This is a genomic window from Pseudomonas lini (assembly GCF_001042905.1).
GTDB lineage: Bacteria > Pseudomonadota > Gammaproteobacteria > Pseudomonadales > Pseudomonadaceae > Aquipseudomonas > Aquipseudomonas lini.
In genome coordinates this window covers 284,778-397,934 of record NZ_JYLB01000006.1, presented here as the reverse complement: position 1 = coordinate 397,934, position 113,157 = coordinate 284,778, and the positions used below count along the sequence as shown (strand labels likewise).

General features: G+C 59.6%; 111 protein-coding genes, 1 pseudogene and 1 riboswitch (2 of these 113 running past the window's edge). Of the genes and pseudogenes, 55 read left to right on the top strand and 57 right to left on the bottom strand.

The genetic code is table 11. The features are described from left to right. On the top strand, positions 1-1,853 hold the 3' portion of the coding sequence (yccS, locus tag TU81_RS20050) for a YccS family putative transporter (RefSeq protein WP_048396365.1). 331 nt of this gene lie to the left of the window's left edge; 1,853 of the gene's 2,184 nt are visible here — the last part of the coding sequence; the start codon falls outside the window, past its left edge; its stop codon occupies positions 1,851-1,853. 148 nt (positions 1,854-2,001) lie between these two features. Here yccS and TU81_RS20045 read toward each other — a convergent pair whose 3' ends face one another. After that, positions 2,002-2,739 (bottom strand): substrate-binding periplasmic protein, encoded by a 738-nt coding sequence (locus tag TU81_RS20045; protein WP_048396364.1) that lies wholly within the window; start codon positions 2,737-2,739, stop codon positions 2,002-2,004. A 259-nt stretch (positions 2,740-2,998) separates the two neighbouring features. Between TU81_RS20045 and TU81_RS20040 the strand changes: the two genes are divergently transcribed. After that, positions 2,999-3,454 (top strand): GNAT family N-acetyltransferase, encoded by a 456-nt coding sequence (locus TU81_RS20040; RefSeq protein WP_048396363.1) that lies wholly within the window; start codon positions 2,999-3,001, stop codon positions 3,452-3,454. A 117-nt stretch (positions 3,455-3,571) separates the two neighbouring features. Here the strand turns inward: TU81_RS20040 and TU81_RS20035 are convergent, their stop codons facing one another. The 3 genes from TU81_RS20035 to TU81_RS20025 form a co-directional block, all read right to left on the bottom strand. Next, on the bottom strand, positions 3,572-3,868 hold the full coding sequence (locus tag TU81_RS20035; protein WP_048396362.1) for a winged helix-turn-helix domain-containing protein: 297 nt from the start codon (positions 3,866-3,868) through the stop codon (positions 3,572-3,574). 109 nt (positions 3,869-3,977) lie between these two features. After that, positions 3,978-4,469, bottom strand: a complete 492-nt coding sequence (locus tag TU81_RS20030) for a M48 metallopeptidase family protein (RefSeq protein WP_038981072.1) — start codon at positions 4,467-4,469, stop codon at positions 3,978-3,980. A 45-nt stretch (positions 4,470-4,514) separates the two neighbouring features. Next, complete coding sequence (locus TU81_RS20025) at positions 4,515-6,638, bottom strand: putative bifunctional diguanylate cyclase/phosphodiesterase (protein ID WP_038981069.1); 2,124 nt, start codon at positions 6,636-6,638, stop codon at positions 4,515-4,517. 316 nt (positions 6,639-6,954) lie between these two features. Between TU81_RS20025 and TU81_RS20020 the strand changes: the two genes are divergently transcribed. Continuing rightward, positions 6,955-7,623: a polysaccharide lyase family 7 protein gene (locus TU81_RS20020; protein ID WP_038981067.1), complete on the top strand. Its 669-nt coding sequence runs from the start codon at positions 6,955-6,957 to the stop codon at positions 7,621-7,623. Positions 7,624-8,636: 1,013 nt separating this feature from the next. Here the strand turns inward: TU81_RS20020 and TU81_RS20015 are convergent. The 8 genes from TU81_RS20015 to tkt all read right to left on the bottom strand — a co-directional run bounded on the left by TU81_RS20015 (position 8,637) and on the right by tkt (position 16,750). Then, positions 8,637-9,908, bottom strand: a complete 1,272-nt coding sequence (locus tag TU81_RS20015) for a type II toxin-antitoxin system HipA family toxin (RefSeq protein WP_038981065.1) — start codon at positions 9,906-9,908, stop codon at positions 8,637-8,639. Continuing rightward, positions 9,901-10,152, bottom strand: coding sequence for a helix-turn-helix transcriptional regulator (locus TU81_RS20010; RefSeq protein ID WP_008010309.1), 252 nt, complete (start codon positions 10,150-10,152; stop codon positions 9,901-9,903). Before TU81_RS20010 ends, TU81_RS20015 begins: the two co-directional genes overlap by 8 nt. Positions 10,153-10,312: 160 nt before the next feature. Next, complete coding sequence (gene fba, locus TU81_RS20005) at positions 10,313-11,377, bottom strand: class II fructose-bisphosphate aldolase (protein WP_007945427.1); 1,065 nt, start codon at positions 11,375-11,377, stop codon at positions 10,313-10,315. Between the two features lie 287 nt (positions 11,378-11,664). Then, entirely contained in the window at positions 11,665-11,997 is a 333-nt protein-coding gene (locus tag TU81_RS20000; RefSeq protein ID WP_038981062.1) for an MliC family protein, read from the bottom strand. 56 nt (positions 11,998-12,053) lie between these two features. Further along, a complete protein-coding gene (locus tag TU81_RS19995) occupies positions 12,054-12,275 on the bottom strand; it encodes a hypothetical protein (protein WP_038981061.1) in 222 nt (73 codons plus the stop codon). Positions 12,276-12,309: 34 nt separating this feature from the next. After that, positions 12,310-13,473 carry a phosphoglycerate kinase gene (locus TU81_RS19990; RefSeq protein WP_038981058.1) on the bottom strand — a complete coding sequence of 388 codons (1,164 nt, stop codon included), beginning with the start codon at positions 13,471-13,473 and terminating at the stop codon, positions 12,310-12,312. Positions 13,474-13,498: 25 nt separating this feature from the next. After that, complete coding sequence (epd, locus tag TU81_RS19985) at positions 13,499-14,560, bottom strand: erythrose-4-phosphate dehydrogenase (RefSeq protein ID WP_038981056.1); 1,062 nt, start codon at positions 14,558-14,560, stop codon at positions 13,499-13,501. Positions 14,561-14,752: 192 nt separating this feature from the next. Next, complete coding sequence (tkt, locus tag TU81_RS19980; protein ID WP_038981054.1) at positions 14,753-16,750, bottom strand: transketolase; 1,998 nt, start codon at positions 16,748-16,750, stop codon at positions 14,753-14,755. Between the two features lie 273 nt (positions 16,751-17,023). Here tkt and TU81_RS19975 point away from each other — a divergent pair, with 273 nt between their 5' ends. The 4 genes from TU81_RS19975 (at position 17,024) to TU81_RS19960 (ending at position 21,635) form a co-directional block, all read left to right on the top strand. Next, the gene (locus TU81_RS19975) at positions 17,024-18,019 is read left to right on the top strand and encodes an ArsR/SmtB family transcription factor (protein ID WP_048396361.1); all 996 of its coding nucleotides are present in this window, start codon (positions 17,024-17,026) and stop codon (positions 18,017-18,019) included. Between the two features lie 18 nt (positions 18,020-18,037). Beyond that, the gene (gene metK, locus TU81_RS19970; protein ID WP_038981049.1) at positions 18,038-19,228 is read left to right on the top strand and encodes a methionine adenosyltransferase; all 1,191 of its coding nucleotides are present in this window, start codon (positions 18,038-18,040) and stop codon (positions 19,226-19,228) included. 241 nt (positions 19,229-19,469) lie between these two features. After that, positions 19,470-21,149 carry an NAD-dependent DNA ligase LigB gene (gene ligB, locus TU81_RS19965; protein WP_048396360.1) on the top strand — a complete coding sequence of 560 codons (1,680 nt, stop codon included), beginning with the start codon at positions 19,470-19,472 and terminating at the stop codon, positions 21,147-21,149. Between the two features lie 90 nt (positions 21,150-21,239). Then, positions 21,240-21,635 carry a DUF1090 domain-containing protein gene (locus TU81_RS19960; protein WP_048396359.1) on the top strand — a complete coding sequence of 132 codons (396 nt, stop codon included), beginning with the start codon at positions 21,240-21,242 and terminating at the stop codon, positions 21,633-21,635. A gap of 99 nt (positions 21,636-21,734) precedes the next feature. Here the strand turns inward: TU81_RS19960 and TU81_RS19955 are convergent, their stop codons facing one another. Further along, positions 21,735-22,184 carry a c-type cytochrome gene (locus tag TU81_RS19955; RefSeq protein ID WP_038981043.1) on the bottom strand — a complete coding sequence of 150 codons (450 nt, stop codon included), beginning with the start codon at positions 22,182-22,184 and terminating at the stop codon, positions 21,735-21,737. A gap of 128 nt (positions 22,185-22,312) precedes the next feature. On the opposite strand from TU81_RS19955, the gene mltA reads away from it, so the two are divergent. Next, positions 22,313-23,485, top strand: coding sequence for a murein transglycosylase A (mltA, locus tag TU81_RS19950; protein ID WP_038981042.1), 1,173 nt, complete (start codon positions 22,313-22,315; stop codon positions 23,483-23,485). A gap of 110 nt (positions 23,486-23,595) precedes the next feature. On the opposite strand, the gene TU81_RS19945 is transcribed toward mltA, so the two are convergent. Then, complete coding sequence (locus TU81_RS19945; protein WP_038981040.1) at positions 23,596-23,979, bottom strand: MAPEG family protein; 384 nt, start codon at positions 23,977-23,979, stop codon at positions 23,596-23,598. Positions 23,980-24,029: 50 nt separating this feature from the next. Next, entirely contained in the window at positions 24,030-24,863 is an 834-nt protein-coding gene (locus TU81_RS19940; protein WP_038981038.1) for an EamA family transporter, read from the bottom strand. Positions 24,864-25,085: 222 nt separating this feature from the next. Here TU81_RS19940 and TU81_RS19935 point away from each other — a divergent pair, with 222 nt between their 5' ends. Continuing rightward, positions 25,086-26,255, top strand: coding sequence for an MFS transporter (locus tag TU81_RS19935; RefSeq protein ID WP_008071958.1), 1,170 nt, complete (start codon positions 25,086-25,088; stop codon positions 26,253-26,255). 62 nt (positions 26,256-26,317) lie between these two features. Here the strand turns inward: TU81_RS19935 and TU81_RS19930 are convergent, their stop codons facing one another. Further along, entirely contained in the window at positions 26,318-27,205 is an 888-nt protein-coding gene (locus TU81_RS19930; protein ID WP_048396358.1) for a formate/nitrite transporter family protein, read from the bottom strand. A gap of 204 nt (positions 27,206-27,409) precedes the next feature. Next, complete coding sequence (locus TU81_RS19925; protein WP_038981033.1) at positions 27,410-27,814, bottom strand: acyl-CoA thioesterase; 405 nt, start codon at positions 27,812-27,814, stop codon at positions 27,410-27,412. Between the two features lie 198 nt (positions 27,815-28,012). Next, positions 28,013-28,111: riboswitch (S-adenosyl-L-homocysteine riboswitch) on the top strand. A gap of 23 nt (positions 28,112-28,134) precedes the next feature. Between TU81_RS19925 and ahcY the strand changes: the two genes are divergently transcribed. From ahcY to TU81_RS19905, 5 genes are all read left to right on the top strand, one after another. Beyond that, on the top strand, positions 28,135-29,544 hold the full coding sequence (gene ahcY / locus TU81_RS19920) for an adenosylhomocysteinase (protein ID WP_007898042.1): 1,410 nt from the start codon (positions 28,135-28,137) through the stop codon (positions 29,542-29,544). A 160-nt stretch (positions 29,545-29,704) separates the two neighbouring features. Then, positions 29,705-30,550: a methylenetetrahydrofolate reductase [NAD(P)H] gene (gene metF / locus TU81_RS19915; protein WP_038981031.1), complete on the top strand. Its 846-nt coding sequence runs from the start codon at positions 29,705-29,707 to the stop codon at positions 30,548-30,550. Then, on the top strand, positions 30,523-30,735 hold the full coding sequence (locus TU81_RS30335; protein ID WP_151152224.1) for a hypothetical protein: 213 nt from the start codon (positions 30,523-30,525) through the stop codon (positions 30,733-30,735). The genes metF and TU81_RS30335 overlap by 28 nt, the downstream gene beginning before the upstream one ends. 9 nt (positions 30,736-30,744) lie before the next feature. After that, on the top strand, positions 30,745-31,560 hold the full coding sequence (locus tag TU81_RS19910; RefSeq protein ID WP_038981029.1) for a substrate-binding periplasmic protein: 816 nt from the start codon (positions 30,745-30,747) through the stop codon (positions 31,558-31,560). A gap of 222 nt (positions 31,561-31,782) precedes the next feature. Beyond that, entirely contained in the window at positions 31,783-33,648 is a 1,866-nt protein-coding gene (locus TU81_RS19905) for a DEAD/DEAH box helicase (protein ID WP_038981027.1), read from the top strand. 168 nt (positions 33,649-33,816) lie between these two features. On the opposite strand, the gene TU81_RS19900 is transcribed toward TU81_RS19905, so the two are convergent. Together TU81_RS19900 and TU81_RS19895 are read right to left on the bottom strand one after the other, a co-directional pair. Beyond that, a complete protein-coding gene (locus TU81_RS19900; protein WP_038981025.1) occupies positions 33,817-34,410 on the bottom strand; it encodes a YceI family protein in 594 nt (197 codons plus the stop codon). Between the two features lie 32 nt (positions 34,411-34,442). Next, the gene (locus TU81_RS19895) at positions 34,443-34,994 is read right to left on the bottom strand and encodes a cytochrome b (protein WP_038981023.1); all 552 of its coding nucleotides are present in this window, start codon (positions 34,992-34,994) and stop codon (positions 34,443-34,445) included. Between the two features lie 284 nt (positions 34,995-35,278). Here TU81_RS19895 and TU81_RS19890 point away from each other — a divergent pair, with 284 nt between their 5' ends. Continuing rightward, positions 35,279-36,208: a YncE family protein gene (locus TU81_RS19890; RefSeq protein WP_038981021.1), complete on the top strand. Its 930-nt coding sequence runs from the start codon at positions 35,279-35,281 to the stop codon at positions 36,206-36,208. A gap of 91 nt (positions 36,209-36,299) precedes the next feature. Here the strand turns inward: TU81_RS19890 and TU81_RS19885 are convergent, their stop codons facing one another. Then, entirely contained in the window at positions 36,300-38,075 is a 1,776-nt protein-coding gene (locus TU81_RS19885; protein ID WP_048396357.1) for a flavin monoamine oxidase family protein, read from the bottom strand. Positions 38,076-38,297: 222 nt separating this feature from the next. Here TU81_RS19885 and TU81_RS19880 point away from each other — a divergent pair, with 222 nt between their 5' ends. Next, on the top strand, positions 38,298-39,704 hold the full coding sequence (locus TU81_RS19880; RefSeq protein WP_048396356.1) for an adenosylmethionine--8-amino-7-oxononanoate transaminase: 1,407 nt from the start codon (positions 38,298-38,300) through the stop codon (positions 39,702-39,704). 285 nt (positions 39,705-39,989) lie between these two features. Beyond that, positions 39,990-40,709 carry a 16S rRNA (uracil(1498)-N(3))-methyltransferase gene (locus tag TU81_RS19875; protein WP_038981015.1) on the top strand — a complete coding sequence of 240 codons (720 nt, stop codon included), beginning with the start codon at positions 39,990-39,992 and terminating at the stop codon, positions 40,707-40,709. 132 nt (positions 40,710-40,841) lie between these two features. On the opposite strand, the gene TU81_RS19870 is transcribed toward TU81_RS19875, so the two are convergent. The 3 genes from TU81_RS19870 to TU81_RS19860 are packed head-to-tail and all read right to left on the bottom strand — an operon-like array spanning position 40,842 to position 43,383. Next, positions 40,842-41,744 carry a transporter substrate-binding domain-containing protein gene (locus TU81_RS19870; RefSeq protein ID WP_048396355.1) on the bottom strand — a complete coding sequence of 301 codons (903 nt, stop codon included), beginning with the start codon at positions 41,742-41,744 and terminating at the stop codon, positions 40,842-40,844. Between the two features lie 28 nt (positions 41,745-41,772). After that, positions 41,773-42,123 carry a RidA family protein gene (locus TU81_RS19865; protein WP_038981012.1) on the bottom strand — a complete coding sequence of 117 codons (351 nt, stop codon included), beginning with the start codon at positions 42,121-42,123 and terminating at the stop codon, positions 41,773-41,775. 18 nt (positions 42,124-42,141) lie between these two features. After that, positions 42,142-43,383, bottom strand: a complete 1,242-nt coding sequence (locus tag TU81_RS19860) for a D-amino acid dehydrogenase (RefSeq protein WP_048396354.1) — start codon at positions 43,381-43,383, stop codon at positions 42,142-42,144. Positions 43,384-43,490: 107 nt separating this feature from the next. On the opposite strand from TU81_RS19860, the gene TU81_RS19855 reads away from it, so the two are divergent. Continuing rightward, positions 43,491-44,399: a LysR family transcriptional regulator gene (locus TU81_RS19855; RefSeq protein WP_048396353.1), complete on the top strand. Its 909-nt coding sequence runs from the start codon at positions 43,491-43,493 to the stop codon at positions 44,397-44,399. 5 nt (positions 44,400-44,404) lie between these two features. Here the strand turns inward: TU81_RS19855 and trhA are convergent, their stop codons facing one another. Beyond that, the gene (gene trhA / locus TU81_RS19850) at positions 44,405-45,022 is read right to left on the bottom strand and encodes a PAQR family membrane homeostasis protein TrhA (RefSeq protein WP_038981005.1); all 618 of its coding nucleotides are present in this window, start codon (positions 45,020-45,022) and stop codon (positions 44,405-44,407) included. A 159-nt stretch (positions 45,023-45,181) separates the two neighbouring features. Here trhA and TU81_RS19845 point away from each other — a divergent pair, with 159 nt between their 5' ends. Then, positions 45,182-46,102 (top strand): LysR family transcriptional regulator, encoded by a 921-nt coding sequence (locus TU81_RS19845; RefSeq protein ID WP_038981003.1) that lies wholly within the window; start codon positions 45,182-45,184, stop codon positions 46,100-46,102. Between the two features lie 106 nt (positions 46,103-46,208). On the opposite strand, the gene madM is transcribed toward TU81_RS19845, so the two are convergent. The 11 genes from madM to TU81_RS19790 all read right to left on the bottom strand — a co-directional run bounded on the left by madM (position 46,209) and on the right by TU81_RS19790 (position 54,726). Next, positions 46,209-46,973: a malonate transporter subunit MadM gene (madM, locus tag TU81_RS19840; protein WP_038981001.1), complete on the bottom strand. Its 765-nt coding sequence runs from the start codon at positions 46,971-46,973 to the stop codon at positions 46,209-46,211. Between the two features lies 1 nt (position 46,974). Then, positions 46,975-47,391 carry a malonate transporter subunit MadL gene (gene madL, locus TU81_RS19835; protein WP_007897996.1) on the bottom strand — a complete coding sequence of 139 codons (417 nt, stop codon included), beginning with the start codon at positions 47,389-47,391 and terminating at the stop codon, positions 46,975-46,977. Between the two features lie 66 nt (positions 47,392-47,457). Further along, a complete protein-coding gene (mdcH, locus tag TU81_RS19830; protein ID WP_038981000.1) occupies positions 47,458-48,369 on the bottom strand; it encodes a malonate decarboxylase subunit epsilon in 912 nt (303 codons plus the stop codon). After that, entirely contained in the window at positions 48,366-48,986 is a 621-nt protein-coding gene (locus TU81_RS19825) for a malonate decarboxylase holo-ACP synthase (RefSeq protein ID WP_038980998.1), read from the bottom strand. The genes mdcH and TU81_RS19825 overlap by 4 nt, the downstream gene beginning before the upstream one ends. Beyond that, a complete protein-coding gene (mdcE, locus tag TU81_RS19820; protein ID WP_038980996.1) occupies positions 48,980-49,783 on the bottom strand; it encodes a biotin-independent malonate decarboxylase subunit gamma in 804 nt (267 codons plus the stop codon). The genes TU81_RS19825 and mdcE overlap by 7 nt, the downstream gene beginning before the upstream one ends. Continuing rightward, positions 49,780-50,631 carry a biotin-independent malonate decarboxylase subunit beta gene (locus TU81_RS19815; RefSeq protein ID WP_048396352.1) on the bottom strand — a complete coding sequence of 284 codons (852 nt, stop codon included), beginning with the start codon at positions 50,629-50,631 and terminating at the stop codon, positions 49,780-49,782. Before TU81_RS19815 ends, mdcE begins: the two co-directional genes overlap by 4 nt. Next, complete coding sequence (locus TU81_RS19810) at positions 50,624-50,923, bottom strand: malonate decarboxylase subunit delta (RefSeq protein ID WP_007897982.1); 300 nt, start codon at positions 50,921-50,923, stop codon at positions 50,624-50,626. The genes TU81_RS19815 and TU81_RS19810 overlap by 8 nt, the downstream gene beginning before the upstream one ends. Beyond that, positions 50,923-51,798, bottom strand: a complete 876-nt coding sequence (locus tag TU81_RS19805; RefSeq protein ID WP_048396351.1) for a triphosphoribosyl-dephospho-CoA synthase — start codon at positions 51,796-51,798, stop codon at positions 50,923-50,925. The genes TU81_RS19810 and TU81_RS19805 overlap by 1 nt, the downstream gene beginning before the upstream one ends. Continuing rightward, positions 51,798-53,468 (bottom strand): malonate decarboxylase subunit alpha, encoded by a 1,671-nt coding sequence (gene mdcA, locus TU81_RS19800; protein WP_038980992.1) that lies wholly within the window; start codon positions 53,466-53,468, stop codon positions 51,798-51,800. The genes TU81_RS19805 and mdcA overlap by 1 nt, the downstream gene beginning before the upstream one ends. Before the next feature lie 225 nt (positions 53,469-53,693). Further along, positions 53,694-54,134 (bottom strand): hypothetical protein, encoded by a 441-nt coding sequence (locus TU81_RS19795; protein ID WP_038980991.1) that lies wholly within the window; start codon positions 54,132-54,134, stop codon positions 53,694-53,696. Further along, positions 54,097-54,726: a nucleotidyltransferase domain-containing protein gene (locus TU81_RS19790; RefSeq protein ID WP_038980990.1), complete on the bottom strand. Its 630-nt coding sequence runs from the start codon at positions 54,724-54,726 to the stop codon at positions 54,097-54,099. The genes TU81_RS19795 and TU81_RS19790 overlap by 38 nt, the downstream gene beginning before the upstream one ends. A gap of 536 nt (positions 54,727-55,262) precedes the next feature. On the opposite strand from TU81_RS19790, the gene TU81_RS19785 reads away from it, so the two are divergent. Continuing rightward, on the top strand, positions 55,263-55,640 hold the full coding sequence (locus tag TU81_RS19785; protein ID WP_038980989.1) for a DUF6124 family protein: 378 nt from the start codon (positions 55,263-55,265) through the stop codon (positions 55,638-55,640). A gap of 128 nt (positions 55,641-55,768) precedes the next feature. On the opposite strand, the gene TU81_RS19780 is transcribed toward TU81_RS19785, so the two are convergent. From TU81_RS19780 to pilG, 6 genes are all read right to left on the bottom strand, one after another. After that, positions 55,769-56,227, bottom strand: a complete 459-nt coding sequence (locus TU81_RS19780) for a chemotaxis protein CheW (protein ID WP_048396350.1) — start codon at positions 56,225-56,227, stop codon at positions 55,769-55,771. Continuing rightward, the gene (locus TU81_RS19775; RefSeq protein WP_048396349.1) at positions 56,220-62,117 is read right to left on the bottom strand and encodes an Hpt domain-containing protein; all 5,898 of its coding nucleotides are present in this window, start codon (positions 62,115-62,117) and stop codon (positions 56,220-56,222) included. The genes TU81_RS19780 and TU81_RS19775 overlap by 8 nt, the downstream gene beginning before the upstream one ends. A gap of 36 nt (positions 62,118-62,153) precedes the next feature. Then, positions 62,154-64,202 (bottom strand): methyl-accepting chemotaxis protein, encoded by a 2,049-nt coding sequence (locus TU81_RS19770; protein ID WP_048396348.1) that lies wholly within the window; start codon positions 64,200-64,202, stop codon positions 62,154-62,156. A gap of 144 nt (positions 64,203-64,346) precedes the next feature. Then, on the bottom strand, positions 64,347-64,901 hold the full coding sequence (locus TU81_RS19765; RefSeq protein WP_048396347.1) for a chemotaxis protein CheW: 555 nt from the start codon (positions 64,899-64,901) through the stop codon (positions 64,347-64,349). Positions 64,902-64,911: 10 nt separating this feature from the next. Further along, the gene (pilH, locus tag TU81_RS19760; RefSeq protein WP_007897961.1) at positions 64,912-65,277 is read right to left on the bottom strand and encodes a twitching motility response regulator PilH; all 366 of its coding nucleotides are present in this window, start codon (positions 65,275-65,277) and stop codon (positions 64,912-64,914) included. A 57-nt stretch (positions 65,278-65,334) separates the two neighbouring features. Continuing rightward, entirely contained in the window at positions 65,335-65,739 is a 405-nt protein-coding gene (pilG, locus tag TU81_RS19755; protein ID WP_038980984.1) for a twitching motility response regulator PilG, read from the bottom strand. A gap of 221 nt (positions 65,740-65,960) precedes the next feature. On the opposite strand from pilG, the gene gshB reads away from it, so the two are divergent. From gshB to TU81_RS19720, 7 genes are all read left to right on the top strand, one after another. Further along, positions 65,961-66,914 carry a glutathione synthase gene (gshB, locus tag TU81_RS19750; RefSeq protein ID WP_038980983.1) on the top strand — a complete coding sequence of 318 codons (954 nt, stop codon included), beginning with the start codon at positions 65,961-65,963 and terminating at the stop codon, positions 66,912-66,914. A 77-nt stretch (positions 66,915-66,991) separates the two neighbouring features. Further along, positions 66,992-67,891, top strand: coding sequence for an energy transducer TonB (locus TU81_RS19745; RefSeq protein ID WP_048396346.1), 900 nt, complete (start codon positions 66,992-66,994; stop codon positions 67,889-67,891). Positions 67,892-68,081: 190 nt separating this feature from the next. After that, entirely contained in the window at positions 68,082-68,654 is a 573-nt protein-coding gene (locus tag TU81_RS19740; RefSeq protein ID WP_038980980.1) for a YqgE/AlgH family protein, read from the top strand. Beyond that, positions 68,654-69,091, top strand: a complete 438-nt coding sequence (gene ruvX, locus TU81_RS19735) for a Holliday junction resolvase RuvX (RefSeq protein WP_007897947.1) — start codon at positions 68,654-68,656, stop codon at positions 69,089-69,091. Before TU81_RS19740 ends, ruvX begins: the two co-directional genes overlap by 1 nt. 98 nt (positions 69,092-69,189) lie before the next feature. Next, a complete protein-coding gene (gene pyrR, locus TU81_RS19730; RefSeq protein ID WP_048396345.1) occupies positions 69,190-69,693 on the top strand; it encodes a bifunctional pyr operon transcriptional regulator/uracil phosphoribosyltransferase PyrR in 504 nt (167 codons plus the stop codon). A 27-nt stretch (positions 69,694-69,720) separates the two neighbouring features. After that, complete coding sequence (locus tag TU81_RS19725; protein WP_007897943.1) at positions 69,721-70,725, top strand: aspartate carbamoyltransferase catalytic subunit; 1,005 nt, start codon at positions 69,721-69,723, stop codon at positions 70,723-70,725. Beyond that, positions 70,722-71,993, top strand: coding sequence for a dihydroorotase (locus TU81_RS19720; protein WP_048396344.1), 1,272 nt, complete (start codon positions 70,722-70,724; stop codon positions 71,991-71,993). Before TU81_RS19725 ends, TU81_RS19720 begins: the two co-directional genes overlap by 4 nt. A gap of 111 nt (positions 71,994-72,104) precedes the next feature. Here the strand turns inward: TU81_RS19720 and TU81_RS19715 are convergent, their stop codons facing one another. Then, positions 72,105-72,536 carry an NINE protein gene (locus tag TU81_RS19715; RefSeq protein ID WP_038980978.1) on the bottom strand — a complete coding sequence of 144 codons (432 nt, stop codon included), beginning with the start codon at positions 72,534-72,536 and terminating at the stop codon, positions 72,105-72,107. A 250-nt stretch (positions 72,537-72,786) separates the two neighbouring features. Between TU81_RS19715 and TU81_RS19710 the strand changes: the two genes are divergently transcribed. Next, positions 72,787-73,407 (top strand): C40 family peptidase, encoded by a 621-nt coding sequence (locus TU81_RS19710; RefSeq protein WP_038980977.1) that lies wholly within the window; start codon positions 72,787-72,789, stop codon positions 73,405-73,407. A 108-nt stretch (positions 73,408-73,515) separates the two neighbouring features. Here the strand turns inward: TU81_RS19710 and TU81_RS19705 are convergent, their stop codons facing one another. Beyond that, positions 73,516-74,550, bottom strand: a complete 1,035-nt coding sequence (locus TU81_RS19705; RefSeq protein ID WP_007897938.1) for a type IV pilus twitching motility protein PilT — start codon at positions 74,548-74,550, stop codon at positions 73,516-73,518. A 57-nt stretch (positions 74,551-74,607) separates the two neighbouring features. On the opposite strand from TU81_RS19705, the gene TU81_RS19700 reads away from it, so the two are divergent. The 10 genes from TU81_RS19700 to TU81_RS19655 all read left to right on the top strand — a co-directional run bounded on the left by TU81_RS19700 (position 74,608) and on the right by TU81_RS19655 (position 81,607). Further along, positions 74,608-75,306 (top strand): YggS family pyridoxal phosphate-dependent enzyme, encoded by a 699-nt coding sequence (locus TU81_RS19700; protein ID WP_038980975.1) that lies wholly within the window; start codon positions 74,608-74,610, stop codon positions 75,304-75,306. A gap of 36 nt (positions 75,307-75,342) precedes the next feature. Then, entirely contained in the window at positions 75,343-76,161 is an 819-nt protein-coding gene (gene proC / locus TU81_RS19695; RefSeq protein ID WP_048396343.1) for a pyrroline-5-carboxylate reductase, read from the top strand. 24 nt (positions 76,162-76,185) lie between these two features. Next, positions 76,186-76,773 carry a YggT family protein gene (locus TU81_RS19690; protein WP_038980972.1) on the top strand — a complete coding sequence of 196 codons (588 nt, stop codon included), beginning with the start codon at positions 76,186-76,188 and terminating at the stop codon, positions 76,771-76,773. Continuing rightward, a complete protein-coding gene (locus TU81_RS19685; RefSeq protein ID WP_048396342.1) occupies positions 76,773-77,066 on the top strand; it encodes a DUF167 domain-containing protein in 294 nt (97 codons plus the stop codon). Before TU81_RS19690 ends, TU81_RS19685 begins: the two co-directional genes overlap by 1 nt. Positions 77,067-77,250: 184 nt before the next feature. After that, positions 77,251-78,390: a homoserine O-succinyltransferase MetX gene (gene metX, locus TU81_RS19680; protein ID WP_038980969.1), complete on the top strand. Its 1,140-nt coding sequence runs from the start codon at positions 77,251-77,253 to the stop codon at positions 78,388-78,390. Between the two features lie 7 nt (positions 78,391-78,397). After that, the gene (metW, locus tag TU81_RS19675) at positions 78,398-79,018 is read left to right on the top strand and encodes a methionine biosynthesis protein MetW (protein ID WP_038980968.1); all 621 of its coding nucleotides are present in this window, start codon (positions 78,398-78,400) and stop codon (positions 79,016-79,018) included. A gap of 26 nt (positions 79,019-79,044) precedes the next feature. After that, positions 79,045-79,479: a DUF4426 domain-containing protein gene (locus TU81_RS19670; RefSeq protein WP_048396341.1), complete on the top strand. Its 435-nt coding sequence runs from the start codon at positions 79,045-79,047 to the stop codon at positions 79,477-79,479. Beyond that, a complete protein-coding gene (rdgB, locus tag TU81_RS19665) occupies positions 79,476-80,072 on the top strand; it encodes an RdgB/HAM1 family non-canonical purine NTP pyrophosphatase (RefSeq protein WP_048396340.1) in 597 nt (198 codons plus the stop codon). The genes TU81_RS19670 and rdgB overlap by 4 nt, the downstream gene beginning before the upstream one ends. Continuing rightward, on the top strand, positions 80,069-81,274 hold the full coding sequence (gene hemW, locus TU81_RS19660) for a radical SAM family heme chaperone HemW (protein WP_048396339.1): 1,206 nt from the start codon (positions 80,069-80,071) through the stop codon (positions 81,272-81,274). Before rdgB ends, hemW begins: the two co-directional genes overlap by 4 nt. 9 nt (positions 81,275-81,283) lie before the next feature. Beyond that, positions 81,284-81,607: a DUF3392 domain-containing protein gene (locus TU81_RS19655; RefSeq protein ID WP_007897907.1), complete on the top strand. Its 324-nt coding sequence runs from the start codon at positions 81,284-81,286 to the stop codon at positions 81,605-81,607. 132 nt (positions 81,608-81,739) lie between these two features. Here the strand turns inward: TU81_RS19655 and trmB are convergent, their stop codons facing one another. From trmB to TU81_RS19635, 4 genes are all read right to left on the bottom strand, one after another. After that, the gene (gene trmB, locus TU81_RS19650) at positions 81,740-82,465 is read right to left on the bottom strand and encodes a tRNA (guanosine(46)-N7)-methyltransferase TrmB (protein WP_038980964.1); all 726 of its coding nucleotides are present in this window, start codon (positions 82,463-82,465) and stop codon (positions 81,740-81,742) included. A gap of 9 nt (positions 82,466-82,474) precedes the next feature. Further along, the gene (locus TU81_RS19645) at positions 82,475-83,269 is read right to left on the bottom strand and encodes a thiazole synthase (RefSeq protein WP_008068101.1); all 795 of its coding nucleotides are present in this window, start codon (positions 83,267-83,269) and stop codon (positions 82,475-82,477) included. 60 nt (positions 83,270-83,329) lie between these two features. Then, positions 83,330-83,530, bottom strand: coding sequence for a sulfur carrier protein ThiS (thiS, locus tag TU81_RS19640; protein ID WP_007897898.1), 201 nt, complete (start codon positions 83,528-83,530; stop codon positions 83,330-83,332). Positions 83,531-83,620: 90 nt separating this feature from the next. Further along, positions 83,621-83,992 carry a DUF423 domain-containing protein gene (locus tag TU81_RS19635; protein WP_048396338.1) on the bottom strand — a complete coding sequence of 124 codons (372 nt, stop codon included), beginning with the start codon at positions 83,990-83,992 and terminating at the stop codon, positions 83,621-83,623. A gap of 74 nt (positions 83,993-84,066) precedes the next feature. Here TU81_RS19635 and mtgA point away from each other — a divergent pair, with 74 nt between their 5' ends. Next, positions 84,067-84,789, top strand: coding sequence for a monofunctional biosynthetic peptidoglycan transglycosylase (gene mtgA, locus TU81_RS19630; protein ID WP_038980962.1), 723 nt, complete (start codon positions 84,067-84,069; stop codon positions 84,787-84,789). A 181-nt stretch (positions 84,790-84,970) separates the two neighbouring features. On the opposite strand, the gene rpoH is transcribed toward mtgA, so the two are convergent. The 4 genes from rpoH to ftsY all read right to left on the bottom strand — a co-directional run bounded on the left by rpoH (position 84,971) and on the right by ftsY (position 89,173). Beyond that, positions 84,971-85,825, bottom strand: a complete 855-nt coding sequence (rpoH, locus tag TU81_RS19625; RefSeq protein WP_007897890.1) for an RNA polymerase sigma factor RpoH — start codon at positions 85,823-85,825, stop codon at positions 84,971-84,973. 113 nt (positions 85,826-85,938) lie between these two features. Next, a complete protein-coding gene (gene ftsX / locus TU81_RS19620) occupies positions 85,939-86,967 on the bottom strand; it encodes a permease-like cell division protein FtsX (protein WP_038980961.1) in 1,029 nt (342 codons plus the stop codon). Then, the gene (ftsE, locus tag TU81_RS19615) at positions 86,964-87,635 is read right to left on the bottom strand and encodes a cell division ATP-binding protein FtsE (protein ID WP_007897888.1); all 672 of its coding nucleotides are present in this window, start codon (positions 87,633-87,635) and stop codon (positions 86,964-86,966) included. Before ftsE ends, ftsX begins: the two co-directional genes overlap by 4 nt. Beyond that, positions 87,632-89,173, bottom strand: coding sequence for a signal recognition particle-docking protein FtsY (gene ftsY, locus TU81_RS19610; protein WP_038980960.1), 1,542 nt, complete (start codon positions 89,171-89,173; stop codon positions 87,632-87,634). Before ftsY ends, ftsE begins: the two co-directional genes overlap by 4 nt. Before the next feature lie 344 nt (positions 89,174-89,517). On the opposite strand from ftsY, the gene TU81_RS19605 reads away from it, so the two are divergent. From TU81_RS19605 to TU81_RS19585, 5 genes are all read left to right on the top strand, one after another. Next, positions 89,518-90,873, top strand: a complete 1,356-nt coding sequence (locus tag TU81_RS19605; RefSeq protein ID WP_038980958.1) for a M16 family metallopeptidase — start codon at positions 89,518-89,520, stop codon at positions 90,871-90,873. After that, a complete protein-coding gene (locus TU81_RS19600) occupies positions 90,866-92,356 on the top strand; it encodes a M16 family metallopeptidase (RefSeq protein ID WP_048396337.1) in 1,491 nt (496 codons plus the stop codon). The genes TU81_RS19605 and TU81_RS19600 overlap by 8 nt, the downstream gene beginning before the upstream one ends. Beyond that, on the top strand, positions 92,356-92,967 hold the full coding sequence (rsmD, locus tag TU81_RS19595) for a 16S rRNA (guanine(966)-N(2))-methyltransferase RsmD (RefSeq protein ID WP_038980954.1): 612 nt from the start codon (positions 92,356-92,358) through the stop codon (positions 92,965-92,967). The genes TU81_RS19600 and rsmD overlap by 1 nt, the downstream gene beginning before the upstream one ends. Positions 92,968-93,040: 73 nt before the next feature. Further along, the gene (locus tag TU81_RS19590; protein ID WP_048396336.1) at positions 93,041-94,051 is read left to right on the top strand and encodes a hydrolase; all 1,011 of its coding nucleotides are present in this window, start codon (positions 93,041-93,043) and stop codon (positions 94,049-94,051) included. Between the two features lie 3 nt (positions 94,052-94,054). Then, positions 94,055-94,885 (top strand): AraC family transcriptional regulator, encoded by an 831-nt coding sequence (locus TU81_RS19585; protein WP_038980950.1) that lies wholly within the window; start codon positions 94,055-94,057, stop codon positions 94,883-94,885. A 92-nt stretch (positions 94,886-94,977) separates the two neighbouring features. Here the strand turns inward: TU81_RS19585 and TU81_RS19580 are convergent, their stop codons facing one another. Next, the gene (locus TU81_RS19580; RefSeq protein WP_038980948.1) at positions 94,978-95,832 is read right to left on the bottom strand and encodes a sulfurtransferase; all 855 of its coding nucleotides are present in this window, start codon (positions 95,830-95,832) and stop codon (positions 94,978-94,980) included. Between the two features lie 56 nt (positions 95,833-95,888). Continuing rightward, complete coding sequence (locus tag TU81_RS19575; RefSeq protein WP_038980947.1) at positions 95,889-96,560, bottom strand: TetR/AcrR family transcriptional regulator; 672 nt, start codon at positions 96,558-96,560, stop codon at positions 95,889-95,891. A gap of 146 nt (positions 96,561-96,706) precedes the next feature. Between TU81_RS19575 and TU81_RS19570 the strand changes: the two genes are divergently transcribed. The 5 genes from TU81_RS19570 (at position 96,707) to TU81_RS19550 (ending at position 101,458) form a co-directional block, all read left to right on the top strand. Then, the gene (locus TU81_RS19570) at positions 96,707-98,137 is read left to right on the top strand and encodes a coniferyl aldehyde dehydrogenase (RefSeq protein WP_048396335.1); all 1,431 of its coding nucleotides are present in this window, start codon (positions 96,707-96,709) and stop codon (positions 98,135-98,137) included. A gap of 28 nt (positions 98,138-98,165) precedes the next feature. Then, the gene (locus TU81_RS19565; RefSeq protein WP_038980943.1) at positions 98,166-98,711 is read left to right on the top strand and encodes a hypothetical protein; all 546 of its coding nucleotides are present in this window, start codon (positions 98,166-98,168) and stop codon (positions 98,709-98,711) included. 156 nt (positions 98,712-98,867) lie between these two features. Continuing rightward, positions 98,868-100,463: a GMC family oxidoreductase gene (locus tag TU81_RS19560; protein ID WP_048396334.1), complete on the top strand. Its 1,596-nt coding sequence runs from the start codon at positions 98,868-98,870 to the stop codon at positions 100,461-100,463. A gap of 115 nt (positions 100,464-100,578) precedes the next feature. Then, positions 100,579-101,058, top strand: a complete 480-nt coding sequence (coaD, locus tag TU81_RS19555) for a pantetheine-phosphate adenylyltransferase (protein WP_038980940.1) — start codon at positions 100,579-100,581, stop codon at positions 101,056-101,058. Positions 101,059-101,206: 148 nt separating this feature from the next. Further along, the gene (locus tag TU81_RS19550) at positions 101,207-101,458 is read left to right on the top strand and encodes a YfhL family 4Fe-4S dicluster ferredoxin (protein ID WP_003195146.1); all 252 of its coding nucleotides are present in this window, start codon (positions 101,207-101,209) and stop codon (positions 101,456-101,458) included. 141 nt (positions 101,459-101,599) lie between these two features. Here the strand turns inward: TU81_RS19550 and TU81_RS19545 are convergent, their stop codons facing one another. From TU81_RS19545 to TU81_RS19535, 3 genes are read right to left on the bottom strand one after another with little or no spacing between them, the layout of a single operon-like run. Then, complete coding sequence (locus TU81_RS19545; protein ID WP_048396333.1) at positions 101,600-101,923, bottom strand: hypothetical protein; 324 nt, start codon at positions 101,921-101,923, stop codon at positions 101,600-101,602. Positions 101,924-101,977: 54 nt separating this feature from the next. Beyond that, entirely contained in the window at positions 101,978-102,790 is an 813-nt protein-coding gene (gene mutM / locus TU81_RS19540) for a bifunctional DNA-formamidopyrimidine glycosylase/DNA-(apurinic or apyrimidinic site) lyase (protein ID WP_048396332.1), read from the bottom strand. A 30-nt stretch (positions 102,791-102,820) separates the two neighbouring features. Continuing rightward, positions 102,821-103,633 carry an HDOD domain-containing protein gene (locus tag TU81_RS19535; protein WP_162232628.1) on the bottom strand — a complete coding sequence of 271 codons (813 nt, stop codon included), beginning with the start codon at positions 103,631-103,633 and terminating at the stop codon, positions 102,821-102,823. Between the two features lie 256 nt (positions 103,634-103,889). On the opposite strand from TU81_RS19535, the gene TU81_RS19530 reads away from it, so the two are divergent. From TU81_RS19530 to ilvD, 5 genes and pseudogenes are all read left to right on the top strand, one after another. After that, positions 103,890-105,086, top strand: a complete 1,197-nt coding sequence (locus tag TU81_RS19530; protein WP_007897847.1) for a class I SAM-dependent rRNA methyltransferase — start codon at positions 103,890-103,892, stop codon at positions 105,084-105,086. A 438-nt stretch (positions 105,087-105,524) separates the two neighbouring features. After that, a complete protein-coding gene (locus TU81_RS19525; RefSeq protein WP_038980929.1) occupies positions 105,525-106,604 on the top strand; it encodes a SagB family peptide dehydrogenase in 1,080 nt (359 codons plus the stop codon). After that, positions 106,601-107,577: pseudogene (locus TU81_RS19520) on the top strand (diiron oxygenase). Before TU81_RS19525 ends, TU81_RS19520 begins: the two are co-directional and overlap by 4 nt. Next, a complete protein-coding gene (locus TU81_RS19515) occupies positions 107,570-108,778 on the top strand; it encodes a multidrug effflux MFS transporter (protein ID WP_048396330.1) in 1,209 nt (402 codons plus the stop codon). The pseudogene TU81_RS19520 and the gene TU81_RS19515 overlap by 8 nt, the downstream one beginning before the upstream one ends. Before the next feature lie 258 nt (positions 108,779-109,036). Next, complete coding sequence (gene ilvD / locus TU81_RS19510) at positions 109,037-110,878, top strand: dihydroxy-acid dehydratase (protein ID WP_007897835.1); 1,842 nt, start codon at positions 109,037-109,039, stop codon at positions 110,876-110,878. 247 nt (positions 110,879-111,125) lie between these two features. Here the strand turns inward: ilvD and TU81_RS19505 are convergent, their stop codons facing one another. Further along, positions 111,126-112,193, bottom strand: coding sequence for an HAD family hydrolase (locus TU81_RS19505; protein WP_038978387.1), 1,068 nt, complete (start codon positions 112,191-112,193; stop codon positions 111,126-111,128). A gap of 237 nt (positions 112,194-112,430) precedes the next feature. Here TU81_RS19505 and TU81_RS19500 point away from each other — a divergent pair, with 237 nt between their 5' ends. Continuing rightward, positions 112,431-113,157 carry the 5' portion of an L-cystine transporter gene (locus TU81_RS19500; protein ID WP_038978386.1) on the top strand. Its footprint extends 665 nt past the window's final position, so only the first 727 of its 1,392 coding nucleotides appear in the window; its start codon is at positions 112,431-112,433; its stop codon lies beyond the right edge, outside the window.

Sequence of the window (113,157 nt, the reverse complement as noted above, 5' to 3'; positions counted from 1 at the left end):
CGCTGGGCGAACGTTATGGCGCGATTGCTTCGGCAACACTGATTCTGTCGGTCTACACCATGATCGGCGTGGATCAGCGCGGTGGCGCGGTCACTGATTTCTGGCACGAACCGGTGCTGCTGGTGGCCGGTGCGGCCTGGTACGGCTTGCTCTCGGTGCTGTGGCAGGTGCTGTTTTCCAACCAACCGGTGCAGCAAAGCCTGGCGCGGCTGTTCCGTGAGCTGGGTTATTACCTGAAGCTCAAATCGTCACTGTTCGAACCGATCCGGCAGCTGGACGTGGAAGCGCAGCGGCTGGAACTGGCCCAACAGAACGGTCGGGTGGTGGCGGCCCTGAACGCTGCCAAGGAAATTATTCTGCATCGGGTCGGCGACGGTCGGCCGGGCGTGAAAGTCAGCCGTTATCTGAAGCTGTACTTCCTCGCCCAGGACATCCACGAGCGCGCCAGTTCTTCGCACTACCCCTATAACGCGCTGGCCGAGGCGTTCTTTCATAGCGACGTGCTGTTCCGCTGTCAGCGCCTGCTGCGCCAACAAGGCAAGGCTTGCCGCGCGCTGGCCGAATCGATCCAGATGCGCCAACCGTTCATCTATGACGCAAGCTTCGCCGAGGCCCTGAGCGACCTGCACGCGTCCCTCGAACACCTGCGTATCCAGAGCAATCCGGCCTGGCGCGGTCTGCTGCGTTCGTTGCGAGCGCTGGCTGCCAACCTCGGCACCCTCGACCGTTTGCTCAGCGACGCCAGTAACCCCGATGCACTCGCAGACGCCACCGATAGCAGCCTGCTCGACCGTTCGCCACGCAGCCTCAAGGATGTCTGGATACGCTTGCGCACGCAGCTGACGCCGACCTCGTTACTGTTCCGCCATGCCCTGCGCCTGCCCCTGGCATTGAGCATCGGCTACGGCATGGTGCATTTGATCCACCCATCGCAAGGTTACTGGATCATCCTCACCACGCTGTTTGTCTGTCAGCCGAACTACGGCGCCACCCGCCGCAAACTCGGGCAGCGGATTATCGGCACCGCCATCGGCTTGACCGTGGCCTGGGCGTTGTTCGATCTGTTTCCGAATCCGTTGGTGCAATCGTGCTTCGCCATCGTTGCCGGGGTCGTGTTCTTTACCAACCGCACCACCCGCTACACCCTGGCGACAGCCGCGATCACGCTCATGGTGCTGTTCTGCTTCAACCAGGTGGGCGATGGTTATGGGCTGCTTCTGCCACGGCTGTTCGATACCTTGCTCGGCAGCCTGATCGCCGGGCTGGCGGTATTCCTGTTCCTGCCGGACTGGCAGGGTCGACGCCTGAACAAAGTGCTGGCCAACACCCTGACCTGCAACAGCATTTACCTGCGCCAGATCATGCAGCAATACGCCGCTGGTAAAAGCGACGACCTGGCTTATCGCCTGGCCCGACGCAACGCCCACAACGCCGACGCCGCGTTGTCGACGACGCTGGCCAATATGCTGATGGAGCCGGGGCACTTCCGTAAGGAAGCGGATGTCGGGTTCCGTTTCCTGGTGCTGTCGCACACCTTGCTCAGCTATTTATCGGGGCTGGGGGCACACCGCGAAACCCAACTACCGTCAGACGTGCGCGAGCATTTGATCGACGGCGCCGGTGTGAACCTGGCTGCCAGCCTCGACGAAATAGCCCAAGGCCTGGCGAGCAAACAGCCGATTGCGATTCAGAGTGATGAGGAAGAAGCCCTGGCCAATGGGCTTGAGCAGATGCCGGATGAAATCGATGAAGGGCAGCGGTTGGTGCAGACGCAACTGGCGTTGATCTGCCGGCAACTGGGGCCGTTGCGGACGTTGGCGGCGCATTTGATCAAGGATACGAGCGAAGCCTGAGATGTGCAGTGTCTGTGCTGACGCCTTCGCGGGCAAGCCCGCTCCCACAGTGATTTGTGGCGTTCACATAATCTGTGTTCAGCTCCGAACCCTGTGGGAGCGGGCTTGCCCGCGAAGGCGTCAGCACAGACACCGCAGGCCTTTCAGATCACATCCCATGCTGCCTGAGCAACTCCTCATAACTCCCATCAGCCTTCATCGCCGCAATCTCGCGGTCGAAACCGGCGACGATCTGTTCATGCCGGGGGTTCTTCAGGCTCACCAGAATATGCAGGCTGTTCTCGCTCAACGGCTTGGGCAAAAACTCCACGGCGTTGCGTACCGTGGATGATTCCCGAGCGAGGTAATACCGGGCGACGAACTCGTCTTCCAGAGTCAGCTTGACCCGGTCGGCCGCGACCATGCGCACGGCCATGGCGAAGTTATGCACAGGAACTTTCTGCAGCGACACATCATCGTCGAATGCTTGCGAATAGGCATAACCGCGTACCACCGCAATCGGGTAGGCGTGCAGTTGTTGCAGGTTGCTGAATTCGATCGGCGTGTCTTTGCGCTTGAGAAAGCGCACGCGGTTGAGCAGGTATTCGCCGGAAAACTGCCCCAGTTTCGTGCGCTCGTCGGTGTACCAAGCGTTGACCAGCACGTCATAACGCCCCTCGCCTACCCCAAACAAGGCTCGCGCCCACGGCACCTGTTCGAAATCACTGGCATAACCGGCCCGGGCCAGCGCGGTGCTGACGATGTCCGTGGCCAATCCGCCATTGACCAGCGTGGCGTCGGTAAAGGGTGGCCAGGCATCGGCGACCAGACGCAGCTTTTGCGCTGCCGCAGCCTGTGTCAGCAACAGCAATCCAATCAAAGCAAATGCTCGATGCAATCGCGGCATGCCAGAAAATCCTTAGCGGGCGGGCTGCCCGACGTGTTCTTCAGCCAAAACTCCAAGGCCCCTCTACCGACGAAACCCAGGTCCTAACACTAGCTTATCGACGACATTGCACAGCGCTTCATCGCAGATTACACAAAGAAGACAATCTCGCGAGAAATGAATGATGGCATTTTGGCCTTTGTCACAGATTTCTCTGCCATCAAGACATCTCACGTCAGGACGCTTAGTATCGGAGCAACGTTGTTCAAGGAATCTGAAGATGACAATCGATTGGGTCTGCAAACACCACAGCGATCTAGGTAAAGAGCAGCTGTATGCCATTTTGCAGCTGCGCGCCGAGGTGTTCGTCGTCGAGCAGAAATGCCTTTATCAGGACATCGATGGCCAAGACCTGGAAGGTGACACCTGCCATTTGATGGGCTGGGACGGGGATCGACTGGTGGCCTACCTGCGATTGCTCGACCCGGAGTTACAGGGCGGCGACGTGGTGATTGGCCGTGTGATCATCGCTCCCGCTGCACGCGGCACCGGGCTTGGGCATGAAATGATGAGCCAAGCGTTGAAACAGGCCGAAAAGCACTGGCCTGAAGTGCCGATCTACCTCTCGGCCCAGGCGCATTTGCAGGGGTACTACGGGCGGTACGGGTTTGTGGTGGTGGGTGAGGAATACCTGGAGGATGACATTCCGCATATCGGGATGCGTCGTCCGCAATGATCGTTCCCACGCTCTGCGTGGGAACGCCTCAATGGACGCTCTGCGTCCGCTCTTGGGACGCGGAGCGTCCCGGGCTGCATTCCCACGCAGAGCGTGGGAACGATCGGGGTCGGTAATTCAGGGATACTCCAACACCGCTTTAATCTGCCGCAGATTACGCTCGATCCACCCCCGATCAATCGCCCCCCACTCGCGAATCCGATAGCGCCCCGCATGGTTGCGCGCGCCTTCTTCCTGCTCGAATTCACAAACGATATCCAGATCCGCCAATGCCGCGATGGTGTCCTGGGCCGTGCGCCGAGGCATGCCGGTGACTTCGGTCAACGCCGGGACGCTGCTGGCCAATTCGCTGTCGATCAGGTACGCCACGTATAACCGGCGGTAGAAGCTGCTTTTGGTCTTGCTCACGTCCATCCATGCGCTCCTTATTATTAGAAGATCAAAAGATCGCAGCCTTCGGCGGCGCCCACAGGCGCGTAGGAGCTGCCGAAGGCTGCGATCTTTTGATCTTGATCTTGTACTTCTATTGCATATCCCGCCACGTCAGGTACACCCGCAAATCGAACTCCACCTGGTGATACCCCGGCAACATGTGTTCGCACAGCTTGTAGAACGCCTTGTTGTGATCCGACTCCTTGAAGTGCGCCAGCTCATGCACCACGATCATTTTCAGAAACCCGGAGGGCGCGTCCTTGAACAACGAGGCGATGCGAATTTCTTTCTTGGCCTTGAGCTTGCCGCCTTGCACCCGGGAAATCGCAGTGTGCAGGCCGAGCGCGCGGTGGGTCAGGTCCAGACGGTTGTCGAATAACACCTTGTCGATGGCCGGGGCGTTACGCAGGTATTCCTGCTTGAGGTCCAGAGCATAGGTGTACAGCGCCTTGTCGCTCTGCACCCCGTGCTTTTCCGGATATCGCTGGCTCAGGTAGTCGCCCAGCCGACCTTCGGCGATCAGCTGTCGCACCTGGTCCTGCAACGTAGCAGGATAGGCTTGGAGGTATTTCAACGCGGTCATTGGGGCGGCAACACGAGTCACGAAAAGGTCGCCAGTGTAACGAATTCAACTCGTCAGCGCGCTCCAGTCGAATGGCTCCACAAAGTGTCGGGTGTCTTCGGCCATCAGCGGTCGCGCGACCAGGAACCCCTGAACATACTGGCAACCGTTGGCTTGCAGCCATTCATATTGCGCCACGGTCTCCACCCCTTCGGCAATCACTAACAGACCGAACTGTTTGCACAAATCAATGACACTGCGTGCCAGCGCCGCATCCCGTTCGGACCCCGGCAACCGGGCGATCAAATGCCGGTCGAGTTTGAGCGTGTCCAGTTCCAGGTCGCGCAAGTGCGCCAGCGAACAAGCCCCGGAGCCAAAATCATCCAGCGCCACCCGCACTCCCAAATTGCGCAGCAAACGCAGCTGCTTGCGGGTTTCGTCGGGGTTAAGCATCAAGGCCTCTTCCGTGACCTCAACCTCAAGCTGCCGCGGCTTCAAACCATGGCGTTCCAGTACCTGACGCAGTTCGGTGACCAGATTGGGCAAACCGAATTGCGTGCTGCTCAAACTGACGCCCAGCACCAGATCTTCGGCAAACAAGGTTTCCCAGGCTTTTCGCTGTTTGGCCCCGCGATGGTAAATCCAGCTACCAAGACGACTGATCAAGCGCGCCTCTTCCAGCAACGGCAAAAACAGCCCCGGCGGCACATCGCCGACACTCGGGTGCTGCCAGCGCAGCAACGCCTCGAACCCGCGTATCTGCCCGTCGGCAATGGCTACCTGAGGCTGATACACCAGGTTGAAATCGCGATTCTCGATGGCCGTGCGCACGCTCTCTTCGAGCATCAGCCGCGAGCGCGCCCGGCCATTCATTTCGTGATCGTAGAAGCGATATTGCTGACGCCCCGCGCGCTTGGCTTCGTACATGGCGATGTCGGACGCGCGCATCAACCCGTCGAGATTAGCCCCGCAGTCGGGGTAAGTGGCAATGCCGATACTGGCGCCCAAAGCGATGTCCATGCCTTCGATTTGCTGACAGATCGACACCCGTTCGATGAGCTTTTCAGCAATCTTTGCCGCTTGCTCAGGGAGCTCAAGATCCAGCAGCGCGGTGAACTCATCGCCGCCCATCCGCGCCAGAATATCGAAGGGCCGCAGACACGCCTTCAGCTGCTCGGACACCCAACGCAACACCCTGTCGCCAGCATCGTGGCCGAGGGAATCATTGACCCGCTTGAAGCCGTCGAGGTCCAGGTACAACAGCACCCAGGTGCTGTCGGAGCGTTCGCCGCGCAGCAGCAGATTTTCAACGGTCTGGTAGAAACCCCGGCGATTGAGTAGCCCGGTCAGCGGATCGGTCACCGCCTGGAACTCCAGCTGCTGATGCAGATGGCGCACCACCGACATGTCCAGCACCGTCACCACCATGGCGTGTTGTTCGGTGGGCAAAGGCGCGCAGGACAACGCCACCGGCACTTGCTGGCCGGGCGCGGTACGCAGCAACGCATCGTGCAGGCGCAGGGTTTCACCGCGTTTGTAGCCGGCAAACAATTCGGAGTCGGCCCAGATCGGGATGTGCGGCTTTTGCAGGAAATCGAGAAACTCTTTGCCTTGCAGCTCGTGCACCGTGGCATTGAGCAGGCGGGACATCGCCGGGTTGGCAAAACGGATCAGCCCGTCCTCGCCCACCACCAGAATGCCTTCGGCGGCGTTATCCAGCACCGAGGCATTAAAGGCACGAGCGACTTCCAGGTCATGGCTCAACTGCTGCAAGGCACGGCGATTACGCTGATGCTCGAGCAGGGCCTGGACTTTGGGTTTGAGAATTTGCGGGTCGAACGGTTTGAACAGGTAATCCACCGCACCACTGGCGTAGCCCTTGATCACAGCGTCCTGAGATTGTTCGTTGGCGGTGAGAAAAATGATCGGCGTGAGGCGGGTACGCTGGCTGCCACGCATCAAGCGCGCCACTTCGAAACCGTCCATACCTGGCATCTGCACATCCAGCAGCACCAGGTCGACGTCGTGTTCGAGCAACAGGCTGAGCGCTTCAAAGCCGGAAGCCGCGGTGATGACCTGCCAGTCCTGGCGCTGTAACAACGCGCGCATGCTGATCAGGTTTTCGGGGTAATCATCAACAATTAAAAGGATTGAGCTGCCTTCAGCTGGCGTAGGTTGTGCGCATTCCATGCTGCATCTCTTGTGCTGGACCTCAGGCCGGTCTCTTGTGAAAACCGGGCACATAGTGCGACTTCACTCTAGACCCGGATCCACGAAAGCAGAAGCAGCGAGAGTGGCATCACTTCGGTAAAGTTTCGCATAGCCGACTAACGGTCATTCCTACAGCCCCCGTAAACCGGGAGAGATGGCATTTCGACAGGATGTTGACGTCAACCATCTGCCAAACGGGCATTAACAAACAACCGTTCAACGCTTATAAAGACGGCCCGAAGGCGCGTGTTAGAGCTTCTGGCACGTGCGTACAGAAAAAAGTGGAAGCTCGAATATGATCGATCTCGCAACCTGGAACCTCAGCGTTCCTGTCGGCAGTCCGCCATACACCGTTGAAACAACCAAACTGGTGGACGGCTTCAAGGATCAATACTTCCACTCCGACACCGGCACCTTGTTTTTCTGGTCCCCGGTAACTGGCACCCGCACCGAAAACGCGGTTTACCCTCGCACCGAACTCCGCGAAACCTACAGCAATGGCACGCTGAAAAACTGGTACTACCCCGACGCCGATAACTTTCTGCGTGCGACCCTTACGGTCAGCAAGGTACCCAGCACGGGCAAGATCGTCATTGGTCAGATCCATGCCTACAAAAGCCAGAAGCCCATGGTGAAGCTCGAATATCAATACAAGGACTCCAGCGACACCGGAAACATCGTCGCCAAAGTCCGCATGCACCCCGACGACGACACCGCCCGGGTCATCACCATCGCCACTGGCATAAAACTCGATCGGGAATTTTCCTACCTCATCCACCTCAGCCCCGGCGGTGCATTGGGCATCAGCGCGGCGGGCTACCAGTGGGACACCGACATCAGCGCGATGTGGCGTGATAAACCGCTGTACTTCAAGGCCGGTGTCTACGTGCAGGACAACACCGGGTACACCAGCGAAGGCGGGGAAGCGACGTTCAGCAAGCTGGATATTGATCACGATACCTAAGTTGACTCGATCTACTGTAGCAGCTGCCGAGGCTGCGTTCGGTCGCGAAGCGGTCGCAGTCCGGCACATACGGTTCACCTGAAAAAACGTGGAGTCTGATTTTGCGACTGCAGCGCAGTCGAACGCAGCCTCGCAAGCTCGACAGCTGCTACGGGCAAAGAACGATCCGGGCATCCGTAAAACTCGTAGGATCGCTCCGACTGTGGCGAGGGGGCTTGCCCCCGTTGGGCTGCGAAGCAGCCCCAAGCCCCATCACCCAATTTCCTCAGACACACCGCAGTGCCCGGTTTTACGACGGCTGCGCCTCCGAACGGGGGCAAGCCCCCTCGCCACAATGAACGCGCACGGTCCTACACCCCGGTTGCAGCCACCAAAGTCGCCGCTTATAGTTCGCCCCGTCGCCGGCAACAGTCGACGATAGGGTTTCGCAGCCCTACCGAGTTAGAACCACAACCGTCAAAATACGACACGGGCAGCATTTGCCCGTACTCGTTTTTATGGCGGCTGTGCGTGGGAGACCTTTTGGTCTGCCGGGTCTTCCTCCTCGGTCTGCGAACCCGCGCACAGCTACCACCCCATTTGTTTAGCGCCACCGACTACCCGTCCTGATGCTCCGCTTCGCGAACGTCTCAACGCCGTCAGCAAATACATGAACCTACGCCGAGAACGGTATCAAGGCTCAATTTCCAAGCATTAAAAACCCGCATTTCTGCGGGTTTTTTATTACGTGCTTATTCTGACTCTTTCGGCAATGTGAAAGGCGCGGGCCCTTTAGAGTTTTGGATACTTCCCGGCTCTGGTGCAACTGGAATGGTGACAGGCGCAGGGCCTTTCGCTTTTGGTTTTACATCCTTGGTGCTCATAACTGCGTACTCCATTACAGGGTGGAGTTTTATCCTGAGAGAATCGATAAAGGTTGTCTACTGTCAGATATGACAGTCATTTAGATACATTTGCGATAACGCGCCAAACCAAAGACGAGACAAAAAATTTATCTATGCTTATCACCCCAATCAGCTGTCCGTCTTGCCCACCGGTTTGCGCCTTAACCCCGACACAACTGTGTCATTCAGCGCCGCCATCCGCCCGGCATCCCACTCACGCTGCATATACGTAAACAGCTCGCCATCCACGCGATTCCGATTGGCCGCTAACGCTTGAGTCATCGCCTCGGCAATACACTCAATGATCAAGGCCGGCCTATCCACCGCGCAGTGTTTTCGACCGAACTCAATCAATTGCTGACGATCCGGGTAGTTTTTTACTTTGTTCATCTTGATGGCCAACGTACGGTCAACCAATGACCGCCCGGATTTGGGGTTGTAATTTTCGTAGACGGTCGTGGTCGTGACATCGAAAACCGGTGCCAATTGCACCGTTTCCAGCGCATCAGGATGGGTGTAGATCACCCCGAAATTCTTCAGGTGTGCGTCTCCGTTGCGGACCATGACTGAAAGACAAACCGAAGAGAAAAAGCGCTCCAGTTCGCGTACCGGATCGCCATGCCGGCAGACTTGGCCAATCACGGCCGCAAGGGTTTCATAGCTTTGGGAATACTTGTAGTTGTCATGGGGATCCTTGTTGAGCCCCAAAAGGACAGCCATGTCTTCGAACCCGAGCCGACCGGAAGCGGTCAGATCGAATCGCTCCATCACAAACAGATCACCGTTTTCCGAAAGCCAGAACGGCGGTGTTTCCAGGCCAGCAAGACGGGCCGCTTCCAGGCAGAGAAATTCATTCTGAGCCAGATGTGCGTACTCATCGGCGCCTGACTTAACAATCAGATCGGAGCTGAGCATGGTTTTTCGATGACCGGTGAGCTTATCCAGATCGGGTACCAGCACCTTGGGCTGCACACCTGAAATGCCCGACTCGAAGTAGGTATCGACGAGGAACTCGAAGACACCTTGCGAGGCATCCGCAGACAGGATTTCCTGCAGGCCGACCTGAGCACGAACGGACACGAGTGCCTCTATCGGGTTCTGGTAGGTGAGGCGCCCGATTTGATTCCCTCCGATGACCGATAACAGGCGCATTTCATCCACCTGCATGTGCTTGGCCATCCGGCGTTTGATCTGATCGGCCAGAAACCCTTCAGGCACATTCATATCGAAAATCGGATGCAGCACATTGCTCACCGAAGGCGTCGGGTCATAGGGCATGACCAGTGAGACTTCCCTGGGCGCATCGGCGGACTCGTAGGCAAACGAGAACTGCGAACCCTTGGACAGTTCGCCCGAAAAGCCTTGCGGTGTCATGACGTTGAGTAGCTTGACCTTACTCATCGTGCTCTACCAGATCAGCGAGGGATTTGAGGTCAATTCGGTTGTCGACAATTTCAAGCGCCATGCCCAGCGCTGATAGCACCCTGAACGCGGTGTACAGCGCGACATTTTCACCAGCCTCAAGGTCAATGATGGTTTTGCGGTTGCATTTTGCTCTGTGCGCCAGTATTGCCTGGCTATAGCCTTTGGCGCGTCGCAACTGGCGGACTCTTTCACCGAACACAGAAGGGTTATGTAGGAGCATGAATGTCACCTATATAGGACTTTTCTAGCGAATATTTTTATTATGTCCACTATAAGTAACATTTCAAGCGCCTTACGTCCGACAACGGCCAGATAAAATTCCGCCCACAAAAAACCCGCCTCTCGGCGGGTTCTTTATCAACACAGTTTAACGCTCAGGCTCAGTTCACCTTAGCGTTCAACTCACCCTTCAGATAACGCTGGTACATCCCTTCCAACGAGATCGGCTTGATCTTCGAAGCGTTGCCCGCTGTACCAAATTGGTTATAACGGTCAATACACACATCACGCATGGCAGTCACGGTCGCGCCGAAGAACTTACGCGGGTCGAACTCGCTAGGGTTGGTAGCCATCAGGCGACGCATTGCACCGGTGGAGGCCAGGCGCAGGTCGGTGTCGATGTTGACCTTGCGTACGCCGTGCTTGATGCCTTCGACGATTTCTTCAACCGGTACGCCGTAGGTTTCTTTGATGTCGCCACCGTACTGGTTGATGATCGCCAGCCACTCTTGCGGAACCGAAGACGAACCGTGCATCACCAGGTGGGTGTTCGGGATGCGTTTGTGGATTTCTTTGATGCGGTCGATGGCCAGCACGTCACCGGTAGGTGGCTTGGTGAACTTGTAGGCGCCGTGGCTGGTGCCGATGGCGATGGCCAAGGCATCAACCTGAGTGCGTTTGACGAAGTCAGCGGCTTCTTCCGGGTCGGTCAGCATTTGGCTGTGATCAAGAACGCCTTCGGCGCCGATGCCGTCTTCTTCACCGGCCATGCCGGTTTCCAGCGAACCCAGGCAGCCCAGCTCGCCTTCTACCGATACGCCGCAGGCGTGAGCCATGGCGACGGTTTGTTGGGTAACGCGGACGTTGTAGTCGTAGTCGGTTGGGGTCTTGCCGTCTTCGCCAAGGGAACCGTCCATCATCACCGAGCTGAAGCCCAGTTGGATGGAGCGCTGGCAGACGTCAGGGCTGGTGCCGTGGTCCTGGTGCATGCACACCGGAATGTGCGGGAATTCTTCGATTGCCGCCAGGATCAGGTGACGCAGGAACGGTGCACCGGCGTATTTGCGAGCACCGGCCGAAGCCTGGACGATCACCGGGGAGTCAGTCTTGTCAGCGGCTTCCATGATGGCGCGCATCTGCTCAAGGTTGTTGACGTTGAAGGCTGGAACGCCGTAGCCGAACTCGGCTGCGTGGTCCAGCATCTGGCGCATGCTGATAAGTGCCATTGTGTGTGTCTCTCCCGGTTGAGGGTCGTTAATCGTGCCAGCCTGCCGTAGCGGCGGCGGCTATTCAAGTTATTGCAGATCGGGGGTTGGCCCGGGCTGCGAATTCGGTGTTGCCAAAAACCTTGTGTCGCTGAAACCTTGTGGCGAGGGGGCTTGCCCCCGTTCGGCTGCGAAGCAGTCGCAAATCGGATGACGCGCTTTAACTGAAGCACCGCGCCTGCTGGCTTCGGGAGTGCTTCGCACTCCAACGGGGGCAAGCCCCCTCGCCACAAAAGCCCGCTTGTGTCTTACTCGGCTTTACAACCGCGGCCAATCAAATCATTGGTGGCGACCCAGTACACCAGGCCCTCCTCACCTTTTACGTGAAACGCCAGCATGTCGTTGCTGTACAGCGAACCTTCGGCGCCCGGTTCAAGCTTCAAGCGGTAGACCTGATCGGCACCGCCCAGGCGAACGTCGACTTCCTTGCGGCTGACGTCAGTGTAGCGCCATAGTACTTTGGCCTGGCTGTCGCAGGTCCAGGTGGTCCAGCTGTCCGCTGGCTCGGCAGCGTTGAACAGGTTCAAATTGGCGCAACCTGCCAGCAATGCCAGTGCTGCAACGGCGATAAAGCGTTTCATCCGTGTTCCTCGACTGACGGCACACGCCGCCAGCCTTGAGTAAAGAGTCAGACCCCTCAAGGGCAACCATGTTCCTTGGCTGGGGCCTGTGTCTCGTATTTCTCCAGGCCATCGGGCCCGGAACGCTTGTTGATCACCGGGTTGGTTTCCGCCTGCCAATCGGCCTGGTAGCAGCCTTTTTCCTGTGTTTGCGGCGCGGGTTCCGGCGTGGCTTTCGGGTTACTCCCGCAAGCCGCCAGCATACCCGCGACGATCAACAGCATTAAGGTCCTGACCATCTGAACACTCCTTTGCCTGGTCAAATGCGCGGCCTCAGGCCTTGGCCCGGCTTTCCAGGACTTCAACGGCCGGCAGCACTTTGCCTTCGACGAATTCGAGGAACGCGCCGCCGCCGGTAGAAATGTAGGAGATTTGCTCGGCAACGCCATATTTATCGATAGCCGCCAAGGTGTCGCCGCCGCCAGCGATGGAGAATGCCGAGCTTTCCGCGATGGCCTGGGCCAGCACTTTGGTGCCGTTACCGAACTGGTCGAATTCGAACACGCCCACCGGGCCGTTCCACAGGATGGTCTTGGACGACTTCAGCAGCTCGGCGAAATTCGCCGCGGTCTGTGGGCCGATGTCCAGGATCATGTCGTCGGCGGCCACGTCGGCGATCAGCTTGACGGTCGCGGTCGCGCTTTCAGCGAATTCCTTGGCAACCACCACGTCCACCGGCAATGGCACGCTGACCTTGGCGGCGATTTCGCGGGCGGTGTCCAGCAGGTCCGGTTCGTACAAGGATTTGCCGACCGGATGACCGGCAGCGGCCAAGAAAGTGTTGGCGATGCCGCCACCGACGATCAGCTGGTTGCAGATCTGGCTCAGGCTGTTGAGCACGTCGAGTTTGGTCGACACTTTGGAGCCGGCAACGATAGCGGCCATTGGCTGCGCCGGGGCGCCCAGGGCTTTGCCCAGTGCATCCAGTTCGGCGGCCAGCAACGGGCCAGCGGCGGCGACTTTGGCGAACTTGGCCACGCCATGGGTCGAACCCTCGGCGCGGTGAGCGGTGCCGAAGGCGTCCATCACGAACACATCGCACAGGGCGGCGTATTGCTTCGCCAGTTCGTCAGCGTTCTTTTTCTCGCCCTTGTTGAAGCGCACGTTTTCGAACAGCACGATGTCGCCGGCTTTCACGTCGACGCCACTCAGGTAATCGGACACCAGCGGCACTTCGCGGCCCAAGGCCTTGCTCAAGTAGTCAGCCACTGGCTTGAGGCTGTTCTCGGCCGAGAACTCGCCTTCGGTCGGACGGCCAAGGTGCGAGCAGACCATCACGGCCGCGCCTTTTTCCAGGGCCAGCTTGATGGTCGGCAGCGAAGCCAGGATTCGCGCATCGCTGGTGACAACACCATCCTTGACTGGGACGTTGAGGTCTTCGCGGATCAGTACGCGCTTACCTTGCAGATCGAGGTCGGTCATCTTCAACACGGTCATGGGTCGCATTTCCTGGATAGCTGTTTTAGAGAGCAGGTTTTGGTTGTGGTGCAGCTGTTTGCAAATAGTGTTCTGCAACGTCCAGCATTCGATTGGCAAAACCCCATTCGTTGTCGAACCACGCCAGGATGTTCACCAGCCGTGGGCCGGAAACGCGGGTCTGACTGGCATCGACGATGGCCGAATGTGGGTCATGATTGAAATCACAACTGGCGTGAGGCAACTCGGTGTAGGCCAGAAGGCCCTTGAGCGGGCCATGGGTGGCGGCCTCGCGCAGAATCCGGTTGACCTCGGTGGCGTCGGTATCGCTTACGGTCTGCATCGTAATGTCGAGGCAGGACACGTTAACCGTCGGCACCCGCACGGCTTTGGCCTGAATTCGCCCGGCAAGTTCCGGCAGCAGGCGTTCAATGCCTCGCGCCAGACCAGTGGACACCGGAATCACCGACTGGAACGCCGAACGGGTGCGGCGCAGGTCTTCGTGGTGATAGGCGTCGATCACCGGTTGATCGTTCATTGCCGAGTGGATGGTGGTGATCGACACATATTCCAGACCAATGGCCTGATTCAGCAGGCGCAACAGCGGCACGCCGCAGTTGGTGGTGCAGGAGGCGTTGGACACCAGCAGCTCGTCGCCGGTCAGGCAATCCTGGTTCACACCGTAGACGATGGTGGCGTCGACATCCGCCTCGCTGGCCATCGGCTGGGAAAACAGCACCCGTGGCGCGCCAGCGTCGAGGAAACGCTGGCCATCCTGACGAGTGTGGTAAGCGCCGGAGCACTCCAGCACCAGATCGACGCCCAGTGACGCCCAATCGATGCCTTCGGGGGTGGCACTGCGCAGAACCTTCACGCAGTTGCCATTAATATGCAGACAATCGCCCTCGACCTTCACTTCGCCGGGAAACCGCCCGTGAGTGGAGTCGAAGCGTGTCAGGTATTCGATGCTGGCCATGTCGGCCAGATCGTTGATCGCGACAATTTCAAACCCGGCCGTCGAGCCTCGCTCAAACAACGCACGCAAGACGCAACGACCAATCCGGCCGTAGCCGTTGAGTGCAACTTTGTAAGGACGCGGTTGAGGCATGGGGTTCTCGATTACCGTGGTGAATCCGTCAGTGTTGCGTTGAATGTTCAATTGCCTTCGCGGGCAAGCCTCGCTCCTACAGATCACTTGTCTGTGGAATTGGATGATTTCCAATCCGGCAGACAACACATGACCCTGTAGGAGCGAGGCTTGCCCGCGAAGACGTCAGCACAGACAACGCAACTGTCGGACTTAGTCTTCCAGCAGCTCTTCAGCCTGACCCAGGATGTTTTCCAGGGTGAAACCGAACTCTTCGAACAAGGCAGGCGCAGGCGCCGACTCGCCGTAGGTGGTCATGCCGATCACGCGGCCTTCCAGGCCCACGTACTTGTACCAGTAGTCCGCGTGGGCGGCCTCGATGGCGATACGTGCGCTGACCTGCAATGGCAGAACCGCTTGCTTGTAGCCGGCGTCCTGGGCTTCAAAGACGCTGGTGCACGGCATCGAAACAACACGCACCTTGCGGCCTTGCTCGGTCAGTTTGTCGAAGGCTTGAACGGCCAGGCCGACTTCCGAACCGGTAGCAATCAGGATCAGCTCAGGCTCGCCTGCGCAGTCTTTCAGCACGTAGCCGCCACGCGCGATCTCTTCGATCTGGATCGCATTGCGGGTCTGGTGCTGCAGGTTCTGACGGGAGAAGATCAGTGCCGACGGACCGTCGTCACGCTCCAGAGCAGATTTCCAGGCCACCGCCGATTCAACGGCATCGGCTGGACGCCAGGTGTCGAGGTTCGGCGTGCAGCGCAGGCTGGCCAGTTGCTCGATCGGCTGGTGAGTCGGGCCGTCTTCGCCCAGACCGATGGAGTCGTGGGTGAACACATAGATGATGCGTTTCTTCATCAACGCCGACATGCGCACTGCGTTGCGGGCGTATTCCATGAACATCAGGAAGGTCGCGCCGTAAGGCACCAGGCCACCGTGCAGGGCCACGCCGTTCATGATCGCGCTCATGCCGAACTCGCGAACGCCGTAGTACATGTAGTTGCCGCTGGCGTCTTCGGCGGTGACGCCTTTGCAACCTTTCCACAGGGTCAGGTTGGAACCGGCCAGGTCAGCCGAACCGCCGAGCAGTTCCGGCAGCAGCGGGCCGAACGCATTCAGGGCGTTCTGGCTGGCTTTACGGCTGGCGATGGTTTCGCCCTTGGCCGCGACTTCAGCGATGTAGGCAGAAGCTTTTTCAGCGAAGTCAGTCGGCAGGTCACCGCTCAGGCGACGAACCAGCTCGTTGGCCAGCTCCGGGAAAGCCGCGGAGTAAGCAGCGAAACGTTGATCCCACTCGGCTTCGGCAGCGCGACCGGATTCCTTGGCATCCCACTCGGCATAGATGTTGGCCGGGATTTCGAACGGGCCGTGGTTCCACTTCAGTGCTTCACGGGTCAGAGCGATTTCCGCGTCACCCAATGGGGCGCCGTGGCAGTCTTCCTTGCCTTGCTTGTTCGGCGAACCGAAGCCAATGGTGGTCTTGCAGCAGATCAGCGTTGGCTGCTCGCTTTTGCGCGCCGTGTCGATGGCGATCTTGATTTCTTCCGGGTCATGACCGTCGACGTTGCGGATCACTTGCCAGTTGTAGGACTCGAAACGCTTCGGTGTGTCATCGGTGAACCAGCCTTCGACTTCGCCGTCGATGGAGATGCCGTTGTCGTCGTAGAAGGCGATCAGTTTGCCCAGGCCCAGCGTACCGGCCAGGGAGCTGACTTCGTGGGAAATGCCTTCCATCATGCAGCCATCACCCAGGAACACATAGGTGTGGTGATCGACGACGTTATGGCCGGGACGGTTGAACTGCGCTGCCAGGACTTTTTCTGCCAAGGCGAAACCCACGGCGTTGGCCAGACCTTGGCCCAGTGGACCGGTGGTGGTTTCAACGCCCGGGGTGTAACCGAATTCCGGGTGACCCGGGGTGCGGCTGTGCAGCTGGCGGAAGTTTTTCAGGTCATCGATCGACAGGTCGTAGCCGGTCAGGTGCAGCAGCGAGTAGATCAGCATCGAACCGTGACCGTTGGACAGCACGAAGCGGTCACGGTCGGCGAACGATGGATTGCTCGGGTTGTGCTTCAGGTAGTCACGCCAAAGTACTTCGGCGATATCCGCCATACCCATAGGGGCACCGGGATGGCCGCTGTTGGCTTTTTGCACGGCATCCATGCTGAGGGCACGAATGGCGTTGGCACGCTCACGACGGCTGGGCATCGCTGTTCTCCTGCGGATATTGAATCGAGAGTGAATAAAACGAAACGGAAAAAAGGCGAGCATTTTCCCTCACCCACCCGCCTCGGGGCAATGACAGATAGTCATCTGAAGGCGTTTTTCCAATGGATAACGACGTATTCGACGGGTGAAACCTTTCCGCCGTTCGTTTGCTGACTGAACCTAACGCTGAGAAGTGCCATCTATCGAGCAATATCAAAACTTTTTGATATTGCTCTTGCGGTGATTTCTGACCGTCACTAGACTGCTGGCCTTATGAATTTACGCGCACCTTCCATTCGACATGACGATTGCGATGAGCTGGCGGCCCTGTGCAAGGCCGGCGGCGATCCTCTGCGGCTGAATGTATTGCGCGCGCTGGCCAACGACTCGTTCGGCGTACTGGAACTGGCGCAGATCTTCGGCATCGGCCAGTCCGGCATGAGTCATCACCTCAAGGTTTTGGCCCAAGCCAACCTGGTGGCGACCCGCCGTGAAGGCAATGCGATTTTCTACCGTCGCGCCCTGCCCCATACCGATCTGCTGGGCGGCAAGCTGCATGCCGCGCTGCTGGAAGAAGTGGACAACCTGACCCTGCCGACTGACGTTCAGTCGCGGATCGGTCAGGTCCATGGGCAACGGGCGGCGGCCAGCCAGGACTTTTTCTCACGGGTTGCGGAGAAGTTTCGCGCCCAGCAAGACTTGATCGCCGGCCTGCCGCAATACCGCGAAAGCGTGGTGGCATTGCTCGACAAGCTGAGTTTCGGCCCCGACGCCACAGCCATCGAAGTGGGCCCAGGCGATGGCGGTTTTCTGCCGGAGCTGGCGCATCGTTTCATTCAAGTCACCGCGCTGGACAACAGCCCGGCGATGCTCGATCTGGCCCGCCAGGTCTGCGAACGTGAAATGCTGGCTAACGTCAGCCTGCAATTGGCCGATGCATTGAACGGTATAAGCCTCAAGGCTGATTGCGTTGTACTGAACATGGTACTGCACCATTTCGCCGCGCCGGCCGAAGCACTCAAGCGCATGGCCGACTTGCTGCAACCGGGCGGCAGCCTGCTCGTGACAGAGTTATGTAGCCACAACCAGAGTTGGGCCAGGGAGGCCTGCGGTGATCTATGGTTGGGGTTTGAACAGGACGATCTGGCCCGTTGGGCCACCGCTGCGGGACTCGTTCCCGGGGAAAGCCTCTATGTAGGCTTACGTAATGGTTTCCAGATTCAGGTCCGCCATTTTCAGCGACCGGCTGGCGACACTCACCATCGGTAAATTCAGGAAAAAATCGAGATGAGCGAATACTCCCTCTTCACCTCCGAGTCCGTGTCTGAAGGGCATCCGGACAAAATCGCCGACCAGATTTCCGATGCGGTGCTGGACGCCATCATTGCTGAAGACAAGTTCGCCCGCGTGGCGTGCGAAACGCTGGTGAAAACCGGCGTGGCAATCATCGCAGGTGAAGTCACCACATCGGCCTGGGTCGATCTGGAAGACATCGTCCGTAACGTGATTCTCGACATCGGCTACAACAGCTCCAATGTCGGTTTCGACGGCGCGACCTGCGGCGTGATGAACATCATCGGCAAGCAGTCCCCTGACATCAACCAAGGTGTCGATCGTGCCAAGCCTGAAGATCAGGGCGCCGGCGACCAGGGCCTGATGTTCGGCTACGCCAGCAACGAAACCGACGTGCTGATGCCAGCACCGATCACCTTCTCGCACCAATTGGTTCAACGTCAGGCTGAAGCCCGTAAATCCGGCCTGTTGCCTTGGCTGCGTCCGGACGCCAAGTCGCAAGTGACTTGCCGTTACGAAGGCGGCAAGGTTGTCGGTATCGACGCCGTTGTACTGTCGACCCAGCACAACCCTGACGTATCGTACAAAGATCTGCGCGAAGGCGTGATGGAACTGATCGTCAAGCACGTACTGCCTGCCGAGCTGCTGTCCAAGGACACCCAGTTCCACATCAACCCGACCGGCCAATTCATCATCGGTGGCCCGGTTGGCGACTGCGGCCTGACCGGTCGCAAGATCATCGTCGACAGCTACGGCGGCATGGCCCGTCACGGCGGTGGCGCGTTCTCCGGCAAGGATCCATCGAAGGTTGACCGTTCGGCAGCTTACGCCGGTCGTTACGTGGCCAAGAACATCGTCGCTGCCGGCCTGGCCGAGCGTTGCGAGATTCAGGTTTCCTACGCGATTGGTGTGGCACAGCCTACGTCGATTTCGGTGAACACCTTCGGCACCGGCAAAATCAGCGACGACAAAATCGTCAAACTGGTTCGCGAAGTGTTCGACCTGCGTCCATACGCGATCACCACCATGCTCGACCTGCTGCACCCGATGTACCAGGAAACCGCTGCGTACGGCCACTTCGGTCGCACTCCGGCCACCAAGACCGTGGGCGACGATACGTTCACCACGTTCACCTGGGAAAAAACCGACCGCGCCGACGACCTGCGTGTCGCAGCTGGCCTGTAAGACTTTTCCTGCGGTACCCAAAGCCCCGCACGGTTCGCCGTGCGGGGCTTTTTCATGAGGAAGATCAAAAGATCGCAGCCTTCGGCAGCTCCTACAAGGGAATGGCGTACACCTGTAGGAGCTGCCGAAGGCTGCGATCTTTTGATCTTCCTATATCGAAATACGCAGAATTACACCCTTGCAACCCAAACCCGAAAACTGACTAGCCTTGAAAGCATCCCAACGAGCAAGGACGCTCTCGATGCTGCCTAACCTGCGCCTGTTTTTCTGCTTCCTGCTGACCGTCGCCTGCCTGACCGCCAATGCCGCCGGATGCCCTGACTGGCCACCGGCCCGCGCGCAGGAAGAAATCACCACCCTGCAACTGCAAATCGATCGCTGGGACGACAGCTACCACCGTGAAGGCCAGTCGCTGATCGCCGATGAACTCTACGATCAGTCCCGTGCGCGACTGACCGAATGGCGTGAATGTTTTGATTCAGGCCTCTCCGCCGAACCATTGCGCACGGCCGGCGGCACGGTTGCTCACCCCATCGCCCACACCGGCCTGGAAAAACTGCGCGATGGGCGCGCCGTCGAAGCTTGGCTAAAAGATCGGGGAGAGGCCTGGGTTCAGCCCAAGGTCGACGGTGTGGCGGTGACATTGGTCTATCGCAACGGCTGGCTGCATCAGGCGATCAGCCGGGGAGACGGGGTAAACGGCCAGGACTGGACTGCCTCGGCGCGCCAGATCGCCGCCATCCCTCAAAAGCTTCCGCAGCCACTGGATTTGTTGCTGCAAGGCGAACTCTATTGGCGCCTGAGCGAACACGTACAAGCCCAGGCCGGCAGCCTCAATGCCCGCGCCACGGTGGCCGGGTTGATGGCACGCAAGGCACTGAGCACCGAGCAAGCCGCCGGCATCGGGTTGTTTGTCTGGGACTGGCCGCAAGGCCCGAAAAACCTGCCGGCCCGGGTGGCGGCTCTGGATGAATTGGGGTTCCCGAGCACGGCGCCCTACAGTCAGCCGATCAAGGCATTTGCCGATGCCGAACGCTGGCGCGATCACTGGTATCGCTCGCCCCTGCCCTTTGCCAGCGATGGGGTCGTGTTGCGCCAGGACCAACGCCCACCGGCCGAGCGCTGGCAGGCGAAAACGCCTTACTGGAGCGTCGCCTGGAAATACCCCTTTGCCCAGGCCCTGGCCGAGGTGCGCAAGGTCCACTTCAAGATTGGACGAACCGGCCGGATCACACCGGTGCTGGATCTGGTACCGGTGATGCTCGATGACCGACAGATCAAGCGCGTGAGTGTCAGTTCCCTGCAACGCTGGGAAGCGCTGGATATTCGTCCCGGCGACCAAGTCGCCATCAGCCTGGCGGGGCTGACTATCCCCAGGCTCGATGGTGTCGTATTGCGCAGTACTGAACGCCCGGAATTGAATGTACCACTGGCAGCAGACTTTCATCCGTTAAGCTGCTGGCAACCGACACCAGGATGCGAAAGCCAATTCCTCGCACGCCTGAGTTGGCTCAGCGGCAAACAGGGGCTGGCCTTGCCTCATGTCGGACCAGGCACCTGGGAGAAACTGCTCAAGGCCGAACGCCTTGACAGTCTGCTCGATTGGATGGCCCTCAATGGGCAAGAGCTTGCTAACATTGACGGCTTCGGTGAGCGCAGCAGTGCTCGTCTTTTGAACAGTTTCAACAGCGCCCGGCAACGCCCATTCGCTCGCTGGCTCAAAGCCCTGGGCTTGCCGCCGACCGGCCAGGCACGCCTCGCCGATTCATGGCAGGCGCTGGCACAACGAAACACCGAACAATGGCAGGCCGAAGCCGGCATCGGCCCGGGGCGCGCAGCGCAATTGAGCGCATTTTTCCGCGACCCGCAGGTCCTGGCCTTGAGTGAGACATTACGTGTTGCCGGGATTGATGGCTTCTAGACGCCCGCCCTGTCTGAGAGCCGGGAACCCAAAGGTGCCGGTGCGCTCAAACAGCCCATCGCTATATCGAATTTTTCACCTGGAGCTTTTATGAAACTTCTTTCACCGCTCGCCGTGTTGACCCTGTGCAGCGTGATGGCCGCTCCATTGATGGCCAACGAAGATGCCCCGGGCCTGACCGGCTGTGCAGCTAAAAAACAGGGCATCATCAACCAGATTGAACTGGCCAAGTCCCGCGGCAACGCCGATCAACAGGCTGGCCTGGAAACCGCCCTGAACGAAGTGACTACCCATTGCACCGACGCTTCCTTGAAGAAGGAACGGGAAAACAAGGTGCTCGACGCCAAGCACGAAGTCAGCACGCGTCAGGCCGATCTCGAGAAGGCGATGAAAAAAGGCGACGCCGAGAAGATCAACAAGCGCAAAGACAAACTGGCTCAATCGCGCAAGGAATTGCAGGAAGCGTTGGATGAGTTGGATAAGTAAAAAGATCTTTCAAGATCAAAAGATCGCAGCCTTCGGCAGCTCCTACAGGAGTACGCGCTCCCATGTAGGAGTTGCCGAAGGCTACGATCTTTTCTGGAATCAATGATCCCGAAACTCTTTATGGCAGGCACTGCAAGCATCTTCGACTTTCTGTATCGCCGGCCCCAGGTTGCTGACCTTGTAGGGCTGAACCTTGCTGACAATCACCAGTTCACCGGTGGCGTCTTCAAGGGTGCGAGCCATTTCCTGAAAGCGTGCCTGCTTCTGCCAGACATCATCCTTGGCGCTGGTGTGATCCTCTTCGCGCACCTGCGGGAAATGCTTCCACGGCTCACGGGACAAAGCATCGAGTTTCACGGCGCCGTCGGCGAATTTCGGGCCATCGAACGGAATACGCCCACGCAACATACCGCCCAGGTCTTCGCCAGTCTTGAGCATCTGCTTGAAGATCGCCTTGCGCTGACCCAGCGGCGAGTTCGGGTCGACACCACCGCAGGCGGACAAGGTCAGGCAGGCCAGCAATACAACAAAAAGTCTTTTAAGAGTCATGGTGGCTTCAGGTCACTGGAAACGGCGGCCAGTATCCTCGCGTCACCGGCAAAGACCAATAGCCCTATTATCAATACGGGTTGTTTGAGCGCATGGAGCACTCAGGCAACCGACAAAGGAATTACTCCATGAACAGCCGTTTCAAGGCATGGCGTCACAATCTGGCCTGGACCCTTCCGATGGTGGTCGTGCTGGCAGGTTGCACCGGCGGCGACAGCAGCAAACCGAAAACCCACGCACTGGCGACCTACTCCAGCGCCACCTGGGAAGCGCTTCCGGCGGTGTCCGACAACGACCTCGTTGCCGGCTTCGGCTCGTGGCGCAGCGCCTGCACCCGACTCAAGGCCGACCCGGTCTGGGGCGGCACCTGTGCGGCTTCCGCCAATGTGCAGCCAACCGCCAATGACATCCGCGATTTTCTCAAACAGAACCTGGACGTCTATGGCCTGCGTGCCGCCAATGACAACCCCAACGGTCTGATTACCGGTTACTACGAACCGGTGTACCCCGGCAGTCTGACCCAGACCGAGGAAGCCAACATCCCGGTGTACGGTGTACCCGAGGACATGATCATCGTCTCGCTGGACAGTATCTATCCAGAACTCAAAGGCAAACGCCTGCGCGGAAGACTCGAAGGTCGCGTGCTCAAGCCGTACGACGATGCGGCAACGATTGAAACCAAAGGCGTGAAGGCGCCGGTGATTGCCTGGCTGACCGACCCGATGAACCTGCAGTTCCTGCAAATCCAGGGCTCGGGGCGCATCCAGCTTGATGACGGTCGTCAATTGCGCATTGGTTATGCCGATCAGAACGGCCACCCATATCGACCCATCGGCCGCTGGCTGGTGGACCAAGGTGAGCTGAAGAAAGAAGACGTGACCATGGGCGCTATCAGCACTTGGGCCAAGGCCAATCCGATGCGCATTCCCGAACTGCTCGGCAGCAACCCCAGCTACGTGTTCTTCACCCGCAATCCCGACAGCAACGAAGGGCCGCGCGGTTCGCTGAACGTACCGCTGACTGCAGGTTATAGCGCGGCAGTGGACCGCAAGGTGATTCCGCTCGGCAGTCTGTTGTGGTTATCCACCACACGCCCGGACGGCAGCGCGTTGGTACGCCCGGTGGCCGCGCAAGATACTGGCGGCGCAATTGCCGGCGAGGTCCGCGCGGACCTGTTCTGGGGCACGGGCGAGGCAGCCGGGCAATTGGCCGGCGACATGAAACAGCAGGGGCAGATATGGATGCTTTGGCCTAAAGGTGCGGCATTGCCTCAAGTACCGCAGGTGGCTGACAAACTTTAAAAGAAAAAGATCGCAGGCTTCGCCAGCTCCTACATTGACCGCGTTCGTCGCAATATCGCGTCGATCCCAGTAGGAGCTGCCGAAGGCTGCGATCTTTTGATCTTGCTTTATTAAACAGACACAACAAAGAAACTGATGATCAACCCCATCCCCACAAACCACACCAACGACCGCAAAATCGCCCAATCCGCCAAATAGCAAATGATGAAGAGCAGCCGACTGGTGATAAACAGCACCGACAGCACATTGATCGTCACCAGTTCGGCATTGCCGGCCAAGTGAGCCACAATTACCGCCGCCGCAAACGCGGGGGTCACTTCAAAACTGTTCAGTTGCGCCGCATATGCCCGCTTGCCCAAGCCTTCCAGCGAGTCGAGAAACCCCCGAGGATCATGATTGTGTCTGAGCCCGTACCCGCCACGGACCTTGGCGATGCCTATGCACAAGTAAGGCAAGCAGATCGCAATCAAAATACACCACAGAGCAACCGTCATAACGCAGTCCCTTCTTCAAGTTATAGAAAATCGAATTCCATCAGGGGCGACTAAAACTTCATCACCAACATGCCGATCAGCACCAGTCCACAGGCTAAGAGCCGGGGCCTGCCGAAAGGTTCTTTCAGGTAACGCATCCCAAACAGCACCACCAGAATCACACTGATCTCGCGCAACGCCGCGGCTTCGGCAATGGAACCGAGCTGCATGGCCCACAGCACCAGAGCGTAGCTGAACAGCACGCAAAACCCGACCGCCAATCCCAACCTCCACTGCTCGCGCCAGAACAGCATGAACGCCGGCCGCTTGCGTACCAGCGCCAGCAATGGGAACGGCCAGGCACTGAGCAAGGTGACCCAAACCAGGTAGTCCAATGGGTGGGACCAGCGGCGCAAGGCTTGGCCATCGATGAAGGTGTAGCACCCGATGCACAACCCGATGAGCGCCACCACCGGCAGCATCGACCACGGCAGGCGCACCCCGCCACCGCCCTGCCAGAGCAAGCACAACATGCCGAACGGGATCAGCAAAATCCCGAAGATCTGCTGAGCCGTCAGCACTTCCCCGGCGAAGATCAGCGTCAGCGCCAGCACCACCAGCGGCGACAGGCCACGCATCAAGGGATAGACCAGACCGAGATCGCCGACCCGATAGGCCTGGATCAACAGGTAGCGATAGAGCAACTCGAATGCTGCCGACGCGAGAATCCACGACCACATTTCCAGTGGTGGCAGCGCCACGAAGGGCAGCATCAGGGCGACAAACAGCAGCGCCACGCTGTCCATGCAAGCCACCACCAACAGCCGCTCCGCGCTGAATTTGATCAGGGTATTCCACGCCGCGTGCAACAGCGCCGCCACCAACACCAGAACCGTCGCAAGCACGGCACACTCCTTATTTTGCCCTTACCCTCCCCCGACAAGGGCGGGGCAGAGAATTGATTCGCCATATGTCCGCAGCTGTTTATACTGCAAGCGACCACGCCGCACTCAGTTGCGCACACACTAATTCCAATAATTTCTGCCTCCGCCCGCTCTCACCGAGAACGGGCGTCGGCCTGCGTATGCCTGATCAAAGCGTCAAGACTACCGACAGAGACCTTGCGCATGCCACTCGCCTTGCTTGCACTGGCCGTTGCCGCCTTCGGAATCGGCACCACTGAATTCGTCATCATGGGCTTGCTGCCCGATGTCGCCCGCGACCTCGCCGTGAGCATTCCTCACGCGGGCCTGCTCATCACCGGTTACGCCCTGGGCGTGGTGTTCGGTGCGCCGATCCTCGCGGTCGGTACGGCCAACATGCCGCGCAAAGCCACACTGCTGGGCATGACGCTGATGTTCATTCTCGGCAATATCCTTTGCGCCCTGGCGCCGAACTACGCCACTTTGATGGCCGCGCGAGTGATCACCGCGTTGTGCCATGGCGCGTTTTTCGGCATCGGTTCAGTGGTCGCTGCCGGTTTGGTGGCACCGAACAAACGAGCCCAAGCGATTGCCATGATGTTCACCGGCCTGACGCTGGCCAACGTGCTGGGCGTTCCATTGGGCACCGCGCTCGGGCAATACGCCGGCTGGCGCTCGACGTTTTGGGCGGTTTCGGTGATCGGCGTGATTGCGGCCATCGCACAGTGGGTTTGGCTGCCCAAGGAAATCCCCATGGACAAAGCCAACCTGGCCAGCGAGTTCAAAGTGCTGGGCAAGGTCAACGTGCTGCTGGCGCTGGGCATGAGCGTGCTGGCGTCCACCAGTCTGTTCAGCGTGTTCACCTATATCGCGCCGATTCTGCAAGACATCACCGGTGTCAGCCCGCATGGCGTGACCATCATGCTGCTGTTGTTCGGGGTAGGCTTGACGGCGGGCAGCATGCTTGGCGGCCGACTGGCGGACAGTCGTTTGCTGCCTTCTCTGGTCGGTATGGCCCTGGCTGTGGTCGTCGTGCTGGCCGCTTTCAGTCAGACCAGTCACTCAGTGATCCCGGCGGCGATCACGCTGGTGTTGTGGGGCATCTTCGCGTTCGCGCTGTGCCCGATTTTGCAATTGCTGATCATCGATCAGGCTCATGAAGCGCCGAACCTTGGATCGACGTTGAATCAAAGCGCATTCAATCTCGGCAACGCAGCCGGGGCATGGATTGGCGGGCTGGTTGTGGCCAGTGGCGCGGACCTGGCGGATTTGCCGTGGACCGGCGCACTGGTCAGCGGGTTGACGGTACTGACGGCGCTGTTTTTCATCTACCTGCAGCGCCGCAGTGCTGTCGCGGTCAATGTGTCCGGCTAAATGCCGACCAGAAACTTGTGGGAGCGGGCTTGCGCTTAACTGACTGGCAGGTACTTTACCCTTCATTTTTTGGTCTTCTGCGGTTCGGGCTCCTGACTCTGTTCCGCAGATGTCTTCGGCGGCCCGCTTTCACTGCGAATCTGCGCGTGACTGATCAGCGCGAAGATAAAACTGCCACCGATGATGTTCCCCACTAGCGTGGGACCCGCGAACACCAGCCAGAAATCTTTCCACGGCAACTCGCCGGCAAACACCAGGTACGAGACCTCGACCGATCCGACCACGATGTGAGTGAAGTCTCCCAGCGCCATGAAATAGGTGATGAGGATGATGATCCACATCTTGGCGCTTTCCATGGACGGGATCATCCAGACCATGGTGGCGATCATCCAGCCAGAGATGATGCCTTTGGCGAACATTTTGCTCGCGTCGTTCTCCATGACCTTGCGTCCGATGTCGAGGAAGGCCAAGTCGGTCTTGGCGTCGAAAATCGGCAGATGCAACATCACATACGCCACCAGCAAGGTGCCGCAGAGGTTGCCCACCAGAACGATCGACCACAGCCGAAACAACCGACCGAAATTACCCAGCGTAGGCTTGCTCATGATTGGCAGCACGGCGGTCAGGGTGTTCTCGGTAAAGAGTTGCTGACGAGCCAGAATCACCGCGAGAAAACCTGCGCAGTAACCGAAGCTGGCGATCACCTTGAAGCCTTCGCTGTCCGGCAGACGCGAGTTGAGCAGCCCCATGCCCATCAGTGACAAGCCCATGGTCAAACCCGCAGCCAGGGCCGACCACCACAGCGCCGCAACGCTACGCTCAAGCTCCTTATCACCTTGGGTGCGAATGATTTCGTGCAGCACCGCCGCGCGCGGTGGCTGGTTCTTGTCGACCTCGCGTTGTTCTTGTGCCGAGAGGTCCGGGGTCTTGCCGTCTTTGGGCGTGTCCATAAAGCTCCTGAACCAGTGGCGTGTCGTTTAATTACGACACGCGGGGTTCGGAGCTGTTCAGTGGTCCATGAAATCCTCTTTAACCGATAGACCGCTTTCGCGAGCAAGCCCGCTCCCACACTCGATTTGTGCAACACACAGAATCATTGTTCAACGCGATTCAATGTGGGAGCGGGCTTGCTCGCGAAGGCCGCGCCGCCGATTTCACTCGCCGATGTCATCATCCTTGAACTGGTCTTTGACGTACCTGATCTCGGTCCGGCCATGCGGCGCGGGCAGCCCGTCTTCGCCCAGGTTCACGAAGACCATCTTTTCCACCGTCAGGATGCTCTTGCGGGTGATCTTGTTGCGCACTTCGCAGGTCAGCGTGATCGAGGTGCGACCGAACTCGGTGGCGGTGATGCCAAGCTCGATGATGTCGCCCTGGCGCGAGGCGCTGACGAAATTGATTTCGGAAATGTATTTGGTGACCACGCGCTGATTACCCAGCTGGACGATGGCGTAGATCGCCGCTTCTTCGTCGATCCAGCGCAACAGGCTGCCGCCGAACAGCGTGCCGTTGGGGTTGAGGTCTTCGGGTTTTACCCATTTGCGGGTGTGGAAATTCATACTCACTCCTGACCGTCTTGCCGATTGATGCCGGCCATCATGGCAGAGCCCGGACTAGAGCTCTATTACGCATCGACTATGGTCTCGATTACCGTTCGGGCATTGACCTGCAGAAACGCTTTGGAAGTATCGTCTACACAGCTATAATCGCCACCGTTCCAAAACGGTCACCTTCGGTTGCTACCGTTTTCCCGCCACCTGTCCGAGGGGCGCTGCAGCAGGTTCAACCTGTCAGGCTCGGATGGGGCGTTGACTGGCCACGGCCAGACACTAAACGCACAACGGCGCCCATTCGCATACATTACGAATGGAGGCTCTTCATGAGCGCTGTTATCACGCCTGTAGATTTTAACGATTACAAAGTCGCCGACATGTCCCTGGCTGCCTGGGGCCGTCGCGAAACCATCATCGCCGAATCCGAAATGCCAGCCCTGATGGGTCTGCGCCGCAAGTATTCCGCCGAGCAGCCGCTCAAAGGCGCGAAGATCCTCGGCTGCATCCACATGACCATTCAGACTGCCGTGCTGATCGAAACCCTGGTTGCCCTGGGTGCCGAAGTGCGTTGGTCGTCCTGCAACATTTTCTCGACTCAGGACCAGGCCGCTGCCGCTATCGCTGCTGCCGGTATCCCGGTTTTCGCCTGGAAAGGCGAGACTGAAGAAGAGTACGAGTGGTGCCTGGAGCAAACCATCCTCAAAGATGGCGCGCCTTGGGATGCCAACATGATCCTCGATGACGGCGGCGACCTGACCGAGCTGCTGCACAAGAAATATCCGGCTATCCTGGACCGCGTCCACGGCGTCACCGAAGAAACCACCACCGGCGTTCACCGCCTGCTGGACATGCTGGCCAAGGGCGAGCTGAAAATCCCGGCCATCAACGTCAACGACTCGGTGACCAAGAGCAAGAACGACAACAAGTACGGCTGCCGTCACAGCCTGAACGACGCGATCAAGCGCGGCACCGACCACCTGCTGTCCGGCAAGCAAGCGCTGGTCATCGGTTACGGCGACGTGGGCAAGGGCTCGGCGCAGTCCCTGCGTCAGGAAGGCATGATCGTTAAAGTCTCCGAAGTCGACCCGATCTGCGCCATGCAAGCTTGCATGGACGGTTTCGAACTGGTTTCGCCGTTCATCGACGGTATCAACAACGGTACCGAAGCGAGCATCGACAAAGCACTGCTGGGCAAGATCGACCTGATCGTGACCACCACCGGCAACGTTAATGTTTGCGACGCAAACATGCTCAAAGCCCTGAAGAAGCGCGCTGTTGTCTGCAACATCGGTCACTTCGACAACGAAATCGACACCGCTTTCATGCGCAAGAACTGGGCATGGGAAGAAGTGAAGCCACAGGTTCACAAGGTTCACCGTACCGGCCCGGGCGCATTCGACGCTCAGAACGACGACTACCTGATCCTGCTGGCCGAAGGCCGCCTGGTTAACCTGGGCAATGCCACTGGCCACCCAAGCCGCATCATGGACGGTTCGTTCGCCAACCAGGTTCTGGCCCAGATCTTCCTGTTCGGCCAGAAGTACGCCGACCTGTCGCCAGCCCAGAAAGCCGAGCGCCTGACCGTTGAAGTACTGCCGAAGAAACTCGACGAAGAAGTGGCCCTGGAAATGGTCCGCGGTTTCGGTGGCGTGGTCACTCAACTGACCAAGCAACAGGCTGACTACATCGGCGTGACCGTCGAAGGCCCGTTCAAGCCGCACGCTTACCGCTACTGATTGGTCCTGCTGCCTGCTCTCCCTTGTGGGAGCGGGCTTGCTCGCGAAGGCGGTTTAACATTCAACATTAATGTCGTCTGACCCACCGCCTTCGCGAGCAAGCCCGCTCCCACATTGGGATGTGCAAGCGTCCGGCTTACGTGTTTCCAAGGATATGACCATGTCCCAAGACCGTCGCTACAGTTTCGAGTTCTTCCCTACGAAGACCGATGCTGGGCATGAAAAACTGATCGCCACTGCCCGTCATCTGGCGACCTTCAACCCTGACTTCTTCTCCTGCACCTACGGCGCTGGTGGTTCGACCCGTGATCGCACCCTCAACACCGTGTTGCAGCTTGAAAGCGAAGTCAAAGTCCCTGCCGCACCGCATTTGTCTTGCGTGGGCGACAGCAAGGACGACCTGCGTGGCCTGCTGAGCCAGTACAAGGCAGCCGGCATCACGCGTATCGTTGCGCTTCGCGGTGACCTGCCTTCGGGCATGGGCATGGCCAGCGGCGAGATGCGTCACGCCAATGACCTGGTTGAATTCATTCGTGAAGAAACCGGCGATCATTTCCACATCGAAGTCGCCGCTTACCCGGAAATGCATCCGCAAGCGCGCAATTTTGAAGACGATCTTAACAACTTCGTGCGCAAGGCCAACGCCGGCGCCAACAGTGCGATCACCCAGTACTTCTTCAACGCCGACAGCTACTTCTACTTCGTCGAGCGTGTACGGGCGAAGGGTGTGAACATCCCGATCGTGCCAGGGATCATGCCGATCACCAACTACAGCAAGCTCGCGCGCTTTTCCGACGCTTGCGGTGCGGAAATCCCGCGCTGGATCCGCAAGCAACTGGAAGCCTACGGCGACGACACCCAAAGCATTCAAGGCTTTGGTGAGCAAGTCATCACCGAGATGTGCGAACGCCTGCTGCAGGGTGGCGCTCCAGGGCTGCATTTCTACACGCTGAACCAGGCTGAGCCGAGTCTGGCGGTGTGGAACAACCTGAAGTTGCCGCGTTAAAAACACAGCAGAAGCAAAAGCAAAGGCAAGATCAAAAGATCGCAGCCTTCGGCAGCTCCTACGCGCCTGTGGAAGCTGTCGAAGGCTGCGATCTTTTGCTTTCCGGCGCCCCTTTATTGTGCAGCCATACCTTGAGCCAGAGCTTCTGGATCCGGTTTCTGGCTCTTTATGATTTCTCGTCGTAATCTCAAGCCATGCCCCTGATCGCTCAGTTACTGACCGTGCTTCTGTTCACTTGCCTGAGCTTCACCGCTCGGGGCGAGAAGTTGCGTATTGTCACCGAGCCCTGGGCACCTTATGTGTACGAGGAAAACGGCAAATCGCTGGGCCTGGACTACGAAACCACGGCCATCGTCTTCAAACGCCTCGGGATCGACGTGGAATGGCAGTTCCTGCCATGGAAACGCTGCCTGTCGATGCTTGAGCAAGGCCAGGCGGATGGCGCGCTGGATATTTTCCACAGCGCTGAACGCGACGCGACCCTGCTCTACCCCAGCGAACCGCTCTCGCAAGTCGAATTCGTAATGTTCTATGCCAACGAGCGACCGTATCCGTTTCGCACGCTGGATGATCTGAAAGGCCTGACCATCGGCACCTCGCCGGGCTACCTGTACAGCAAGGACTTCAGCGAATCGACGCTGTTCACCCAAGAGCCTGCCCCCACCCATGAAGCCAACTTCGGCAAACTGGTGCGCGGCCGCATCGACCTGCTGATCACCGATCGCCGAGTCGGCCAGCATTTGCTCGATCAACTGAATATCCGCGACAAGATCACCGAGAACCCGATCATCATCAGCCAGCAAAGCCAGTTTCTGGCGGTACGCCGCAATGCCGGGATGGATTTGTTGGTGCAGCGTTTCGGTGCCGAACTCAAACGTTTCAAGCGCGAACCGGCCTACGCCGAACTGAGCGCCCGCTATGGCGCCGGCCCCGCCCCCGAAGCACGAGCCGCCAGCGCCACCGCAACCGGCGGAAAAACCGTTGAGCAGCAGGAAAGCGGCGCGCAGTGATTGCTCTGTTATACTCCGGCCTTCCCGCCAGGCTCACGCCCGGACGCTCGGACTTGTTCAAGGCATCTCGATCCCGCTACAGCGCAGCTTTTCAGCCCGCGCGAGCGCTCCAGACGAGCCTTCGAGGCCCAGCAGGACCGGACGGGATTGCGTCCTCTTAAACGCGATTCGCGCCAGGCAAGACTCCCATTGGGCCAAGCCCTAACTAAAACAGGATTACTCATGTCCTTTGCTTCCCTCGGTCTCTCCGAGGCTTTAGTCCGCGCCATCGAGGCAGCGGGCTATACCGAGCCTACTCCGGTGCAACAGCGGGCCATTCCCGCCGTGTTGCAAGGTCGCGACCTGATGGTTGCGGCACAGACAGGTACTGGTAAAACCGGCGGCTTCGCCCTTCCGATTCTGGAACGGTTGTTTCCCAACGGTCACCCGGACAAATCCCAGCGTCACGGCCCACGCCAACCGCGCGTACTGGTCCTGACCCCAACCCGCGAACTCGCGGCCCAGGTGCACGAGAGCTTCAAGGTCTATGCCCGTGACCTGAAATTCGTCAGCGCCTGCATCTTCGGCGGCGTCGGCATGAACCCACAGGTTCAGGCCATGTCCCGCGGTGTTGACGTGCTGGTAGCCTGCCCAGGTCGCCTGCTCGACCTCGCCGGCCAAGGCAGTGTCGACCTGTCCCACGTGGAAATCCTCGTGCTGGACGAAGCCGACCGCATGCTCGACATGGGCTTCGTCCATGACGTGAAAAAGGTCCTCGCTCGTCTGCCGAGCAAACGCCAGAACCTGCTGTTCTCGGCGACGTTCTCCAAAGACATCACCGACCTCGCCGGCAAGCTGCTGCATAACCCGGAACGCATCGAAGTCACGCCGCCGAACACCACGGTCGAGCGGATCGAACAGCGCGTATTCCGCCTGGCCGCCAGCCACAAGCGTTCGTTGCTCGCGCACCTGATCACCGCTGGCGCCTGGGAACAGGTACTGGTGTTCACCCGCACCAAGCACGGCGCCAACCGTCTGGCCGAGTACCTGGACAAACACGGCCTCACCGCCGTCGCTATCCACGGCAACAAGAGCCAGAACGCCCGCACCAAAGCCCTGGCCGACTTCAAGGCCGGTGAAGTGCGCATCCTGGTCGCCACCGATATCGCCGCTCGCGGCCTGGACATCGACCAGTTGCCCCACGTGGTCAACTTCGAACTGCCGAACGTCGACGAAGATTACGTGCACCGTATCGGTCGTACCGGCCGTGCCGGGCGCTCGGGCGAGGCGATCTCGCTGGTTGCTCCGGACGAAGAAAAACTGCTGAAAAGCATCGAGCGCATGACCAAGCAGAAGATTGCCGACGGCAACCTGATGGGCTTCGACTCCAGCGCCGTGGAAGCCGAGAAACCTGAAGTTCGCGAGCGTCCGGATGTGCGTAACCCGCGCAACCCACGTGGCCCGCGCGGCGACGGTCCGAACGGCAGCGGTGGTGGCGGCGGTCGTAAAGACAAAGGCAAGGACAAGGGCGGCAAGGAAAAACCTGCCGCCACTGGCCGTGGTGATCGCCCTGCCCGTGAACACAAGCCTCGCGAGGGCACCCCGGCCCGTGAGCAACAGCGCCCGGCACCTCGCGCCGCCGCTGACCGTGCTCCGGACGAGTTCCTGGACGACGATGTCGATAACTTCGGTAACCGCGTCGATTACGTGCCTCAAGCCAAACCGGCTCAGGGCCGTGGTCGCCGCCCGGGCGCACCGGCACAAGGCGCAGGCGCAAGTGCTCCGCGCACCGGCCAGACACAAGGTCGCCAGAACGGTCCGCGCAGCAGCAGCGGCGCAACCACCGGCACTCCGCCGGCCAAGCGCAGCGGCCCACGCAACGGTGCTCCACGTGACGGCCAGGCCCGTCGTGAAGAGTCCCGCAACCGCCGCCCGGCCCGTGACGAGCAGCCTCGTTCGGAACCGGCCGTGCAGAACCCGCGGGGCCCGGCACCGAAGATCATTCACAAGGAGTCGAAAAGCGATCGCTTCCCGACACCTGAGCAGCTTGATCAACTCCCAGGCCGTCCACGCGGCGAAAAACCAGCCTTGCTGACCCGCAATCGCTGATTTATCGCTGATATGAAAAATGCCCCGGATCGCAAGATCCGGGGCATTTTTTTGGGCGCTGCAAACTGCTTTTGTAGGAGCTGGCGAAGCCTGCGATCTTTTGATCTTGCTCTTATCAGCGGTGATCCTGAAAAGATCGCAGCCTGCGGCAGCTCCTACGTCTCAGCATTACTTCGCTTTCACACCTTCAAACGTAACGTACAGCTCGACCGCGTCGGACGCTGGGCCCAGGTCTTTCTGTTTGCCGAAATCGGAACGCTTGATGCTGGTGGTGCCTTCGAAGCCGGCACGGTAGCCGCCCCATGGATCCTTGCCTTCACCCAGGAAGGTGGCCTTGACCACGATTGGCTTGGTCACACCAGCCAGAGTCAGGTTACCGGTTACGTCGGCAGTGTCTTTGCCAGCGGCGTTTTTGCCGGTGGATTTGACGCTGGTGGAAACGAACTTGGCGTCGGCGAATTTGCCCACGTTCAGGAAGTCACCGCTGGCGATGTGCTTGTCACGTTCGGCGTGGTTGGTGAACACGCTGGCGGTGCGCACATTGAACTCGATCTTGCTGTCTTCCGGCTTGGCAGCGTCAAAGCTGAACTTGCCGTCGATGTCCTTGAAGGTACCGGTGATGTAGCTGTAACCCAAGTGGCTGATCTTGAAGTCAACGAAGGCGTGCTGGCCTTCTTTGTCGACAACGTAATCAGCCGCCATCACGTTAGCGGACAGCAGAGCAGAACCGATTGCCAGAGCGGCGAGCGTCTTTTTCAACATGCTTTCTATTCCTTTGGAGTCGAGGTTGAACATCAGGCTTTGCGTCCCAGCATTCGCGTCAGGGTCGCATCACGATCGATAAAGTGGTGTTTCAATGCTGCCAACGCATGGAGGCCGGAAAAAATTACCAGCGCCCAAGCCAGGTACAAATGGATCACACCAGCGGTGTCTGCCTGGTCCGGTAGTCCGGAAACCAGTGCAGGAACTTCAAACAGGCCAAACACCGGGATCCCGACACCGTCTGCGGTGGAAATCAGGTAACCGGCAATCATCACAGCGAACAGCCCGAGATAGAGGAAGGCATGGCCGAACACGGCGCCAAGACGCGTCATGCGGCTATAACTTTGCAGGGGCGGTGGAGGTGGGCTGATGAAGCGCCACAACATCCGTAGCAACATGACTGCGAACAACACCAGGCCAATGCTCTTGTGCAGATCCGGCGCATCTTTACGCCAGGAGCTGTAGTAGTCGAGACCGACCATCCACAGCCCTAATGCGAACAGGCCAAAGACCGCGAGCGCCACACCCCAGTGCATAAAGATGCTGACCCAACCGTAGCGGGAAGAAGAGTTACGTAGCTGCATTGCCCAAATCCTGTAAGAACTGCGCCCAAGACTATCGAGTTATCTATCGATTTAAAGCGGAAAATTTCGCTCTGAAATATCGAAAAATACGATCAAGACCTTGGGGTCAAGATATTAAGAGAGTGTTAACCAGAAGAAAAAACCTACAAACGTTGTCCCATACTCGCTTTCAAAAGGTCTTTACCACTCGTCAGAACTGTCATATCTGACAGTAGCCACTATTACAGGTCATTGATGAACCTGATCTCGGGCGATTGTCCGAGCGTCTGAACAGGAGTTCTACCATGAGTCACCATTCGAGTTCATCCCCCGTAATTACGCGCAACCTATCCAATTCAATACCCGTAGGGGAAGGACCGCGAGGGATAGCCATCAACGACGATGGATCGCGGGTTTTTGTTTGCAATTACATTTCAGGCAATGTGTCAGTCATCGACACCCTAAACAAAAAGGTAATCCGCACCATTGCCGTCGAGCGTTACCCCCAAAGCATCGCTCTTGGCCATCGGGGTAAAAGGGCTTACGTGACCAACTACGGTTCAAGTTCAGTGTCGGTTATTGATACTGAAACATACGCGGTGGGTCACGTTAAGGTGGGAAGACACCCTTGGGGAATCGTCGTAAGCCGAGACGGGAAACATGTTTACGTCACCGTTCGACAAGATAAAGAGTGGCTGGCAATTATCGACACCCGCACTTATGCGGTGAGCAGAGTGCGAGGGTTACCCTCTCCCTCTATAAGTGTGGATATCAGCCAGGACGATTCGCGTCTTTATATTTCCAGCACCAACTCCCCTGGTGGCCCTTATCAGGACGCGCTCACCGTCATCAGCAGCAAGACCTTCAAAGTCATCAGTATCATCAAAACCGAACAATATCCGTCAGCGGTTACCGTCAGCCCCGATGGCGGAAAAGTGTATATCGTGGGTATGGATGCTCGAAAACTGACCGTGCTGGACACCCGGTCATCGATCGTCAGGCATTTCGATTTTGTGACGTGCGAAGGGAAAGTAGTATTCGGAGAAAGAAACGCTTATGCCGTGGATCAAACCAGAAAAGAGGTCGTGGAAGTTAGTACCGACACCTATGAGATTGTTCGCCGGGTTCCAATCCCTAGCGCTTTTGAACCGTATGACATGGTTCTTGATAAACACAACCACGCCTATATCAGCGACTACCAAAAAGACGAAGTACATAGTGTCGATCTAGCTTAGCGTCCTTAGCGTCAAAGCAAAATCAGCAGCGGCATACGCAAGACATAAAAAAAAGCGCGGCATCACTGCCGCGCTTTTTTTATTCCAGGACTTACTGCGTCTTGGTTTCAGTCGCCACCGGGGTCTTCGCAGCAGTACTGACCGCTGGTTTCTTCACCGGCTCAGTCTTCTTCACCGTCGCCTTGACCGGAGCTTTTTTGGCCTCGGTTTTGGCAGCAGGCTTCTTCACTGGCGCTTTGGCTGGTGCTTTCTTGGCAGGCTCTGCTTTCACCGGTGCCGCAGGCTTCGGCGCCTCAACCGGTGCTGGCGCTGGAGTCGGCGCAGGTGCTGGGGCGGGCGTCGGAGCAACCGGTGCCACGGGTGCTGGCGCCTTGGCCGGTTCCGGTTTGTCGTCAGAACCACCGAACAGGTTGGTGAAGAAGTTGCCTTTCTTCGCCGCCACTGCACCGGCCGCTACTGCGGTCGCCGCCGGAACAACTTTCGCCGGTTCAAACGACTTGCCTGCCGCCAGGTCTTCTACCTGACTGGCTGCACGCTGACCGGTGCGCAATGCGCCTTCCAGAGTGCCTGGGTACAAGGTATCGGTGTGTTCGCCAGCAAAGGCTACACGTTGCAGCGGACGCTCCCACAGACGCCAGTACTTGCTGATCTGGCCCGGGCCGAAGGCCAGGTAAGCGCCACCCATCGACGGGTCGGTGCTGTAGCGACGGATTTCATAACCGGTGAACGAACCGCGTGCCTGTGGATAAAAGGCGTGCATACGAATCAGTACCTGATCGACCATCTGCTTGTCGCCGAAGGCCTGCATCACGCGCGCGTTGTCGCCGGACAGGTTGATCACCACGTTGGCGCCGCCTTTCAGGGCCGGCTCGACCCACAACATGCCCAGGCCGGTGTTGCTGTAGATCTCGCCGGACATGCGCGCCTTGCTTTCCCACACCGGCGTCTTGAACTTCAGCATGATCTGGTCACGCCAGCCGTAGTTTGTGCCTTTGATGGCGCCCAGGTGCTGGGCATCCAGCGCCGGGGTCATCTGGATCTTGTTCAGTGCACGCAATGGCACGGCCAGCACAACGTAGTCCGCCTGATAGCCAACACTGCCGACTTTGACGGTCACGCCGTCCTTGTCCTGAGTAATGGCCGAAACCGGGGAGCTGGTCTTGATGGTTTTCAGTTGCTTGACGAAAGCCTGGGCCAGCACCGGGCTGCCGCCAGGCAGACGCGAGGCGCGCAGGTCACGGTCGGCAACGCCACGGTAGACACGGCTCTGTTGTGCGAAGTACAGCAGCGACAGGCGCGAAGGTTCGTCATAGCGGGTACGAATCTGCTGATTCACCAACTGACGCGCAGTGGCCGGCAGACTCAAGCGATCAAGCCAGTTGGATACGTTGATCTGGTCCAGGGCGAACAGCGTGCTGTTGGCGGCCGGGTTCTGCGGGTCTTCGATCGAACGCGCCAGATCATCCAAAGTCTTTTCGTAGCGTTTCAGCGCTTCGGCGGTGGCCGGCTGTTTAGTCGCCAGATCGGCGGCGGTGAAGTATTCACCGTCGATCAGGTAGCTCGGGGTCCGCACGAATTCAGGGGCTGGCGTGGTGGTCAGCTTGAACGTCGAGACGTACTTGTTCAGCACCGGTTGGGTCTTGTCGTTGCCGATCCACTCACTCGTGGCCATGCCGGAGCGACCGCCCAAAGTCGGTTTGGCTTCCAGCAGGGTGACCTGCCAGCCTTTGTTCTGCAGTTCGTACGCCGCGGTGAGGCCCGAAAGCCCGCCGCCGACTACGATCACCGTTTTATCCTTGGCCAGCGCCGAAACGCTGAACAGCCCCAACATCACCAGCGCACAGGCGCGCAGCCAACCAGCAGACATTCAGCGAACTCCGGAAATACACGAGGAAATAGCGGTTTTACGAGTCAGACGACTCAAAGAACCGCGAAGAATACGTCAGCCATCAAAACGCCGCCAGCGACGTCTATCTCCTTATACAAAGTAGCTCAATCGACACAATGGGTTGTCCCGATGACGCGCATTGCATAGGCTTGCGCGATTGTTTGCCCGCGCACCCAGCGAGCCGCCTCGAGGAGACTGAACATGGGCCTGAATAATCAGTGGATGCAACGCGATCTCGCGGTGTTGTGGCATCCCTGCACCCAGATGAAAGACCACGAACAGCTGCCACTGATCCCGATCAAGCGCGGCGAAGGCGTCTGGCTGGAAGACTTCGAAGGCAAACGCTATCTCGACGCGGTCAGCTCCTGGTGGGTCAACGTGTTCGGTCATGCCAACCCGCGGATCAACCAGCGCATCAAGGATCAGGTCGATCAGCTGGAACACGTGATCCTCGCCGGTTTCAGCCATCAGCCGGTGATCGAACTGTCGGAGCGTCTGGTGAAGATGACGCCCGAAGGCCTGACCCGGTGCTTCTACGCCGATAACGGTTCGTCGTGCATCGAAGTCGCGCTGAAAATGAGCTTTCACTACTGGCTCAATCGCGGCCAGCCGAACAAGAAACGCTTCGTCACCCTCACCAACGGTTACCACGGCGAGACCATGGCGGCGATGGCGGTGGGCGACGTGCCGCTGTTCACCGAAACCTACAAAGCCCTGCTGATGGACACCATCAAGGTGCCGAGCCCCGATTGCTACCTGCGCCCCGAGGGCATGAGCTGGGAAGAACACTCGCGCAATATGTTCGCCGCCATGGAGCAGACGCTGGCCGACAACCACGACACCGTCGCTGCCGTGATTCTGGAGCCGCTGATTCAAGGCGCCGGAGGCATGCGCATGTATCACCCGGTGTACCTCAAGTTGCTGCGCGACGCCTGTGATCGTTATGGCGTGCACCTGATCCACGATGAAATCGCCGTCGGCTTCGGTCGCACCGGAACGATGTTCGCCTGTGAACAGGCCGGCATCCGCCCGGACTTCCTCTGTCTGTCCAAAGCCCTGACCGGCGGCTATCTGCCGTTGGCGGCCTGCCTGACCACCGATGAGGTCTACAGCGCTTTCTACGACGACTACCCGACCCTGCGCGCCTTCCTGCATTCACACAGCTACACCGGCAATCCGCTGGCGTGCGCGGCGGCATTGGCGACGCTGGACATCTTCGAAGAAGACAACGTCATCGAGAACAACAAGGCCCTGGCCCAGCGCATGGCTTCCTCCACCGCGCACCTAACCGATCACCCGAACGTTGCCGAAGTGCGCCAGACCGGCATGGTGCTGGCCATCGAGATGGTCAAGGACAAGGCGAGCAAGACCGCTTACCCGTGGCAGGAACGTCGCGGTTTGAAGGTGTTCCAGCATGCGCTGGAGCGTGGTGCTTTACTGCGGCCGTTGGGTAGCGTGGTGTATTTCCTGCCGCCGTACGTGATTACCCCGGAGCAGATCGATTTTCTGGCCGAAGTGGCCAGCGAAGGCATCGACATCGCGACCCGTGACAGCATCAGCGTGGCAGTGCCGAAGGACTTTCACCCGGGCTACCGTGATCCGGGCTGATTGACTTCACCTAAGCTTCAGCGGTGACCGGACTACCGTCATCGCGGGCAAGCCCTAATGCCAGTCAGTTAAGCGAATGAACCGCTTTTCGTAGGAGCCAGGCTTGCCGGCGAAGGCGCTCTTAAGGACGCCTTCGCCGGCAAGCCTGGCTCCTACAGGTCCGATTTACCCTTAACTGACTGGCATTAGGGCAAGCCCGCTCCCACAGGATCGGCGCAAAACCTGTGGGAGCGGGCTTGCCCGCGATGGGGCCGCCAGACTTCCACACTTTTACAGAGACCATTGATGAGACTGTCCCGCTTCTTTATCGACGCCCCCTTGAGCATCGGCGAACACGAGCTTCCCGAGGCCCAGGCCCATTACATCAGCCGCGTGCTGCGCATGGCCGAGGGTGATGCGGTGCAATTGTTCGACGGCTCGGGCCATGAGTTTCGCGGCACGTTGGCGGAAGTCGGCAAGAAGCGCGTCGTGGTAAACATCGATGAAAGCTTCGCCGGGCAAGTCGAGTCATCGCTTGCGGTCCATCTCGGCCAGGGTTTGTCCCGTGGCGAGCGGATGGACTGGGCGATTCAGAAAGCCACCGAACTGGGCGTCAGCGAAATCACCCCGATCTTCACTGACCGCTGCGAAGTCCGCCTCAAGGACGAGCGCGCCGACAAACGCCTGATGCACTGGCGTCAGGTGGCGATCAGCGCCTGCGAGCAATGCGGGCGCTCATCGGTGCCGGTGATTCATCCGCCGCTGCTGTTGGCCGATTGGCTGAAGCAGACGCAGGCCGAATTGAAACTGGTGCTGCACCCGGTGGCCGAGCCGCTGGTGAGCCATGCGAAACCGGCGACGCTGGCGTTTCTGATCGGCCCGGAAGGCGGGTTGTCCGACGCTGAAGTCGAGCAGGCCAAGACTGGCGGTTTTCACGCCGCCCGCCTCGGCCCTCGCGTGCTGCGTACCGAAACCGCGCCGGTGGTGGCGTTGGCGGTAGCCCAGCAGTTGTGGGGCGACTTCTAGGGCCTCTTCGCGAGCAAGCCCGCTCCCACACTTGATCTGTGTCGTTCAGAGATCAAATGTGGGAGCGGGCTTGCTCGCGAAGGCCGGCGACGCGATCTACAAGACACAAAACAGAATCTGATCGTTCAGGCACTACTGCACCGGATCACTCACCGGTTTGGCGATAATCGCTTTCAACTCGCTGGTCATCGGAAACTCAAGGTTCAAACCTTTAGGCGGAATCGGCTGCTGGAACCAGCGGTTGTAGATGCCGTTGATTTCCCCTGATCTGTACAAATCGGCAAGCGTCGAATTCACCAACTCGAGAAATTGCGGATCGCCCTTGCGCACCATGCAGCTGTAGATTTCCCGCGATTGCTCCTCGCCCACCACGACCCACTTATGCGGATCGCGCGCCTTGGCCCGTTCGCCGTAGAGCAGCGCGTCATCCATATAAAACGCCGCTGCCCGCCCCGACTGCAGCATCTGGAATGCTTCGCCGTGATCCTTGGCGCTGATCACGAACATATCGATCTTGTGATCGACGTTGTAGCTCTTCAGAAACCGCTCATTGGTGGTGCCGGCGGTGGTCACAACGTTCTTGCCGCGCAGGTCGGCGAAGCGCTTGATGCCGCTGTCCTTCGCCGTGAGCAACTGCCCCTTCACGTAGATGAATCCATAGGAAAACGCCACTTGCTGCATGCGCTCGGCGGTCACACCGGTGGAGCCGCATTCAAGGTCAACCGTGCCGTTCTGCACCAGCGGAATGCGTGTTTGCGAGGTCACCAGGTTGTACTTCACCTGCAGATCCGGCAGCTCGAGTTTTTGCTTGATGCGCTCGACAATCTTGCTCGCCAGGTCCACCGAATAGCCCATCGGCTGCCCCGTGTGATCCCCCACGTAAGAGAACGGCACCGACGCGTCGCGATAACCCAGCGTGATGCTCTTGGCATTGGCGACCTTGTTCAGCGTGCCCGTCAGCGGCGCTTCATTGGCCTGGACCTGACTGGCGAACAGCAGGCCGAGGGTGCAGCCGATCAACGTGATTTTTTGCATTGTTATTCTCCGTTGTGGGTAAGTGCGATTAGCGGCGGGCGGCGATCACGGTGATTTCCACCAGGACCTCTGGACGGGCCAGTTGCGCCTGCAATGTGGTGCGGGTCGGTGCCTTGTCCGGTGACAGCCATTGTGACCAGACCTCGTTCATGGCGGCGAAATCGCGGCCAATGTCACTCAGGTAAATGGTCGCGCTGAGCAAGTGATCCTTGTCGCTGCCAGCCTCGGCCAGCAACCCGTCGATTTTCGCCAGGACCTCCGCGGTCTGGCCGGCGGCGTCGCGGCTGTCACCCGGCACCTGTCCCGATAAAAACACCAGCTCGCCAAAGGTCACGGCGCCAGAGAGTCGGCTGTTGCTGTTGAAACGCTTGATGCTCATCGGTTCTTCCTTTTCCAGTCAGGCGACGCGGGGTGCGAGGCCCTGCATTTCGATTGAGGGTGCGCGCCGGGCAATCAACTCACTCAGCAGCCGAGCGCTACCGCAGGCCAACGTAAAGCCCAAGGCGCCATGACCGAGGTTGAGCCAGAGGTTGCGGTACGCCGTAGCACCAATCAACGGCACGCCGCTGGGAGTGGCCGGGCGCATGCCGGCCCACGCGATGGCTGCGTCGTAATCGCCGGCATTGGGCAAGGTTTCCTGCGCCTGGCGTTTGATCAGCGCCAGACGCTTGGGATCGAGTGCCGGGTCGAAGCCGACAATGTCGACCATCGCCGCTACGCGCAGTTGTGCACCGATGCGGGCGTAAACGATCTTGCGGTTGTAATCAGTAATGCTCAGTTCTGGCGCGTGATGTTCGGTGCGGATCGGCAGGGTCAGGCTGTAGCCCTTGAGCGGGTACAGCGGCAGGTTCATGCCCGGCAACGCCAATGCCGGGCTGCGATGACCGGCAGCGATCACCAGTTGCTCGACCGGCAATACCTGCACGCCCATTTCGATGGCCTGCACCGCGCCGTCCCCGTGGCGAATGCCGGTGACCGTGCGGCCCGGCAAAAACTCGCAACGCCCCGACGCCTTGAGCCGGGCCACCAGTTGCTGGCAGAACGCATGGCAATCGGCGACTTCTTCATCGGGCGTGTAGATCGCGCCCACAAACGGCGCCTCGGCGAGTGCCGGCTCCAGCTGTGCGCACTCGGCCCGGGACAACACCTGTTGCTGTCGCGGATCAGCCAGCCCTTGACGCGCATGCTCGAAGCTTGCGGCTTCACGAAACGTCACCAGTTTGCCGTTGCGCCGCCAGTCGAAACCGTCGAGGCGGTCTTCGTCGCGCCAGCCTTGCAGCGTGGCCTGGCTCAGCAGCGCCAGGCGCAGCAGATGTGCGCCGTTGCGCTGATTCACCGAACGCCGGCAGGCCGCCAGAAAGGCCGCCATCCAGCGCCATTGCGCCGGGTCCATGCGCGGACGCAGCTTCAAGGGCGAGTCGCCGCGCAACATCCAGCCCAGCGCCTGCAACGGTACGCCGGCGTCGGCCAGTGGCGCGACATAGCGGTAGGACAACTGGCCGCCATTGGCGAAACTGGTTTCGCTGGCAAACGAATCCCGGGCCTCGATCAGCGTCACGTCGATGCCGTCGCGAACCAGTGCGTAAGCCGTTGTCAGCCCGATGACGCCGCCACCGATGATGCAAACCCGCTGAGCCATGTCTGTCCTTAAGCGTTGTTGGAACGTGCTTCAGGTTAGGACCAGGTGACAGCCGTTGAACAATGCATAAAGATGGCTGACCCATAAACAAAGGTTATGGACTTGCCATGCGACTGCGACACATCGAGATTTTTCAGGCTATTCGCCAGACCGGTTCGGTCAGTGGCGCCGCCCAGTTGCTGCACGTGTCGCAGCCGGCGGTGAGCAAAGTGCTGCAACACGCCGAACAGCAACTGGGCTTTGCGTTATTCCTGCGGGTGCGCGGCAAATTGCAGCCGACGCCCGAAGCCCTGGAGCTTGAGCGCGAAGTCGACAAGGTCACCGAAAGCCTGCAAGGCGTGCGACGTCTGGCCCAGAGCCTGCGTCGCGAGCCGGGCCACAGCGTACGGATTGGCGCGATCCCGGCGCTGGCCTTGTCGCTGCTGCCGCCGGCGATCAACGAATGGACGCAACGCTATCCGGAAATTACCTGCGAACTGTCCAGCGCCCACAGCCGCGAGCTGATGCAGAACCTGTTGATGCGCGAAGTGGATGTCGCCCTGACGTTGCAACTGCCCGATCATCCGGGCCTGAAGGCGCAGGCCCTGGCCTGTGGGATGCTGGTGGCGCTGGCGCCGAAGGGCTTTTGGGCCGACGACACTCACGGTAAACCGCTACCGCTGATTGAACTGGCCGGTACGCCGCTGATCGGCTTGTCCAGCGCCGACCCGCTGGCCGCCAGACTCGACAGCTACCTTGAGGCAGTCAATCCGCCGCCAAAGGTACGCATCGCGGTGCAGACCTACTCGCTGGCGCGGGCAATGGTTGAATCCGGTGCCGGGTTGGCGGTTATCGACCCGTTCACCGCGCTCGGCGCGTCTCCCGCTACCACGGCGATTCGCCCCCTGGCGCCGGCGCTACCGATCACCCTGTACGCAGTGACCCGCGCCGACGAACCGCCGCCGCATACCTTGGGCAATTTGCTGCAGGTGTTCAGCCGACGGGCGCAGGCGCAATTGGATCGTTTGATCCCGTAGCAGCCTCAAAGGACATAAAACAAGATCGCCACAAAGTGCAGCAAGCTCCCGGCAATCACAAACAAATGCCAGACCCCGTGGGCATGGCGCAAACGGCTGTCCAGCGCAAAAAAGACAATCCCCACGGTGTACAACACCCCGCCCGACGCCAGCCAGGTAAAGCCGACGGGCCCCAACGCCGCCAGTAACGGCTTGACCGCCACCAGCACGATCCAGCCCATCACCGCGTAGATCACGATCGACAGAATCCGCGCTTCCGAGCGGGGTTTGATCTCTTGCAGGATGCCGATCAGCGCCAGCCCCCAGACAATCCCGAACAACGTCCAGCCCCACGGCCCGCGCAGGGTCACCAGGCAGAACGGCGTGTAACTGCCGGCAATCAGCAAGTAGATCGAAAAGTGATCGACCTTCTGCATGATCGCTTTCTTGCGCCCGCGCACGCTGTGGTAAACGGTCGACGCGCTGTAGAGCACCAGCAAGGTGAACGCGTAAATCGCCACGCTGACAATCTTCCATGGACTGCCGTCCATACTGGCGATAACCAGCAGCCACACGCCCCCGACAAACGCCGCCACCGCCCCGACCAAGTGCGTCCAGGCGTTCAATCTTTCCCCGTGATACATGTGTTGCTCACCTCAAAAATTCGTTGCCGCATCGCGCAAGGCTCAGGCCTCAAGGTTAAAAGCGCAATGTTTCCGTATAGCGCCGCTCCTACAAAAAGCTATCGAGCCAAACGTCAGCCAATTGGGCACAATCGAGCGATTCGAATAAGAGTCACGCCCATGCTGATCGATGAAGAGTTGACCCTGAAAAAACTCGAGGTGTTCCTGGCCTTCATGCGCACCGGCAACCTGGCCCGCGCCGCCGCCGAGTTGCAAACCAGCAACGTCAGCGTGCACCGCGCCATCCATTCTTTGGAAAGCGCCCTGCGTTGCCCGCTATTCAAACACGAAGGCCGCAACCTGACCCCACTCGAAAGCGCTTATGTGTTGGAAGAGCGAGCGCAGAAGCTGATCCAGGACGTACTCGAAAGCGTGCGCCTGACCCGCGAAGCTGCCGGGTTCTCCGCTGAGCGTTTCAAGCTTGGGTCACTGTATTCGTTGACGGTGAAGACCGTGCCGCAGCTGATCATGGGCCTGAAAATTCGCCGTAGCGAACTCAATATCGACCTGATCCTGGGCTCGAACATCGACCTGTTGTACAAGCTCAAGAACATGGAAGTCGACGCGATCCTGGTGTCGCTGGATGACAGCGTGAATGACCCGGACTGCGAGCAGATTCCGCTGTTTTCCGATGACATCTTCCTCGCCACTCCTGCTGATTCGCCCTTTGCCCAGCGGACCGAAGTCGATCTGGCCGAGGTGCGCGACGAGACATTCATCACCTTGACCCAAGGCTTCGCCACACACCAGGACGGTATTCGGGTGTTCAAGCAGGCGGGTTTCGAGCCGAAAGTGGCGATGCAGGTCAACGACATCTTCACCCTGCTGAGCATGGTCAGCTCCGGGGTCGGTTATGCGTTGCTGCCGGGAAGGATTGCGGCGGTGTATGAGAACCGGGTGAAGCTGATTCCGTTGCAAGAAAAGTATCGATTGCAGCAGCACATCGGCGTGGTGTTCCTGAAGGCCAAGGAGCGTGACCCGAATTTGCTGGCGTTGTTGGCGGAGTGCCGGATGTATGCCAATCGGCAAGCCACCCAATGATCGTTCCCACGCTCTGCGTGGGAATGAATCAATGGACGCTCTGCGTCCGCTTTGGGACGCGGAGCGTCCCGGGCTGCATTCCCACGCAGAGCGTGGGAACGATCAGTCAGCCGACAATCCCGCGAACAATGAAGTACAGCAACGAAGGCCCAAGCAAGCACCCAAGCCCGGTGTGGAACGTCGCCGTCAACGCGCCATACGGCACCAGCCGCCGATCCGTCGCCGCCAACCCGGCGGTCACACCGCTGACGGTCCCGGCCAAGCCGCCAAACACCATGGCCGAGCGCGGGTTGTCCAGCCCCATCCAGCGCGCCGCCATCGGTGTGCCCACCATCACCAGAATCGCCTTGATCAGCCCGGTGGCAATCGACAACGCCATCACGTCGGACGTGGCACCAATCGCTGCCCCGGTCACTGGCCCGACGATGTACGTCACCGCGCCCGCGCCAATGGTGGTCATGCTCACCGCATCGCGATAACCGAATACCCAGGCAATGCTCGCCCCGACAATAAACGGCAGGATCGTGCCCAGCAGCAGCGCGATGACGCCAATCATCCCGGCCTTTTTCGCTTCGGTGGCCTGTACCTCGAACGCGGTGGCGACGATGGCGAAGTCACGCAACATCGCACCGCCCATCAAACCAATGCCGGAAAACAGCGACAAATCCGCCAGGCCTTTTTGCCCGCCGGTCATGGTGCCGCCGACCCAGGCCAGCACCAGACCGATGACGATGGCAATCGCCGAGCCGTGAATTCGTCCGAAGGTCAGGCGTTTGGACAACACCACCGACACCCACATGATCACGCCAACGAACGCGAACGCTGTCACCAACCCGTTATGTTCCAGACCTTTCTCGATGAGATCCCACATATCAGCGACCTCCTGCCGGTGCGCCAACCGACGTTATATCCGCCGGTTCATCGGGCAAGGGTTCGCCTTTGTGGGTCCTGCTGATCAGGGCAATGGTGCAGCCGCAGAGCACCACCGAACCGATCGCCGCCAACACCGCCACCGGGCCGCCATGCAGAGCGGTAACGACATTCTGCTGTGCTGCCATCGCGACGACCACCGGAATGTACATGGCGCCCCAGAAGCCGACGCCCATCTCGCAGTCCTTGGTCATGCCGCCGCGTTTTTGCATCCACAACCGCGCGCAAATCAGCAGGATCATCGCGATCCCGACCCCGCCGACGTTGGATTTCACGCCCAGCAATGCGCCGAGCATGTCACCCATGATCACCCCTGCCAGCGTACAGATCGCCAACAGCGCCACACCGTAAATAATCATTGTTGTAGTCCTCAAAGTGCATCGTCGGAATTGTTGTTTTTGTAGTTCGCAACCTGAGTCGGTGATCTAGGGTTGGCGGCTTCCCTCCTCACGCAACAGCGCCTGCAAGGTATCGAGTCGCGCACCATCGAAGGCAATCACGGTGCCCTGCTCGAACACCCGGCGCGCAAGCCCGGTCAACACCGCACCGGGCGGCAGTTCGATCTGTAGACGTACGCCCCGCTCGTAAGCGCTTTGCACCGTGCCGCGCCAATCCACCACGCGGCACATGTTGAAGGCCAGATCGTCGCGTAACGCCTCGGGATTGATAACAGGCCGGGCGCGACTGCCGCTGAGGTAACCCAGGGTCGGCGTTTCCAATTGCACCTTGGCGAACGCTTCAGCCAGGGTTTTCGCCGGAGCTTCCAGCAGCGGGCAATGAGACGGCACACTGACCGCCAGACGTTTGGCCAGACCGGCGCCACGGCCTTTCGCCAACTCGGCAACCGCTTTCATCGCGCCATCGCTGCCAGCAACGACCACTTGGTTATCGGCGTTGATGTTGGCCAGGTAAACCGGTGTGTCGACGCTGTGAACCTGCGCCAGCAACCTTTCCACCGTCGCCAGATCCAGACCGATGATCGCGGTCATGCCGTAGCCCTGAGGATAAGCCTGCTGCATCAGCTCACCGCGCAGGCTGACCAGTTGCAGCGCATCGCTGAAGCTCAAGGCACCCGCGACCACCGCTGCCGGGTAGGCTCCGATGGACAATCCGGCCACGTAATCCGCGCTCAATAACAACTGACGTGAAGCAGCCACTCCGGCGATCAGCAGGCACAGCTGAACAGCTCTGGTCGACTGCAACGCCTCGGCAGAATCCAGCAACAAAACATCTTCACCCAGCACCTCGCTCGCCTCGATCAGCGTTTCCCGAGGCAGACGATGGAGCATGCCCGGTTGCTGCGCGCCCTGGCCGGGGAACACCAGCAAACTGCTCACGCTGCTTGCTCCTGCGGGTTCCAGGGATCGCTGACCAGGCAGGCGACCTGAGCGTTTTTGAGCAGCACCCGATGCGACGGGCCGGCCCATTCGCGCAGAGCCACCGCGCCATTCGGCGTCTGCAATTGCAGGTCGACCAGACATTCAGCGGTGCCGAGAAGCGTCACCAACTCTTGCGCTTGAAGTCGGCTCAACGGTTGCGGTGTACGCAGAATCAAATCGAGATCGCTGCGCTCATGCAACGCCGCAAAACCGCTGGCCAATTCAAACCCGGCGCTGCCGCTGACACCCCATACCCAACCGCAGGCGTCGAGCATCGACCGCAGTTGCACCAGTGCTCGCAACGCCGGCAGGTCCCGAGTCGTCTCGACATGACACAACTCTTCCGGCCTTACCCCACGCGAAATCGCCGTGATCGCCATCGACGTTGCATAACGCTGCTCACGCAAGCGTCCGCGCACGCCGACCGCGATTTGATCCGGCGCAGTCATCGCGCGCCGAACCACCACCGGCTGACGCGTGCTGATCGACTCGACCGCCCACGCAGGCGCATCCGCAGGCAACTGCTCCGGGGTCATCCCCCAAAGCAGGTCGTGGGCCAGAAACGTGTTCACCACTGCGCTCTCAGCAGTTGGCGAACCTTGCTCGACGCGGCGCGATTGCTCGCACCCAAGCGGCCGCTCAAATCACGACGACCTGCCTCGACATCCTCAATCGCCTGAACCAGACACTCGTTCACCCGCGCCAGATCCGCCGTCGTCGGTTGTTCGATCTGATCCACCGACAAGGTTTCCCAAAGCAAACCCAGGCTGGCAAAGCTGTCGATGTCATACGCCATCGGCGGCACGCTGGCGGCCAAGGCTTCAAGTTCTTCGACACTGCGCAATGTCACTCGCGCCGCCGACGCCTTGCCCATCGCATGCACCATCACGCCCGGATCGCGCAACGCGATCAGCCGGTTGGCCTGATAGCCATGAGCGAGAAAGGCACCAGACATCGCCTTGCCCACCAGCAAACCAATCACCGCGTGCCCGGCCAGTCGGGCGCGGGCATAACTGTCCGCAGCACCGGCCAAGGCTTGATGAATGCCGAGGGCTTCTTCGCGCCGGCCGTAAGCCTGGCTCGGCACATCGACAATGGCGATCAAGGCGCGCTTTTGAGGTTTGTCGTTATCTGCAGCAATGACGTCATCCACCGCTTTGGCCAGGCCCCAGCCTTCCAGCAAACCGACCTCGCCATTGCGGGCGCGGACGAAGCGGTTGTCGGGATTGGCCACCACTGCGATAAAACGCACGGGCTGCTCACCCAGCACACCATCGGCGACTTTCAACGACGCCGGTAAACCCTCGACCGGTTTCGCACCAGCACTCAAGGCGTTGAACCAGTTCAAGCCTCTCAGGGAATACGAACTCATGAGCGCTCTCCTTGATACAGATCGCGAACCGTCGCCGGCTCGATTTGTGGTTCGGCGTCCAGACTCGCCAGCCGTTGCAGGAACCATTCGGCCTGGCGACTGCGTTGCTGCGCCGGCAAACCCTGCTGGAGCAACTCGCTAACCTGCTGCTGAATCTGCGCCACGTCGTCAGCCACGTAGCGATCCACCAACCCAGTGGCGAAACGTTGCTCACCACCGGTCAGGCTCCAGATAAACGGCCGGTCACGGGAGTCGTATTCCTCAAGTCCGGCTTCCTGCTCGATCACTTGGGGGCCGTTGAGGCCAAGGCGCGCTTCCTGAGTCACCAGCAAATAGCTGCACAACCCGGCGGCAATCGACATGCCGCCAAAGCAACCGACGCTGCCGGCGACTACGCCGACTACTGGCTGGTACTGGCGTAAATCGACAATCGCCGCATGAATATCGGCAATCGCCGCCAACCCGAGGTTGGCCTCCTGCAAACGCACGCCACCGGTTTCCAGCAGCAAGACGGCGCGAGTGGGAATGCCTTTGCGGTTGTCCTCGGCGGCCAGTTCCAGCGCACCGGCAATCTTCGCCCCGCCGACTTCACCCAGGCTGCCGCCCTGAAACGCGCCTTCGATGGCCGCGATCACCACCGGCAAACCACCGAGGCTGCCCTTGGCGATCACCACGCCGTCATCGGCTTGCGGCACCACGCCTTGGCGCGACAGCCACGGCGACATGACGCGTTGAAACGGGTCGAGCAGTTCACGAAAAGTAACCGCGTCGAGCAAGGCTTTCGCTCGTTGCCGGGCGCCGAGTTCGACGAAGCTATGTTTGTTGAGAAGCGCTGCGCTGTCAGTCATGACTGATCTCCTCGAAGCCTTGTTCCAGGCGCAAACGCACCACGCCGGGAGTGGCGCCGAAATCGTGGATATCGATCGCCATCGCGGGCGGTGTCTGGCCGTCGAACATCCGCGCGAACAGATGCTGCCAGCGTTGTTCACTGCCGTTGACCGAGGTCTGCACCTGGATCGTCAGCTTGCCGGCCAGCCCCGGTTCGATCAGCACTTCCAGATCGCCCGAGCCCACGCAGCCCACCAGCGCCCTGCCCCGAGGCGGCTGCCCGGCGGGGAATTCAAAGGATAAGGTTTCCATCAAAACGCTCCCTGGAAGATGCCGTCGCCCGAGTCGATACGATCGATAAACAGGCAGGCTGCGAGCAAGTCCGCAGCGCCACCGGGCGAGGCATTCAACGCGATTAATTGTTGGTCCAGCTCATGCAAACGGCGACGACCGGCCAGGCTCGCACTGCCGCCGGCGTCGAGCACCGCTTGGGCGCCGAGTTGCATGGTCTGCAGGCCGGTTTCGCCTGCGCGGTAGAGCACGCAGGTGTCGGAGAGATGGGTCATGATCGCCAGCAAGGCGTCGAGCCGAGCGTTCTGTTCGCCATGGCCGGCGGCGCGACTGAGTTTGAGTTGCGGCAGTGCGCGTTGAATCACTGCAGGGAAACCAAGCTGTGCTTCTTCGCGTGCACCGCGAGCGCCGTAACGCTGGGCGACTTGGGCGCCATGGCTCAGAGGACGCGGCGCGTAACGGTCGGCGAGCAAGGCCAGACGTGCAGCGCGCAAGGTCACGGCGCTTGCTTTGGTATTCGTGCACTCCAGCGCCGCCGCAGCGACCAACAGCCCTAGCGCCCAGATCGCGCCACGATGAGTATTCACACCGTTGGTGGTGGCGAGCATCGTTTGCTCACCGTCACGACCAATCCGCCCAAGGGCTTCGCGCAGGGGTAAACCGACTTCGCCAAACTCGATGGCCGCTTCTGCCATTGCCTTGAACGCCGGCCACAACGACAGCGCCGAGGCGTGCATCAGGCTCAGGTGTAAATCGGTGTGCGCGCCATTGCCGCGACGGTCGACCAGCGCCGGTTTCGGCGACAGATCCGCTTCATCGATCAGCGCGTCCACGGCCAGGTCCGCCAGCCGCTCAGTCAGGGTTAAAGGTTTCGGTTGCAGGTTGAATGCGCGCATTACCAACTCCTGAACTTGGCGGGTGGGTTGTAGAGGCCATCGGACCACTCCACCAGATCAGCCACGCTTTTCGCTGCGAGCAACTCGCGGGTTGCATCGGTGCGGCGGATGCCGAGGTCTTCGGGCAAGGCGATCAGGCCTTCGCGGCGCATGCGGGCGGTGTCTTTCGGGTTGTGGCGCAGGCCGATGGCGGTCACCCCGGCGACGGCGGCGATCATCGCCTGACGTTCTTCGAGGGAACGGGCCTTGTACAAATAGGCGATGCCTTCTTCGGTGAGCAGGTGGGTGACGTCGTCGCCGTAGATCATGATCGGCGCCAGCGGCATGCCGCTTTTCTTCGCCACCTCCACCGCGTCGAGGGTTTCGACGAAGGTCGGTTTGCCGCCCTCCTGGAAGGTCTCGACCATTTGCACCACGAGTTTCTTGCCGCGTTCCAGCAACGCTTCGGGTGCATCGTCGTGACGCATGTCGAGCCAGGCCGGCGTGCCATGGCGGCGACCGCGCGGGTCGTGACCCATGTTCGGCGCACCACCGAAACCGGCCAGGCGACCGCGCGTCACGGTGGAGGAATGGCCGTCGCCGTCGACTTGCAGGGTTGCACCAATGAACAGGTCCACCGCGTATTGCCCGGCCAGTTGGCAGAACATCCGATTGGAGCGCAGTGAACCGTCGCGGCCGGTGAAGAACACATCCGGTCGAGCGGCGATGTAGTTTTCCATGCCCAGCTCAGTGCCGAAACAATGCACGCTTTCGACCCAGCCACTTTCGATGGCAGGGATCAGGGTTGGGTGAGGATTGAGGGTCCAGTTGCGGCAGATCTTGCCCTTCAAACCGAGGGATTCGCCGTAGGTCGGCAGGATCAGTTCGATGGCCGCGGTGTTGAAACCGATGCCGTGGTTGAGCGACTGAACGTTATGTTTTTCGTAGATCCCGCGGATCGCCATCATCGCCATCAACACATGCACAGGCTTGATGTGTCGTGGGTCGCGGGTGAACAGCGGTTCGATGTAGAACGGCTTGTCGGCCACCACCACGAAGTCGACCCAGGACGCCGGAATGTCGACACGGGGCAGTTCGCTGACATCGTCCACCAATTGGTTAACCTGGACGATGACGATGCCATCGCTGAAGGCGGCAGGTTCGATCAACGCAGGGGTGTCTTCGGTACTCGGCCCGGTGTAGATGTTGCCAGCGCGGTCGGCCATGAAACCGGCCGAGAGCACGACGTTGGGAATCAGGTCGACCACCAGTCGCGCATAGAGCTCGATGTAGGTGTGGATCGCGCCGATTTCCAGCAGGCCGTCTTCAAGCAACTGGCTGATGCGCAGGCTCTGGGTGCCGGCGAACGAGAAGTCGAGCTTGCGGGCGATACCACGCTCGAACAGGTCCAGGTGCTCGGAACGCCCGACGCTGGGCATGATCATGTGCAAGTCATGCAGCTTGCCCGGGTCGGCCTTGGCCAGGGAGCGGGAAAGGAAGTCTGCCTGCTTCTGGTTGTTGCCCTCCAGCACCACACGGTCGCCGGGCAGAATCAACGCCTCCAGCGCCGCAACGATCTTGTCGGTGGGCAGCACCACACCGTCGGCGAAACCCCGCACCAGCTCGAGACGCCGCTGCTTTTCGCTGCGCCGCCGCGTCCATCGCGAGTCGGGGGATATTGTTGTTGTCATGACCACTCCACGGGTTCGCTGTCGTGGGAGTCACCTTAGGAGCGTTGGGTGGGGGGCATCAATCAAGCAGAGAGACGGATCGTTACGTTCACCGTAATGATCGAACACCGCCCTGATCGTTCCCACGCTCTGCGTGGGAATGCCTCAAGGGACGCTCCGCGTTCCAGCTCTCGAATGGGACGCGGAGCGTCCCGGGCTGCATTCCCACGCGGAGCGTGGGAACGATCAGGTCCGCGATGAATTGAAGGACGCCATCTGTTCCTGCACTCGAATCAGAAGCTGTTCAGCACTTTCCAACAACTGCGCCAACAACGCCGGATCTTCATCCATATAGCCTTCGTACTCCGCCAGGTTTCGTCGCTCATGACACAGGGCGAATAGCCTAACCTGTACTTTGCCAATATCAGCGGTATGAACCAGGCACTGAAACACCAGATATCGCTTGTCCGAACGGTAGCCGCACAAGCGAAGAGCCGTCAGTGCAAGGGCATGGGCAGCGTTGTAAGCCAGGTCGAAACGACTCGCGAAGGAAAGCGAAGACGTTTGCGCGTCTTTCAATCGATCCACAGCCGAACGCATCAGCCCTTCGCATTCCTTGCGGTCCGGCGGCTCAGCTTTCAGTCCACCGCTACGTAACAGGTTTTCCAGGTTCTCGTTGCTGCCCATCCTTGGACTCCAAAGGGTTTCCCCCCATCAGATTGATCTTGTCCTGCTGCGCTACCCGCACGACAAAACTATTTTCAGCCACCAGTTTGGCGGCCCAGTCGTCGGGGGTGTAGAGCGTCGGGTTGAGGACGCGGCCCAACTGCTCTTCCATCGGGATAAGCCGCTCCATCACTTCACTGTAGTGCAGGCCCTCGCCGATCAGCATGAGATCAATGTCACTGGATGCGTTCGCCTGATCCTTGGCGATAGAGCCGTACACAAAGGCCCAGGTGATCTGTTCGGCAAAGGGTTGGAGCGCCTGACGCAGAGGTTCGGCAATACCAAAGGTTTTGCGGGCGATGCCCAGCAGTTCGGCATAGATCGGGCAGTCGGGATTGGCTTGATAGTGGGTCTGGTTTCCCTGACGGCTCATGGTCAGCACGCCTGCCCGCTGCAACCGATCCAGCTCGCGCATGAGGCTGCCTTTACCCACTTGAGCCCAGCGGGCGATCTCGTTGGCGTAAAAACTTCGGTCGGGTTTACCAAACAGCAGGCCGAGCACTTTTTGCTGGGTGGTGGTGAACAAGGCTTCACTTAGTGACAGGTTTTTCACGGCAACGACCGATAAGTCCCAAAAAAGGAACGATAGGTCCCTTTTTGGGAATCTTCAACCTGACGCAGCGTAAACCATTGTTCTTGGTGTACCTGATATACCTCGGTTGCAGGTTTTGGGGCTGCTTCGCAGCCCAGCGGGAGCAAGCTCCCTCGCCACAGGGGGCCGACTGCTTGGGGTTTTGTGTTTAAAAGTTTGTCCGCAGGAACGGTGAGAGGCTACGCAGTCTGGCGTCGCTGCCTACAGCAATGCCGGAACCCGCCGACTGGTGCGGTTTTGCGTTGATCTTTATCGTTTGGGAGTCGCTGCCAACCTCAGCGACCGGGCTTGGAACCCCGAGGTGTAGAAGGCGCAAAAGCGCCCCTCATGACGTATGCTTGCGCACCTTTAATGTGTGTATTCCGTTATGGCGGCTGTACGCGGGAGACCTTCGGGTCTGCCGGGTTTTCTCCACCTCGGGTTCCAACCTGCGTACAGCTGCCACCCCTTCGTTTGGAACCGATGGAGCAGCTGAAACTCATTACTGGAGATACACAATGTTCAAAGCTACTCCCAACCCGCCAGAATCCGGGACCGATTCCCAAGCATCCCTCGATGCAGAGAAAATGAAGGAAGCCGCTGACCGCGCCTTCTCCCATTACTTTCCCCCTCTCCACGAAAAGCCGGCAAAACGCCGTAAGTCCCAGCTCTTCACCGTCTCCCCCGACATCGACACCGAAGCCCTTCTGGCCAATGCCTCCGAAGACCTGCTGTCCATCAGCGCCATTGCTGCCGATCTGGCGGACGATGTGGAAGGCTCACGCCGCTCTGTCGCCTTGGCGCTCAGCCGTTTGGCAGATGGCGTGCAGTTGTTGGTGGAGCGGGTGCTGGATCATCATGAGTCGTTGCAGATGAAGGCTCAGGCGGGGGTTTAGCGCACAACCCTTTGTTCATGATCGTTCCCACGCTCTGCGTGGGAATGCCTCAACGGACGCTCCGCGTTCGGCTCTGGATGGGACGCGGAGCGTCCCGGGCTGCATTCCCACGCAGAGCGTGGGAACGATCAATTGGCTAAACCGGCCTTTACGAGCAGTTCCTCCAGCGCGAGCAAGTCAGGCACCTTCGCCACTTGCTCTCCCACCTGCACCGCCGCCTGCTCCAACGCACACAACGGCACATCGACATAGCTCAACTGGCTATCCAGCTTGTAAGACCGCGGAATCCCCTGCACCAGCAGCGCAATGAACTTCAGCTCAGACCGCCCGCCGAGGGCGTTGAGGATGACGATCCGTGCTCGCTCACCGATCACCACTTTGTTGCCGCACGCCGACTCAAAACTGAGCAACGCAATCTGCCGTTCCCGCCACGTCACCCGCCCCAGATACCACGGTGGTGTGTCGAGGTCGAAGGCGCCGGGTTGGTAATCGATGAGTTCAGCGACAGCGACGTTGGGCAGGATCAGGTTGCGATCAGCCAAGGGCAATAAAAGCCCAGTGAGGTTGCTGGAGCGGTGTTCATGCATGGGTTTTGCTCCACCGGGCGATGCTGTCGAGCAGCACCGATTCCTGGTATGGCTTGCCGAGGTAGTCGTTGACACCAATGGCCATGGCGCGGTCGCGGTGTTTCTGGCCGGTACGGGAGGTGATCATGATGATCGGCAGATGCTGCAAGCGTTCGTCGGCGCGTACCTGGGTCGCCACTTCGAAACCGTCCATGCGCGGCATTTCGATGTCCAGCAGCATCAGGTCGGGCATGTGTTCTTCGAGCAGCAACATGGCGTCGACACCGTCCTTGGCGGTCAGCACGTTCATGCCGTGGCGCTCCAAAAGACGGCTGGTGACCTTGCGCACGGTAACCGAATCGTCGACCACCAGCACCAGCAACGGCCGTTGCGACTCGGGCTCTACGTCCTGTGTCACCGCTCGTTGCGGCACCCGCGCTTGCATCGCGCGGATCGGCGACAGCAAGTCGAGAATCAGCACCACCCGGCCATCACCCAGAATCGTCGCGCCGGACAAACCCTGCACCGCGGCGAACTGCGGACCAAGGCTTTTGACCACGATTTCCCGGGTGCCGGCCATGGCATCCACTTGCACCGCGACGTGTCGCTCGTTGCATTGCACCAGCAACACCGGCAACGGCAGGCTCTGGCCCAGCAGTTTCGGGCGGGGGCTGGTTTTCAGCAGCTCGCCGAGATAGCACAACTCATAACGTTGCCCGGCGTATTCGTAGGTCGGCGGATCGAGCCGGTAATGCCCTTCCAGTTCATTGGGCAACACCCGAACGATGCCGTCGATAGTGTTCAGCGGAATCGCGTATTGATCCTCCCCGCATTGCACCATCAGCGCGCGGTTAACCGACACGGTGAACGGCAGGCGAATCCGGAAATGCACGCCCTGCCCCGGCACAGAGTCTATGATCATGCCGCCGCCGAGCTGCCGGACTTCTTCGTGAACCACGTCCATGCCGACGCCACGCCCGGAGATCTGGGTGATTTTCTCGGCAGTGGAGAACCCCGGTTGCAGGATGAATTGCAGCACGTCGCGGTCGCTGATATCGCTGTCCGGGTCGAGCAACCCGCGCTTGATCGCCTTGCGCCGCACGGCGTCCAGCGGCACGCCGGCACCGTCGTCGCGGATGTCGAAAATGATGTCGCCGCCCTCTCGCGACAGGTCGAGGGTGATCTTGCCTTGGGCCGGTTTACCCGCCGCGATACGCACCTCGGCCGATTCCAGCCCATGGTCGACGGCGTTGCGCAGCATGTGTTCCAGCGGCGCGGCCATGCGTTCGAGGACATTGCGGTCCATCTCGCCTTCGGCGTTGCCCACAATGAAGTCCACGTCCTTGCCCAGTTCGCTGGCGACCTGCCGAACGATGCGCTTCAGACGCGGCAGCATTCGCTCGAACGGCACCATGCGCGTACGCATCAGGCCTTCTTGCAATTCGGTGTTGATGCGGCCCTGCTGTTGCAGCAGGTTTTCCGCGTCATGATTACGCCGTTCGAGGGTTTCCTTGAGGTCAAGCAGGTCGGAGGCAGACTCGAACAGCGCCCGCGATAATTGTTGCAGCTGCGAGTGACGGTCCATCTCCAGCGGGTCGAATTCTTCGTAGCCCAAGCGTTCGGCTTCGACTTGCTGACGGCTGAGAATCCGCCCCTGGGTTTCGGTATCGAGGCGGCGCAACTGGTCGCGCATGCGCTCGATGGTGGTTTCCATTTCGCTCAGGGCCACCCGTGCATCGTTGACCTGTTGTTCGATGCGGCCACGGAAGATCGAAGTCTCCCCGGCCAGGTTGACCAGGTCGTCGAGCAACTCCGCCGAGACCTTGACCGTGTCGGTGCCTTCGGTTTGCGGTGTGGCCGACTCGGCTTTGGGCACTGCGGGCAGCGTCAGCGATGTTTCGGACACCGCTGGATGGCTGAAATTCTTGATCGCATCGATCAGCCGATCAGCCGGCGGCAATGGCTGACCGGCGCGGGTAGCGTCGAGCATTTGCGCCAGTCGGTCATGGCTGCGTTGCAACAGCGAGAACAGCTCGGCGGTGGGTTGCAGCACGCCAGCCGACAAGCCTTCGTAGAGGAATTCCAGTTCATGGGCCAGGTCGCCAATCGGCGCGATCTCCACCATTCGCGCGCCACCCTTGAGGGTGTGCAGATCGCGCAGCAGGGTTTCCACTTCCTGGCGATTCGACGGCTCGGCCTGCCAGCGCAACAGTGCCGCGCCGGAGTTTTCGATGATGTCGAAACCTTCTTCGAGGAAGATCTCCAGAAGCTCGGAATCATGGCCCGCCGAGTCGTTGCTGGCCGTTGGTTCGATCACCTCGGCGCTGCCGGCATTGCCCTGGCGAAACTCACGAATAGCTTCGATCAACTCGCGCGGATCACCCAGCGGACGGTTGTGCCGCAACTGATCAAGGAACATGGCCAGTCGGTCATGGCTGTGTTGCAGCAACTGCGCCAGCGCTTCGCTGTGGCTGTAACGGCGGTCCACCAGGCCTTCGTAAAGGCTTTCCAGTTCATGGGCCAGATCGCCGACCGGCTCGACCTCGGCCATCCGCGCACCGCCCTTGAGGGTGTGCAGGTCGCGCTGCAAGGACGACAGCGGCGCGGCGTTGTCCGGGTCACTCAGCCAACGCTGCAAGGCCTGGCCGGCGCTCTCGAGGATATCCACCGCTTCTTCAAGGAAGATCGAAACGATTTCGTCGTCCAGCTCCACCTGCGTCGCGCTCTGCTCCAGCTCGGCGGTGGCGCTGCCCAGTTCCCGGATGCTCAGGGTGCGACTGCCGTCACTGCGGATCAGCCCCATGGAGGATGGATCGAGACTCTCATCGAGCAAGCCGCGCAAGGCCCGAACGCGCTCCGGTTGCGCAGTGACTTCCTGGCCGGCCGCCAGTTCGTCGAGCATGTTGATCAGCGCCTCATGAGCACTTTGCGCCTCGTGGAAAAACCTGTCGCTGACCGCCAGGCTGCTTTCTTCCACCGCGCCATACAGGTCGAGCAATGCTTCACAGAGTTCATCCACCTGATGCAGATCGGCCAGGTGCGCGCCTTCGCCGAGGGTGGTCAATTCGTCCAGCAGCGCGCTGAGTTCCTGCCGCTCGCCGGGATGCTGCTGCCAGCGCTGCAACAGACTTTCGGCGTCCAGCAGGATGTCCATGCCTTGGGCAAGAAAGTTGTTGATCAGTTGCGGATCGCGCTTGATGCGCAGCTTCGTATTGGGCGTGCTCAACAGGCTTTGCAGACGCTCGGCCAGTACTGCGTGGGTTCGCTCGATCAGCGAGCGGGCGTCGGGAATTTCGGCCAGCGGATCGCTCTTGAGCTGTCGCAGGCCAAGACGGAACAGTCCTTCGGCTTCCAGCAGCAATTCGACTTCGTCCAGGTCGAGGGCAATTCGGTGCGCCTTGTACTCCCGGGTCAGTTCATCCAGCGACGCCGCCAGCTCGGCAATCGGCAGCACGCCGGCCATCGAGGCGCTGCCCTTGAGCGTATGCAACGCCCGCTGCAACTCGTCGCTGGCCTGAAGCGGTACGTGTTCGGAGGCTTGGTCGAGGAAGCGATTGAGGCTGCTCAAATGGGTTTCGGCTTCGTTGCGGAAGATCTCCAGCAACAGTGGATCGAGCGCCGCGACATCCTGCACGTCCTCATCGGACACCGGTTTATCGCCCTTGGCGAGGGCATGCGCACGGGCGGCCAATTGATCGACATCGTTGCGTTGGCGCTGGGCGTTGGCGGCGAATTCGGCCACCAGTTCCGGCAACAGCTTCAGCGCATCGCCCACCAGTTGTTGCACCGCGGACCCAGGTGCAACGCTGTGCTCAAGCACTCGGTTGAGCAGGTTTTCCACCGCCCAGGCCAACTCACCCAGCACCAGCGCACGGACCATCCGACCACTGCCTTTGAGGGTGTGGAAGGCGCGGCGTAATTCACTCAAGACCGATGTACTGTCGGGACTGGCCGACCAGCGCGGCAGATACTCCTCGAGAATTTCCAGCACCTCGTCAGTCTCTTCGAGGAAGACGTCCCGCAGCTCATCGTCCACCGGTTCTTCCCCGGCGGGCGGCGGCAACAGGCTACCCGGCGTGGTCAGGGCTGGCGGGTTGACGGATGACACCGGGCTGGCCAACACATCGGCCAGAGACTGAACGGTTTCGGGGTCGTCCAGTTCCTGCATGTCCTGCATAACCAGGGCTTCACTGGGGCTGAGTACATCCTTGAGCATCGGCACCTGCTGTTCGCTGGGGAAGAAGCCGAGTGAGGCCAGGCCTTTTTCCGCGACGTCGAGCAGGTGTTCTCCCGGTGCTTCAGGGTCGTCGCTGAGGCGCTCCAGGTAATATTCGATGCTGGTGATCACGTCGGCCAGGCTGTCCAGTTGCTGCCAGCCGGGCTGGTCCGGGTCCACCAGCAGATGCTCGCGGATGAAGCCGTTGCAGGTCTCGACCAGGCTCGCCGCACGGGCCAACGGAATCATCGCCAACGCACCGCGCACCTGGGTCAGCAACGCCGGCAAGGGTTGCAAATGCTGGCGGTCCCAGTCGGCGTCGATGTAGTCGACGATCATGTCCTTGGCCTGTTGCAGGCAAATGCGTGCCTCCTTGATCACGATCTGATGGATCTGCGTCAGATCGGTGGTCGGCAGACGGCTGTCTTCCTGGCTTTCCGGCTCCACGGTACCGACCATGCCGGCCAGAGTCGCTTCGACGTAGAGCAAGGCCCCGGCGACGTCCATGAGGGTCGCGTCGTTGGGTTCACGCTGGCCTTGAGCGAGGCTCAGCACCACTGCCAGTTGATCGATGATGACCTTGCGCGGCTGGCCGAAACCGAGCACCGCCAAGGTGTCGGCGATTTGCCGCAGAGGCGCCAGCAGGCTTTCGAGGTCTGAGGTGTGCTGACGGTCGCTACGCACGAACAAGTCCAGGCGCTCCTTGACCCGCACCAGCTCTTCGCACAGCGCCGACAATACCGAGCGCATGGCGTCGCGGTCAGGGCCGGCCAGCCGTGCCCGTTCTTCATCGACCATCGCGCCGTCGGGTAGCGCATCGTCTAGTGAGTAGCGATCTTTCATGGTCAGCATCTGCCCGGTGGGGTGTTCGGCCTTGGCAATATAGAACAACAAACTCTTGAGCAGCTCCGGCGGTGCCGGTTGATTGATTCCGGGCATGCCCTGTTCGAGCAAACGCTTGAGCTCTTTGTCGGCGTCCTTGAACAGGCTGCGCAACGCCGGGCTGTTGGCAATCGAGCCATTACGCATGCCCTCAACCAGTGCCGAAGCGACTTGCCATAACGGGCTCAGGGGCGCATTGCCGCACAGCGCTTCGAGGCGAGTAAAAACCCTGGCCAGATAACCGAAGTGGGTTTCGTCATCCTGCTCGCGCAACAAACCGACCAGGGCCATCTGCAACATTTGCCGTAATTTGCGCAGCACATTCGGCAAGTCGGACGGTTCCAGCAGCGCCAAGGCCTCTGGGCCCAGAGGTAGCATCTCCAACAGTTGCGGGCTGAACAGGCTGGTTTCCGATAACAGGCTTTCGCCACGGGCGCTGCGCAGGTCGTTGATCAGAGGCAACACGACTAAAGGCAAATCACGACGGGCGCCTTGCACCCGGTCGAGGTAAGTCGGCAATTGCCCCAGGGCTTGCAGCAACAGATGGATCGCCTCGTCGCGATGGCTGACGCGGTTCTGCTGTAAGGCGCTGGTCAACTGCTCGATCTCTTCGGCGAGCAGGGCCGCGCCGTAAAACTCGACCATGTGCAAGCTACCGTGAACCTGATGGACACACGCCAGACACTCACTCAGCGTGTGCGTCGCCTGCGGATCGTCGATCAGGGTTTCGATCGCCTGATGAGCCTGTTTCAGCGTTTCGGCAATCTCGCCTTTGACCCACTCGAGGGCCACATAGTCGTGCCGATCACCCATAACCACTCCAATCAAGATGCATCCGCCCAGGGCGGTTCAAGCGTTGTCCGCAGACTTGGCCGGCAAAGTAAAACCGGACACCGAACGTCGCAGCTGGCTGGCCATTTTCGCCAGGTTGCCAATGCTCTCGGCGGTGGCGGTGGAACCGGACGAGGTCTGCGTGGTGATCTGCTGGATCACGTTCATCGTCAGGGAAATCTGGCCGGCCGACGAAGTCTGTTGCTGCGCGGCGTTGGAAATACTCTGGATCAATGCCGCGAGGGTCTTCGATACGCCTTCGATTTCTTCCAGGGCCACTCCGGCATCCTGCGCCAGACGCGCGCCGCGCACCACTTCGGTGGTGGTCTGTTCCATGGAAATCACCGCTTCGTTGGTGTCGGTCTGAATCGCCCGCACCAGCGTTTCGATCTGCCGGGTCGCTGCAGACGAACGCTCGGCCAGACGCTGTACTTCATCGGCCACCACCGCAAAACCGCGCCCGGCGTCACCGGCCATGGACGCCTGAATCGCCGCGTTGAGGGCGAGGATGTTGGTCTGATCGGCAATGTCATCGATCAGGCTGACAATGTCGCCGATTTCCTGAGAAGACTCACCCAGCCGCTTGATGCGCTTGGCGGTGTCCTGAATCTGCTCGCGAATATTGTCCATGCCGTGGATGGTGTTGTGCACCACTTCGTTGCCCTTGTTGGCGATCTCCACCGAGCGCTCGGCCACCGCAGAGGACTCAGCGGCGTTGGCCGAGACCTGATCGATGGACTGGGCCATGTCGTTGATCGCTGTGGAGGCTTCGGAAATCTGCTGGGCCTGATGCTCCGAGGCTTGGGCCAGGTGCATGGCGGTGGCCTGGGTTTCCTGCACGGCGGCGGCGACCTGGCCGGCGGTGAGGTTGATGGTCGCCACCAGATCGCGCAGTTGGTCGACGGAATAGTTGATCGAGTCAGCGATGGTCCCGGTGAAGTCTTCAGTCACCGAGGCGGTCACGGTCAGGTCGCCGTCGGCGAGGTCTTCGATTTCGTCCAGCAAACGCATGATCGCGTTCTGGTTGCGCTCGTTCTTCTCAGCGGTTTCACGCAGTTGACGGTTGGTTTCGCGCACCATCACCAGACCGATGAGGATGATCGATGTCAGTGCGAGCAAACCCAGCACGTAACCGCCGATGGTATCGGTGTTGCGCCCGCCGGCGAGGTTTTCGAAACGGCTGGCCAGGTGCGAGGCTTCATCGAGCAGGGTTTGCGACAGGGTGAAGATGTTGGTGGCCGATTCGCGGACCTTGAGCAGCTCCGGCGAGGTTTCGAGGATTTCGTCCACCGAACCCGACACGAATTCGAACAGTTCGGAAATCTCGGTCAACCGGGCGCGCGCATCACGGTCTTCGACCTGGCTGATTTTCAGTGCCGCATTGCCCTGAAGCATGCCGTTGAGCACTAGGCCGAAACGTGCCGCATCGCGACCGAAAGCGTCGGCCGCCTGCTGCGAATTTTCATCGCCGGACAGCACGGTGTTCACCGCACCGAGAATTCGCTCGGCCAACAGCGACTGACGCTGGGCCATCGCCACCTGAGTGGCGGGGGCGCCACGTTGCAGGAGGGTTTCGACGACCTTTTCATACTCGACCTGCAACTGTGGCACGGTTTCAGCCAGGGTCGCGGCGACTTGATGCAAGGACAAAACGGTCTGTTCGCTGGAGAGGATGGCGTCGGTGTTTTTCAGCAGACGCTCCCAATCCAGCTGCACGGCGCGCATTTCCGGGCGCACGGTGGACGGTGCCGGGGGCAGGCCGGTGGAGGGATCGCCTTTCTTCAGATAGCCCCAACGCTGGGCGAAGTCGTTGCGTGCATCGCTGAGCAACTTGAACGCCGCGGCTTTGCCGGCGGCGGCTTCGGTGGCGTTCTTGGCGATGCGTTGGGACAGCACGCGCAGTTCACCGGCGTGGCCGATGTACTGTTTGTCGTAATTCGCCTGGGTGTTGAGGTACGCGAAGTTGGCGAACAGCAGCATGATGAAGACAATCAGCGCGATGAACAGCACGATGATCTGCGACCGGCTGCGCGACCCTTCTGGCTTGCCTGTTTTAGCTTTTATCATCGGTCCTCGCCTGTTAACCAACACCCTGTAAAGCTTGCCGAAGAACCTGTGGGAGCTGGCTTGCCTGCGATTGCATCAACTCGGTTCGAAGTCAGACCGAGTCGTCTGCATCGCGGGCAAGCCCGACTCCCACAAGGTCCGCGTTTACAGCGCTACGTTCATGAATCCTTGCGACTGCGCCAACGCAAACGGGCTGAACACCTGCCACTTCTGCTCACGCTGAAACCGGCCTTTGACGAACGCCGACATCGGCCCTTGCAAGTCATCGGCCGGCACCGGCTCCAGACTGTCCTGGGCAAAGTGCTGCAAGCCGAAGACCTCATCGACCATCAACCCGGCAAACACGTCTTTGTGCTCCACCACCAATATCCGCCGTTGCTTACGCAAGGCCGGCATTTCATGGCCGGGTTCATAACCATAAAAAAAGCCATGCAAATCCATGATCGGCAGCAGGCGCCCGCGCAGGTTAGCCACGCCCTTGACCCAGGGTTTGACCCCCGGCAATTGGGTAACGCGCGGTTCGTGCAGAACTTCGCTGACTTCGCCCATGGGCGCGACGTACCAATGCTCGCCCAAGCGAAAGCCGATGCCACTCCAGCTGTCTTGTCGGGTCGGCTGGGACGGCAGGTCTGCCGCCAACAGACGACAGCGCTGGTCAATCTGCAGCAGCAGTTCGAAAGCCGTCAGCGACTCGGTCATGACCGGACGATCAACCGGCCAGCACGTTGTTCAGGGTTTTGATCAGGGTGTCTTCGTCGACCGGTTTGGTCAGGTAGTCCTTGGCGCCTTGGCGCGTGCCCCAGACTTTGTCGGTTTCCTGATCCTTGGTGGTGATGATAATCACCGGAATGTGCCCGGTTTCCGGGTCTTTGGTCAGCTGACGGGTCGCCTGGAAACCATTGAGGCCGGGCATGACGATGTCCATCAGCACTGCGTCGGGTTTTTCCTGACGAGCCAGGGCCACGCCGTCGGCGCCGTTTTCGGCTTTCAACACCTCATGACCGTGCTTTTCGAGCATGCCGGTCAGTTTGTACATTTCAGTCGGCGAGTCATCGACGATCAGAATACGTGCCATGGTCTTCCCCATTCTTGTCGACACCGGGCCCCATGGCCGAGCGTCACTGTGCGTGTCCTACTGCGGCGAAACGGCGGCGAAGCCCGGTACATGGGCCTGAATCGCGTTCAGCAGTTCTTCCTTGCTGAAAGGCTTGGTCAAAAACTGGTCGGAACCGACGATCCGGCCTTTGGCCTTGTCGAACAACCCGTCCTTGGACGACAGCATAATCACTGGCGTGGACTTGAACGCACTGTTGTTCTTGATTAAAGCGCAGGTCTGATAACCATCCAGACGCGGCATCATGATGTCGACAAAGATGATGCCGGGGTGATTGTCGGCAATCTTGGCCAGGGCATCGAAACCATCGATTGCGGTGATGACTTCACAGCCCACATTTTTCAACAGCGTTTCGGCGGTGCGACGAATCGTTTTCGAATCATCGATCACCATGACCTTCAAGGCGCTGGAATGCTGTTCCATAGTGGCTCTACCGTCGCCTTTGTGAATCAAATTGTCCGTTTACGGTTCATTGATCGCTCAAAACCCTTATTGATCAAGGGCCGAGCCTTTTTAGCACAGTCTCCCCATCCAATCTATCGGGCGACCCTGGCGGTGGTTTTTCCTTGACCGGGAACACACTCAGCGCCACTCTGACGCCACTTTTTCACAACACTTTCCACCCCAATTTCGAGGAAAACCCCATGAGCGTTCGCGTCGGGATTGTCATGGATCCTATCGCCAGCATCTCCTATAAAAAGGATAGCTCGCTGGCCATGCTGCTGGCCGCGCAAAAGCGTGGCTGGGAACTGTTCTATATGGAACAGCGCGATTTGTATCAGGCTGAAGGCGAAGCTCGCGGGCGGATGCGTCCGCTGAAGGTGTTCGCCAACCCGGAAAAATGGTTTGAGCTGGGCGCCGAAAGCGACGCGCTGCTGAGCGACCTGGACGTGATCCTGATGCGCAAGGATCCGCCGTTCGACATGGAATTCGTCTATTCCACGTATTTGCTGGAACAAGCGGAAAATGCCGGCGTACTGGTGGTCAACAAGCCGCAAAGCCTGCGTGACTGCAACGAAAAGCTGTTCGCCACGCTGTTCCCGCAGTGCACGCCGCCGACCATCGTCAGCCGTCGCCCGGACGTGTTGCGTGAGTTCGCCGACCATCACGGTGACGTGATCCTCAAGCCGCTGGACGGCATGGGCGGCTCGTCGATCTTCCGTCACACCGCTGGCCACCCGAACCTGTCGGTGATCCTCGAAACCCTGACCTTGCATGGCCGTCAGCAGATCATGATCCAGGGCTACCTGCCGGCAATCGTTGATGGCGACAAGCGCATCCTGATGATCGACGGCGAGCCGGTGGATTACTGCCTGGCCCGGATTCCCGCGCTCGGTGAAACCCGTGGCAACCTCGCCGCCGGTGGCCGTGGCGAAGCCCGACCGCTGACCGAGAAAGATCGCTGGATCGCCGCGCAAGTCGGCCCGACCCTGCGCGAGAAGGGTTTGCTGTTCGTCGGTCTCGACGTGATCGGTGAGCATCTGACCGAGATCAACGTCACCAGCCCGACCTGCATTCGCGAGATCGATAACGCGTTCGGCACCGACATTGGTGGCCTTTTGATGGATGCCATCGATCAGAAGCTCAAGACTCGTTGATCGAGAACAGCCAAGAAACAACCAACATTGCGTTATCATCCCCGGCTTGTAAAAAACGCGATGTTGGTTTTCTTGTTATGACACTCCCGTCCGATCTGCCCCCTGAACTCGCCCACCGTGGCGTGCGTCCGGCTGATCGCCTCGGTTTCACCCTGTTTCTGGCGGCGCTGATTCACCTGGCCTTGCTGTTGGGCGTCGGGTTCTCCATGGTCGAACCCCAGCAAATCAGCAAAACCCTGGAAATCACCCTCGCCACGTTCAAAAGCGAAAAGAAGCCGGAAAAAGCTGACTTTCTCGCCCAGGAAAATCAGGAAGGCAGCGGCACCCTGGAGAAAAAGGCGATTCCCAAGACCACCGAGGTCGCGCCATTCCAGGACAACAAGGTGCAGCAAGTCACCCCACCGCCGGCGGCCCAGCCTCAAGTGCAGGAAGCCGCGCCCAAGGCGTCTGTGACCACCGTCGCGCCGAAGCCGAAAAAAGCTGCAACCAAGACTGAAGAACCCAAGCCCCTGACCAAACCCCAAGTGGCGGCACCGACGTTCGACAGCGCGCAACTGTCCAGCGACATCGCCAGCCTGGAAGCGGAACTGGCCAGCGAACAACAGCTGTACGCCAAGCGCCCGCGCATTCACCGTTTGAGCGCCGCATCGACCATGCGCGACAAGGGTGCCTGGTACAAAGATGAATGGCGCAAGAAGGTCGAGCGCATCGGCAACCTCAACTACCCCGACGAAGCCCGGCGCAAACAGATTTACGGCAATTTGCGACTGATGGTCTCGATCAACCGCGACGGCTCGCTGTATGAAGTGCTAGTACTGGAATCGTCCGGCCAGCCGCTGCTGGACCAGGCGGCGCAGCGCATCGTAAGGCTCGCGGCGCCGTTTGCACCGTTTACCGGGGATCTGTCAGACATCGACCGCCTGGAAATCATCCGCACGTGGAAGTTTGCGCGTGGGGACCGGTTGTCCAGTAATTAACCACCGCAAAAAACCTGTGGGAGCGGGCTTGCCCGCGATAGCGGTCTGTCTGAGACATTAATTTTGGATGTACCGCCGTCATCGCGGGCAAGCCCGCTCCCACAGGGAACAGGTTGTTTGCGGGGATTCGGGCCATTTCCTGTGCATCCCCGGCTTGTCAGTTCGCCCCTCCAACGCCACACTAGCGCTCATGAAGAACGTCAGCCCCAGCTACCTCAAGCATCACTTCCTGATCGCCATGCCGCACATGGCCGACCCGAACTTTGCGCACACCTTGACCTACATCGTCGAGCACACGGCCAATGGTGCCATGGGGCTGGTGGTCAACCGCCCGCAGGACCTGAACCTGGCCGATATCCTCGAGCAATTGCGCCCCGATATCGAACCGCCGTTGCTCTGCCAGCATGTGCCGATCTTTATGGGTGGCCCGGTGCAAACCGATCGCGGTTTTGTCCTGCATCCGTCGGGGAAAACCTTTCAGGCGACCGTTGATCTGGAAGGCGACTTGTCCCTGTCGACCTCCCAGGACGTGCTGTTCGCCATCGCCGACGGCGTCGGCCCCGCGAAAAGCCTGATCACCCTCGGCTACGCCGGTTGGGAAGCCGGACAATTGGAAGCCGAACTGGCCGACAACGCCTGGCTGACCTGCCCGTTCGATGCCGACATCCTGTTCAACACCAGCAGCGAATTGCGTCTTGAAGCGGCGGCCAAACACTTGGGCGTCAATCTCAGCCTGCTCACCAGCCAGGCGGGGCACGCCTGATGGCCCTGCGGTTGATTTTGGGTTTCGACTACGGCACCAAACAGATCGGCGTTGCGGTCGGCCAGGTGATTACCGGCCAGGCCCGCGAGCTGTGCACCTTGAAGGCGCAAAACGGCATTCCTGACTGGAATCAGGTCGAAGCCCTGATTAAAGAGTGGAAACCCGACGCTGTGGTGGTCGGTCTGCCGCTGAACATGGATGGCACACCGAGCGACATGTGCCTGCGGGCCGAGAAGTTCGCCCGACGCCTGAACGGCCGCTACAACCTGCCCTTCTATACTCACGACGAGCGCCTGACCACCTTCGAGGCCAAAGGCGAACGCCTGGTCCGTGGTGGCCAGAAAGGCAGTTACCGCGACAACCCGGTCGATGCCATCGCCGCCGCTTTACTGCTGCAAGGCTGGCTCGACGAAAACACCGCACTGTTCGAATCCTGACCGCACTAATTCTGAAGAGCCGCTGCGGCGTCTCCCTTAGCGACACCCCGAGCCACCACTCAAGCGGCATCCGGCTCGGGACAAAGAAGGAGCAAACCATGAGCCTGCCCAATCCCGCCGAACTGATCAGCCAGATGGCGACCCGTCTAGACACCTATCTGGCCAAACGGGGCATCAGCGAACCGCGCTACATCGGCATTCGGACCGGTGGCGTCTGGGTCGCTCAGGCATTGCTCGATGAACTGGGCAGCGATTCGCCTCTGGGCACCCTGGACGTTTCGTTCTACCGCGACGACTTCAGCCAGAACGGCCTGCACCCACAAGTACGCCCATCGGCGCTGCCGTTCGAAATCGAAGGCCAGCACCTGGTGCTGATCGATGACGTGCTGATGAGCGGTCGGACCATCCGCGCCGCGATGAACGAACTCTTCGACTACGGTCGCCCGGCCAGCGTGACGCTGGTGTGCCTGCTGGACCTGGACGCCGGTGAATTGCCGATCCGCCCGAACGTGGTTGGCGAGACCCTGTCGCTGGCGGCCCACGAACGAGTGAAACTGTCCGGCCCGGAACTCAAGCTCGAACTTCAAGACCTCGCCCTTTAATTCGCCCTATTGAGAGTCCCCCTCGCGATGACGCCTCTAGAAACCAAGCGCCCGCTGCAGCTCAATGATCAGGGCCAGCTGCGCCACTTCCTCTCGCTCGACGGTTTGCGCCGCGAGCTGCTGACGGAAATCCTCGACACCGCCGACTCGTTCCTCGAAGTGGGCGCCCGGGCGGTGAAGAAAGTCCCGTTGCTGCGCGGCAAGACCGTGTGCAACGTGTTCTTCGAGAACTCCACCCGCACCCGCACCACCTTCGAACTGGCGGCCCAGCGGCTGTCGGCTGACGTGATCACCCTGAACGTGTCGACGTCGTCGGCAAGCAAGGGCGAAACCCTGCTCGACACCCTGCGCAACCTGGAAGCCATGGCCGCCGACATGTTCGTCGTGCGTCATGGTGATTCCGGCGCGGCACACTTCATCGCCGAGCATGTCTGCCCGCAAGTAGCGATTATCAACGGCGGCGACGGCCGTCACGCCCACCCGACCCAGGGCATGCTCGACATGCTCACCATCCGTCGGCACAAGGGCGGCTTCGAAAACCTTTCGGTAGCCATCGTCGGCGACATCCTGCACTCGCGGGTGGCGCGCTCGAACATGCTGGCTCTGAAAACCCTTGGCTGCCCGGACATTCGCGTGATTGCGCCGAAAACCCTGCTGCCGATCGGCATCGAGCAATACGGTGTGAAGGTCTATACCGACATGACCGAAGGCCTGAAAGACGTAGATGTGGTGATCATGCTGCGCCTGCAGCGTGAACGCATGACCGGCGGCCTGCTGCCGAGCGAAGGCGAGTTCTACCGCCTGTTCGGCCTGACCACCGCCCGCCTGGCCGGGGCCAAACCGGATTGCATCGTCATGCACCCGGGGCCGATCAACCGTGGGGTGGAAATTGAGTCGGCGGTGGCCGACGGCCCGCACTCGGTGATCCTCAACCAGGTGACCTACGGCATCGCGATTCGTATGGCTGTGCTGTCCATGGCCATGAGCGGGCAAACTGCCCAGCGCCAATTCGAGCAGGAGAACGCCCAGTGAAGCTCAGCATTCTCGGCGCACGCGTTATCGATCCGGCCAGCGGCCTGGATCAAGTGACTGATATCCACGTTGAAGCCTGCAAGATTATCGCCCTTGGCGCCGCTCCAGCCGGTTTCGTTGCAGTAGACACCATCGACGCCAAGGGCCTGGTGGCGGCCCCGGGTCTGGTTGACCTGAACGTCGCCCTGCGCGAGCCGGGCTACAGCCGCAAAGGCTCGATCGCCAGCGAAACCCGCGCAGCTGCTGCCGGTGGCGTGACCAGCCTGTGCTGCCCACCGAAAACCAAACCGGTGCTGGACACTTCGGCTGTGGCCGAACTGATCCTCGACCGCGCTCGCGAAGCCGGCAACACCAAAGTCTTCCCGATCGGCGCCCTGAGCAAAGGCCTGGATGGCGAACAGCTGGCCGAACTGGTCGCCTTGCGCGATGCCGGCTGCGTGGCCTTCGGCAATGGCCTGGAGAGTTTTCGCAACACCCGTACCCTGTGCCGGGCGCTGGAATACGCGGCGACGTTCGACCTGACGGTGATTTTCAATTCGCAGGACCATGATCTGGCCGAAGGTGGCTTGGCTCACGAAGGCCCGACTGCGAGTTTCCTCGGTTTGCCGGGCATTCCGGAAACCGCCGAAACCGTGGCCCTGGCCCGGGATCTGCTGCTGGTCGAGCAAAGCGGCGTGCGTGCGCACTTCAGCCAGCTCACCAGTGCCCGCGGTGTGGCGTTGATCGCTCAGGCCCAGGCCCGTGGCCTGAAGGTCACGGCGGACGTGGCGTTGTATCAGCTGATCCTCACCGACGAAGCGCTGATCGACTTCAGCAGTCTCTATCACGTCCAGCCGCCGCTGCGCACCCGCGCGGACCGCGACGGCCTGCGGGCAGCAGTGAAATCTGGGGTGGTGTCAGCCATCTCCAGCCATCACCAGCCCCATGAACGCGATGCCAAACTGGCGCCGTTCGGTGCCACCGAGCCGGGCATCAGCAGTGTTGAACTGCTGCTGCCGCTGGCGATGACCTTGGTGGAAGACGGTTTGCTCGACTTGCCGACGCTGCTCGCACGCTTGGGCGCAGGTCCTGCCGAAGCGTTGCGTCTGCCGGCGGGTAAGCTGGCGGTGGGTGGGCCTGCAGATATCGTACTGTTCGACCCAGCGGCCTCGACCGTGGCCGGTGAGACCTGGTTGTCCAAGGGTGAGAACTGCCCGTTCATTGGTCACAGCCTGCCGGGTGTGGTGCGTTACACGTTGGTGGATGGACGGATTAGCCACCAGGCGTAAAACCGCGTTGCCTGCATTCGCGAGCAAGCCCGCTCCCACATTTGCCTTCAGCGAACACAGAATTTGTGTACGACCGAAATCAAATGTGGGAGCGGGCTTGCTCGCGAAGGCTTACTGGAAGGCACCTCTATTCTGCGCGTTGCGCACAGAAACCTGGTCATTCAACGTCCAGAAGTCATACAACACCCCCAGAAAGAACACCCCGCCCGTCACCAGGTACAGCAACCCGCTGATCCACTTCCCCTGATACATCCGATGCACACCGAATACCCCCAGAAACGTCAGCAGAATCCATGCAACGTTGTATTCGATGGGGCCGGCGGTGAAGCGCAGGTCCGCTTCACGGTCCATGGCCGGGATCAGAAACAGGTCGATCAACCAGCCGATCCCCAGCAAACCGAGGGTAAAAAACCAGATCGTCCCGGTCACCGGCTTACCGTAATAGAAGCGGTGAGCCCCGGTAAAACCGAAAATCCACAACAGGTAACCAATCACTTTGCTGTGTGTGTCTTGCTCTGAAGCGGGGTGTTGATAGGTGTTCATGGATGACCTCGACTCACACGATAGAGAAATATTCTTGAATTCTTTGTGACTTTTTTACAGGTGGCCGACATACGGCAGATGCTACCTTCATTCCTGTCAAAGCCTTGTAATACCTGACTTTTGTCAGACAACTCACGTCAATTTTGCCGCTTTTTAGTTCCGCGCCCGCCAGTTTGAATCGACCAACGGCCTCGGAGGGGCCAAAAAAGCTGTTATAAAGTTGCGCGTTCACCCATATGAGCCTTGCCTAATGCGTCCATTTTTCAAGACATGGCTAACCATTTGCCTATTATTGCCCCTGGCCGCCCACGCCACCAATCGTGAGCAACGTCTTCCTAACGTGAATGGTTACACCCCAAAATCCCATGTTTCTGCTCCTTCGAGCAAAAACAAACAGACCGTAAAACGCTCCAGCCAGCTGAGCAGCGTAAACAGCAAGCTGGTCCCGCCGATGGCGACCAAGGAAAGCAGCAACGTGCTGAGCCGCGCGGTAAACGTGCTCGGTACGCCTTATCGTTGGGGTGGCAGCAGCCCAAGTAAAGGGTTCGATTGCAGCGGTCTGGTGAAATACGCGTTCAACGACGCCACGTTTGACTTGCCACGTACCTCCAACGCCATGGCCAGCGGTCATGGCGAGAAAGTCGATCGCAACGATCTGAAGCCAGGCGACCTGATTTTCTTCAAACTCAAGAGCCGCCGGGTCAATCATGTTGCCATCTACCTGGGCAACGATCGCTTCATCCACGCACCACGCCGTGGCAAGTCAGTGACTATCGACACCCTGAAGAAACCGTACTGGGAAAGCCACTACGTGGTTGCCAAGCGGGTTTTGCCGAAAGAACAGAATCAGCTACGCGTCGTACAGCGCTAATTATTTAAAGCAAGATCAAGAGATCGCAGCCTTCGGCAGCTCCTACATGGAAACGCGTATTCCCGTGTAGGAGCTGCCGAAGGCTGCGATCTTTTGCTTTTAAGGCACTCAAAAATTATCCGGCGACCGCGCCTTCTCCCGTGCATGCTCGCGGCTGATCACGCCCTTGGTCACCAGCTCCTTCAGGCACATATCCAGGGTCTGCATCCCCAGCGACCCTCCGGTCTGAATTGACGAGTACATCTGCGCCACCTTGTCTTCGCGGATCAGGTTACGGATCGCCGAAGTGCCAAGCATGATTTCGTGGGCGGCAATTCGCCCGCCGCCGATTTTCTTGATCAATGTCTGCGACACCACCGCCAGCAATGACTCGGAGAGCATTGAACGCACCATCGATTTCTCGTCGCCCGGAAACACGTCCACCACTCGGTCGATGGTTTTCGCCGCCGACGTGGTGTGCAGCGTGCCAAACACCAGGTGACCGGTCTCGGCGGCAGTCAACGCCAGCCGAATAGTCTCCAGATCACGCATTTCCCCCACCAGAATCACGTCCGGGTCTTCGCGCAGGGCCGAGCGCAGGGCCGTGGCGAAGCTGCGGGTATCGCGATGGACTTCGCGCTGATTGATCAGGCATTTGCGCGATTCGTGGACGAACTCGATGGGGTCTTCGATGGTGAGGATGTGGTGATGGCGATGGTTGTTCAGGTAATCGATCATCGCCGCCAGCGTGGTGGACTTGCCGGAGCCGGTCGGGCCGGTCACCAGCACCAGGCCTCGGGGCGCTTCGGTAATCTTGCGAAACACTTCCCCCATCCCCAAATCGTCCATGCTCAGGACCTTGGACGGAATGGTCCGAAATACCGCGCCCGCTCCACGATTCTGGTTGAAGGCATTGACCCGAAAACGCGCCACGCCGGGCACCTCGAAGGAAAAGTCGGTTTCAAGATGCTTCTCGAAATCCACCCGCTGGAGGTCGTTCATGATGTCGTAGATCAGCTCATGCACTTCCTTGTGGTCCAGGGCCGGCAGGTTGATGCGTCGCACATCGCCGTCGACACGGATCATCGGTGGCAGGCCGGCGGACAGGTGCAGGTCAGACGCGCCTTGCTTGGCGCTGAAAGCCAGCAGCTCAGTGATATCCATAGCGCTCCTCAATTCCAGTAGAATGCCGCGAACCTCAGACCCGCTGGCGCCTCTTGAATGTCCACGATAGCAGACAACATCGCTCAGGTTAGTTCACGCATCCGTGCTGCCGCGCTCGCCGTCGGGCGCGACGAGTACACCATCCAGCTGCTGGCCGTGAGCAAGACCAAGCCCGCCGAAGCCCTGCGGGAAGCGTATGCCGCCGGCCTGCGCGATTTTGGCGAGAACTACCTGCAGGAAGCCTTGAGCAAACAGCTCGAATTGGCCGACCTGCCCTTGATCTGGCACTTCATCGGCCCCATTCAATCGAACAAGACTCGCGCTATCGCCGAGCATTTCGACTGGGTGCATTCCGTGGATCGCTTGAAAATCGCACAACGCTTGTCCGAACAACGTCCTGCCGATTTGCCTCCATTGAACATCTGCATCCAGGTCAACGTCAGTGGTGAAGCCAGCAAGTCCGGCTGCACCCCGGCCGACCTGCCCGCTCTGGCCGATGCCATCAGCGCGCTGCCGCATCTGAAATTGCGCGGGCTGATGGCGATTCCCGAGCCGACTGAAGATCGCGTCGCCCAGGATGCAGCCTTTGCTGCCGTGCAGAGCCTGCAAGCCAGCCTGAATCTGCCACTCGACACACTTTCCATGGGCATGAGCCACGACCTCGAGTCGGCCATTGCCATGGGCGCCACTTGGGTCCGTATCGGAACAGCCCTTTTTGGCGCTCGCGGCTCTCAACAAATGCATCGCCAGCCTTGAAGCAATGGCTGACACCACTCTTTATAAGGACCTGACATGAGCAAGACTCGTATTGCCTTTATCGGAGCCGGCAACATGGCCGCCAGCCTGATCGGCGGCCTGCGCGCCAAAGGTCTGGACACCGCGCAAATCCGCGCCAGCGATCCGGGTGAAGAAACCCGTGCCCGCGTGAGCGCCGAACACGGCATCGAAGTGTTTGCCGACAACGCCGACGCCATTCAGGGCGTGGACGTGATCGTGCTGGCGGTCAAACCGCAGGCGATGAAAGCCGTTTGCGAAGCCATTCGCCCAAGCCTCAAGCCGAATCAACTGGTGGTCTCGATTGCAGCCGGCATCACCTGCGCCAGCATGAACAACTGGCTTGGCGCCCAGCCTATCGTGCGCTGCATGCCCAACACCCCGGCGCTGCTGCGTCAGGGCGTGAGCGGTTTGTTCGCCACCGGCGAAGTGAGCGCCGAACAACGCCAGCAAGCTGAAGAGCTGCTGTCGGCGGTTGGCATTGCTCTGTGGCTGAACGAAGAACAGCAACTGGATGCGGTCACGGCCGTTTCCGGAAGCGGCCCTGCGTATTTCTTCCTGCTGATCGAAGCCATGACCGCCGCGGGCGTGAAGCTCGGCCTGCCAGCGGACATCGCCGCGCAACTGACCGTGCAAACCGCTTTGGGTGCTGCACACATGGCAGTCGCCAGTGATGTCGACGCGACTGAATTGCGTCGTCGCGTGACGTCGCCTGCGGGCACCACCGAAGCGGCGATCAAGTCGTTCCAGGCCGGCGGCTTCGAAGCCCTGGTAGAACAAGCACTCGGCGCCGCTGCGCACCGTTCGGCCGAGATGGCTGAGCAACTCGGCCGCTAATCAGCTCTTACAAAGGAATCAATGATGCTCGGACTCAATGACGCTGCCATCTTCGTAATTAAAACCTTGGGCAGCCTGTACCTGCTGATCGTGCTGTTGCGCTTCATCCTGCAATTGGTTCGGGCGAATTTTTACAACCCGCTCTGCCAGTTCATCGTGAAAGCCACTCAACCGCTGCTCAAGCCCCTGCGCCGGGTAATCCCGAGCATGTTCGGGCTGGACATGTCGTCACTGGTACTGGCGCTGATTGTGCAGATGGTGCTGATAGCCGTCATCCTGCTGCTCAAAGGCTTCGAGGTCGATTTGCTGCTGTTGGTGCCTTGGGCACTGATCGCCATCTTCTCGCTGTTTTTGAGTGTTCTGTTCTACGCGATGATCATCAGTGTGATTCTGTCCTGGGTTGCCCCGGGGAGCCACAATCCGGGCGCAGAGCTGGTCGCACAGATTACTGAACCGGTACTCGCCCCGTTCCGCCGGATCATTCCAAACCTGGGTGGCCTCGACATTTCGCCGATCTTCGCGTTTATCGCAATCCAGTTGGTGCAAAGCTGGCTGATTCCACGCCTTGCGTACTTTGCCCTCATGCCTCAGGGACTGCTCGGCCTGATCTGATGAGCTACTTTCGCTGGGACGGTGATGATCTGATTCTGGAATGTCACCTGCAACCTGCGGCCCGCAGCGATGATTTCTCCGGGCTGCATGGTGATCGCCTGAAGATCCGCCTGACCGCACCGCCCGTTGAAGGCAAGGCCAATGCGTACCTGATGGCGTTTCTGGCCAAGGCGTTCGGGGTTTCCAAGAGTCAGGTGAGCTTGATCAGCGGAGAGCTGAACCGGCAGAAACGGGTGCGGATCTGTTCGCCGAAGAAGCTGCCGGATTTGCCGGATCTGGTTCGACAGAGCTGATCCACCGAGGCGCTGCATTCGCGAGCAAGCCCGCTCCCACATTGGAATGCGTTCCCCTGTGGGAGCGGGCTTGCTCGCGAATGGCGCACCTCGGTCGAACTGAATGAAATCAGGCCCGGCCTTTGCTTGCCGCTAGCCACAGCGGTCTTTAGACTTACGCCTCATTTCAATGAGAGCAGGGTCGATGCCAGCTGCCTTCCCCCCCGATTCTGTTGGTCTGGTGACGCCGCAAGTGGCGCACTTCAGTGAACCCCTGGCCTTGGCCTGCGGACGTTCGCTGCCCGCGTATGACCTGATCTACGAGACCTACGGCACGCTGAACGCTACGGCGAGCAATGCCGTGCTGATCTGCCACGCCTTGTCCGGTCACCATCACGCTGCCGGCTTCCACAGCCCCGACGACCGCAAACCCGGTTGGTGGGACAGCTGCATCGGCCCCGGCAAACCGATCGACACCAACAAGTTCTTCGTGGTCAGCCTGAATAATCTCGGCGGGTGCAACGGTTCCACCGGCCCCAGCAGCGTCAATCCGGAAACCGGCAAGCCATTCGGCGCCGATTTCCCGGTACTGACCGTGGAAGACTGGGTCCACAGCCAGGCACGCCTCGCCGACCTGCTCGGCATCCACCAATGGGCGGCGGTGATCGGTGGCAGCCTTGGTGGCATGCAGGCCTTGCAGTGGACCATCACCTACCCGGATCGCGTGCGGCACTGCCTGGCCATCGCCTCGGCGCCGAAACTGTCGGCACAGAACATCGCATTCAACGAAGTCGCACGCCAGGCGATCCTCACCGACCCGGAGTTCCACGGCGGCTCGTTCCAGGAAGCGGGTGTGATCCCCAAGCGCGGGCTGATGCTGGCGCGGATGGTCGGGCACATCACGTACCTGTCCGACGACTCCATGGGCGAGAAATTCGGTCGCGGCCTTAAGAGCGAAAAGCTCAACTACGACTTCCACAGCGTCGAGTTCCAGGTCGAAAGCTACCTGCGCTATCAGGGTGAGGAATTTTCCGGACGTTTCGACGCCAACACCTACCTGCTGATGACCAAGGCGCTGGACTACTTCGACCCGGCAGCGAACTTCGACGATGACCTGGCAAAAACCTTCGCCAATGCCACGGCCAGGTTTTGCGTGATGTCCTTCACCACCGACTGGCGCTTCTCCCCTGCCCGCTCGCGGGAACTGGTGGATGCGCTGATGGCGGCCAGGAAAGACGTCTGCTACCTGGAGATCGACGCTCCGCAAGGCCACGACGCCTTCCTGATTCCGATCCCGCGTTATTTGCAGGCCTTCAGCAATTACATGAACCGTATAGCGCTTTGAGGAAGACATGAGAGCCGATCTGGAAATCATCCAGGAATGGATCCCCGCCGGCAGCCGCGTGCTCGACCTCGGTTGCGGTGACGGCGAGTTGCTGACCTGGCTGCGTGACCACAAACAGGTTACCGGCTATGGCCTGGAAAACGACCCGGACAACATTGCCGAGTGCGTGGCCAAGGGCATCAACGTCATCGAGCAGGATCTGGACAAGGGCCTGGGCAACTTCGCCAGCAACAGCTTCGACGTCGTGGTCATGACTCAGGCACTGCAAGCGGTGCATTACCCGGACAAGATCCTCGACGAAATGCTGCGCGTCGGCCGCCAGTGCATCATCACCTTCCCCAACTTCGGTCACTGGCGCTGCCGCTGGTACCTGGCGAGCAAGGGCCGGATGCCGGTGTCCGATTTTCTGCCGTACACCTGGTACAACACGCCGAACATCCACTTCTGTACTTTCGAAGACTTTGAAGCGCTGTGTCGCGAACGTGAAGCCAAGGTCATTGATCGGCTTGCCGTGGATCAACAGCATCGGCATGGGTGGGCCAGTAAGCTATGGCCTAATCTGTTAGGTGAGATCGGCATCTACCGCGTCAGTAGCCCCGGTCTGCCGGACCACAAGGTCGCGGTCTGAATCACGACACTTCGAGGAGAATCATCATGGGTCGTCTAGCACTGTTTTTACTTACTGCCTGCCTGAGCGTCACCACCATGGCCGCCGATGTCATCAAGGGCGAGCGCAAGGAAACCTTTGGCGACGTGACGGTGCACTACAACACCTTCAATTCCACCTTCCTGACACCGGATATCGCCAAAGCGGCCGAGCTGAACCGCAGCAAGAATCAAGGCGTGATCAACGTCTCGGTACTCAAGGAAGGTAAACCACAGACGGCTCAGGTCAGCGGCACGGTCAAAGACCTGACTAGCCAAAGCATCCCGTTGAAGTTCAAACAGATCACTGAAACAGGCGCGGTCTACTACATCGCCCAGTTCCCGGTGGATCAGCAGGAAATCCGCACCTTTGACATCAAGGTGCAGACCGGCGACAAAACCAACACTATCAGTTTCCAACAAGAGCTTTTCCCTGGCCAATGATGAATTTCACGCAACTCGTACTGGCCAGCCATAACGCCGGCAAACTCAAGGAACTCCAGGCCATGCTCGGCGAATCGGTGCATTTGCGCTCGATCGGCGAGTTCAGCAGCGTCGAGCCTGAAGAAACCGGCCTGTCGTTCGTCGAGAACGCCATTCTCAAGGCCCGCAATGCCTCGCGCATTTCCGGCCTGCCAGCCTTGGCCGACGATTCGGGGCTGGCGGTGGATTTCCTCGGCGGTGCGCCGGGTATCTATTCGGCCCGTTACGCCGACGGTAAAGGCGATGCGGCGAACAACGCCAAACTGCTCGACGTGTTGAAAGACGTGCCCGAAGCCGAGCGCGGTGCGCAGTTCGTCTGTGTGTTGGCATTGGTGCGTCATGCCGACGATCCGTTGCCGATTCTCTGCGAAGGCCTGTGGCATGGGCGCATCCTGACCCAGGCCAGCGGTGAGCACGGTTTTGGCTACGATCCACTGTTCTGGGTGCCGGAGCGCGAGTGCTCCAGCGCCGAGCTGAGCCCGAGCGACAAGAACCTCATCAGCCACCGCGCCCGTGCAATGGATCTGCTGCGCCAGCGTCTGGGCCTGAAATGATCCATGACTCGTCCGCGTCGCCGCTGATCTTCGGCGGCGCCGCACAATCGCCTCGAGCGGCCCTGCCCGTGTTGCCGCCACTGGCGTTGTACATCCACATCCCGTGGTGTGTACGCAAATGCCCTTATTGCGACTTCAACTCCCACACCGCCAGCCCCGTGTTGCCGGAAGAAGAATATGTCGACACCCTTCTGGCCGATCTCGATCAAGACCTGCATGCGGTCTATGATCGCGAGCTGAGTTCGATCTTCTTCGGTGGCGGTACGCCAAGCCTGTTCAGCGCCGAGGCTCTGGGCCGTTTGCTCAAGGGTGTCGAGCAACGTATTCCGTTTGCCAGCGACATTGAAATCACCCTGGAAGCCAACCCCGGAACGTTCGAGCAGGAGAAGTTCCGCGCCTACCGGGCGCTGGGCATCAATCGCCTGTCGATCGGCATCCAGAGCTTTCAGGAAGAGAAACTCAAGGCCCTGGGGCGGATTCACAACGGCGACGAAGCCGTGCGTGCCGCCGGCATGGCCCGTCAGGCCGGCTTCGACAACTTCAATCTGGACCTGATGCATGGTTTGCCCGATCAGTCGCTGGACGATGCCCTGAACGACCTGCGCCAGGCCATTGCCCTGAAGCCGACGCACCTGTCCTGGTATCAGCTGACGCTGGAACCGAACACGGTGTTCTGGAACCAGCCGCCGACGCTGCCGGAAGACGACACCCTGTGGGATATTCAGGAGGCCGGTCAGGCGCTATTGGCCGAACACGGTTACGCGCAATACGAAGTTTCGGCCTATGCCCAGCCCGGTCGTGCGGCGCGGCATAACCTCAATTACTGGAGTTTCGGCGACTTCATCGGCATCGGCGCCGGCGCCCACGGCAAGCTCAGCCATCCGGACGGGCGCATCGTGCGCACCTGGAAGACCCGCCTGCCGAAGGACTACCTCAACCCGGCCAAAAGCTTCCAGGCCGGCGAGAAAGCCCTGACCAACGAAGAGCTGCCGTTCGAGTTCCTGATGAACGCCTTGCGCCTGACCGAGGGCGTCGAAGCGCGGTTATATCCAGAGCGCACCGGGCTGCCTCTGGAAAGCCTGGCTGAAGGCCGGCGCGAGGCCGAACAAAGTGGCTTGTTGCAGGTCGAACCGTCACGTCTGGCGGCCACATTGCGCGGACAACTCTTTCTCAATGACTTGCTGCAGAATTTTCTGACATAAGGAAATCGAATGGATCTGGTACTCGACCTGCTCGCCACCGTGTCCCGCTGGAGCCGTAGCAACCTGTCGGAAATCTCTCTGGCGCTGGTGGGCTGTCTGCTGGTGCTGTTTGGCGCCGACATCAAAGGCTGGGTCGACCAACGCCTGGGCAGCATCGCCGGCGCCTTGCGCGTCCCGCTGATGGCCCTGCTGTGCATGGTCGGCAGCGGCGTGGCGCTGATCTATGCAACGCCATGGATCATCAAAGGCCTGAGCCAGTTCAACAACTACAGCCTGGCACCGGTGTTGTTGGTGGTGCTGGTGTTGATCGGCGTCGTAGCAGACCGCCGCTGATCTCCAAGCACAACACAAAACAAATGTGGGAGCGGGCTTGCTCGCGAAGGCGTCGTGTCAATCAACATTAGCGTTGAATGATGAACCGTCTTCGCGAGCAAGCCCGCTCCCACATTTGGTATTGCGTAGGGCTTAGGACTGTTTTTCGAACTTCAGATCCCACACGCCGTGCCCAAGACGTTCGCCGCGGCGTTCGAACTTGGTGATCGGCCGTTCGGTCGGGCGCGGGACGCATTTGCCGTCTTCGGCGAGGTTGCGATAGCCCGGGGCGACGTTCATCACTTCCAGCATGTACTCAGCGTACGGTTCCCAGTCAGTGGCCATGTGTAACACACCGCCGACCTTCAACTTGCTGCGCACCAGTTCAGCGAACGACGCCTGCACGATACGACGCTTGTGGTGACGGCTCTTGTGCCACGGATCCGGGAAAAACAGCATCAGGCGATCGAGGCTGTTGTCGGCGATGCAACGGTTGAGCACTTCGATCGCATCGCAATCGTAAACGCGCAGGTTGGTCAGGCCCTGAGTCAGCACGCCATTGAGCAGCGCGCCGACACCCGGACGGTGAACCTCAACGCCAATGAAATCCTGCTCCGGCGAGGCCGCGGCCATTTCCAGCAGCGAGTGGCCCATGCCGAAGCCGATTTCCAGCGAGCGCGGTGCCGAGCGTCCGAACACCTGATCGAAGTCCACCGGCGCATCGGCCAAAGGCAGTACGAACAGCGGCGTACCTTGGTCCAGACCGCGCTGCTGGCCTTCGGTCATGCGCCCGGCGCGCATCACGAAACTCTTGATGCGGCGGTGTTGGCGCTCTTCGCCTTCTTCCGGCTGGATAGGCGTTTCGTTTGATTCAGTCATCAATGGCTCTTACTTGATCAGACCATCCAGCGGCGAGGAGGCGCTGGCATAGAGTTTTTTCGGCATGCGGCCGGCGAGGTAGGCCAAGCGACCTGCAACGATGGCGTGTTTCATGGCTTCAGCCATCATGATCGGCTGCTGGGCATGGGCGATGGCCGAGTTCATCAGCACCGCTTCACAGCCCAGTTCCATGGCGATGGTGGCGTCGGAGGCAGTACCGACACCAGCATCCACCAGCACCGGAATTTTCGCTTCTTCGAGGATAATCTGCAGGTTGTACGGGTTGCAGATCCCCAGGCCCGTGCCGATCAGACCGGCCAGCGGCATCACCGCGATAACGCCGATTTCCGCCAGTTGACGGGCGATGATTGGGTCATCGCTGGTGTAGACCATCACGTCGAAACCTTCCTTGACCAGCACTTCGGCGGCCTTGAGGGTTTCGATCACGTTGGGGAACAGGGTTTTCTGGTCCGCCAGCACTTCCAGCTTCACCAGGTTGTGGCCACCGAGCAGCTCACGGGCCAGACGGCAGGTGCGCACAGCCTCGGTAGCGTCGAAGCAGCCGGCGGTGTTAGGCAGGAAGGTGTAGCGATCTGGCGACAGGACTTCGAGCAGGTTCGGTTCGCCCGGGTTCTGGCCGAGGTTGGTGCGGCGCACGGCGAAGGTGACGATCTCGGCACCCGAGGCTTCGATGGCCAGGCGGGTTTCTTCCATGTCACGGTACTTGCCGGTACCTACCAGCAAACGCGACTGGTAAGTACGACCGGCCAGGACGAAGGGCTTGTCGCTACGAACGATGCTCATGGGAAATCCTCTGTAGGGATGAGGTTCTTGCAGAATTCTGTGCCCTTAAGGGCCGGACGACTAGCCGCCGCCGATAGCGTGAACCACTTCGACGGAATCGCCGTCGTTCAGCGTGGTTTCTGCATGCTGGCTGCGCGGGACGATATCCAGATTGAGTTCGACCGCCACCCGGCGTCCGGTCAGTTCCAGACGGGTCAGCAGGGCCGCAACGGTTTCACCGTCGGGCAGTTCAAGGGATTCGCCGTTCAATTGAATGCGCATACCGAATGCCGCCATCATTTTTAGGGGCTGGCATTCTAGCCCGATCAGTCAGGCCGACCCAAGCCATTCGTCACGAAATGGACCGCGTGGTCAGCTCAACCGCCAGGCGGCAAGTCCCAGGCAAACCCAGCCGACCAGGAACGCCAGGCCACCGAAGGGCGTAACGATCCCGAGCTTGCTGATGCCCGTTATCGTCAGCAGGTACAGGCTGCCGGAAAACAACACAATGCCAATAGCAAATGATGCGCCGGCCCAGGTGATCAGTCGACCGGGAATCTGCGTGGCGAGCAGCGCTACACCCAGCAACGCCAGGGTGTGCACCAGTTGATAGGTGACGCCCGTATGGAAAATCGCCAGGTACTCGGCGCTCAGGCGGCTTTTCAAGCCATGGGCGGCGAATGCGCCCAAGGCAACACCGGTGAAGCCGAAAAAAGCAGCCAGCATCAGGAAGCCACGCAACATGAAGAACTCCAGTCAGACTCGATCAACAGGGTCTGTATAATGGCCGGCTCAACGGGTTCGGCCAAGCCATCTCTATGCTGCAGTTAATTTTCCGTCGTTTCACAAAGGCCCTGCTCTGGTTCGCGGTCGGCAGTGTTTTGCTGGTGCTGCTGTTTCGGGTGGTGCCGCCGCCGGGAACGGCGCTGATGGTCGAGCGCAAGATCGAATCCTGGTTCGACGGCGAGCCCATTGACTTGCAACGCACCTGGAAACCCTGGGATGAAATCTCCGACGACCTGAAAGTCGCGGTGATTGCCGGTGAAGACCAGAAGTTTCCCGAGCACTGGGGCTTTGATATCGGCGCGATTCAGGCGGCGTTTGCGCATAACGAACGCGGCGGCTCGATTCGTGGCGCCAGCACCCTGAGCCAGCAAGTGTCGAAGAACCTGTTTCTGTGGTCTGGCCGCAGCTGGCTGCGCAAAGGCCTGGAGGTCTGGTTTACCGGGCTGATCGAGGTGTTCTGGCCCAAGCAGCGGATTCTTGAGGTGTACCTCAACAGCGTCGAGTGGGATGAAGGCGTGTTTGGCGCCGAAGCGGCGGCTCGGCATCACTTTGGTGTGGGCGCTCGCTCGATATCCCGACAGCAGGCGAGTCTGCTGGCCGCAGTACTGCCGAACCCGCGGGTGTGGAGCGCCAGCCATCCAACCTCTTACGTTGCAAGACGCGCCGGGTGGATTCGGCAGCAGATGAGTCAGTTGGGCGGGGACAGCTATCTGCTCGGGCTCAACGATTCGCGCCGGGCACCTTGGTCCCAATAACTTGACGCCCCCTTGTAGGAGCGAGGCTTGCCCGCGAAAGCGGTGTGTCAGTCGACATCATTTCTGAATGACACACCGCTTTCGCGGGCAAGCCTCGCTCCTACAGAGGTTCGGTGTAAGCGGGCACCAACAAAAACGCCCCGATCAATGATCGGGGCGTTTTTTATTGCCGGTGCGCAGGTTACGCGGCGATCGACAACTTGAGCTTGTTCATCGCGCTCTTCTCGAGCTGACGAATACGCTCGGCCGACACGTTGTACTTCTGCGCCAGGTCGTGCAGCGTGGCTTTTTCTTCTGCCAGCCAACGCTGGTAGAGGATGTCGCGACTGCGGTCGTCCAGCACTTCAAGCGCTTCGTGCAGGTTGTGGTTCGAGTTGTCGCTCCAGTCGGCGTCTTCCAGTTGACGGGCCGGATCGTACCGGTGGTCTTCCAGATAGTTGGCCGGCGACTGGAATGCACTGTCGTCGTCCGCTTCCGCGGCCGGGTCGAAAGCCATGTCATGGCCGGTCAGGCGACTTTCCATCTCGCGCACTTCCCGCGGCTCTACGCCGAGGCTTTCCGCCACGCGATGGACTTCCTCGTTGTTCAGCCAGGCCAGACGTTTCTTCTGGCTGCGCAGGTTGAAGAACAACTTGCGCTGAGCCTTGGTGGTCGCGACTTTCACGATCCGCCAGTTGCGCAGGATGAACTCGTGGATTTCCGCCTTGATCCAGTGCACCGCAAAGGACACCAGGCGTACACCCATTTCCGGGTTGAAACGCTTGACCGCTTTCATCAGGCCGACGTTGCCTTCCTGGATCAGGTCAGCCTGGGCCAGGCCGTAGCCGGAATAGCTACGGGCAATGTGTACGACAAAACGCAGGTGGGCGAGCACCATCTGCCGAGCCGCCCCCAAATCCTGCTCATAATAGAGACTCTCGGCCAGTTCACGCTCCTGCTCCGGCGTCAGCAATGGAATGCTGTTCACCGTGTGCACATAGGCCTCCAGGTTCGCACCCGGGACCAGAGCATATGCAGGTTGCAAAGAATTGGTCATACGAAAAAACCTCCGACTTACCTAACTCGTGCAGTTCAGCACTGCGAAAATTGACCGGAAACCAAAAAACAAGTTCCCATAAACGCTGAAAGGTCAATACGAGCAAAATGATATTACTTTGGCGCAAGCTCCCGCAGGTGGCGTGCGACTGCAATCCATGCACCGATATACCCCAACAGCACCGCGCCAAGCAAGAGCGATAGACCGTCGGCAACTGGCACTCCGGCCAGCGCAAAATCACTGCCGTATAAACCGGCCAGTCCAACCACCGCGTCGTTCAGCCAGTTCAGGCCGAACGCCAATACACCCCAGGAAAGAATCCCCGCACCAAAGCCATAAAGCGCGCCCATATACAGAAAGGGCCTGCGCACATAGCTGTCAGTGCCGCCGACGAGTTTAATCACTTCTATCTCTGTGCGGCGGTTTTCAATATGAAGACGAATGGTATTGCCTATCACCAAAAGTAATGCAGAAACCAAAAGCACGGTCAGACCGAAGACAAATCGGTCGCCCAGCTTGAGGATGGCTGCCAGACGCTCGACCCAGACTAGATCAAGTTGCGCCTGTTGTACCTTCGGCAATTCGGAAAGTTTTTGTCTCAATGCTTCAAGCGCAGGCTTGTCGACCTCGTTCGGGGTCACCAGGACCACGCCCGGCAGCGGGTTTTCCGGGAGTTCCTTGAGCGCTTCGCCCAGTCCGGACTGCTGCTGGAACTCTTCCAGCGCCTGATCGCGACCCACGTATTCGGCCTCGGCCACGCCCGGCATACCCTTGATCTGCTCACGCAACGACTCGCCCTGTTCAGGGCTGGCATCGAGTTGCAGGTACAGGGAAATCTGCGCCGCACGCTGCCAGGAACCGCCGAGACGCTCGACGTTACTTAGCAAAAGTGACAGGCCCATCGGCAAGCTGAGGGCAACTGCCATCACCATGCAGGTGAAAAAGCTGCCGATCGGGTGTTTACCCAAGCGGCGCAAGCTGTCCAGCAAACTCGCACGATGGCTTTCAACCCAGGCGCGGAACAGCGTAGAGAAGTCCGGGCCATCGTCATCGTCGCGCTTTTTCTTCTGCTGCTGCGGTTGCGGATCGGCGGCCTTCGGGGCCACGCGCTCGGAAACCTTGGGGCTACGTGTTGCACTCATACGCCAGCCTCCCCGTCGCCGATCAATCGGCCACGCTGCAGGGTGAGCATGCGATGACGCATGCGGGCAATCAGTGCCAGGTCGTGACTGGCGATCAGCACGCTGGTGCCCAGACGGTTGATGTCTTCGAACACGCCCATGATTTCTGCCGCCAGACGCGGGTCGAGGTTACCGGTCGGTTCATCCGCCAGCAGCAAGGCCGGGCGGTGAACGATGGCGCGGGCGATGCCGACGCGCTGTTGCTGGCCGGTGGACAGGTCGCCGGGGTAGAGATCGGTCTTGTCCGAGAGCGCCACGCGCTCCAAGGCCGAGTCCACGCGCTTGGCGACTTCGGCCTTGGACAGGCCAAGGATCTGCAAAGGCAATGCGACGTTGTTGAACACCGTGCGATCGAACAGCAGCTGGTGATTCTGGAACACCACGCCGATTTGCCGGCGCAGGAACGGAATCTGCGCATTGCTGATGGTGCTCAGGTCTTGCCCTGCCAACAGCAATTTGCCGGTGGTCGGACGTTCCATGGCCAACAACAGCCGCAACAAGGTGCTTTTACCGGCGCCGGAATGGCCGGTGACAAACAAGAATTCGCCCCGACGGACTCGAAAGCTCAGCTCATGCAAGCCGACGTGACCATTCGGGTAGCGTTTACCGACCTGTTCGAAACGAATCATGAACGCTCCCGCTCGGCAAACAATGCCTGGACAAAGGGTTCTGCTTCAAAAGTACGCAAATCGTCGATGCCTTCGCCGACGCCTATGTAGCGAATCGGCAAGCCAAACTGCTTGGCCAGGGCGAAAATCACCCCGCCCTTGGCGGTGCCGTCGAGTTTGGTCAGCGCCAGGCCGGTCAGTTCGACGGTCTGGTTGAATTGCTTGGCCTGGTTGATGGCGTTCTGGCCGGTACCGGCGTCGAGCACCAACAGCACTTCGTGCGGCGCATCGGCGTCGAGCTTGCCGATCACCCGGCGAACCTTTTTCAGTTCTTCCATCAGGTTGTCTTTGGTGTGCAAACGACCAGCGGTGTCGGCGATCAGCACGTCAATGCCACGGGCCTTGGCGGCCTGCACGGCATCGAAGATGACCGAAGCCGAGTCGGCGCCGGTGTGCTGGGCGATCACCGGAATCTTGTTGCGCTCACCCCAGACCTGCAATTGCTCGACCGCGGCGGCACGGAAGGTGTCACCGGCGGCGAGCATGACTTTCTTGCCTTCCAGTTGCAGCTTCTTCGCCAGTTTGCCGATGGTGGTGGTCTTGCCGGCGCCGTTGACGCCTACCACCAGAATCACAAATGGCTTGTTCTGGGAGGTGATTTTCAGCGGTTGTTCGACCGGTTTTAGCATCGCTGCCAGTTCGGCTTGCAGGGATTTGTACAACGCGTCGGCATCGGCCAGTTCTTTGCGGGCGACTTTCTGGGTCAGGCGTTGAATGATCACCGACGTCGCTTCGACGCCAACATCGGCGGTCAGCAGGCGGGTTTCGATGTCTTCGAGCAACTCGTCATCGATGATTTTCTTGCCGAGGAACAGGCTGGCCATGCCCTCGCCAATGCTGGCGCTGGTCTTGGACAAACCTTGTTTGAGGCGAGCAAAGAAACCGGCTTTGGACTCTTCGGTACGCACAGGCTCGACCGGAGTTTCCACTGGAGCAACAGGCGCGACGGGCGTGGCGACAACAGGATCGATAACCGGTACAGGTGCAGGCTCTGGCGCTTGAACAATCGGAGCAGCCGGAGCAGGAGCAACAAATACAGGCACTTCAGGCTCTGGAGCAACCGGCGCAGGCGCAGCCACGAATACAGGCACAACGACCGGCTCAACCACTGGCGCCTGAACCGGCTCAGGAGCAAACGCAGTCGGGGCCGGAATCGGCGGCGTGATGTGAGCTGCTTGCTCATCTTCGACCAATGCCACCGGCTCTTCCGCCACCGGCAACGTCAACCACGGCTCGGCGGCTGGCGTCAGCGGCAATGGGGCCACGACTACGGTTTCAGGTTCAGGCGCCGGCTCGGCCGCGGATTGCAGCACCGGCTCGGCGATCGGCAGGGCAATCGGCGCGGGCACTTCTTCCATGACCGGCGTCGGTGTTGGCTCAGGAAGTGGTTGTGGCTGTTCGACAACGGGTTCCTGCGGCTTTTTGCGCAGCCATCCGAACAGGCTTTTCTTTTCGCCAGCCGCAGCTGGGGTCTTCTTGTCGTCGTTGGAACCAAACATGGAGGACGGCTATCTCACGGTAGCGACGCGCCAAAGGGCGCCTCGGCAATAAATAATTCGATGCAGAACAGACTGCGATTCATCCAGCTTGTTCACGCGCAACATTTTGTCGAGGTACCAACGGCACCTCAAAGGTTGATTAATACGAAGGACTGGAACAGCATCGTCGGCGAAAACGCAGAGTTTAGCTGACAAACTCAAAGCCCAAGCCGCAAACCCAAACAACCTACTGACCGATTAAAGGCCTGATAGGCGTGGCCGCCAGTAAAACGGATCAGTATCCTAGCACCCTCTCGCCCGCCGACGCTAAGACCAAGCGGGCAGCCCCAAAGGTTTAAAAACGAATGAATGCTCTAGCCCGCCGCGCTGCAGGCCTGCTGTTCAGCACAGTTTGTCTGCCACTTTCAGCCCTGGCTGCCGATCCACAACCCACCCACGAATTCACCCTCGACAACGGCCTGAAGGTCGTCGTACGCGAAGACCATCGTGCGCCGGTCGTCGTTTCCCAGGTCTGGTACAAGGTCGGCTCAAGCTATGAGACCCCAGGCCAGACCGGGCTCTCCCATGCGCTGGAACACATGATGTTCAAGGGCAGCGAGAAGGTCGGCCCCGGCGAAGCGTCGCTGATCCTGCGCGACCTCGGCGCCGAAGAGAACGCCTTCACCAGCGACGACTTCACCGCGTATTATCAGGTTCTGGCCCGCGACCGTCTGGGCGTGGCCTTCGAGTTGGAAGCCGACCGCATGGCCAACCTGCGCTTGCCGGCCGAAGAGTTCACCCGCGAGATCGAGGTGATCAAGGAAGAACGTCGCCTGCGCACCGACGACAAGCCGATGTCCAAGGCCTACGAACGCTTCATGGCCATGGCCTACCCCGCCAGCGGTTATCACACGCCGACCATCGGCTGGATGGCGGACCTCGACCGCATGAAGATCGAAGAACTGCGCCACTGGTATAAATCCTGGTATGTGCCGAACAACGCTACCCTGGTGGTGGTCGGTGACGTGACCCCGGATGAAGTCAAAACCCTGGCCCAGCGTTACTTCGGCCCGATCGCCAAGCGCGACGTGCCTCCCGCGAAAATCCCGTTGGAACTGGCCGAGCCCGGCGAACGCAAGATCACCTTGCATGTGCAGACCCAATTGCCGAGCCTGATGCTGGCCTTCAATGTGCCGAGCATCGCCACCGCTGAAGACAAGCGTTCGGTGAACGCTCTGCGCCTGATCTCCGCACTGCTCGACGGCGGCTACAGCGGCCGGATCCCGACGCAACTGGAACGCGGCGAAGAGCTAGTGTCTGGCGGTTCGTCAAGCTATGACGCCTACACCCGTGGCGACAGCCTGTTCACTTTGTCGGCCACGCCGAACACCCAGAAGAAGAAAACCATGGCCCAGGCGGAAGCCGGCCTGTGGAAACTGCTCGAACAGCTGAAAACCACCGCGCCGTCCACCGAAGAGCTGGAGCGGGTGCGAGCGCAGGTCATTGCCGGCCTGGTCTACGAGCGTGACTCGATCACCAGCCAGGCCACCGCCATCGGCCAACTGGAAACCGTCGGGCTGTCCTGGAAACTGATGGACACCGAACTCGCCGACCTGGAAAGCGTGACCCCGCAAGACATCCAGAAGGCCGCCAAGCTGTATTTCACCCGCGCACGTCTCAGCGTCGCCCATGTACTGCCACAGGAGACGACTCATGAGTGAGCGTAAGAAACCGCGCTTGGCCCTGATCGGCCTGATCGTCATTGCACTGCTCGGGTCCGCTGCCTTCTATTTGTCCAAGTCTGACGAAACCAGCGCCAGCGAAGCCCTCGACAAAGCCAAGTCCAGCCAGAAATTGCAATCGCTGGCCGAGCTCGACGGCAAGGCACCAAGCCGTCGCTCGCTGAACGTGCAGACCTGGAACACCGCCGAAGGCGCCAAAGTGCTGTTCGTCGAAGCCCGTGAACTGCCGATGTTCGATATGCGCCTGATCTTCGCCGCTGGTAGCAGCCAGGACGGCGATGCATCCGGCCTGGCACTGTTGACCAACGCCATGCTCAACGAAGGTGTGGCTGGCAAAGACGTCAGCGCTATCGCCCAGGGCTTCGAAGGCCTGGGGGCCGATTTCGGTAACGGCGCCTATAAAGACATGGCGATTGCCTCGCTGCGCAGTCTCAGTGCCGCGGACAAACGCGAGCCTGCCTTGAAGCTGTTCGCTGAAGTCGTTGGCAAACCGACCTTCCCCGCCGACTCGTTTGCCCGCATCAAGAACCAGATGCTGGCCGGCTTCGAATACCAGAAACAGAACCCCGGCAAACTCGCCAGCCTGGAGCTGATGAACCGCTTGTATGGCGATCACCCGTACGCGCATTCCAGCGACGGCACGGCGAAAAGCATTCCACCGATCACCCTGGCGCAGTTACGGGCCTTCCATCAGAAAGCCTACGCCGCCGGCAACGTGGTGATTGCGCTGGTGGGTGACCTGTCGCGCGCCGAGGCCGAGGCGGTTGCCGCACAAGTGTCCGCCGATCTGCCCAAAGGGCCGGCCCTGGCGAAAATCGAACAACCGACCGACCCCAAGTCCAGCATCGGTCACATCGAGTTTCCGTCCAAGCAAACCAACCTGATGATCGCGCAACTGGGCATCGACCGTGACGATCCGGATTACGCAGCATTGTCGCTGGGCAATCAGATCCTTGGCGGCGGTGGCTTCGGCACCCGGTTGATGAGCGAAGTGCGCGAGAAGCGCGGCCTGGCCTATGGCGTGTATTCGGGTTTCAGCCCGATGCAGGTTCGCGGCCCGTTCATGATCAACCTGCAAACCCGCGCCGAGATGAGCGAAGGCACGCTGAAACTGGTGCAGGACGTGCTCGCCGACTACCTTAAAACCGGCCCCACCGAGAAAGAACTCGACGACGCAAAGCGTGAATTGGCCGGCAGCTTTCCGCTGTCCACCGCCAGCAACGCCGATATCGTCGGGCAGCTCGGTGCCATGGGTTTTTACAACTTGCCGCTGAGCTACCTGGAAGACTTCATGCAACAGTCCCAGAACCTGACCGTCGAGCAAGTCAAAACCGCATTGAACAAACACCTGAGCACGGACAAACTGGTCATCGTCAGCGCTGGCCCGACCGTGCCACAAAAGCCTTTGCCGGCCCCCACAGATAAACCTGCCGAGCAACCGCTCGGGGTTCCGGAGCATTAATGGCCACTCGCCCGAAAAAACCTGTTCACAACGTACATAACGGTGTGAATCAACTGCGCATCATCGGCGGTGAATGGGGCAGCCGAAAGCTGAGCTTCCCTGATGCGCCAGGCTTGCGTCCAACGCCGGACCGAGTCCGTGAAACCCTGTTCAACTGGCTCGCGCCTTATGTCGCCGGGGCCAAGGTGCTCGACCCATTTGCCGGTAGCGGCGCGTTGTTTCTCGAGGCTTTGTCCCGTGGCGCAGCAATGGGCCAGGCACTGGATGCCAGCAACATTGCGGTATCCAGCATCAAGGAACATCTGGGCACCCTGCGCTGCACCACCGGCCAGGTACAGACTGCCGACGCCTTGCGCTATCTGGAAACCCAGCCGGCCACGGCGTTCGATCTGGTGTTTCTCGACCCGCCGTTCAATCAGAATCTGTTGCCGGCCGTTTGCACTTTGCTCGAAGAGCGTCATTGGCTGAGTGACGATGCGTGGGTCTACACTGAAAGCGAAACGGCACCGTCGATATTGGGTTTGCCAGAAAATTGGCGCCTGCATCGGGAGCAAAAATCCGGACGGGTGTATTACGCGTTGTGGCAACGTATGGCAGGGATCGCCGGTTAGTCCGGCCTGTAAAAACGGTGCGAAGCTCAGTCAGTTAACGCTGCGGGTAAGCACCGCTGCATCGAGAGCAATCGTGTCCCATCTGCCAGAACGCTTCACCCCCGCCTTCACGCCCGCCTACGGTCTGGGCAATCCGCATTTACAAACCCTGTGGGGACCGCTATGGCGAAAAACCACGCATATCGACCGCGAGCGCGAACGTTTGTGGCTCGAAGACGGCGACTTCCTTGACCTGGACTGGCACGGCCCCCACAGCACGACTGCGCCGCTGGTGTTGGTGCTGCACGGCCTGACCGGCTCATCGAACTCGCCTTATGTGGCCGGGGTGCAAAAGGCGCTGGGTGCCCAGGGTTGGTCCAGCGTCGCGCTGAACTGGCGCGGCTGCTCCGGCGAGCCCAATCTGTTACCGCGCAGTTACCATTCCGGGGCCAGTGAAGACCTGGCGGAAACCATCAAGCACCTGCGGACCCAGCGCCCCCTCGCGCCACTGTATGCGGTCGGTTATTCCATGGGCGGCAACGTGTTGCTCAAGCATCTGGGCGAAACCGGCAGCAACAGTGGTGTGCTAGGCGCCGTGGCGGTGTCGGTGCCGTTTCGCCTCGATCATTGCGCCGATCGTATCAGTCAGGGTTTTTCCAAATTCTATCAAGCGCATTTCATGCGGGAGATGGTCGCCTACATCAAAAACAAGCAGCGCAAGTTCCAGCATGAAGGGCATCAGGATGGCCTGGCGGCATTGGCGGCGCTGGGCTCGCTGGAGAATATGCGCACCTTTTGGGATTTCGATGGCCGGGTCACCGCACCGCTGAATGGTTTCGCCGATGCCGCGGATTACTATCGCCGCGCTTCGAGTCGTTATTTCCTTGGAGAGATTCGCACACCGACCCTGATTATTCAGGCGGCGGATGACCCGTTTGTCTTTCCTCATAGCCTGCCGCAAGCCGACGAATTGTCTGCCTGCACGCAATTCGAGTTGCAGGCCAAGGGTGGGCATGTCGGCTTCGTCGAGGGCTCGTTCCGGCAACCGGGTTACTATCTGGAGCGGCGCATTCCCCAATGGCTCGCCACCACAGGACGCAAGTAAACCATGGGTTCGGATCAGGGCGAGTCGATTCACTTCTGGCAAACGGCGCCATTGGCCGGCGTCGAGTTGTTGTCCGCACGCTACATCGAACACCGCTTCGCCCCCCATGTGCATGACGGCTATGTGATCGGCATGATCATGGCCGGCGCCCAGCGTTATCGCTATCGAGGCGCCGAGCATCTGGCAGGCAGTGGCACGCTGGTGCTGATCAATCCGGATGAACTGCACACCGGCCACAAAGGTACGGAAGACGGTTGGTTGTACCGGGCGTTTTATCCCGACAGCGGGCAGATTCTTTCACTGCTGGACGAGCTCGAACTGCCGACCGATACCTTGCCGGCGTTTGGCGCCACGTTGTATCGCGATCCAGATCTGGTGAAGGGGTTCTGCCAACTGCATTGTTTGCTGGAGAGTCCGTCCACGGCACTGCAGCAGCAGACGGCCTGGCGGGAAATGATGCTGTCGCTGTTGCAACGCCACGCAGCCGTCCCGGTCGCCGGTAAACCTGGCAAGGAACATCGGGCGGTGACCCTGGCCAAGGAACTGCTGCAATCACGATTGGCGGCGCCGCCCTCGCTGGAAGAACTGGCGGCGACGGTGAACCTGTCACCCTTCCACTTCGCACGAGTGTTTCGCAGAGCCACCGGCATGCCGCCACACACTTGGTTGATGCAGCAGCGTATCGCCCGGGCACGAGCGCTGTTACAGCGCGGCTGCCTGCCGCTGGAAGTCGCGACGCAGCTGGGTTTTGCCGACCAGAGTCATCTGAGTCGGCAATTCAAACAGGTTTACGGCGTAGGACCGGGGGCGTATCGCAGTGCCCGTCTGGAATAACAATGTGCCGCTAAAAGATCGCAGCCTTCGGCAGCTCCTACAGGGGATGCGTTTCATGTAGGAGCTGCCGAAGGCTGCGATCTTTTGATCTTTCATTCGCCGGTGGCGACGCCTCGCGCAGGATCGTTGATCCACTCACTCCACGACCCGGCATACAACGCTCCCAACGGATAACCCGCCAGGCACAGGGCGAACAAGTTGTGGCAGGCGGTCACACCGGAACCGCAATACGCGACCAACTCCGTCGGTGAACGCTCACCGAGCTTCGCGGCAAACCGCTGCTTGAGCTGTTCGGGCGGCAGGAACCGCCCGTCGCTGCCCAGGTTATCGGTGAACGCGGCACATTGTGCGCCGGGGATGTGCCCGGCAATCGGATCGATCGGCTCCACTTCGCCCTTGAAGCGCGGCAAGCCGCGGGCGTCGAGTAAGGTCAGCGCGGGCTGGCCAAGACGTTGCTGGAGTTGTTCGGCGCTGAGCACCAACGAAGCATCCGGCGTCCCGGTGAAGGTGCCACGGGTAACCGACGGCGCATCAAGACTCAGGGGCAATCCAGCGGCGTGCCATGCTTTCAGCCCGCCATCGAGAATGAACACACCATCGCGCTTACCCAGCCACGCCAACAACCACCAGGCCCGCGCCGCGTAGGCGCCGGGACCGTCATCGTACAAAACCACTTCGCTGTCGGCGTTGATGCCCCAGGTTTGCAGACGTTCGATCAGGTTTTCGGGTTCGGGCAACGGATGACGCCCGGTAACCCCCTTGACCACTGTCCCGCTCAAATCACGCTCCAGATCGGCAAAGCTCGATCCGGCAATATGCCCTTCGGCGTAGCTGCGCTGACCGTAATCAGGGTCTTCGAGGGCAAAACGACAATCCAGAATCACCAGCCCCGGCGTCTCCTTTTTCAGGTCCAACGCTTGCGGGCTGATCAGTTGCGCAATGGGCATAACGGGCTCCTGTGATTTTTTGTCTGGAATCCTACTGCACTCTTTATTCCACTTCTTTATCCCACTTCTTCCAGCGCCTGGGCCAGCGGCACATAAAACTCTTCGAACAGTGCATTCACCGCATCGCGAGCTTGATCCGTGACGAACCCAGCCTCCAGCACCAGCACCTGATACACGCCCCGTTTGATCGCCTGTTCGCTCAGATGATTGGAGTTTTCCCGCGTGGTGCACAGAAAACGCACCCACGATGTGAGGATGATCCACGCATTTAGGGTCAGGGATTCGATCTGAACCTTGTCCATGCACAGAATGCCGGCCTCGACGAAACCCGCATAGATGTGTGTGCCCTGGATCAGGCAGCGCTGGGAAAAGCGCCGGTAACGGGCGGCCAGCTCGGGATCGCTGTCGAGCAAATGCTCGAGGTCGCGATGCAGGAAGCGGTAGCGCCACATGGCGGAGAGCAACTCCTTGAGATAGAAGCGCTTGTCTTCGACTGTCGCGGCACGGCCCTGGGGCGGGCGCAGGAAGCTGTCCACCAGGTTTTCGTACTCACTGAACAACACGGCGATGATCGCCTGCTTGTTGGGGAAGTGGTAGTACAGGTTGCCCGGGGAAATCTCCATGTGGGCAGCAATGTGGTTGGTGCTGATACTGCGCTCGCCCTGTTGATTGAACAGCTCCAGGCTGTTCTGCACGATGCGCTCGCTGGTTTTGATCCGAGGGGCCATGGCTTGAGCTTTAATTCAGAGTGCGATGAGGGGCATCTTACGACCTATCCGCGCATGGATAAAACAAAGCTGTACCAGAGTGCCATTTGACTTTATAGAGCATAGACTCTAAAAAGTCCCTCATTACAATAAATCCGGAGCCGACCATGCCTGCTGACATCGCCTACCTGAAGAACCTGCAGCAGCCTCTGGACGAACTCCAAGCCCTGTTCGATGCTCAACGCGCGGCGTATGCAGCCAACCCGATGCCACCCGCGGCTCAGCGCCAGCAATGGCTAAAGGCGTTGAAGGACCTGCTGAGCAATGAGCGTCAGGCCCTGATCGACGCCATCAGCCAGGACTTCAGCCACCGCAGCGCCGATGAAACCCTGCTCGCCGAATTGATGCCCAGCCTGCACGGCATTCACTACGCCAGCCGGCACCTCAAAGACTGGATGAAAACCTCGCGACGCAAAGTCGGTCTCGCCTTTCAACCAGCGTCAGCCAAAGTGGTTTATCAGCCGTTGGGCGTGGTCGGCGTGATCGTGCCGTGGAACTACCCGCTTTACCTGGCTATCGGGCCGTTGGTGGGGGCGTTGTCGGCGGGCAATCGGGTGATGCTCAAACTCAGCGAATCGACCCCTGCCACCGGTTTGCTGCTCAAGGAATTGCTGGGTCGAATCTTTCCCCAGGATTTGGTCTGTGTGGTGCTGGGTGAGGCCGATATCGGCGTGGCGTTCTCGCGGCTGCGTTTTGATCACTTGCTATTCACCGGCGCCACCAGCATCGGCAAACATGTGATGCGCGCGGCGGCCGAGAACCTGACCCCGGTGACCCTCGAACTGGGCGGCAAGTCCCCGGCCATCGTTTCCCGCGATGTGCCGCTCAAGGACGCCGCCGAACGCATCGCTTTCGGCAAGACCCTCAACGCCGGGCAAACCTGTGTCGCCCCGGACTACGTGCTGGTGCCGGAAGACCGCGTCGGCTCTTTTGTCGAAGCCTATCGTCAGGCGGTTCGCGGGTTTTATCCGACGCTGGCCGACAACCCGGACTACACCGCCATCATCAATGATCGACAACTGGCGCGGCTCAACGGCTACCTCAGCGACGCCACCAGCAAGGGCGCGCTGCTGATTTCGCTGTTCGATCAGGGCCAGGGCCGGCGCATGAGTCATAGCCTGCTGCTCAACGTCAGCGACGACATGACGGTGATGCAGGACGAAATCTTCGGCCCGTTGCTGCCGATCGTGCCGTACAAGGATCTCGACGAAGCATTTGCCTACATCAACCAACGCCCTCGTCCGCTGGCGCTGTATTACTTCGGCTACGACAAGCGCGAGCAAAACCGCGTCCTACACGAAACCCATTCCGGCGGCGTTTGCCTCAATGACACCTTGCTGCACGTTGCTCAGGACGACATGCCGTTCGGCGGCATCGGCGCCTCGGGCATGGGCCACTACCACGGTCACGAAGGTTTTCTAACCTTCAGCAAGGCCAAAGGCGTGCTGATCAAACAACGCTTCAATGCGGCGAAGCTGATCTATCCGCCGTATGGCAAATCCATTCAGAAACTGATCCAGAAACTGTTTATCCGCTAACGATCATCACCGCCGGGTAATAACAATAATGAGCCCAAGCCTGTCCGACACACCCGCGCTGTCACGGCGCGGCCTGCTCAAATTCAGCCTCGGCGCCAGTGCCTTTCTGGCCACGGCCGGATTAGGCGCGAGCCTCAGCGGCTGCTCGTCGAGTACTCCGGCCAGCGGTTTCGCGATTCTGCGCAGCGGCGACCTGCTGTTTCTGCGGGCAGTGATTCCGGTGATGCTCGACGGCGCCGTGGTCATCGAAAAAATGCCGGCCGCCGTCGCCGATACCTTGCACTGCCTGGATAACGGCCTGAATCACTTGTCGCCGGAAATGCTCAAACTGACCCGGCAATTGTTCGATGTGTTGGGGATGAGCATTACCCGCGGCCCATTGACCGGGATCTGGGGCAGCTGGGAAAACGCCAGTGCCGGCGAGATCCGTCACTTTCTCGACCGCTGGGAAAACAGCTCGTTGAGCCTGCTGCGCATGGGCCATAGCTCGGTGCTGCAAATGGTGATGATGGCGTGGTACAGCCGGGCGGAGTCATGGGCGCATTGCGGGTATCCCGGGCCGCCTACGGTTTGAGACCGAGTCGACCCTATCGCGGGCAAGCCACGCTCCCACAGGTTTTGAGAGGGACCACCCTTTTGTGAACGACTCAAACCCTGTGGGAGCGTGGCTTGCCCGCGATGGCGTCAGCCGCATCACCAACAAATCCAAAATAATAAGAGAACCCCAAACATGCCCGTACCCGATCCGTTCCGCGAAGGCCTGGCCCGTGGCTGGAAAACCTACAACGGCGCCCGACTGACCCAGGACCTGACCCTCGAAGCGGATGTGGCAATCATCGGCAGCGGTGCCGGCGGCGGGACCACCGCCGAGATCCTCAGCGCCGCCGGCTACAAGGTATTGCTGATCGAAGAAGGCCCGCTCAAGACCAGCAGCGACTTCAAGATGCTCGAAGACCAGGCCTACACCAGCCTCTACCAGGAAGGCATCGGGCGCATGAGCAAGGACGGCGCGATCACCATCCTTCAGGGCCGGGCAGTGGGCGGCACTACGCTGATCAACTGGACCTCAAGCTTTCGCACCCCGGACCCGACGCTGGAACACTGGGCCAAAGAGCACGACGTCATAGGCCACACACCGGCCGAGATGGCGCCCTGGTTCGAGAAAATGGAACAACGCCTGGGTGTCGCCCCATGGAGGGTGCCGCCTAATGCCAACAACGACGTCATCCGCAAAGGCTGCGAAAAACTCGGCTACGCCTGGCATGTGATTCCGCGCAACGTGCGTGGCTGCTGGAACATCGGTTACTGCGGCATGGGTTGCCCGACCAATGCCAAGCAATCCATGCTGGTCACAACCATCCCGGCAACCCTGGAGAAAGGTGGCGAGCTGCTCTACCTGGCCCGCGCCGAAAAGCTGTCGATCCAGGACGGCAAGGTCACTGGCCTGCAATGTGTGGCGATGGATGAGCGTTGCGTTGCGCCCACCGGACGCACGATTACGGTCAAGGCGCGGCATTACGTGTTGGCCGGTGGCGGGATCAATAGCCCGGCGCTGCTATTGCGCTCCGAGGCGCCGGATCCGCACGAGCGAGTGGGTAAACGAACATTCCTGCACCTGGTAAACATGTCCGCCGGGCTGTTTGATGAGGTGATCAACCCGTTCTACGGCGCGCCGCAGTCGAACTATTCCGACCATTTCCAATGGCAGGATGGCGCCACTGGCAAGATGTCCTACAAACTGGAAGTCCCGCCGCTGCACCCGGCGCTGGCCAGCACTCTGCTCGGCGGCTTTGGCACGGAAAGCGCCTGGCATATGGAAAACCTGCCGCACACTCACGCCATGCTGGCGTTGCTGCGGGACGGTTTTCACCCGGACAGCCCTGGTGGCAGCGTTGAATTGCGCGGTGACGGTACACCGGTGCTCGACTATCAGGTTTCACCGTATGCCTGGGACGGGTTGCGCCGGGCATTCCACAGCATGGCCGAGATCCAGTTCGCCGGGGGCGCCAACGCCGTGATGCCGATGCACGCCGACGCTCGTTACGTGAAAACCCTCACCGAAGCGCGCGCATTAATCGACGATTTGAGCCTTGAGTTGTACCGCACGCGCCTGGGCAGTGCTCATGTGATGGGCGGTTGTGCCATGGGTGAAGACCCGAAAAACGCCGTGACCGATAGCCTCGGCCGACATCACCAATTGCGCAATCTGTCGATTCATGACGGCTCGCTTTTCCCCACCAGCATTGGCGCAAACCCACAATTGTCGGTCTACGGACTGACGGCGCAATTGGCCACTTCGCTGGCCGAACGTTTGAAAAACCCATGAAAACGCGGAATATTCCCATCGTCTATAGTGCTTTCTTACCCAACAGGCGACTTGGCCGACCGGGAAGGCTGCGATACCATCCGACTCCCCAACGGACTCCCGCCAGGACGACGCGATGAACCGAGTGTTGTACCCAGGTACCTTCGACCCTATTACCAAGGGCCATGGCGATCTGGTCGAACGCGCCTCGCGCCTGTTCGATCATGTGATCATCGCCGTCGCCGCCAGCCCGAAAAAAAACCCGCTGTTTCCCCTGGAACAACGTGTGGAGCTGGCCCGCGAGGTCACCAAACATTTGCCGAACGTTGAAGTCGTCGGTTTCTCGACGTTGCTCGCGCACTTCGCCAAAGAGAAGAACGCCAACATATTCCTGCGTGGTTTGCGCGCGGTATCGGACTTCGAATACGAATTCCAGCTGGCCAACATGAACCGCCAACTGGCGCCGGATGTGGAAAGCCTGTTTCTTACCCCGTCCGAGCGTTATTCGTTCATTTCCTCGACGCTGGTCCGTGAAATCGCAGCCCTGGGCGGCGATATCACCAAGTTCGTCCACCCGGCGGTGGCCGACGCCCTCACCCTACGCTTTAAAAAGTAGGAGCTGCCGAAGACTGCGATCTTTTACGGCTACCGCAATCTTCGATCGCTGCACTTGATCGCGCCCGCGTGCACTGCGGGCGCCAATGCGGCACAATTGTGCGCATTGATTTATTGCGCCCGGGCCTGCCGCCCCGGCTGGAGTTAGCATGTCCCTGATCATCACCGACGATTGCATCAACTGCGACGTCTGCGAACCCGAGTGCCCGAACGCCGCCATCTCCCAGGGCGAAGAGATCTACGTGATCGACCCGAACCTGTGCACACAATGTGTCGGCCACTACGACGAACCGCAGTGCCAGCAGGTCTGCCCGGTGGATTGCATCCCGCTGGACGAGGCTCATCCAGAGACTGAAGAACAGTTGATGGAGAAGTACCGCAAGATTACCGGTAAGGCTTGAGCCTGACCGTTTTGTGTTGTCTTCCCGGGCCTCTTCGCGAGCAAGCCCGCTCCCACATTGAATCTGCGTCGTTCACAAATCCCATGTGGGAGCGGGCTTGCTCGCGAAGGCGTCATCAGCAGCACCAAAAACTTAACTGCCTCACTCCCGCTGCTCAAACCCCTCCCCGATACACCCCAAACACCGCACAAATGCGGCTTTCGCCGGATCGACCACCAACGCCTGCCCCGCATCGCCAATGCCACCACCGAACGCGGTAAACGGCAACGACAGCACAAACGCCCCGGCACCGATCACCGTCGCCACTACCAACAACGGTCGGGCAATCAGTAAATCGCCAAGCATGGCGTAGGCCGGTGGATTCTGGATGGTGTAACGCGGATCGCCGCTGCCGTTCTCAGCCGCCAGCGCGGACGCACCGACGCTCAGCAGCAGCGTAACGACAAGGGTTCGAAACAGATTCATGGCACGGTCCTTCGGCTAGGCAGTGAGAACACTGACTATAGACCGTAGCCGATATCAGCTCTGACAGCGCGGACAAAAGACGCTGGCGCGCTGCCCAAGCTTGACTTCCCGCAGCCCTGTGCCACAGACCTTGCAGTGTTCACCACCACGGCCGTACACGAACAGTTCCTGCTGGAAATAACCCGGTTGACCGTCGCCACCGATAAAATCCCGCAACGTGGTGCCGCCGCGTTCGATAGCGGCGGCCAGGATGCGCTTGATCTCGATCGCCAGTTTCAGATAACGCGCCCGGGAAATGCTCTTGGCTTCACGTCGCGGGTCGATGCCGGCCGCAAACAATGCTTCGGTCGCGTAGATATTGCCGACGCCGACCACCACCGCGTTGTCCATGATGAATGGTTTGACCGCCATGGAGCGCCCGCGCGATTGCTGGAACAGCCGCTCGCCGTCAAACAGATCGGTCAACGGCTCTGGCCCCAGGCGAATCAGCAATTCGTGGTTGAGTGGGTCCAGGCTCCAGAGCATCGCCCCAAACCGTCGCGGGTCGGTGTAGCGCAAGGCCAGACCCGATTCCAGTTCAATGTCCACATGCTCATGCTTGGCCGCCGGCATGCCAGCTTCCACCAGCCGCAGATTCCCCGACATCCCCAAATGACTGATCAGCGTGCCGACTTCGGCGTTGATCAGCAGGTACTTGGCGCGACGCTCCACCAGCACGATGCGCTGGCCGGACAACCGCACATCCAGGTCTTCGGGGATCGGCCAGCGCAGACGGCGCTCACGCACGATCACCCGGCTGACGCGCTGGCCTTCCAGGTGCGGTGCAATTCCGCGGCGGGTGGTTTCGACTTCCGGCAGTTCAGGCATGGGGCTCTCGAATCAGGCGAGGTTCGACACTCAACGAGAGGCGAGGTCGCGAATCTCTTGTTTCTGGGTTTCGAAATCGTATTCCGAAAGCCCCATGTAATCGAGCACAAGAGGCCCGACACTGTTCCACTCATGGTCTTCGGACTGGTTGCCCAGTACTCGGAAGGAGGCGCAAATGTGCTCGGCCATCTTCAGGATCGCCAGCAAGTTTTTCAGCGGCGTGTTGCGCGACGATTCATCGCTGAAAATAGCCAGCGCGTTGTGATGGTTGGCAATGGCCTGGGTGACGTGTTCCGGCAGGCGCCAGGACTTGGCGGTGTAGTACCCGACCACGGCGTGGTTGGTGTTGTATTTTTTGTTCTCGGTATCCACCACGCGGCATTCGGCGCTGGCGTTGCCATAGGCCTGTTCCAGCACTTTCATGTAGTCGGGGAATTTCTTGAGCATCAACGGGATGCCGCAATCGTGGAACAGGCCCAATGCATAGGCTTCATCACCGGCCTGGACACCGACGCGCTTGGCCAGGGTCAGGCATGTCATCGCTACGTCCTGCGCCGTGTCCCAGAATCGGTTGAGGGTGACGATCGCGTCGTCGTTCAGCTCGCCCTTGATCGACTGCGCATTGATCAGGTTGATGATCGAACGGCTGCCCAACAGGTTCACCGCCCGCTGGATCGCGGTGATTTTGTTACTCAAACCGTAGTACGGCGAGTTGACGATTTTCAGCAAGGCGCCGGACAGGCCTGGGTCCTGGGAGATCAGCTTCGCGATCACTTCCAGGTCCGGATCGGGCATGTACTGCTCCATCTGCAGATCCACCATGATCTGCGGCTGGGCCGGCACGCTGATGCCTTGCAGGGACTGTTGAATCTGTTCGGTCGTCAGCTCTTGGGACATAAGTACACACTCCGGGTCAGGCGGGGATTCTAACCCTTAAGAAGATGGATCTGACACATCCGCGGCTATGTCGCCGAAATTTCATTTATTGCCCAGAACAAATGCACTCTCTGTGGGAGCCCCCCCTCACCGCATGTCCATCCGCCAAGCCGAGCCCTTGCGCAACACGCTATACTCCCGCTCTTTTTTCCGGAGCGACGTCATGTCCCTGCCTAGCCTGCGCCTCAAAGCCAACGCCGACCGTCGCCTGCGGAACGGCCACTTGTGGGTCTACAGCAACGAAATCGATGTAGCCGCCACACCTTTGCACGGTTTCAAGGCCGGCGACCAGGCGATCCTCGAAGCCGCCAGCGGCAAGCCGCTGGGCATCGTTGCCATGAGCCCGAACAACCTGATCTGCGCCCGTCTGCTGTCGCGCGACATCAAGTTGCCGCTGGACAAGTCGCTGCTGGTGCATCGCCTGAACGTTGCCCTGTCCCTGCGTGATCGCCTGTTCGACAAGCCGTTCTATCGCCTGGTCTACGGCGACTCCGACCTGCTGCCAGGCCTGGTAGTCGACCGTTTCGGCGACATTCTGGTGGTGCAGATCGCCTCGGCGACCATGGAAGCTCACAAAGACGACGTGATCGCGGCACTGACCCAAGTGCTCAAGCCAAGCGGCATTCTGTTCAAGAACGACTCCGCTGCCCGTGATGCCGAAGGCCTCAACCGCTATGTCGAAACCGTATTCGGCCTGGTGCCGGAATGGGTCGCTCTGGAAGAGAACGGCGTGAAATTCGAAGCGCCAGTCATCCAGGGACAGAAAACCGGCTGGTTCTACGACCACCGCATGAACCGCGCGCGCCTGGCACCTTATGCCAAAGGCAAACGCGTACTGGACTTGTACAGCTACATCGGCGGCTGGGGCGTTCAAGCGGCTGCCTTCGGCGCCAGTGAAGTGTTCTGTGTCGATGCTTCGGCCTTCGCCCTCGACGGCGTCGAGCGCAACGCCGCACTGAACGGCGTCGCCGAAAAAATGACCTGCATCGAAGGCGACGTATTCGAAGCCCTGAAGGAACTGAAAGCCAGCGAAGAGCGTTTCGACGTCATCGTGGCCGACCCTCCTGCCTTCATCAAACGCAAGAAAGACATGAAAAACGGTGAAGGTGCTTACCGTCGCCTGAACGAGCAAGCCATGCGCCTGCTCAGCAAGGACGGCATCCTGGTCAGCGCTTCGTGCTCGATGCACCTGCCGGAAGACGATCTGCAGAACATTCTGCTGACCAGCGCCCGTCACCTGGACCGCAACATCCAGATGCTGGAGCGCGGTGGTCAGGGCCCGGATCACCCGGTACACCCGGCGATTGCCGAGACCCGCTACATCAAGAGCATCACCTGCCGTCTGCTGCCAAACAGCTAAGTACGCTGGTTTGACGGGGAGCCGACAGGTTCTCCGTCAGCCGTTTTAACGCCACGACATCCACTCTTCAGCCCCTGCTTCTTACTCTTGCGGTCCTACTGACTTGCAGGACGTTTCCCTGCATCTTTTATTTAAAAGAATATAACTTACAAACTTATCCCCACCCCCAGATCGCTCCGACAAAATTACTAGAATATTCCTACTTAATATCCCCTTGATAAGGGCTCATTACCGCCTATGATTGAGTTGTCACCGCGAAGTGACACTCACTATCAATGACAAGGAGTCAAAAAATATGAAAGCAATTACTCTGGAAACAAACAAAATCGCCAACCTGGCTTTTCTGGTTGCGCCAAAAACCCGCTAAGTAAATGAAACGCTGGGGAGTGCCGGCTACCCAGCGTTTTCTATGGCTATGTCCAGAGCGAACCGCCCATCATGCAGATAAATCCATACCTGTTCATACTTCCTCGTACGCCCGGCCAAATAGTCTGGGATTACAAAAACCACAAACAATTTGAACTTAACCTGGAATATTCAACCCGACTTGCACAACTTATCCACAACCCCGAACTCTATAACGACAGCAACATAGTCGACACTCAACTTCTAAACTGCGGGATACTCACCACATCAATACAAGACAGCATTGAATGGGGTTGGGATGAACTGTCGAAAATATTTCATATCGGCACCAAGAACATTCCCTGCGAACATGTTCCTCAGGATATTCATGAATGGTCGAGATACTATCTGGATCATTGCACCGAAGTACTGGAAGCACCCGCGCCGGACGCCAGGCTCACAGAACGCCAGGCACGCGATCTGATCGCCCTGCCAAAACCTTCCTGCCTGCCGGAGGGCTCCCTGGCCAACGTCCTGATCGGCCGAAAAACCTGCCGCACCTTCACGGATGAAGCGGTTTCACTGGAAGATGTCGGCACACTGCTTTACCTGTCCTTGGGCTACTTGCATGAGCGTGAAAATGACGTCGACGAAACGATTGTCGAAGGTCTCGGTGCCCGACGCAGCAGCCCGTCCGGCGGCGGGCTGAATGCCTGCGAAGGCTTTCTTCATGTACAAAACGTCAGCGGACTGAATCCCGGGTTCTACGCCTACCATCCCACCGACCATGCACTGAGCTTCGTCAACCCGGCACCTGACTCGCCCCTGGGGCAGTTGCTGTGCGGCCAACATTTCATCAATAACCTGCCGGCGGGCCTGTTCATTACCGCTCGCTTCGACAAGTTGTGGTGGAAATATGAACACTCGCGAGCCTACCGAATGGCCTTCGTGGAGGCGGGGCATATTTCCCAGACCTTTCAACTGGTGGCCACTGCACTGGGGCTGAACACATGGCTGACCGGAGCACTGACGGACGATCAGGTCGAAACATTGCTGGGGCTCGAGAACAACGCAGAACAACCCTTGTTTTTTGTTGGCTGTGGCCACAGCGACGGACAAGTGATGTGCAAGGAATTGAAGGATCTGCTGAGCAGTCGGGAGCCGCAACAATGACCGCCCCCATCATTGCCCCGTCAGACCACCCCGTTTCCTGGGCGCTGCGTTTCACCCTCGGAGACTGGAATACCCGCGCGTCGGTGCGAACCAGCAAACATGACTATCTATTACCGCCAGACCTGGAACAGCAACTGGAAACACGTCACTGGTTTCCCCCAGGCTTGCTGGCTTACCTGAATCACCCGGCTATCAAAGCGCTAGGTCCAACCGTCATCCATCGGCTGTCGGCCAATCATCTGGTGTACTTCCTCGACTACACCACCGTGCTCGAACACCGCATCGTCAACCGTTCCGTGGAGACCATCATCCACGGTGAATTGAAGGTCAACATTCCCCCACGGATGAAGACCGCCGCGCTTCAGCTTTATACCGACGAGGGTTATCACGCCCTGTTCTCCAATAGCCTTGCCGAGCAGATTGCCGGGATCTACGGGTTCAACCTGCGCCCGGTCGTGCCGCAGCGCATCACGCGATTGAACACCCTGCTCGAGCGCACACCTGACAAACACCGGGCGCTGGCCTGGTTTCTCGTCGGGTTCGTGTCAGAGACGATCATTGCCAGGGAACTGCTCGACGTCTGCCATGACGACCTGGTGTCCAGCGTCCAGGCAATGCTCAGGGATCATCTCGCCGATGAGGCGCGCCACAGTCGCTATTTCTCTGAAGTGTTCCATTACCTGTGGCTGACGCTGAACAACCGTCAACGCCTATTCGCCGCCAGGCTGCTGCTGGACAGCATCCGGATTTTCTTCGAGGTCGATGAGCGATGGCTGCGGGAAAGCCTGCACAGCGCAGGTATCGGCGAGACGGCCGTCACGCAAGTTCTCGGTGAACTGACCAGCCCCCAAGCCACGCTTCTACGTGCCCGATCCGGCGCCAGGGCGACGCTGCAGGCGTTGAAAAAGCCGGTTTCTTCGACCTGCCTTACAACCAGCAACTATTCATGAAGGCAGGACTTATCGATGGATGAAGGAAACGATACACCCAGCGCCGAAAAACGTCGGGCCACGTTTACTCTGTTGATGATAATGACGCTGCTCGGCGTCTTCCCTCTCGATGTGGTGCTCCCGTCCTTTCCCGATCTTTCTGACTACTTTCGGACCTCATCGTCCGAGATTGCCCTGTCCGTCAGCATGTTCGCCATTGGTCTGGCATTGTCCGTGGTACTGGTCGGACCGTTGTCGGACATGTGGGGACGCAAGAAGCTGCTGTTGGCAGGAATCGCAATCGCGGTGGTCGGTGCGATGGGTTGCCTGGTTTCCAGCGAATACAACTGGTTTTTGTTCTTTCGGGTGATCCAAGCGGTTGGTTGCGGATCCTTCGTGCTAACACAGGCACTGGTTCAGGATTTATTCGTCGGCAAGGAGCAGGAGCGAATCAGAATCTGGATGGTGACAAGTGGCGGGGTGTTCATTTCGCTTTCGCCCCTGTTGGGGACCTGGTTGCAGTTGCAGATGGGTTGGCAGGGTAGCTTTTATGTGTTTATCACGCTGGCCGTCATTGTTTGGCTTAAAGCCTTCGTTCTGCTTAACGAAACCCCGCAGCGTCATACCCTGTCACATGGACGATTTTTCAGTGCCTATTGGCGAGTGTGCTCGGATCGACGCTTCATGGGTTACTGGCTAATTTCAGCCTTGGCCTTCGCCTGCCATTTTTCGTTCATCGTCATTTCTCCGATCATTTTCATGGAACGTCTGGCGCTTTCGCCATACGAGTTTGCCTGGGCGTTATTGCTGTATGGCGTCGCCTACGTATTTGGCGGAATAGTCGCCGGCGCTCTGCATCGACACCTGCAGGCCAACACACAGATAGTCATCGGTCTGGGACTGATCGCCTTGTCAGGGTTGGTCATGCTGTGGTTGGCCGATCAGTTCGGGCTCTCCGCTACGGCGGTGCTGATACCCATGCTGATTTGTACCGCAGGCACCACCATTGCCAGACCAATCGCCAACTCCAAAGCCATGAGTCTTTACCCACAGAATGCCGGAACATCTACCTCGGTCGGTGGTGTGCTGATTTTCATGTGCGGTGGAGTAATCAGCGTGGTAATCAATCTCGCCTCCGAGGATCTGACCACAGCGCTCGCCTTATGCTACTTGACCTTGAGTGCCGCGGGTTTGGGCTTGAATGTAATGATCACACGGCAGCATCTGGCGCTGAAAGCGGGTTGACACCTGCCAGTCGTCATCCCATACGCTGTGTCAGCGCTGGATCAACACGTTCCGGCATTCCCTCCTGACGCCAGCGGTGTAGAATCACGAGATTCATCGCCAGTCATCCCCCGGCGGGTTTATGAGCTCAAGCTGAAGCGCGCGGCGATCCCGCAAAGTTATCGGCAACTTCCGGACACACGGCCATTTCTGAGTGTTCCAGACGTCAACAGAAGCTCACTTCCCTTTTGATACCTGATTAGCCGCCCGGAGTGCTTCATGCCTGATTACCGCTCGAAAACATCCACCCACGGCCGCAACATGGCCGGTGCCCGCGCACTGTGGCGCGCCACGGGGATGAAAGATGACGACTTCAAGAAGCCGATCATTGCCATTGCCAACTCCTTTACCCAATTCGTACCGGGCCATGTGCACCTCAAGGATCTTGGGCAACTGGTCGCTCGCGAAATCGAACGGGCCGGCGGCGTCGCCAAGGAATTCAACACCATCGCCGTGGATGACGGCATCGCCATGGGCCACGACGGCATGCTCTATTCGCTGCCCAGTCGCGAGATCATCGCCGACTCCGTCGAATACATGGTCAACGCTCACTGCGCCGACGCCATCGTCTGCATCTCCAACTGCGACAAGATCACCCCTGGCATGTTGATGGCGTCTCTGCGCCTGAATATCCCGGTGATCTTCGTGTCCGGCGGTCCGATGGAAGCCGGCAAGACCAAACTGGCCAGCCACGGTCTCGACCTGGTCGATGCCATGGTAATCGCCGCCGACTCCAGCGCTTCTGACGAGAAAGTCGCTGAGTACGAGCGCAGCGCCTGCCCGACCTGCGGATCGTGCTCCGGCATGTTCACCGCCAACTCGATGAACTGCCTGGTTGAAGCCCTGGGCCTGGCATTGCCGGGCAACGGTTCGACCCTCGCCACCCACAGCGACCGCGAACAGCTGTTCCTGCAGGCCGGCCGCACCATCGTCGAGCTGTGCAAGCGTTACTACGGCGAGAACGATGAGTCGGTGTTGCCACGCAACATCGCCAACTTCAAGGCGTTCGAAAACGCCATGACCCTGGACATCGCCATGGGCGGTTCCACCAACACCATCCTGCACTTGCTGGCCGCGGCCCAGGAAGCCGAGATCGATTTCGACCTGCGCGACATCGACCGTCTCTCCCGTCATGTACCGCAACTGTGCAAAGTCGCGCCGAACATCCAGAAGTACCACATGGAAGACGTGCACCGTGCCGGCGGGATCTTCAGCATCCTCGGCTCCCTGGCCCGTGGCGGTCTGTTGCACACCGACCTGCCGACCGTGCACAGCAAGTCCTTGGCTGAAGGCATCGCCAAGTGGGACATCACCCAGACCACCGACGAAGCCGTGCATCACTTCTTCAAGGCCGGTCCGGCGGGTATCCCGACGCAAACCGCGTTCAGCCAGTCGACCCGTTGGGAAACCCTGGATGACGACCGCGAAAACGGCTGCATCCGCAGTGTTGAACACGCTTACTCGAAAGAAGGCGGCCTGGCCGTTCTGTACGGCAACATCGCTCTGGACGGCTGCGTGGTGAAAACCGCCGGTGTCGACGAGTCGATCCACGTGTTCGAAGGCAACGCGAAGATCTTCGAAAGCCAGGACAGCGCCGTACGCGGCATCCTCGCCGACGAAGTGAAGGCCGGCGACATCGTGATCATCCGTTACGAAGGCCCGAAAGGTGGCCCGGGCATGCAGGAAATGCTGTACCCGACGTCTTACCTGAAATCCAAAGGCCTGGGCAAAGCCTGTGCCCTGCTCACCGACGGCCGCTTCTCTGGCGGCACTTCGGGCCTGTCCATCGGCCACGCTTCGCCAGAAGCTGCTGCTGGCGGCGCGATCGGCCTGGTGCAGGATGGCGACAAGGTTCTGATCGACATTCCAAACCGCTCGATCAACCTGTTGATCAGCGATGAAGAAATGGCCGCGCGCCGTGCCGAGCAGGACAAGAAAGGCTGGAAACCGGTGGAAGTGCGTCCACGTAAAGTGACCACTGCGCTGAAAGCCTATGCCCTGTTGGCCACCAGCGCCGACAAGGGTGCGGTACGTAACAAGGCGATGCTCGACGGGTTGTAATACTTAACCGTCGAACAAAAAAATGCCCCGCCAAGTGCGGGGCTGATCGTTCCCACGCTCCCGCGTGGGAATGCCTCAAGGGACGCTCCGCGTCCAGTGACGCGGAGCGTCACGGGCTGCATTCCCACGCAGAGCGTGGGAACGATCATTCAACATCGATGTTGACTGTCAGACCGCCTTCGCGAGCAAGCCCGCTCCCACATTCGTTCTATGTTGCCGTTGAGAGCGAGCTTGGCCGGGGCTCTTCTTACTGAATATCTTCAGGCTTCACAATCACCCAGTTCTTGTCCGCCGTCACCGCCAACCCTTCTTTCGCCTGGGCTGCTGCGTTTTTGGCCATCATGCCGTTAATCTGGGTCATGTATTTGTCTTTGCGGTTGACCCACAAATGGATGCCGCCTTTGGACACGTCGACGCTGTGGAACAGCATGTAGCCGTCGCTGGTCGGAGTATCACCGCCAACCAGGACCGGTTTTTTCCATTCATCGATGTACGTCAGGATCGCCGACTGCTTACCCGCCATCCAGGTAGCCGGGGTCCACAGGTACGGGGTCAGTTCGAGACCCAGGTTGGCCTTCTCATCATACTTGCCAGCAGTGACCTGCTTGCGTGCCGTGGTCAACTCGCCGGTCTTGCGGTCCTTGAGCAGCAGGCTCACGCCGATCACGTTCTGTGGTTTGACGTTGTAGCCGTATTTCGGATCGGAGGCGACCATGCGCACCAGTTCTTCAGAGGCGGCGGTCATCACATAGACCTCGATGCCGTTCTCCATCAGCTTGTTATAGAGCTCTTTTTGACCGGTGAAGATTTTCGGCGGATTGACGTCGATGGTCTTGACCACGTCGCCTTCGTAATAAGTGCTCGGCACCGGTTTGCCAGACGCCATCAGCTCATCGACGTTGCCCTTGAGTTCCTGAAGCGTGAAGCCGGAAAACACTTGGGCGACCCATGGATAGCAAACCATGTCGTCGATTTCACAGAGGCGATAGTAGTAGCTGAACAGGCTTTCCTTATGGTCGGCGGTGTCCTTGAACGGCATCAGTTTCAGGGAGGGATCAAGTGTCTCGCGGGTGATCAGGCCCTTGTTTTCCATGAACGGCAACAAGGACTCTTCAAGATCGTAGCGGTAACTGGTGTTGTCCATGTCGAACACCGCGAAGTTACCTTTGTTGGCATTGGCCGCGATCATCGCGTCCAGCGCCTTGGCCTGATCGGCTGGCCAGTGTTTCAGGTCAGTAGCGAACGCTTGGCCGGCAAGGCCCAAGCCCAAACTTAATCCGAGTACGGCAGCCAGAAATTTCGGTGCGAGCTTCATCTGCGTTTCTCCCTGATTGAAAGATATCGACGCTAACAAATCTGTATGACAGTCCCCGCCTGCCCGCGACCGCTTGCATCCTGATTCCGTCAGCGGCATTCCCCACAGCGTCAACGGCTTATTCCAAAAACGACAGTCAACCGCTGTTTTTGATATTAAATCATTACATATCAAGCTGTTAGGCTTGCCGGTTCGCAGCTGCGCCGGAATGCAGCTGGCAAAGTCACTGGAGCTCTTATGAATCTGCCGCTGATCCTCAATCTGCTGGTGTTCCTCGCCTTGCTCTTTGGCCTGGCGCAAACTCGTCACACCACTTGGAGCCTGGCCAAAAAGGTTCTGCTCGCGCTAGTACTGGGCGTGGCATTTGGCGTCGCTCTGCACACGATTTACGGTGCGGGCAACCCGGTATTGAAAGCCTCGATCGGCTGGTTCGATCTGGTGGGCAACGGTTATGTGCAGTTGCTGCAAATGATCGTGATCCCGCTGGTGTTCGCCTCGATTCTCAGCGCCGTGGCGCGCCTGCACAACGCTTCGTCGCTGGGCAAGATCAGCTTCCTGACCATCGGCACGCTGCTGTTCACCACCGCTATCGCGGCGCTGATCGGCATCGGCCTGACTAACCTGTTCGGCCTCACCGCCGAAGGCCTGGTCGCTGGCACCCAGGAAATGGCTCGCCTGCAAACCATTCAGAGCGATTACGCGGGCAAGGTCGCTGACCTGAATGTGCCGCAACTGCTGCTGTCGTTCATCCCGCAGAACCCGTTCGCCGATCTGGCCCGCGCCAAGCCAACGTCGATCATCAGTGTGGTGATCTTCGCCGCATTCCTTGGGGTCGCCGCGCTGCAACTGCTCAAGGATGATGTCGAGAAAGGTCAGAAAGTGATCAACGCCATCGACACCCTGCAAGCCTGGGTGATGCGTCTGGTACGTCTGGTGATGAAGCTGACCCCATACGGCGTATTGG

Excerpts from the sequence above, each read along its gene's own strand:
- TU81_RS19955 (WP_038981043.1), bottom strand. The coding sequence starts at position 22,184 with ATGACTCTTAAAAGACTTTTTGTTGTATTGCTGGCCTGCCTGACCTTG.
- mdcE (WP_038980996.1), bottom strand. The coding sequence starts at position 49,783 with ATGAGTTCGTATTCCCTGAGAGGCTTGAACTGGTTCAACGCCTTGAGT.
- mdcA (WP_038980992.1), bottom strand. The coding sequence starts at position 53,468 with ATGACAACAACAATATCCCCCGACTCGCGATGGACGCGGCGGCGCAGC.
- TU81_RS19995 (WP_038981061.1), bottom strand. The coding sequence starts at position 12,275 with ATGGTCAGGACCTTAATGCTGTTGATCGTCGCGGGTATGCTGGCGGCT.
- TU81_RS19635 (WP_048396338.1), bottom strand. The coding sequence starts at position 83,992 with ATGTTGCGTGGCTTCCTGATGCTGGCTGCTTTTTTCGGCTTCACCGGT.
- TU81_RS19655 (WP_007897907.1), top strand. The coding sequence starts at position 81,284 with ATGGATCTGGTACTCGACCTGCTCGCCACCGTGTCCCGCTGGAGCCGT.
- TU81_RS19715 (WP_038980978.1), bottom strand. The coding sequence starts at position 72,536 with ATGAACACCTATCAACACCCCGCTTCAGAGCAAGACACACACAGCAAA.
- rsmD (WP_038980954.1), top strand. The coding sequence starts at position 92,356 with ATGGCCACTCGCCCGAAAAAACCTGTTCACAACGTACATAACGGTGTG.
- TU81_RS19775 (WP_048396349.1), bottom strand. The coding sequence starts at position 62,117 with ATGGGTGATCGGCACGACTATGTGGCCCTCGAGTGGGTCAAAGGCGAG.
- TU81_RS19565 (WP_038980943.1), top strand. The coding sequence starts at position 98,166 with ATGAGCCCAAGCCTGTCCGACACACCCGCGCTGTCACGGCGCGGCCTG.
- TU81_RS19575 (WP_038980947.1), bottom strand. The coding sequence starts at position 96,560 with ATGGCCCCTCGGATCAAAACCAGCGAGCGCATCGTGCAGAACAGCCTG.
- ftsE (WP_007897888.1), bottom strand. The coding sequence starts at position 87,635 with ATGATTCGTTTCGAACAGGTCGGTAAACGCTACCCGAATGGTCACGTC.
- ftsY (WP_038980960.1), bottom strand. The coding sequence starts at position 89,173 with ATGTTTGGTTCCAACGACGACAAGAAGACCCCAGCTGCGGCTGGCGAA.
- metW (WP_038980968.1), top strand. The coding sequence starts at position 78,398 with ATGAGAGCCGATCTGGAAATCATCCAGGAATGGATCCCCGCCGGCAGC.
- TU81_RS19710 (WP_038980977.1), top strand. The coding sequence starts at position 72,787 with ATGCGTCCATTTTTCAAGACATGGCTAACCATTTGCCTATTATTGCCC.
- proC (WP_048396343.1), top strand. The coding sequence starts at position 75,343 with ATGAGCAAGACTCGTATTGCCTTTATCGGAGCCGGCAACATGGCCGCC.
- ilvD (WP_007897835.1), top strand. The coding sequence starts at position 109,037 with ATGCCTGATTACCGCTCGAAAACATCCACCCACGGCCGCAACATGGCC.
- TU81_RS19685 (WP_048396342.1), top strand. The coding sequence starts at position 76,773 with ATGAGCTACTTTCGCTGGGACGGTGATGATCTGATTCTGGAATGTCAC.
- TU81_RS19560 (WP_048396334.1), top strand. The coding sequence starts at position 98,868 with ATGCCCGTACCCGATCCGTTCCGCGAAGGCCTGGCCCGTGGCTGGAAA.
- TU81_RS19925 (WP_038981033.1), bottom strand. The coding sequence starts at position 27,814 with ATGAATTTCCACACCCGCAAATGGGTAAAACCCGAAGACCTCAACCCC.
- pyrR (WP_048396345.1), top strand. The coding sequence starts at position 69,190 with ATGAGCCTGCCCAATCCCGCCGAACTGATCAGCCAGATGGCGACCCGT.
- TU81_RS19745 (WP_048396346.1), top strand. The coding sequence starts at position 66,992 with ATGACACTCCCGTCCGATCTGCCCCCTGAACTCGCCCACCGTGGCGTG.
- TU81_RS19570 (WP_048396335.1), top strand. The coding sequence starts at position 96,707 with ATGCCTGCTGACATCGCCTACCTGAAGAACCTGCAGCAGCCTCTGGAC.
- hemW (WP_048396339.1), top strand. The coding sequence starts at position 80,069 with ATGATCCATGACTCGTCCGCGTCGCCGCTGATCTTCGGCGGCGCCGCA.
- TU81_RS19585 (WP_038980950.1), top strand. The coding sequence starts at position 94,055 with ATGGGTTCGGATCAGGGCGAGTCGATTCACTTCTGGCAAACGGCGCCA.
- TU81_RS19900 (WP_038981025.1), bottom strand. The coding sequence starts at position 34,410 with ATGTTGAAAAAGACGCTCGCCGCTCTGGCAATCGGTTCTGCTCTGCTG.
- fba (WP_007945427.1), bottom strand. The coding sequence starts at position 11,377 with ATGGCACTTATCAGCATGCGCCAGATGCTGGACCACGCAGCCGAGTTC.
- TU81_RS19875 (WP_038981015.1), top strand. The coding sequence starts at position 39,990 with ATGAGACTGTCCCGCTTCTTTATCGACGCCCCCTTGAGCATCGGCGAA.
- TU81_RS19600 (WP_048396337.1), top strand. The coding sequence starts at position 90,866 with ATGAGTGAGCGTAAGAAACCGCGCTTGGCCCTGATCGGCCTGATCGTC.
- trmB (WP_038980964.1), bottom strand. The coding sequence starts at position 82,465 with ATGACTGAATCAAACGAAACGCCTATCCAGCCGGAAGAAGGCGAAGAG.
- TU81_RS19855 (WP_048396353.1), top strand. The coding sequence starts at position 43,491 with ATGCGACTGCGACACATCGAGATTTTTCAGGCTATTCGCCAGACCGGT.
- TU81_RS20035 (WP_048396362.1), bottom strand. The coding sequence starts at position 3,868 with ATGGACGTGAGCAAGACCAAAAGCAGCTTCTACCGCCGGTTATACGTG.
- ftsX (WP_038980961.1), bottom strand. The coding sequence starts at position 86,967 with ATGAGTGCAACACGTAGCCCCAAGGTTTCCGAGCGCGTGGCCCCGAAG.
- thiS (WP_007897898.1), bottom strand. The coding sequence starts at position 83,530 with ATGCGCATTCAATTGAACGGCGAATCCCTTGAACTGCCCGACGGTGAA.
- TU81_RS19530 (WP_007897847.1), top strand. The coding sequence starts at position 103,890 with ATGTCCCTGCCTAGCCTGCGCCTCAAAGCCAACGCCGACCGTCGCCTG.
- TU81_RS19645 (WP_008068101.1), bottom strand. The coding sequence starts at position 83,269 with ATGAGCATCGTTCGTAGCGACAAGCCCTTCGTCCTGGCCGGTCGTACT.
- TU81_RS19525 (WP_038980929.1), top strand. The coding sequence starts at position 105,525 with ATGCAGATAAATCCATACCTGTTCATACTTCCTCGTACGCCCGGCCAA.
- TU81_RS20000 (WP_038981062.1), bottom strand. The coding sequence starts at position 11,997 with ATGAAACGCTTTATCGCCGTTGCAGCACTGGCATTGCTGGCAGGTTGC.
- TU81_RS19890 (WP_038981021.1), top strand. The coding sequence starts at position 35,279 with ATGAGTCACCATTCGAGTTCATCCCCCGTAATTACGCGCAACCTATCC.
- TU81_RS19865 (WP_038981012.1), bottom strand. The coding sequence starts at position 42,123 with ATGAGCATCAAGCGTTTCAACAGCAACAGCCGACTCTCTGGCGCCGTG.
- TU81_RS19975 (WP_048396361.1), top strand. The coding sequence starts at position 17,024 with ATGAATTTACGCGCACCTTCCATTCGACATGACGATTGCGATGAGCTG.
- TU81_RS19810 (WP_007897982.1), bottom strand. The coding sequence starts at position 50,923 with ATGGAAACCTTATCCTTTGAATTCCCCGCCGGGCAGCCGCCTCGGGGC.
- TU81_RS20010 (WP_008010309.1), bottom strand. The coding sequence starts at position 10,152 with ATGCTCCTACATAACCCTTCTGTGTTCGGTGAAAGAGTCCGCCAGTTG.
- TU81_RS19860 (WP_048396354.1), bottom strand. The coding sequence starts at position 43,383 with ATGGCTCAGCGGGTTTGCATCATCGGTGGCGGCGTCATCGGGCTGACA.
- TU81_RS19935 (WP_008071958.1), top strand. The coding sequence starts at position 25,086 with ATGCCACTCGCCTTGCTTGCACTGGCCGTTGCCGCCTTCGGAATCGGC.
- TU81_RS20045 (WP_048396364.1), bottom strand. The coding sequence starts at position 2,739 with ATGCCGCGATTGCATCGAGCATTTGCTTTGATTGGATTGCTGTTGCTG.
- TU81_RS20030 (WP_038981072.1), bottom strand. The coding sequence starts at position 4,469 with ATGACCGCGTTGAAATACCTCCAAGCCTATCCTGCTACGTTGCAGGAC.
- TU81_RS19780 (WP_048396350.1), bottom strand. The coding sequence starts at position 56,227 with ATGCATGAACACCGCTCCAGCAACCTCACTGGGCTTTTATTGCCCTTG.
- metF (WP_038981031.1), top strand. The coding sequence starts at position 29,705 with ATGTCCCAAGACCGTCGCTACAGTTTCGAGTTCTTCCCTACGAAGACC.
- TU81_RS19845 (WP_038981003.1), top strand. The coding sequence starts at position 45,182 with ATGCTGATCGATGAAGAGTTGACCCTGAAAAAACTCGAGGTGTTCCTG.
- metX (WP_038980969.1), top strand. The coding sequence starts at position 77,251 with ATGCCAGCTGCCTTCCCCCCCGATTCTGTTGGTCTGGTGACGCCGCAA.
- TU81_RS19895 (WP_038981023.1), bottom strand. The coding sequence starts at position 34,994 with ATGCAGCTACGTAACTCTTCTTCCCGCTACGGTTGGGTCAGCATCTTT.
- TU81_RS19705 (WP_007897938.1), bottom strand. The coding sequence starts at position 74,550 with ATGGATATCACTGAGCTGCTGGCTTTCAGCGCCAAGCAAGGCGCGTCT.
- mltA (WP_038981042.1), top strand. The coding sequence starts at position 22,313 with ATGAACAGCCGTTTCAAGGCATGGCGTCACAATCTGGCCTGGACCCTT.
- TU81_RS19670 (WP_048396341.1), top strand. The coding sequence starts at position 79,045 with ATGGGTCGTCTAGCACTGTTTTTACTTACTGCCTGCCTGAGCGTCACC.
- TU81_RS19740 (WP_038980980.1), top strand. The coding sequence starts at position 68,082 with ATGAAGAACGTCAGCCCCAGCTACCTCAAGCATCACTTCCTGATCGCC.
- TU81_RS19700 (WP_038980975.1), top strand. The coding sequence starts at position 74,608 with ATGTCCACGATAGCAGACAACATCGCTCAGGTTAGTTCACGCATCCGT.
- TU81_RS19930 (WP_048396358.1), bottom strand. The coding sequence starts at position 27,205 with ATGGACACGCCCAAAGACGGCAAGACCCCGGACCTCTCGGCACAAGAA.
- TU81_RS20015 (WP_038981065.1), bottom strand. The coding sequence starts at position 9,908 with ATGAGTAAGGTCAAGCTACTCAACGTCATGACACCGCAAGGCTTTTCG.
- TU81_RS20020 (WP_038981067.1), top strand. The coding sequence starts at position 6,955 with ATGATCGATCTCGCAACCTGGAACCTCAGCGTTCCTGTCGGCAGTCCG.
- TU81_RS20040 (WP_048396363.1), top strand. The coding sequence starts at position 2,999 with ATGACAATCGATTGGGTCTGCAAACACCACAGCGATCTAGGTAAAGAG.
- mtgA (WP_038980962.1), top strand. The coding sequence starts at position 84,067 with ATGCTGCAGTTAATTTTCCGTCGTTTCACAAAGGCCCTGCTCTGGTTC.
- TU81_RS19690 (WP_038980972.1), top strand. The coding sequence starts at position 76,186 with ATGCTCGGACTCAATGACGCTGCCATCTTCGTAATTAAAACCTTGGGC.
- pilG (WP_038980984.1), bottom strand. The coding sequence starts at position 65,739 with ATGGAACAGCATTCCAGCGCCTTGAAGGTCATGGTGATCGATGATTCG.
- trhA (WP_038981005.1), bottom strand. The coding sequence starts at position 45,022 with ATGTATCACGGGGAAAGATTGAACGCCTGGACGCACTTGGTCGGGGCG.
- TU81_RS19815 (WP_048396352.1), bottom strand. The coding sequence starts at position 50,631 with ATGACTGACAGCGCAGCGCTTCTCAACAAACATAGCTTCGTCGAACTC.
- madM (WP_038981001.1), bottom strand. The coding sequence starts at position 46,973 with ATGTGGGATCTCATCGAGAAAGGTCTGGAACATAACGGGTTGGTGACA.
- TU81_RS19515 (WP_048396330.1), top strand. The coding sequence starts at position 107,570 with ATGGATGAAGGAAACGATACACCCAGCGCCGAAAAACGTCGGGCCACG.
- TU81_RS19910 (WP_038981029.1), top strand. The coding sequence starts at position 30,745 with ATGCCCCTGATCGCTCAGTTACTGACCGTGCTTCTGTTCACTTGCCTG.
- TU81_RS19905 (WP_038981027.1), top strand. The coding sequence starts at position 31,783 with ATGTCCTTTGCTTCCCTCGGTCTCTCCGAGGCTTTAGTCCGCGCCATC.
- TU81_RS19880 (WP_048396356.1), top strand. The coding sequence starts at position 38,298 with ATGGGCCTGAATAATCAGTGGATGCAACGCGATCTCGCGGTGTTGTGG.
- TU81_RS19805 (WP_048396351.1), bottom strand. The coding sequence starts at position 51,798 with ATGCGCGCATTCAACCTGCAACCGAAACCTTTAACCCTGACTGAGCGG.
- TU81_RS19765 (WP_048396347.1), bottom strand. The coding sequence starts at position 64,901 with ATGACCGAGTCGCTGACGGCTTTCGAACTGCTGCTGCAGATTGACCAG.
- TU81_RS19945 (WP_038981040.1), bottom strand. The coding sequence starts at position 23,979 with ATGACGGTTGCTCTGTGGTGTATTTTGATTGCGATCTGCTTGCCTTAC.
- rpoH (WP_007897890.1), bottom strand. The coding sequence starts at position 85,825 with ATGACCAATTCTTTGCAACCTGCATATGCTCTGGTCCCGGGTGCGAAC.
- TU81_RS19785 (WP_038980989.1), top strand. The coding sequence starts at position 55,263 with ATGTTCAAAGCTACTCCCAACCCGCCAGAATCCGGGACCGATTCCCAA.
- TU81_RS19725 (WP_007897943.1), top strand. The coding sequence starts at position 69,721 with ATGACGCCTCTAGAAACCAAGCGCCCGCTGCAGCTCAATGATCAGGGC.
- ruvX (WP_007897947.1), top strand. The coding sequence starts at position 68,654 with ATGGCCCTGCGGTTGATTTTGGGTTTCGACTACGGCACCAAACAGATC.
- TU81_RS19545 (WP_048396333.1), bottom strand. The coding sequence starts at position 101,923 with ATGAATCTGTTTCGAACCCTTGTCGTTACGCTGCTGCTGAGCGTCGGT.
- TU81_RS19885 (WP_048396357.1), bottom strand. The coding sequence starts at position 38,075 with ATGTCTGCTGGTTGGCTGCGCGCCTGTGCGCTGGTGATGTTGGGGCTG.
- TU81_RS20025 (WP_038981069.1), bottom strand. The coding sequence starts at position 6,638 with ATGGAATGCGCACAACCTACGCCAGCTGAAGGCAGCTCAATCCTTTTA.
- ahcY (WP_007898042.1), top strand. The coding sequence starts at position 28,135 with ATGAGCGCTGTTATCACGCCTGTAGATTTTAACGATTACAAAGTCGCC.
- madL (WP_007897996.1), bottom strand. The coding sequence starts at position 47,391 with ATGATTATTTACGGTGTGGCGCTGTTGGCGATCTGTACGCTGGCAGGG.
- coaD (WP_038980940.1), top strand. The coding sequence starts at position 100,579 with ATGAACCGAGTGTTGTACCCAGGTACCTTCGACCCTATTACCAAGGGC.
- ligB (WP_048396360.1), top strand. The coding sequence starts at position 19,470 with ATGCTGCCTAACCTGCGCCTGTTTTTCTGCTTCCTGCTGACCGTCGCC.
- mutM (WP_048396332.1), bottom strand. The coding sequence starts at position 102,790 with ATGCCTGAACTGCCGGAAGTCGAAACCACCCGCCGCGGAATTGCACCG.
- TU81_RS19870 (WP_048396355.1), bottom strand. The coding sequence starts at position 41,744 with ATGCAAAAAATCACGTTGATCGGCTGCACCCTCGGCCTGCTGTTCGCC.
- TU81_RS19960 (WP_048396359.1), top strand. The coding sequence starts at position 21,240 with ATGAAACTTCTTTCACCGCTCGCCGTGTTGACCCTGTGCAGCGTGATG.
- rdgB (WP_048396340.1), top strand. The coding sequence starts at position 79,476 with ATGATGAATTTCACGCAACTCGTACTGGCCAGCCATAACGCCGGCAAA.
- TU81_RS19770 (WP_048396348.1), bottom strand. The coding sequence starts at position 64,202 with ATGATAAAAGCTAAAACAGGCAAGCCAGAAGGGTCGCGCAGCCGGTCG.
- pilH (WP_007897961.1), bottom strand. The coding sequence starts at position 65,277 with ATGGCACGTATTCTGATCGTCGATGACTCGCCGACTGAAATGTACAAA.
- TU81_RS19990 (WP_038981058.1), bottom strand. The coding sequence starts at position 13,473 with ATGACCGTGTTGAAGATGACCGACCTCGATCTGCAAGGTAAGCGCGTA.
- epd (WP_038981056.1), bottom strand. The coding sequence starts at position 14,560 with ATGCCTCAACCGCGTCCTTACAAAGTTGCACTCAACGGCTACGGCCGG.
- TU81_RS19550 (WP_003195146.1), top strand. The coding sequence starts at position 101,207 with ATGTCCCTGATCATCACCGACGATTGCATCAACTGCGACGTCTGCGAA.
- TU81_RS19580 (WP_038980948.1), bottom strand. The coding sequence starts at position 95,832 with ATGCCCATTGCGCAACTGATCAGCCCGCAAGCGTTGGACCTGAAAAAG.
- metK (WP_038981049.1), top strand. The coding sequence starts at position 18,038 with ATGAGCGAATACTCCCTCTTCACCTCCGAGTCCGTGTCTGAAGGGCAT.
- TU81_RS19605 (WP_038980958.1), top strand. The coding sequence starts at position 89,518 with ATGAATGCTCTAGCCCGCCGCGCTGCAGGCCTGCTGTTCAGCACAGTT.
- TU81_RS19795 (WP_038980991.1), bottom strand. The coding sequence starts at position 54,134 with ATGGGCAGCAACGAGAACCTGGAAAACCTGTTACGTAGCGGTGGACTG.
- TU81_RS19505 (WP_038978387.1), bottom strand. The coding sequence starts at position 112,193 with ATGAAGCTCGCACCGAAATTTCTGGCTGCCGTACTCGGATTAAGTTTG.
- gshB (WP_038980983.1), top strand. The coding sequence starts at position 65,961 with ATGAGCGTTCGCGTCGGGATTGTCATGGATCCTATCGCCAGCATCTCC.
- tkt (WP_038981054.1), bottom strand. The coding sequence starts at position 16,750 with ATGCCCAGCCGTCGTGAGCGTGCCAACGCCATTCGTGCCCTCAGCATG.